Annotated in this window: 109 protein-coding genes, 5 tRNA genes, 1 other RNA gene and 1 pseudogene (2 of these 116 cut by a window edge); 39 read left to right on the forward strand and 77 right to left on the reverse strand. The window is 36.8% G+C overall.

The features are described 5' to 3' along the window. The 3 genes from F981_RS12030 to F981_RS12040 form a co-directional block, all read left to right on the forward strand. On the forward strand, nt 1-328 hold the 3' portion of the coding sequence (locus F981_RS12030; RefSeq protein WP_004721895.1) for a DUF3144 domain-containing protein. 44 nt of this gene lie to the left of the window's left edge; only the last 328 of its 372 coding nucleotides appear in the window; its start codon lies off the left edge, out of view; its stop codon occupies nt 326-328. Between the two features lie 53 nt (nt 329-381). Further along, nucleotides 382-786 (forward strand): DUF3144 domain-containing protein, encoded by a 405-nt coding sequence (locus F981_RS12035; RefSeq protein ID WP_004721896.1) that lies wholly within the window; start codon nt 382-384, stop codon nt 784-786. Nucleotides 787-1,003: 217 nt separating this feature from the next. Then, nucleotides 1,004-2,068 (forward strand): amidohydrolase family protein, encoded by a 1,065-nt coding sequence (locus F981_RS12040; protein ID WP_004721897.1) that lies wholly within the window; start codon nt 1,004-1,006, stop codon nt 2,066-2,068. An 81-nt stretch (nt 2,069-2,149) separates the two neighbouring features. Here F981_RS12040 and F981_RS12045 read toward each other — a convergent pair whose 3' ends face one another. From F981_RS12045 to F981_RS12060, 4 genes are all read right to left on the reverse strand, one after another. Continuing rightward, nucleotides 2,150-2,566, reverse strand: coding sequence for a GlcG/HbpS family heme-binding protein (locus F981_RS12045; protein WP_004721898.1), 417 nt, complete (start codon nt 2,564-2,566; stop codon nt 2,150-2,152). 145 nt (nt 2,567-2,711) lie between these two features. Continuing rightward, nucleotides 2,712-4,007 carry a glutamate-1-semialdehyde 2,1-aminomutase gene (gene hemL / locus F981_RS12050; protein ID WP_004721899.1) on the reverse strand — a complete coding sequence of 432 codons (1,296 nt, stop codon included), beginning with the start codon at nt 4,005-4,007 and terminating at the stop codon, nt 2,712-2,714. Between the two features lie 62 nt (nt 4,008-4,069). Beyond that, a complete protein-coding gene (gene thiE / locus F981_RS12055) occupies nt 4,070-4,696 on the reverse strand; it encodes a thiamine phosphate synthase (RefSeq protein ID WP_004721900.1) in 627 nt (208 codons plus the stop codon). A 125-nt stretch (nt 4,697-4,821) separates the two neighbouring features. Continuing rightward, nucleotides 4,822-5,205 (reverse strand): Mpo1-like protein, encoded by a 384-nt coding sequence (locus tag F981_RS12060; protein WP_004721901.1) that lies wholly within the window; start codon nt 5,203-5,205, stop codon nt 4,822-4,824. Nucleotides 5,206-5,535: 330 nt separating this feature from the next. Between F981_RS12060 and F981_RS12065 the strand changes: the two genes are divergently transcribed. Together F981_RS12065 and F981_RS12070 are read left to right on the forward strand one after the other, a co-directional pair. After that, a complete protein-coding gene (locus F981_RS12065; protein WP_004721902.1) occupies nt 5,536-6,996 on the forward strand; it encodes a CYTH domain-containing protein in 1,461 nt (486 codons plus the stop codon). 196 nt (nt 6,997-7,192) lie between these two features. Next, nucleotides 7,193-8,662: a CYTH and CHAD domain-containing protein gene (locus F981_RS12070; RefSeq protein WP_004721904.1), complete on the forward strand. Its 1,470-nt coding sequence runs from the start codon at nt 7,193-7,195 to the stop codon at nt 8,660-8,662. Between the two features lie 91 nt (nt 8,663-8,753). On the opposite strand, the gene tsaA is transcribed toward F981_RS12070, so the two are convergent. Next, on the reverse strand, nt 8,754-9,482 hold the full coding sequence (tsaA, locus tag F981_RS12075) for a tRNA (N6-threonylcarbamoyladenosine(37)-N6)-methyltransferase TrmO (protein WP_004721905.1): 729 nt from the start codon (nt 9,480-9,482) through the stop codon (nt 8,754-8,756). Between the two features lie 99 nt (nt 9,483-9,581). Between tsaA and F981_RS12080 the strand changes: the two genes are divergently transcribed. Next, nucleotides 9,582-10,361, forward strand: coding sequence for a ferredoxin--NADP reductase (locus tag F981_RS12080; RefSeq protein WP_004721908.1), 780 nt, complete (start codon nt 9,582-9,584; stop codon nt 10,359-10,361). Nucleotides 10,362-10,534: 173 nt separating this feature from the next. Here the strand turns inward: F981_RS12080 and F981_RS12085 are convergent, their stop codons facing one another. Both F981_RS12085 and F981_RS12090 read right to left on the reverse strand, forming a co-directional pair. After that, complete coding sequence (locus tag F981_RS12085) at nt 10,535-13,309, reverse strand: M16 family metallopeptidase (RefSeq protein ID WP_004721909.1); 2,775 nt, start codon at nt 13,307-13,309, stop codon at nt 10,535-10,537. Nucleotides 13,310-13,459: 150 nt separating this feature from the next. Further along, a complete protein-coding gene (locus F981_RS12090) occupies nt 13,460-14,290 on the reverse strand; it encodes a PhzF family phenazine biosynthesis protein (RefSeq protein ID WP_004721912.1) in 831 nt (276 codons plus the stop codon). 187 nt (nt 14,291-14,477) lie between these two features. On the opposite strand from F981_RS12090, the gene F981_RS12095 reads away from it, so the two are divergent. Continuing rightward, a complete protein-coding gene (locus F981_RS12095; protein WP_004721915.1) occupies nt 14,478-14,807 on the forward strand; it encodes a DUF8200 family protein in 330 nt (109 codons plus the stop codon). Nucleotides 14,808-15,025: 218 nt separating this feature from the next. Here the strand turns inward: F981_RS12095 and F981_RS12100 are convergent, their stop codons facing one another. Beyond that, entirely contained in the window at nt 15,026-16,417 is a 1,392-nt protein-coding gene (locus F981_RS12100; RefSeq protein ID WP_004721917.1) for an L-cystine transporter, read from the reverse strand. 196 nt (nt 16,418-16,613) lie between these two features. Here F981_RS12100 and F981_RS12105 point away from each other — a divergent pair, with 196 nt between their 5' ends. The 3 genes from F981_RS12105 (at nt 16,614) to F981_RS12115 (ending at nt 20,323) form a co-directional block, all read left to right on the forward strand. Continuing rightward, a complete protein-coding gene (locus tag F981_RS12105; protein ID WP_004721919.1) occupies nt 16,614-17,189 on the forward strand; it encodes a flavin reductase family protein in 576 nt (191 codons plus the stop codon). Between the two features lie 255 nt (nt 17,190-17,444). Then, nucleotides 17,445-18,629 carry a YbfB/YjiJ family MFS transporter gene (locus F981_RS12110; RefSeq protein ID WP_004721922.1) on the forward strand — a complete coding sequence of 395 codons (1,185 nt, stop codon included), beginning with the start codon at nt 17,445-17,447 and terminating at the stop codon, nt 18,627-18,629. A 335-nt stretch (nt 18,630-18,964) separates the two neighbouring features. Next, complete coding sequence (locus tag F981_RS12115) at nt 18,965-20,323, forward strand: nucleobase:cation symporter-2 family protein (RefSeq protein WP_004721923.1); 1,359 nt, start codon at nt 18,965-18,967, stop codon at nt 20,321-20,323. 158 nt (nt 20,324-20,481) lie between these two features. Here F981_RS12115 and F981_RS12120 read toward each other — a convergent pair whose 3' ends face one another. From F981_RS12120 to F981_RS12155, 8 genes are all read right to left on the reverse strand, one after another. Continuing rightward, the gene (locus F981_RS12120; protein WP_004721926.1) at nt 20,482-20,811 is read right to left on the reverse strand and encodes a hypothetical protein; all 330 of its coding nucleotides are present in this window, start codon (nt 20,809-20,811) and stop codon (nt 20,482-20,484) included. 137 nt (nt 20,812-20,948) lie between these two features. Continuing rightward, complete coding sequence (locus tag F981_RS12125) at nt 20,949-21,386, reverse strand: hypothetical protein (protein WP_004721929.1); 438 nt, start codon at nt 21,384-21,386, stop codon at nt 20,949-20,951. 65 nt (nt 21,387-21,451) lie between these two features. After that, nucleotides 21,452-21,862, reverse strand: coding sequence for a hypothetical protein (locus F981_RS12130; RefSeq protein ID WP_004721930.1), 411 nt, complete (start codon nt 21,860-21,862; stop codon nt 21,452-21,454). 215 nt (nt 21,863-22,077) lie between these two features. After that, nucleotides 22,078-22,395 carry a hypothetical protein gene (locus F981_RS12135; RefSeq protein WP_004721933.1) on the reverse strand — a complete coding sequence of 106 codons (318 nt, stop codon included), beginning with the start codon at nt 22,393-22,395 and terminating at the stop codon, nt 22,078-22,080. A gap of 190 nt (nt 22,396-22,585) precedes the next feature. Next, nucleotides 22,586-23,830 (reverse strand): alpha/beta hydrolase family protein, encoded by a 1,245-nt coding sequence (locus F981_RS12140; protein WP_004721935.1) that lies wholly within the window; start codon nt 23,828-23,830, stop codon nt 22,586-22,588. A 460-nt stretch (nt 23,831-24,290) separates the two neighbouring features. Further along, a complete protein-coding gene (locus F981_RS12145; protein ID WP_004721937.1) occupies nt 24,291-25,532 on the reverse strand; it encodes an alpha/beta hydrolase family protein in 1,242 nt (413 codons plus the stop codon). A gap of 219 nt (nt 25,533-25,751) precedes the next feature. Continuing rightward, nucleotides 25,752-26,630 (reverse strand): 4-hydroxybenzoate octaprenyltransferase, encoded by an 879-nt coding sequence (gene ubiA / locus F981_RS12150; protein ID WP_004721940.1) that lies wholly within the window; start codon nt 26,628-26,630, stop codon nt 25,752-25,754. 17 nt (nt 26,631-26,647) lie between these two features. Further along, nucleotides 26,648-27,145, reverse strand: coding sequence for a chorismate--pyruvate lyase family protein (locus F981_RS12155; protein WP_004721942.1), 498 nt, complete (start codon nt 27,143-27,145; stop codon nt 26,648-26,650). A 266-nt stretch (nt 27,146-27,411) separates the two neighbouring features. On the opposite strand from F981_RS12155, the gene F981_RS12160 reads away from it, so the two are divergent. After that, nucleotides 27,412-28,953 (forward strand): DUF4139 domain-containing protein, encoded by a 1,542-nt coding sequence (locus tag F981_RS12160; protein ID WP_004721945.1) that lies wholly within the window; start codon nt 27,412-27,414, stop codon nt 28,951-28,953. A gap of 79 nt (nt 28,954-29,032) precedes the next feature. Here F981_RS12160 and rnk read toward each other — a convergent pair whose 3' ends face one another. From rnk to F981_RS12200, 7 genes are all read right to left on the reverse strand, one after another. Continuing rightward, nucleotides 29,033-29,440, reverse strand: a complete 408-nt coding sequence (gene rnk / locus F981_RS12165) for a nucleoside diphosphate kinase regulator (protein WP_004721946.1) — start codon at nt 29,438-29,440, stop codon at nt 29,033-29,035. Between the two features lie 265 nt (nt 29,441-29,705). After that, a complete protein-coding gene (gene glyA / locus F981_RS12170) occupies nt 29,706-30,959 on the reverse strand; it encodes a serine hydroxymethyltransferase (RefSeq protein ID WP_004721949.1) in 1,254 nt (417 codons plus the stop codon). Between the two features lie 160 nt (nt 30,960-31,119). Continuing rightward, the gene (locus F981_RS12175) at nt 31,120-32,346 is read right to left on the reverse strand and encodes an alpha/beta hydrolase family protein (RefSeq protein WP_004721951.1); all 1,227 of its coding nucleotides are present in this window, start codon (nt 32,344-32,346) and stop codon (nt 31,120-31,122) included. 353 nt (nt 32,347-32,699) lie between these two features. After that, entirely contained in the window at nt 32,700-34,124 is a 1,425-nt protein-coding gene (locus F981_RS12180) for an alpha/beta hydrolase family protein (RefSeq protein WP_004721952.1), read from the reverse strand. Nucleotides 34,125-34,761: 637 nt separating this feature from the next. Beyond that, nucleotides 34,762-36,045: an alpha/beta hydrolase gene (locus tag F981_RS12185; RefSeq protein ID WP_004721955.1), complete on the reverse strand. Its 1,284-nt coding sequence runs from the start codon at nt 36,043-36,045 to the stop codon at nt 34,762-34,764. Between the two features lie 666 nt (nt 36,046-36,711). Next, nucleotides 36,712-38,004 carry an alpha/beta hydrolase family protein gene (locus F981_RS12195; RefSeq protein WP_004721958.1) on the reverse strand — a complete coding sequence of 431 codons (1,293 nt, stop codon included), beginning with the start codon at nt 38,002-38,004 and terminating at the stop codon, nt 36,712-36,714. 816 nt (nt 38,005-38,820) lie between these two features. Next, nucleotides 38,821-40,074 carry a lipase family protein gene (locus F981_RS12200; protein WP_004721959.1) on the reverse strand — a complete coding sequence of 418 codons (1,254 nt, stop codon included), beginning with the start codon at nt 40,072-40,074 and terminating at the stop codon, nt 38,821-38,823. Between the two features lie 565 nt (nt 40,075-40,639). Here F981_RS12200 and F981_RS12205 point away from each other — a divergent pair. From F981_RS12205 to F981_RS12215, 3 genes are all read left to right on the forward strand, one after another. Further along, on the forward strand, nt 40,640-41,341 hold the full coding sequence (locus F981_RS12205; RefSeq protein ID WP_004721962.1) for an exonuclease domain-containing protein: 702 nt from the start codon (nt 40,640-40,642) through the stop codon (nt 41,339-41,341). 85 nt (nt 41,342-41,426) lie between these two features. Then, nucleotides 41,427-42,122 (forward strand): hypothetical protein, encoded by a 696-nt coding sequence (locus F981_RS12210; RefSeq protein ID WP_004721963.1) that lies wholly within the window; start codon nt 41,427-41,429, stop codon nt 42,120-42,122. A gap of 354 nt (nt 42,123-42,476) precedes the next feature. Then, a complete protein-coding gene (locus F981_RS12215; protein WP_004721964.1) occupies nt 42,477-42,767 on the forward strand; it encodes a hypothetical protein in 291 nt (96 codons plus the stop codon). Nucleotides 42,768-42,850: 83 nt separating this feature from the next. Here the strand turns inward: F981_RS12215 and F981_RS12220 are convergent, their stop codons facing one another. The 4 genes from F981_RS12220 to F981_RS12240 form a co-directional block, all read right to left on the reverse strand. Then, the gene (locus F981_RS12220; protein ID WP_004721965.1) at nt 42,851-43,078 is read right to left on the reverse strand and encodes a hypothetical protein; all 228 of its coding nucleotides are present in this window, start codon (nt 43,076-43,078) and stop codon (nt 42,851-42,853) included. A 1,307-nt stretch (nt 43,079-44,385) separates the two neighbouring features. Next, on the reverse strand, nt 44,386-44,568 hold the full coding sequence (locus F981_RS12230; RefSeq protein ID WP_004721967.1) for a ribbon-helix-helix domain-containing protein: 183 nt from the start codon (nt 44,566-44,568) through the stop codon (nt 44,386-44,388). Between the two features lie 258 nt (nt 44,569-44,826). Further along, the gene (locus F981_RS12235; protein ID WP_004721968.1) at nt 44,827-45,183 is read right to left on the reverse strand and encodes a roadblock/LC7 domain-containing protein; all 357 of its coding nucleotides are present in this window, start codon (nt 45,181-45,183) and stop codon (nt 44,827-44,829) included. Between the two features lie 735 nt (nt 45,184-45,918). After that, entirely contained in the window at nt 45,919-46,113 is a 195-nt protein-coding gene (locus F981_RS12240; protein ID WP_004721972.1) for a hypothetical protein, read from the reverse strand. 406 nt (nt 46,114-46,519) lie between these two features. On the opposite strand from F981_RS12240, the gene F981_RS12245 reads away from it, so the two are divergent. Both F981_RS12245 and F981_RS12250 read left to right on the forward strand, forming a co-directional pair. Continuing rightward, a complete protein-coding gene (locus F981_RS12245) occupies nt 46,520-46,957 on the forward strand; it encodes an SRPBCC domain-containing protein (protein WP_004721973.1) in 438 nt (145 codons plus the stop codon). 147 nt (nt 46,958-47,104) lie between these two features. Beyond that, on the forward strand, nt 47,105-47,593 hold the full coding sequence (locus F981_RS12250; RefSeq protein WP_004721975.1) for a GNAT family N-acetyltransferase: 489 nt from the start codon (nt 47,105-47,107) through the stop codon (nt 47,591-47,593). Nucleotides 47,594-47,728: 135 nt separating this feature from the next. On the opposite strand, the gene F981_RS12255 is transcribed toward F981_RS12250, so the two are convergent. The 18 genes and pseudogenes from F981_RS12255 to F981_RS12340 all read right to left on the reverse strand — a co-directional run bounded on the left by F981_RS12255 (nt 47,729) and on the right by F981_RS12340 (nt 57,908). Further along, a complete protein-coding gene (locus F981_RS12255) occupies nt 47,729-47,995 on the reverse strand; it encodes a DUF2164 domain-containing protein (RefSeq protein ID WP_004721976.1) in 267 nt (88 codons plus the stop codon). Between the two features lie 385 nt (nt 47,996-48,380). Next, a complete protein-coding gene (locus tag F981_RS12260) occupies nt 48,381-48,608 on the reverse strand; it encodes a hypothetical protein (protein WP_004721977.1) in 228 nt (75 codons plus the stop codon). Between the two features lie 71 nt (nt 48,609-48,679). Continuing rightward, complete coding sequence (locus tag F981_RS12265) at nt 48,680-48,871, reverse strand: hypothetical protein (RefSeq protein WP_004721980.1); 192 nt, start codon at nt 48,869-48,871, stop codon at nt 48,680-48,682. A gap of 399 nt (nt 48,872-49,270) precedes the next feature. Continuing rightward, nucleotides 49,271-49,573, reverse strand: a complete 303-nt coding sequence (locus F981_RS12270; RefSeq protein WP_151027087.1) for a transposase — start codon at nt 49,571-49,573, stop codon at nt 49,271-49,273. A gap of 124 nt (nt 49,574-49,697) precedes the next feature. Next, nucleotides 49,698-50,044 (reverse strand): annotated as a pseudogene (locus tag F981_RS24385) (IS630 transposase-related protein). 158 nt (nt 50,045-50,202) lie between these two features. Beyond that, complete coding sequence (locus F981_RS12280) at nt 50,203-50,415, reverse strand: helix-turn-helix transcriptional regulator (protein ID WP_004721981.1); 213 nt, start codon at nt 50,413-50,415, stop codon at nt 50,203-50,205. Further along, a complete protein-coding gene (locus tag F981_RS12285; protein WP_004721983.1) occupies nt 50,412-50,789 on the reverse strand; it encodes a hypothetical protein in 378 nt (125 codons plus the stop codon). The genes F981_RS12280 and F981_RS12285 overlap by 4 nt, the downstream gene beginning before the upstream one ends. Nucleotides 50,790-51,036: 247 nt before the next feature. Continuing rightward, a tRNA-Met gene (locus tag F981_RS12290) sits at nt 51,037-51,113 on the reverse strand. 511 nt (nt 51,114-51,624) lie between these two features. Then, complete coding sequence (locus tag F981_RS12295) at nt 51,625-51,837, reverse strand: hypothetical protein (RefSeq protein WP_004721987.1); 213 nt, start codon at nt 51,835-51,837, stop codon at nt 51,625-51,627. 185 nt (nt 51,838-52,022) lie between these two features. Then, nucleotides 52,023-52,298 (reverse strand): hypothetical protein, encoded by a 276-nt coding sequence (locus F981_RS12300; RefSeq protein ID WP_004721989.1) that lies wholly within the window; start codon nt 52,296-52,298, stop codon nt 52,023-52,025. Between the two features lie 1,204 nt (nt 52,299-53,502). After that, on the reverse strand, nt 53,503-53,718 hold the full coding sequence (locus F981_RS12305) for a cold-shock protein (RefSeq protein ID WP_004721990.1): 216 nt from the start codon (nt 53,716-53,718) through the stop codon (nt 53,503-53,505). 385 nt (nt 53,719-54,103) lie between these two features. Further along, a complete protein-coding gene (locus tag F981_RS12310; RefSeq protein WP_004721992.1) occupies nt 54,104-54,943 on the reverse strand; it encodes a sterol desaturase family protein in 840 nt (279 codons plus the stop codon). 81 nt (nt 54,944-55,024) lie between these two features. Next, a complete protein-coding gene (locus tag F981_RS12315; protein ID WP_004721993.1) occupies nt 55,025-55,837 on the reverse strand; it encodes a helix-turn-helix domain-containing protein in 813 nt (270 codons plus the stop codon). A gap of 207 nt (nt 55,838-56,044) precedes the next feature. Further along, nucleotides 56,045-56,121, reverse strand: a tRNA-Met gene (locus F981_RS12320). 76 nt (nt 56,122-56,197) lie between these two features. Then, nucleotides 56,198-56,274: transfer RNA gene (locus F981_RS12325), tRNA-Met, on the reverse strand. Between the two features lie 76 nt (nt 56,275-56,350). Continuing rightward, nucleotides 56,351-56,427 (reverse strand) — tRNA-Met (locus F981_RS12330). Nucleotides 56,428-57,226: 799 nt separating this feature from the next. Further along, nucleotides 57,227-57,448, reverse strand: a complete 222-nt coding sequence (locus tag F981_RS12335) for a hypothetical protein (protein WP_004721994.1) — start codon at nt 57,446-57,448, stop codon at nt 57,227-57,229. 181 nt (nt 57,449-57,629) lie between these two features. Continuing rightward, nucleotides 57,630-57,908, reverse strand: a complete 279-nt coding sequence (locus F981_RS12340) for a hypothetical protein (RefSeq protein WP_004721995.1) — start codon at nt 57,906-57,908, stop codon at nt 57,630-57,632. A gap of 180 nt (nt 57,909-58,088) precedes the next feature. On the opposite strand from F981_RS12340, the gene F981_RS12345 reads away from it, so the two are divergent. Continuing rightward, nucleotides 58,089-58,286 (forward strand): hypothetical protein, encoded by a 198-nt coding sequence (locus tag F981_RS12345; RefSeq protein ID WP_035371590.1) that lies wholly within the window; start codon nt 58,089-58,091, stop codon nt 58,284-58,286. A 258-nt stretch (nt 58,287-58,544) separates the two neighbouring features. On the opposite strand, the gene F981_RS12350 is transcribed toward F981_RS12345, so the two are convergent. After that, the gene (locus tag F981_RS12350) at nt 58,545-59,240 is read right to left on the reverse strand and encodes a metallophosphoesterase (RefSeq protein WP_004721998.1); all 696 of its coding nucleotides are present in this window, start codon (nt 59,238-59,240) and stop codon (nt 58,545-58,547) included. A gap of 614 nt (nt 59,241-59,854) precedes the next feature. After that, a tRNA-Arg gene (locus F981_RS12355) sits at nt 59,855-59,930 on the reverse strand. Nucleotides 59,931-60,117: 187 nt separating this feature from the next. Between F981_RS12355 and F981_RS12360 the strand changes: the two genes are divergently transcribed. From F981_RS12360 to F981_RS12410, 11 genes are all read left to right on the forward strand, one after another. Then, nucleotides 60,118-61,053 (forward strand): ABC transporter ATP-binding protein, encoded by a 936-nt coding sequence (locus F981_RS12360; protein ID WP_004722000.1) that lies wholly within the window; start codon nt 60,118-60,120, stop codon nt 61,051-61,053. Then, nucleotides 61,050-61,823, forward strand: coding sequence for an ABC transporter permease (locus F981_RS12365; RefSeq protein WP_004722002.1), 774 nt, complete (start codon nt 61,050-61,052; stop codon nt 61,821-61,823). The genes F981_RS12360 and F981_RS12365 overlap by 4 nt, the downstream gene beginning before the upstream one ends. Next, entirely contained in the window at nt 61,823-62,647 is an 825-nt protein-coding gene (gene queF / locus F981_RS12370; RefSeq protein ID WP_004722004.1) for an NADPH-dependent 7-cyano-7-deazaguanine reductase QueF, read from the forward strand. The genes F981_RS12365 and queF overlap by 1 nt, the downstream gene beginning before the upstream one ends. A 17-nt stretch (nt 62,648-62,664) precedes the next feature. Then, complete coding sequence (locus F981_RS12375) at nt 62,665-63,315, forward strand: hypothetical protein (RefSeq protein WP_004722006.1); 651 nt, start codon at nt 62,665-62,667, stop codon at nt 63,313-63,315. A 344-nt stretch (nt 63,316-63,659) separates the two neighbouring features. Beyond that, nucleotides 63,660-64,802 carry a rod shape-determining protein RodA gene (gene rodA, locus F981_RS12380; protein WP_004722007.1) on the forward strand — a complete coding sequence of 381 codons (1,143 nt, stop codon included), beginning with the start codon at nt 63,660-63,662 and terminating at the stop codon, nt 64,800-64,802. Nucleotides 64,803-64,835: 33 nt separating this feature from the next. Continuing rightward, complete coding sequence (gene mltB, locus F981_RS12385; protein ID WP_004722009.1) at nt 64,836-65,837, forward strand: lytic murein transglycosylase B; 1,002 nt, start codon at nt 64,836-64,838, stop codon at nt 65,835-65,837. A 285-nt stretch (nt 65,838-66,122) separates the two neighbouring features. Beyond that, nucleotides 66,123-66,734: a septal ring lytic transglycosylase RlpA family protein gene (locus tag F981_RS12390; RefSeq protein WP_004722011.1), complete on the forward strand. Its 612-nt coding sequence runs from the start codon at nt 66,123-66,125 to the stop codon at nt 66,732-66,734. A 217-nt stretch (nt 66,735-66,951) separates the two neighbouring features. Continuing rightward, the gene (locus tag F981_RS12395) at nt 66,952-68,115 is read left to right on the forward strand and encodes an MFS transporter (RefSeq protein WP_004722013.1); all 1,164 of its coding nucleotides are present in this window, start codon (nt 66,952-66,954) and stop codon (nt 68,113-68,115) included. Between the two features lie 187 nt (nt 68,116-68,302). Beyond that, nucleotides 68,303-70,090 (forward strand): amidohydrolase, encoded by a 1,788-nt coding sequence (locus F981_RS12400; protein ID WP_004722014.1) that lies wholly within the window; start codon nt 68,303-68,305, stop codon nt 70,088-70,090. 29 nt (nt 70,091-70,119) lie between these two features. Then, nucleotides 70,120-70,890, forward strand: a complete 771-nt coding sequence (locus tag F981_RS12405) for a DUF4850 domain-containing protein (RefSeq protein WP_004722015.1) — start codon at nt 70,120-70,122, stop codon at nt 70,888-70,890. 118 nt (nt 70,891-71,008) lie between these two features. Continuing rightward, the gene (locus F981_RS12410) at nt 71,009-71,455 is read left to right on the forward strand and encodes an Mpo1 family 2-hydroxy fatty acid dioxygenase (protein ID WP_004722016.1); all 447 of its coding nucleotides are present in this window, start codon (nt 71,009-71,011) and stop codon (nt 71,453-71,455) included. A 50-nt stretch (nt 71,456-71,505) separates the two neighbouring features. Here F981_RS12410 and F981_RS12415 read toward each other — a convergent pair whose 3' ends face one another. The 6 genes from F981_RS12415 to rpsB all read right to left on the reverse strand — a co-directional run bounded on the left by F981_RS12415 (nt 71,506) and on the right by rpsB (nt 76,121). Next, nucleotides 71,506-71,820, reverse strand: a complete 315-nt coding sequence (locus F981_RS12415; RefSeq protein ID WP_004722017.1) for an AzlD domain-containing protein — start codon at nt 71,818-71,820, stop codon at nt 71,506-71,508. Then, entirely contained in the window at nt 71,817-72,563 is a 747-nt protein-coding gene (locus tag F981_RS12420; RefSeq protein WP_004722018.1) for an AzlC family ABC transporter permease, read from the reverse strand. Before F981_RS12420 ends, F981_RS12415 begins: the two co-directional genes overlap by 4 nt. A gap of 121 nt (nt 72,564-72,684) precedes the next feature. Next, nucleotides 72,685-73,506: an AraC family transcriptional regulator gene (locus F981_RS12425; protein ID WP_004722023.1), complete on the reverse strand. Its 822-nt coding sequence runs from the start codon at nt 73,504-73,506 to the stop codon at nt 72,685-72,687. A 129-nt stretch (nt 73,507-73,635) separates the two neighbouring features. Further along, nucleotides 73,636-74,196 (reverse strand): DUF3465 domain-containing protein, encoded by a 561-nt coding sequence (locus tag F981_RS12430; RefSeq protein ID WP_004722024.1) that lies wholly within the window; start codon nt 74,194-74,196, stop codon nt 73,636-73,638. A 157-nt stretch (nt 74,197-74,353) separates the two neighbouring features. Then, entirely contained in the window at nt 74,354-75,229 is an 876-nt protein-coding gene (gene tsf, locus F981_RS12435) for a translation elongation factor Ts (protein WP_004722025.1), read from the reverse strand. Between the two features lie 139 nt (nt 75,230-75,368). Beyond that, nucleotides 75,369-76,121 (reverse strand): 30S ribosomal protein S2, encoded by a 753-nt coding sequence (gene rpsB / locus F981_RS12440; RefSeq protein ID WP_004722027.1) that lies wholly within the window; start codon nt 76,119-76,121, stop codon nt 75,369-75,371. Between the two features lie 219 nt (nt 76,122-76,340). On the opposite strand from rpsB, the gene map reads away from it, so the two are divergent. The 3 genes from map to F981_RS12455 all read left to right on the forward strand — a co-directional run bounded on the left by map (nt 76,341) and on the right by F981_RS12455 (nt 79,903). Then, nucleotides 76,341-77,168: a type I methionyl aminopeptidase gene (gene map, locus F981_RS12445; RefSeq protein ID WP_004722029.1), complete on the forward strand. Its 828-nt coding sequence runs from the start codon at nt 76,341-76,343 to the stop codon at nt 77,166-77,168. Nucleotides 77,169-77,497: 329 nt separating this feature from the next. Next, a complete protein-coding gene (locus tag F981_RS12450; protein WP_004722031.1) occupies nt 77,498-78,547 on the forward strand; it encodes an OmpW family outer membrane protein in 1,050 nt (349 codons plus the stop codon). 129 nt (nt 78,548-78,676) lie between these two features. Further along, nucleotides 78,677-79,903, forward strand: a complete 1,227-nt coding sequence (locus F981_RS12455; RefSeq protein ID WP_004722032.1) for an MFS transporter — start codon at nt 78,677-78,679, stop codon at nt 79,901-79,903. Between the two features lie 450 nt (nt 79,904-80,353). Here the strand turns inward: F981_RS12455 and F981_RS12460 are convergent, their stop codons facing one another. From F981_RS12460 to F981_RS12485, 6 genes are all read right to left on the reverse strand, one after another. Further along, a complete protein-coding gene (locus F981_RS12460) occupies nt 80,354-81,598 on the reverse strand; it encodes an NADH:flavin oxidoreductase/NADH oxidase family protein (RefSeq protein ID WP_004722034.1) in 1,245 nt (414 codons plus the stop codon). Between the two features lie 132 nt (nt 81,599-81,730). Continuing rightward, the gene (locus F981_RS12465) at nt 81,731-83,326 is read right to left on the reverse strand and encodes a dipeptide ABC transporter ATP-binding protein (RefSeq protein WP_004722036.1); all 1,596 of its coding nucleotides are present in this window, start codon (nt 83,324-83,326) and stop codon (nt 81,731-81,733) included. Continuing rightward, the gene (locus F981_RS12470; RefSeq protein ID WP_004722038.1) at nt 83,298-84,314 is read right to left on the reverse strand and encodes an ABC transporter permease; all 1,017 of its coding nucleotides are present in this window, start codon (nt 84,312-84,314) and stop codon (nt 83,298-83,300) included. Before F981_RS12470 ends, F981_RS12465 begins: the two co-directional genes overlap by 29 nt. Beyond that, entirely contained in the window at nt 84,314-85,384 is a 1,071-nt protein-coding gene (locus F981_RS12475; RefSeq protein WP_004722041.1) for a microcin C ABC transporter permease YejB, read from the reverse strand. Before F981_RS12475 ends, F981_RS12470 begins: the two co-directional genes overlap by 1 nt. Before the next feature lie 105 nt (nt 85,385-85,489). Then, on the reverse strand, nt 85,490-87,340 hold the full coding sequence (locus tag F981_RS12480) for an extracellular solute-binding protein (protein ID WP_004722043.1): 1,851 nt from the start codon (nt 87,338-87,340) through the stop codon (nt 85,490-85,492). Nucleotides 87,341-87,412: 72 nt separating this feature from the next. Further along, complete coding sequence (locus F981_RS12485; protein ID WP_004722045.1) at nt 87,413-90,691, reverse strand: LysM peptidoglycan-binding domain-containing protein; 3,279 nt, start codon at nt 90,689-90,691, stop codon at nt 87,413-87,415. Between the two features lie 215 nt (nt 90,692-90,906). Between F981_RS12485 and dnaQ the strand changes: the two genes are divergently transcribed. The 3 genes from dnaQ (at nt 90,907) to nudC (ending at nt 94,857) form a co-directional block, all read left to right on the forward strand. Continuing rightward, nucleotides 90,907-92,328, forward strand: a complete 1,422-nt coding sequence (gene dnaQ, locus F981_RS12490) for a DNA polymerase III subunit epsilon (protein ID WP_004722048.1) — start codon at nt 90,907-90,909, stop codon at nt 92,326-92,328. Nucleotides 92,329-92,455: 127 nt separating this feature from the next. Continuing rightward, nucleotides 92,456-94,099 carry a hypothetical protein gene (locus F981_RS12495; RefSeq protein WP_004722050.1) on the forward strand — a complete coding sequence of 548 codons (1,644 nt, stop codon included), beginning with the start codon at nt 92,456-92,458 and terminating at the stop codon, nt 94,097-94,099. Next, on the forward strand, nt 94,099-94,857 hold the full coding sequence (nudC, locus tag F981_RS12500) for an NAD(+) diphosphatase (protein ID WP_004722052.1): 759 nt from the start codon (nt 94,099-94,101) through the stop codon (nt 94,855-94,857). The genes F981_RS12495 and nudC overlap by 1 nt, the downstream gene beginning before the upstream one ends. Before the next feature lie 42 nt (nt 94,858-94,899). Here the strand turns inward: nudC and F981_RS12505 are convergent, their stop codons facing one another. The 4 genes from F981_RS12505 to F981_RS12520 all read right to left on the reverse strand — a co-directional run bounded on the left by F981_RS12505 (nt 94,900) and on the right by F981_RS12520 (nt 97,979). Continuing rightward, nucleotides 94,900-95,802, reverse strand: a complete 903-nt coding sequence (locus F981_RS12505; RefSeq protein WP_004722054.1) for an alpha/beta hydrolase — start codon at nt 95,800-95,802, stop codon at nt 94,900-94,902. After that, the gene (locus tag F981_RS12510; protein WP_004722055.1) at nt 95,786-96,493 is read right to left on the reverse strand and encodes a BON domain-containing protein; all 708 of its coding nucleotides are present in this window, start codon (nt 96,491-96,493) and stop codon (nt 95,786-95,788) included. Before F981_RS12510 ends, F981_RS12505 begins: the two co-directional genes overlap by 17 nt. Nucleotides 96,494-96,598: 105 nt before the next feature. Next, nucleotides 96,599-97,015: a YraN family protein gene (locus tag F981_RS12515; RefSeq protein ID WP_004722057.1), complete on the reverse strand. Its 417-nt coding sequence runs from the start codon at nt 97,013-97,015 to the stop codon at nt 96,599-96,601. A gap of 13 nt (nt 97,016-97,028) precedes the next feature. Continuing rightward, nucleotides 97,029-97,979, reverse strand: coding sequence for a penicillin-binding protein activator (locus F981_RS12520; RefSeq protein WP_004722061.1), 951 nt, complete (start codon nt 97,977-97,979; stop codon nt 97,029-97,031). A gap of 10 nt (nt 97,980-97,989) precedes the next feature. Here F981_RS12520 and rsmI point away from each other — a divergent pair, with 10 nt between their 5' ends. Continuing rightward, the gene (gene rsmI / locus F981_RS12525; RefSeq protein WP_004722064.1) at nt 97,990-98,835 is read left to right on the forward strand and encodes a 16S rRNA (cytidine(1402)-2'-O)-methyltransferase; all 846 of its coding nucleotides are present in this window, start codon (nt 97,990-97,992) and stop codon (nt 98,833-98,835) included. A gap of 379 nt (nt 98,836-99,214) precedes the next feature. Here rsmI and F981_RS12530 read toward each other — a convergent pair whose 3' ends face one another. The 5 genes from F981_RS12530 to F981_RS12550 all read right to left on the reverse strand — a co-directional run bounded on the left by F981_RS12530 (nt 99,215) and on the right by F981_RS12550 (nt 106,598). Then, the gene (locus F981_RS12530) at nt 99,215-99,466 is read right to left on the reverse strand and encodes a hypothetical protein (RefSeq protein ID WP_004722066.1); all 252 of its coding nucleotides are present in this window, start codon (nt 99,464-99,466) and stop codon (nt 99,215-99,217) included. A 175-nt stretch (nt 99,467-99,641) separates the two neighbouring features. Further along, on the reverse strand, nt 99,642-100,880 hold the full coding sequence (locus F981_RS12535) for an FAD-dependent monooxygenase (protein ID WP_004722068.1): 1,239 nt from the start codon (nt 100,878-100,880) through the stop codon (nt 99,642-99,644). After that, nucleotides 100,877-102,088, reverse strand: coding sequence for a 2-octaprenyl-6-methoxyphenyl hydroxylase (ubiH, locus tag F981_RS12540; protein ID WP_004722069.1), 1,212 nt, complete (start codon nt 102,086-102,088; stop codon nt 100,877-100,879). The genes F981_RS12535 and ubiH overlap by 4 nt, the downstream gene beginning before the upstream one ends. Nucleotides 102,089-102,901: 813 nt before the next feature. Continuing rightward, nucleotides 102,902-105,748 (reverse strand): TonB-dependent receptor domain-containing protein, encoded by a 2,847-nt coding sequence (locus F981_RS12545; protein WP_035371593.1) that lies wholly within the window; start codon nt 105,746-105,748, stop codon nt 102,902-102,904. 502 nt (nt 105,749-106,250) lie between these two features. Then, complete coding sequence (locus F981_RS12550) at nt 106,251-106,598, reverse strand: winged helix-turn-helix transcriptional regulator (protein ID WP_004722071.1); 348 nt, start codon at nt 106,596-106,598, stop codon at nt 106,251-106,253. 114 nt (nt 106,599-106,712) lie between these two features. On the opposite strand from F981_RS12550, the gene F981_RS12555 reads away from it, so the two are divergent. Then, complete coding sequence (locus F981_RS12555; protein ID WP_004722072.1) at nt 106,713-107,888, forward strand: MFS transporter; 1,176 nt, start codon at nt 106,713-106,715, stop codon at nt 107,886-107,888. Nucleotides 107,889-108,078: 190 nt separating this feature from the next. On the opposite strand, the gene F981_RS24215 is transcribed toward F981_RS12555, so the two are convergent. The 5 genes from F981_RS24215 to F981_RS12580 form a co-directional block, all read right to left on the reverse strand. Continuing rightward, nucleotides 108,079-108,456, reverse strand: a complete 378-nt coding sequence (locus tag F981_RS24215) for a hypothetical protein (RefSeq protein WP_004722074.1) — start codon at nt 108,454-108,456, stop codon at nt 108,079-108,081. A gap of 35 nt (nt 108,457-108,491) precedes the next feature. Continuing rightward, nucleotides 108,492-108,932, reverse strand: coding sequence for a hypothetical protein (locus F981_RS24220; RefSeq protein ID WP_228129026.1), 441 nt, complete (start codon nt 108,930-108,932; stop codon nt 108,492-108,494). Between the two features lie 67 nt (nt 108,933-108,999). Then, nucleotides 109,000-109,563 carry a GNAT family N-acetyltransferase gene (locus F981_RS12570; protein ID WP_004722076.1) on the reverse strand — a complete coding sequence of 188 codons (564 nt, stop codon included), beginning with the start codon at nt 109,561-109,563 and terminating at the stop codon, nt 109,000-109,002. A gap of 27 nt (nt 109,564-109,590) precedes the next feature. Beyond that, nucleotides 109,591-110,913: a Xaa-Pro aminopeptidase gene (pepP, locus tag F981_RS12575; RefSeq protein ID WP_004722078.1), complete on the reverse strand. Its 1,323-nt coding sequence runs from the start codon at nt 110,911-110,913 to the stop codon at nt 109,591-109,593. A gap of 321 nt (nt 110,914-111,234) precedes the next feature. Continuing rightward, nucleotides 111,235-111,867, reverse strand: coding sequence for a UPF0149 family protein (locus tag F981_RS12580; protein ID WP_004722079.1), 633 nt, complete (start codon nt 111,865-111,867; stop codon nt 111,235-111,237). 64 nt (nt 111,868-111,931) lie between these two features. On the opposite strand from F981_RS12580, the gene F981_RS12585 reads away from it, so the two are divergent. From F981_RS12585 to ssrS, 3 genes are all read left to right on the forward strand, one after another. After that, nucleotides 111,932-112,483, forward strand: a complete 552-nt coding sequence (locus F981_RS12585; protein WP_004722081.1) for a hypothetical protein — start codon at nt 111,932-111,934, stop codon at nt 112,481-112,483. A 2-nt stretch (nt 112,484-112,485) separates the two neighbouring features. Next, the gene (locus tag F981_RS12590; RefSeq protein ID WP_004722083.1) at nt 112,486-112,770 is read left to right on the forward strand and encodes a cell division protein ZapA; all 285 of its coding nucleotides are present in this window, start codon (nt 112,486-112,488) and stop codon (nt 112,768-112,770) included. A 100-nt stretch (nt 112,771-112,870) separates the two neighbouring features. Next, a non-coding RNA gene (gene ssrS, locus F981_RS23340) (6S RNA) lies at nt 112,871-113,052 on the forward strand. A gap of 135 nt (nt 113,053-113,187) precedes the next feature. On the opposite strand, the gene F981_RS12595 is transcribed toward ssrS, so the two are convergent. The 4 genes from F981_RS12595 to F981_RS12610 all read right to left on the reverse strand — a co-directional run. Next, nucleotides 113,188-113,514, reverse strand: a complete 327-nt coding sequence (locus tag F981_RS12595) for a hypothetical protein (RefSeq protein WP_004722085.1) — start codon at nt 113,512-113,514, stop codon at nt 113,188-113,190. Between the two features lie 541 nt (nt 113,515-114,055). After that, complete coding sequence (locus F981_RS12600; protein ID WP_228129027.1) at nt 114,056-114,520, reverse strand: hypothetical protein; 465 nt, start codon at nt 114,518-114,520, stop codon at nt 114,056-114,058. A gap of 239 nt (nt 114,521-114,759) precedes the next feature. After that, a complete protein-coding gene (locus F981_RS12605; RefSeq protein ID WP_004722088.1) occupies nt 114,760-114,975 on the reverse strand; it encodes a hypothetical protein in 216 nt (71 codons plus the stop codon). Between the two features lie 331 nt (nt 114,976-115,306). After that, nucleotides 115,307-115,343, reverse strand: partial view of a LysR family transcriptional regulator gene (locus F981_RS12610; RefSeq protein WP_004722091.1) — the 3' end only. Its footprint extends 872 nt past the window's final position; 37 of the gene's 909 nt are visible here — the last part of the coding sequence; its start codon lies off the right edge, out of view — the gene reads right to left on this strand; its stop codon occupies nt 115,307-115,309.

Genomic DNA, 115,343 nt, shown 5'->3' on the forward strand with positions numbered 1-115,343 from the left:
ATCTGACGAATACTTTTATGAGCGTGCTGATGAATTTATTGCTCTCGCCAATCAATTTGCAGATCAAAATCAACAAGTTTCACACCTAACAGCACATCCTGGAAAGATCAGTGCTTCATTTATGTATGCCAATGCCCGTTATAGTATTTGGCATGCAGCTTGTGCCTACAATCAAGCATCAGATTTTAAAGCGGATCGCCAAGTCATCTTAGACTATTATGTGGAACAATTTAAACTTATGCTTGAAGATCATCTCGATGAATATCAAGAAAATTTTGACAGCTATTTTGCAAATTCAGATACAGAAGAAGTAAAGCGTTTCGTTTAACTCTTGGATTGCCTATAATAGCCCACCAATGAAATACGCTATGTGGAAAAGTCATGTCTCAAAAAATCGATGCTACTGATGTCACCGAAGAAGAAGCTTTAAATGCTGTTTTTTTTGAGCGTGCGGATGAGTTTATCAAACAAGCCAATGAGTTTTGCCGCCCAGCGAAAGGACAGCAACCTAAGCCAGAAGAACTTCGTGGACAAGTCAGCTCAGCAATGCTCTTCGCTACTGCACGTTTTAATACCTGGGTTGCTGCAAACACCTTTAAAGATGGTGATGAAATGCGTGACGCCAAAGAACAAGTCATGTCTTATATATTGCAACAATTCCAAATGATGCTTGAAGACAATTATGATGAGTATTGTGAGCAGTTTGAAAATTATCTCCGTTTCCGTAAAAACGAAGATTTTCATACCCACAAACATGATCAAGATGGCCATGATCATCAACACTGATTGAGATAAATCATCTTAGATTGATCTAAGCATTGATAAAATAGCCTCTTCAATGAGGTTATTTTTTTATAACAATCTTTCGGCAGTCATCCCTAAAACAATAAAATCAACTGATCCTCCCAATGACCTTATCCCATAAATTTACCAAGTGACAATATTCACCTTTTATAAAATTCATGTATTGTATTTTGATAATAAATAACAATTTGGACGTTATATGCAAGATTTGAATTTTCCAATCATTGACCCACATATTCACCAGTGGGATCCCTACAACACCCCTCATGCAGCAGCATTTGCGGTAAAGCTTTTGGGCAAGCGCCCATTCCTACTCGATAAAATGGTGCGTTTAGTCAAAGCTAAAGATTTGATTGAAACGGTTGGACTTACGGAACACATTACCCGCCCCTATTTACCACAAGACTATAAACATGATCTTGGCTCATATACGGTCGAACAAGTGGTGCATATTGAAGCCAGTTGGGCCAAACAGAAAGGCAAAGGTGTCGTAGGTGAAACAGAATTTATTGAATCCTTACCCTTTAATGAAAACACCGTAAAGCTCGGTGGCATCGTGGCTACCGCAGACCCTTGTGATCCTAATTTCAAAAAAATTTTAAAGTTACACCAAAAAGCATCTAAACGTTTGCGCGGTATACGCCGCATGGCTGCCTTTCATGAAGATAAAGGCGTGCATAATTGGACGGATCTCACGCACCTGTATACCGAGAAAAAGTTCTTAAAAGGCTTTGAACAACTCGCGCAACATAATCTGAGTTTTGATGCTTGGGTGTATTCTCATCAAATTCCCGATGTAATTGAGCTGGCAAAAAAGTTCCCAGAAACCTCGATTGTTTTAGACCACTTTGGTACACCAGCAGGTCTGTTTGGTAAAATTGGACAAAATACAGGCTTATCTAAAACAGCACGTGAAAATATTTTTTATCAATGGCAAGATGCTATTGCTGAATTATCCGCTTATCCAAATGTATATACCAAAATGTCTGGTCTATTTATGCCAGTGCTTGGTCATCAATTTTATAAGAAAAAACAACTGGCCTCAAAACAACAAATCATTGATCTTGTTGCACCACTGATACTGCATGCTTTAGAAAGTTTTGGCACCTATCGGGTGATGTTTGCCTCTAATTTTCCAATGGATCGGGTCAATACCAGTCTGGTGAATATCATTGATGCGTTTAGTGATATTGTGATGCAATATGATGAAAATGCACTGAAAAATATCTTCCACCATAATGCCAAACAATTCTATCGTTTGTAATTTTACAAGATAAAAGAGGTGTTACTTAAACACCTCTTCAAACTTATTTACTGATACACATAATTTTTTAAGTATAGAAGTTTAATTGAACTGCGAAAGAAAGGCTTGAATTGCATGTCGTGCAATTTCAGCATCTTCAAATGATTTCACTCCAGAAATACCCACGGCACCAACCAACTGACCATGATACAAAATAGGCTCACCACCTTCCAACATCCCGGAACCACTCTGCATGGTTAAAAATCCCATTTGACCATTTTTGATAAGGGTCTCATATGATCCTGACGGTCTACGACTTAATGCAGAACATCTGGCTTTGTCCAAACAGAATTTCGATGTCAATGCAGAAGCGCCGTCCATACGCTTCATTGCCAATAAATTGCCCGTTTCATCAACGATGGCAATACTGACATTAAAAGCATGATCAATTGCATATTGATGTGCTTTATTCAATAAAAACTCTGCATCAGATAAGGTTAAATAGTGTTTGGTTTGCATATTTTCTTCCTGAATTATAATGTCTAAAATCACAAAAAAGCCTGTAGTCTAAGGACTACAGGCTTTTATTCTAAATCAAACTTGATTCAAAAAGACTGTCCATTCTGCTCATTTATTCAAGCAATCGAAGCGGTCTTAAATCCCCTTAAGCTTGCATTTCAGCAAAGACTTGTTTAGCCATATCAATGGTAAACTGAATATCTTCATCACTGTGCGCAGCTGAAATAAAGCCTGCCTCAAATGCAGATGGAGCAAGGTTTACACCTCGATTTAACATCCCATGGAAGAATTTACGAAATGCTTCAATATCGCATTTTAAAATATGGTCAAAACTGCTAATTTCAGTTTGATCAGTAAAGTAAAGACCGAACAAACCACCAGCTTGTTGAGTAAAGAATGGGATTCCAGCTTCATCCGCAGCCGCTTGTAGACCCTGTAATAATTGATCTAATTTTGCAGACAAATCGGTGTAGAAGTTGGGTTGGCGAAGGGTTTCAAACATTTTGATCCCTGCTCGCATAGCCAATGGATTACCCGACAAAGTTCCTGCTTGGTAAACCCCACCTAAAGGCGCGATACATTCCATGATTTCACGTTTTCCACCAAATGCACCGACTGGTAATCCAGCACCAATGATTTTACCCAAAGTCGTTAAATCAGGTTTTACATTATAATATGCTTGCGCACCACCGAGTGCTACACGGAAACCTGTCATCACTTCATCAATAATAAATACTGATTTGTATTGATCACATTGCTCACGAATCGTTTCTAAGAAACCTTTGATTGGCTTAACCAGATTCATATTTCCAGCAACAGGTTCAACAATTACCCCTGCAATCTCTTGACCATATTTCGCAAAACAAGCTTTAACAGCTTCAATATCATTATATGGCAAGGTCACCGTATGCTTGGCAAAATCAGCAGGTACACCCTTTGATGTTGGCTCACCCATAGTCAACATGCCTGAACCCGCTTTAACCAATAAAGAATCTGAATGTCCATGATAGCAACCTTCAAATTTCACAATCATGTCACGCCCTGTATAACCACGCGCCAAACGAATAGCCGTCATGGTTGCTTCAGTACCTGAATTGGTCATACGAACCAATTCAATTGATGGCATGATTTCACAGATCAAATCAGCCAGTGTGGTTTCATGTACTGTCGGTGCACCAAAGCTTAAACCATCAACTGCTGCTTCTTGTACTGCTTGGATAATATCGGGATGTGCATGACCTAAAATCATCGGCCCCCAAGAACCCACATAGTCCACATAGCGCTTGCCATCGACATCGTATAAATAAGCACCTTTGGCTTTTTCGATAAATACTGGCGTACCACCCACCCCATTAAACGCTCGTACTGGAGAATTCACTCCACCTGGAATATGTTTACTGGCTTGTTTAAACAATTGCTCTTGTTTTGGAGATAGGCTCATAAATCGACTCAATCCTGTAGAATACTAAAATTTCAAAATGATATAAAAAATCACGATACAAATTAAGATTTTGCAGTTTCTGCAAATAACTGTGCCCAAGCTGCGACACGGGCAGGAATATTTTCAACTGATAAAGCTAATATATCACTAATCACAGCGCAAAGGTCAGCACCAGCCTCAATCACAGCTTGAGAATTTTCAACTGTTAAACCGCCAATAGCACAAATAGGTAAATCAAACTTTTCAGATGCCTGCTGTAATGTCGCTAGGCCAATATTACCTGCTTCAGGTTTGGTCGATGTTGCATAAATTGCGCCAAAGGCCACATAGCGTGCTCCTTCAGCGATTGCTTTTTCAGCCAACTCAATTGAGTTTAAGCAAGTCCGCCCAATGATGACACCTTGTGGTAAACGTTGCACTGCATCTGAAATTTCACCATCAGACTGCCCAAGATGAACACCTAAACTAAATTGTTCAGCTAAATCTAAATCATCATTAATCAAAAATGGTGTCTGATACTTTTCACACAATTGCTTGATCTGCTTCACTTCATTGGCTTGGTCAGATTGAGCTACTTTTTTACGGCGATACTGAAGAATAGCGACTTGCTTAGTGCTTAAAGCAGCTTCGAGTTTTTCTAATAATAATTGGATTGGATCGTCGTTGGTAATCAGGTAAAGACCGCGCATTCAATATTCTCAAACAATCAAATAAATGGATTATAAGCAAGTTTTCTCAGCGAAGACGTGACAAAAACAAAAAAGCTTAGAAATCTCTAAGCTTTTTTGTTTAATTTATTACCATACTGACAAGATTAGCTCTCAATTTTATCTAGACTACGGTCTTTTAAACTTAAATTGCCACGTACAATATCGGAAAGCATACGCCAGTCCGAAATAAAACTATAAAGTGGTTGCTTAAAACTTGCTGGCTTATTTTTCTCAAATACAAAATGCCCCACCCAAGCACACGCATAGCCTGAAAGCAGTCCATAGACCACGTATTTTGCTTTACGTTGACGAATTGCTTTGCTAAAAAAATAAATACCGACACTACTTCCAGCTGCATGCAAACGGCGACTCATCATGCTACGGTGTTCAGTTAAATAAAAACGATAAAATTCTGAATAGTTTTTAATTGGTAATTCAAACTTCGGGTTTTGCTCTAATTCCGATTTAGGCTCAACATACGCGTTCATGATCAATCATCCTGTTTTATTTTTAATCATCCTGTTTTATTTTTAATCAGCTTAGTTTATTTTATGCTGCAATAACAGCCAAATTCAATATCAAGTCTGTTGACAATTCATCTATATTTGCGACTTCAAGTATTGCCCAGACCATACAAGTCACGAAATAGGAAATTTTGTCATTCTAAATATTTAATTAGTAACGATATTGCGGTAAAAAATACTCAAATGGCATGCTATACAAGTCTTCTGATGACACATTTTAAGTTACAATGCCAGATTAAACATTCAAGAATGTTTAACTCTCTAATAACCATGATTAACACTTAGGACCCTCACATGCTTGAAGTTGAATTAAAGTTTCAAATTCCGGAAGCCCGCCGCAATGCACTCCTCAAAGCATTAGATCCTAAAAAATCCCAAATTATTCAATTACAAGCAAAATACTACGACACACCTGATCGTCAGATGTCCCAACACGGCGCTGCACTACGTCAACGCTTAGAAGGAACGCGTTGGGTACAAACATTAAAAGCCGCCACAAAAAGCCATTTACAACGCTTTGAAGACAATATTGATTTAGGTGAACTTGCTGAAGCCCCACATTTAGATCTTGATATTTACCAGAATAAACCTGAAGCACTTGCTGTGTTAAAAAATGCATTGGGGGATAAATTTGACGAACTTCAATTACAATTTGAAACTGACATCCAACGTACCATCCGTGTGATTCAGTTTGAAGATGCTGAAATTGAAATCAGCCTCGATATTGGTGAAGTCAGAACTGAAACATCCAAACAAGAAATTCATGAAGTAGAATTTGAGTTAAAAAGTGGCTCAATTCAATCACTTTTAGCCTTTAGTTTTGAGTGGGTTAAAAAGTATCATTTGTGGCTCGATGTACGTAGCAAAGCTGAGTTTGGACACTTATTGACTGTGGATCAAAAAGTCAGTCCAGCACAGCTCAGCAAAGAAACCATTTTAAATAAAAAAGACTCTGCAGATAAAAATTTACGTGTGCTTATTGCCAGTCAATTACAACATTTATTGCCAAATATTGCCGCGATTTCTGCACAGGTTGCCCAGCCTGAACATATTATTCAAGCACAAACTGCCCTACACCATTTACATTTAAGTCTTTCTCTGTTTAAAGATTGGACAGATACCAAAACGGATAAATGGTCACATCAACTTTCAGCGTTTGAGAGTCACTTTAAAAACTTACAGCATTTTGAACATATGCAACGTACATTAGGTGCTTTACTGCAAAATCCGAAAACAGCGCAAAGTTTAGATCGGGATATTTTGTATGCCAATGAAAAACTCATCAATTTGGTCAAATCGACTCAAAATGTGCAGCACTATTTAGAATTACTCATGTTCAGTTTAGGACAGTCTGCGAAAGCGCCAACCCATGACTTAAAATGGTTTGCGCAAAATACATTGCAAAATCAGTATCGACAACTACAAGAAAGTTTAAATGAAGCCGATCTATCTGACCTTGAAAGTTTAGAAGCGCTGGCTCAGCATTTAAATGAATTAAAATTTAGCTTTCCGATCCTAACCAATATCTATGATGTTAAAAACTTGCAGAAATATGCAAAATCTTTAAATGATGCTCAACAAGCATGTGAGCAATACCAAGTGCTTGCCTCATCATCTTCTTACCTACAACAAACCGACCTTGAAGCCAGTGATTGGTTTGCCTTAGGCTGGCTTACTGCAAAACAAGAAGCTTATGCGGAAAAACTGCTTGATGCGACGGAACAGTTCTTGGTCAGCCGTAAGTTTTTAAAATAAATCAGCAGCAAGAAGAGATGGTTTTATTGATTAAATTATTGAATAAAATCATCTCTTTAAATACTGCATAAATTTGAATATTTGTAGTCGCATGAGTATTCACGTTGCGAATTTGTAATCATTCATTAAAAACTCAAAAAAAACAATTTATCGGATTAAAATCGAGAGAATAAGTAATAAAAAAGGAACGATAAGCATGTTTGAAATTGAATTGAAATTCCAAATACCTGAAGAAAAGCAAGAAATGCTCATTAAAGCGTTTCAAAGAAAAGATACCAATATTCAGCACTTACAAGCCAAATACTATGATACGGCACAATTTATTTTGTCTGAGCATTCCATTTCGCTTCGTCAACGCCTTGAAGATGATCAAGAAAATCAGCAATGGGTACAAACCCTCAAACTTCCAACAGAACAAAGACTCAAACGTGCAGAATTTGAGGAAAATATCGGAAACGTGGAAACAGGATTAGATCTAAAAAATTATCTCAGCAATAAGCATATTGCTAAAAATATTAAACACTTATTAGAGCAACATAAAGACGGATTAGAAGTTCAGTTTCAAACAGACATCGAAAGAAAGCTCAGCTTATTTAAATTTCAAAATAGTGAAATTGAAGTCAGTTATGATCATGGTCATATCATCGCCCATCAACAGCGTCTCGCATTACGTGAATTAGAATTTGAACTGAAACAAGGTACTGTTCAAGATCTTATTTCTTTTATCTTACCTCGGATGAAACGCTATAACTTATGGCTTGATACCCGTAGCAAAGCACAGCAAGGTTTTCAGCTTGCACAAAATACTCCAGACAATCCCGTACAGTTGCAAACGCCACTTGTTCTTGATTCAAAGGATCATCCTGAGAATGCATTAAAAAAGATCGTGAATAATTGCTTATCGCATCTACTCCCCAACACTACAGCAATTGCATCTGGAAACTTTAATTCCAAACATATTCATCAGGCACGTGTGGCAATTCGTCGCTTAAGAAGTGCTTTAAAAACCTTTTCAAATTGGTCTTTGCATATCGATCCCACTTGGCAAACACAGTTAACCGAACTATTTAGACAACTCGGTTCGGCTCGTGATTTAGATATGATTCGAGAGGAGTTATTACCTCAGCTTGAAGCTGCTGGTGCGCCTAAGTTTAAACTTCCAGAACCACAAGATGTCGATTCGCAAAAATTAACTAAACTGTTTAGATCTTTTAATTTTAATTATTTAGTCCTATCCCTGATTCAATTTATTGCCCAAGAATCAAGTGAAAAATCTCAAATAGCTGTACATAAAGCAGCATTTAAAAAAGTTAGACAACTACATCGCAAAATTCAAACTGATGCAGAAAACTATTTAAATTTAGACATCGAAGCACGGCACCGTACTCGTAAAAACTTAAAGCGTTTGCGTTATAGTATTGAGTTTGTTGCATCATTATCGGATAAAAGCCAAGTCAAAAACTATTTAAAAGCCATTAAACCTGCTCAAGAAAGTTTAGGGCTCTACAATGACCTAATTGTTGCTGAAGATGTGTTAAAAAAATTGGTCAAAACAGAACCCCAAGTCTGGTTTGCTTTGGGCTGGATTGCCGCAGAACAGCAACGGCTTTTGTTGAAATCACAACAAGATTTGCTGCTGTTTGCCAAGACAGCAGTTTTAGAGTAATTATAGCTACAATCCTGCTCTTTAAACCGAGATGCTCCGATCACAGCAGACAAAAGCTTATAAGTTTTAAGCAGGATATGGAATCACGTTTTCAATGACTGAACGACTCAATGCCCTGAATCAGGATCGCTTCTTCAGCACAGCTAAATTTAATATTAAATTGCCCAAAACGCATCCCATAAATACGTGCATCATCATGCTGATAAGCTGGTCGAGGATCTAAAGCCAGTACCGACTCAAGTTCAGCGATATATTTTGGGTCCATGTCAGCTGTTTGAAGAAATTTACTTTTTAATTGCTGTGCATGCTCAGACCAAATAACCTGTTTACGAACAGGCTCATACTGGGCATAACCACTTTGCGCCGCATCCACAGCATCAGAATAATGAATATAAGGTTTAATATCGACAATCGGCGTACCATCTAAAAGGTCACTGCCTGTCACATATACACGAACTGCATTCCCCTCTTTTTTGACGGCTTTAAGTTGTACTACAGATAAACCGATCGGTGCTGGGCGATACATACTGCGTGTTGCAAATACACCGATTTTTTTATTTCCACCTAAACGCGGTGGCCTCACTTGAGGTCGGAACTTATCTTTATCTTGTTGATTTTTATTGTCATGAAACTGCCAGATCAACCATAAATGACTAAATTCTTCGATTCCTTCAAATGCTTCCAAGACATTATAGGGTGCATGCATTTCGATAAAAGACTCCACCTGAACCAGATTTGGTTGTCGAGGAATACCAAATTTTTCAACATAAGGAGAACGCATAATCCCAATAATCGGGAGACTTAACTCAGTCATAATCATTTTTTCTGATAAGTTCAATTAAATATATTCAGTTTATCGAGAATGATTTTAGATTAGAATAGCAGGCTGTTCTAATTTGATAATTTATTGAGACCTTTAATGGCTGCTTTCAACGTCGAAAAGATTACTCACGTACACCACTGGAATGACACTCTATTCAGTTTTAAGACCACACGTGATACTGCATTACGTTTTAAAAATGGTCAATTTGTGATGATTGGTCTTGAAGTCAATGGTAAGCCTTTAATGCGAGCATATTCTATTGCAAGCGCTAACTACGAAGAAGAATTAGAGTTTTTCTCAATTAAAGTGCCTGATGGTCCTTTAACTTCTATTTTGCAAAAAGTAAAAGTTGGTGATGAAATTCTAATTTCTAAAAAACCTACAGGTACTTTAGTGCTTGATGATTTGAATCCGGGTAAAAACTTATACCTTCTTTCATCGGGTACAGGGCTAGCACCATTCTTATCAACGATTCGCGATCCAGAAACCTATGAGCGTTTTGAGAAAGTTATCGTGGTACATGGTACACGCTTTATTTCTGAATTGGCTTACCAAGACCTGATTCTCAACGAACTTCCAAACAACGAGTTTTTTGAAGAGCTGGGTATTAAAGACAAATTGGTTTACTACCCTACTGTAACCCGTGAAGATTTCCATACCCAAGGTCGTGTAACCACTGCGATTGAATCTGGTGCCTTATTTGAAAAAATTGGCTTACCACGTTTTAACCCAGAAACTGACCGTGCAATGCTTTGTGGTAGCCCAGCATTCCTTGACGATGTTGTCGAGCTGCTTGACCAACACGGTCTGAAAGAATCCCCTAAAATGGGTGTTTTAGGCGACTACGTGATTGAACGCGCTTTTGTTGAAAAATAATTTATTTTTCAAGCAGCGTTAAATTGAAAACCGAGGTTGAATACCTCGGTTTTTTACGTTTAATGAATATAAATTAGTACAGCTTGATATCTCATTTTTATTGATCTTGTATCGTTATAAAAAAAGCCATACAAATGTATGGCTTTCCTTGAGTGATTCAATAATTTAAATCATCAATTTACATTTTTCTGAGCTTGACCATATTGGTCAGCCATCACTTCAACCAATTGATCAGGTTTAATATACTTCTTAATCACAGCATCCACATCAGTTTTGGTCAGTTGAGCAAACTCTTGATCTCTTAAAGCACGACTATCCATTTTCTTATTGCGTTCAAGCTGGCTGTTTAACATACGATGAATTACGCGCTCATCTTCTAAAGACGTCACACGTTGCTTCATGATATTGGCTTTAGCCGCTTCCAGCTCCTGACTGGTTACTCCTGTCGCGAGTAAGTCATTCAGCACTTTACGCACCACTTGCGATACTTCAGCAGATTTCCCTGCTGTGTAATTGGCTTCGATCGACAATGCACCCGCTTCATTAAAAGAATCCAAGTTTAATTGACTACCAAAACCATAAACCAACGCATTTTTTTCACGAAGCTCTTGTCCTAAACGTGAAGACAATTGCGAGTCACCCAAAATATAGCTAAAGACAATCAATGCTGCGGCATCTTTATTGTCCACACCTACAGGCAAGGTCTGCAAAGCTTGATAACTACCAAACTCACGTTGTTCTGAAAGGGCATGCACATTCTGCGCTTTATAAGTGGTAAATTCTGTTGATAGACGCTGATAAGGTTGTTTAGCTGACCAATTGCCAAATTGTTGCTCAAGTAACTTCTTGATTGGTTTTGCATCATACTGCCCAGTGATAGAAATAAAGGCATGATCCATTGCAAAGTATGTTTTATATAAATCGACAACTTGTTGGTTGGTTGCTGCTTGAATCTGTTTTTTCGCCAGTTCTGGTTCAAAATGATAACGTAAATCACCCGGCTGATAGGTTTCAAGTAAGCGTGCAATGGTTAAAGAGGATACTGTTTCAGGCTCAGTATATGGTCGATCCAAACTAGATAAACTTTGTAATTTAATTAAATCAAATTGCGATTGTTCAAATTTAGGGCTCTTCATCACCGACACGATATATTTAAAGAACTCTTCAAATTTTTCTTTTTTCGCTGAAATTTGAATAGTAATCCCGTTATCCGATGCAGTCGCAGTTGCTCCACCACTTGCTTCAATGGTTTTATCTGCAATGTTCTGTAAGCTATATTGCTCTGAAGCACGTAATAATAAATAAGCCGTAAAATCGAGGATTTGTGCCTTATTCATTAAAGATTCAGCTGTACCAAAGTTGACTTCAATGGTTGCATAGGTTTTATCATCACGTGTCGAGGTTGGGAATAAAGCATACTTCATCCCATTTTTTAAAGTGCCACGTTGAATCTTTTTCTCTGTCGCAGTTAAATACTGTTTCGATTTTTCAACATATTGAGCAACTTCAGCTTGATAAACACTGACATCTTTTAACGGTTCTACAGCAGCAGCTTGTTGATCTAAAGTTTTTGGTTTTTCAGCAGCTTGCTTTTGCTCCAAGGCCTTTTTCTGATCTTCAGGTGTCGGTTGAATATCACCATTAAAACGGTGCTGCTCAGTTAAAAATGCTTTTAAAGTTGCATTAGTTTCAGCTACGCTTAACTTTTGAATGGCCTGTTGATCTTTAAAATATTGTGCCCAATTGCCATGCGATGACACCACATAATCACTCAACATACCACCGACAGCAGCAGCACTGGTCAATAAACTTTCATTGGCATTCTGAATCAGATTTTTAACCCGTTTTAATTCAACATCATCAAAACTTTTATTTTTCTCTACACCGGCAATCAGCGCACTGTCAATTTTTTGAGCATCATGGTTTGGCGCATAAATCGCCCCCATAAACACCAAGTTAAAATCATCATCTAGCCATGTTGTCGACTGGACATTGGTCGCGACGCCAGTTTCAACCATACTTGAATATAGATGACCACTCGGTTGTAAGGTATATAAATATGGTGCAAGTGCTAATACTGGCTGAATTTTTTCATTCCTACCATTCATATAAATATTGAATTTGGCAAGATCACTGCCCTTTTTCACCACAAAATTACGATTTTTTATAGTTGAAGAATCAAGTAAAGGCACTGTTGCTTGTTGAGGAATCTTACGTGCAGCAATCGCACTAAAGTTTTTATCAATCGCTTTTAAAACTTCTGCTTTATCAAATTTACCTGCAATCACCATCACCGCATTATTCGGTGCATACCAGTCTTTATAGAATTTGTTCAATTCATTCATTTTAATTGACTGTAGTTCAGCAAGATCACCGATCGGTAAACGACCTAATGACTTATTGCCGTAGGCTGCTTTCCACATTTGATCCATCAGCACAGCAAAAGGCTGATCCATACGCACTTCGCGTTCACGCATCACAATATTGATTTCTGAAGGAACGAATTGTTCTTGAAGCACCAATTTGTCCATACGTTGTGACTCTAAATAAATCACTTCATTTAAGGTATTTTGGTCTGGACGTACAATATTGGTATATTTAGTCGAATAATAATCGGTACTGGCATTGGTCATTAACGTATATTGATCTAAACGGCGTTGAAATTCTTCGCCTTTTACATCTTGTGTGCCTTTAAACGCTAAATGTTCAAGTAAATGTGCAAGACCACCTTTGCCTTGTGGATCATTTAATGAACCAGTCAAATAAACCATATTCATAAAGACTTTACTTTCTTTATCATTCGGTGCAAGTAAAACTCTAAAGCCATTCTCTAGCTTATATTCTTCGATATTATGTTCAGATTTAACAAGGATGGCTTGAGCAAAACTAGACGCACTAAAACCAAGAATACAAAGCGACAAGGTGAGTTTTTTCAACTGCATGAGCATAGGAGAATCCAGAATTTTTTAAATTTTAAACAGTTATAAGCTAAACATCTTAAGAAATTCTGAACAAAATTTATAGTAAAGTTTTGAAAAAAGAGCCGTTTATTTCAACGGCTTTTGTAATGATTTGAACATGTCTAGCTTAAAATCAATTTAAATAAAAATCTCAGCTTGCATAAATAACTGTGCATAGCCTGAAATTTCGATACGTTGACTGTCCTGAATATCACAAAACAATTTTCCACCGCGCGCTGATGCTTGATAACCGATAAGTTGTGTTTTACCCAGCTTTTCAGCCCATAAAGGCGCTAAACCAGTATGCATTGAACCTGTTACAGGATCTTCATCTATCCCTTTATGCGGGGCAAAATAGCGAGCCACATAATCATAATCGTTTGAAGCTGCGGTAATGGTCACATTATAGCCTGCAGACTCCGCAGTTAATGCGGTACTCACATGATATTGTTCTGCAATTTTTCGGATATTGGGTAAGTTTGGTGTTGCATTTATCACGTCTTGTGCAGATTCACAAACTAGAATATAAGCTTGCGCATTGAGGTAGACTTCTTTAAAAGGCTGATCAATGACATGATTCAATAACTCAGGATAATCGATCACTCTTTGTGGCTGGCGAATCGGGAAATTCATCTGGATCTTTCCATCCTCAGCTTGCTGGATGATAAAAATACCCAAATCTTTAACATGAAAATGAATCGTCTTCGCTTGGCTATAGTCTTTAAATAAAACAAAAGCTGAAGCTAAGGTTGCATGTCCACAAAAATCGACTTCAACCTGTGGGGTAAACCAGCGAATTTGATAATTTTCATCATCAATGCGTTTTACAAAAGCAGTTTCTGCCAAATTATTTTCTAAGGCAATATTTTGCATCAAAGCATCATCCAGCCAGTCATCTAAGACCAATACAGCAGCAGGATTGCCCTTAAACAATTGTTGTGTAAAAGCATCAACTTGGTACATTTTCATTGTCAAAACTCCTCATTTTAATCTATTCTAAGTGATACTAAAAATGATTACAGATACAGTCTATGTTTTAAAATGGTTACAGTTAAAACTCTAGCTTGATCGTATTGACCATTCAAAATACACCTGTTTTATAGATTCATTTGAAGTTTATAACCTTTCCTAGATCAATAATTATGGAATAAGCACGATGAAAATAAGCATAAAACTCCGAAGCGTCGTTATAAGTAGCCTAATCCTATGTTCTCCACTGACTTTTGCAGCCGATACCATTTGGATTGCTGGAAGCACACATAAAGGGACAGTTACCGTACCGATAGAGAATGGCCCTAATGTGGTTTGGAAATGCGATGGTACTGTATGTCGGATGTCTGGTCCTTGGGGCAATCAACTTTCAATAGACTCATGTCAAAGTTTGGTCTCCCGAATTGGGAAAATCACCTTCTATAAAAATTCTGCTGGAAAAATTTGGACAAAAAATTCAAAAGAATTGGCTGAGTGCAACCAAGCAGCAAAGTAGAACATTTTAGCGCCAGCAGGCCATCATATTTATCAGAAATGTGATCGTGATAAACTGCTATTTATAGTCGTGAATACTTTGCCTTGTTTTAATGAATCAGCGTTTAATTAATATGCATTTAATGAATCAGAGTTTGACTGATAAACTTTAGTTGAAAAAAAACACCTAAATGTAATTTAGGTGTTTTTTATGGCATTTAAATAATATAGAAAAATAGGTTAACTATGTTTTAACTCTTCTCTCTCATCTGAAAGCAAAATGCTTTGATCTGTCTGCCCCATCAATTGACTGGTCACAACACCTGCAGTCATCGAACCATCAACATTTAACGCAGTACGCACCATATCAATCAAAGGTTCAATGGAAATCAGCAAAGCCACCAAAGTCACAGGTAAACCCATAATCGGTAAAACAATCAGTGCAGCAAAGGTTGCACCACCACCGACACCTGCAACGCCAATTGAACTTAAAGTCACCACGCAAGCTAAAGTTAAAATCCAGATCGGATCAAGTGGATTAATCCCCACTGTTGGGGCAACCATCACCGCAAGCATTGCTGGATATAAACCCGCACAACCATTTTGCCCAATCGTTGTACCAAATGAAGCAGAAAAGCTGGCAATAGACTCAGGCACACCCAAACGGCGAGTTTGTGCTTCAATATTTAATGGAATACTTGCCGCACTCGAACGGCTGGTAAAAGCAAAGGTTAATACAGGTAAAACCTTTTTAAAGAATCGGATTGGATTAACGCCTGTCAGCAGCAATACAATTGCATGTACTGCAAACATGATAGCTAGACCCAGATAAGAGGCAACCAAGAAACCACCGAGATTAACAATGTCAGCGGCTTTAGAACTTGCCACGACTTTCGTAATCAAGGCAAATACACCATAAGGTGTAAGTGTCATCACCAATCGAACTAACTTCATCACCCACGCTTGCAAAGTATCAATTGCAGTGACGATACGTTGGCCTTTTTCGGCATCATCTCTGATCAGGTTAAGCCCTGCCAAACCGAGCATCGTAGCAAAGATCACCACACTAATGATTGAGGTTGGATGTGCCCCAGTGAGTTCAGCAAATGGATTTGTCGGCAAAAAAGATAAAATAAAATCAGGTACATTTAAGTCTGTGACTTTACCAATATATTCAGATTGAATTGCTTCAAGACGAGCTGTTTCCTGTGTCCCCTGTACAAGACCAGCCGCACTTAATCCAAATAGATTGACCACAAACACGCCAACCAAAGCGGCAATAAACGTGGTGATTAATAATGTACCAATACTAAAAATACTAATCTTGCCTAATGAGGATGCATTATGTAACTTAATCACAGCACTCAGGATCGAGACCAGCACTAATGGCATCACCACCATTTGCAAAAGCTTAACATAACCATTTCCAACGATATTAAACCATTGAATAGACTCGGTTAAAATTTCAGAATTTGTACCATAAACCCAATGTAATCCTAGCCCAAATACCACACCTAAACATAAACCGGCAAACACTTTTTTAGCCAGACTCCAATCTGTCTTTCTGGTTTGCATCAGCAGTATGATCAAGGCAATGAATATGACAATATTCAAAATGAGCGTATAGTTCATTCGAGTTCCAATAGTTTTGATCGTTTTATTATAAGCTTATTGTGAAATATCCAATAGTCTTTAGCATTTTTTGATATTTAAGTGTTGTTTTCTCAACATGCACTATTAATAATAAAAACATCACTTTAGCGCACTCATGAATTTTTTGTATAAGCTTATACAAATAAAGACTAACACCCAGAATATAGGCCATCTCATGAATTCACACATCCAAACTGTTGAACTTTCTAAGGCTTATCGCCTATTAAATCACGGTCCAACCGTGCTTGTCTCAGCCCAGTATAAAAACGAAAAAAATGTCATGGCAGCAGCTTGGGCTTGTGCATTAGAACTTGTGCCTGCCAAAGTGAGTGTGGTTCTAGACAAAAGTACAAAAACTCGTGAATTAGTTGAAAAGTCAGGGCATTTCATCCTACAGGTACCGACACTCAAACAACTTAAACTGGTACAACAATTAGGCTCAATCAGTCAGTTTAATGACCCTGAAAAACTCTCACACTGCCATACGCCACTTTTCCAATTTGAGGGATTTCAGCTCCCTGCGGTTGAAGGCTGCGCTGCATGGTTGATCTGTGAACTGATTCCTGAACCGCATAATCAACAAAGCCATGATTTATTTATAGGCAAAGTCGTCGCTGCGTATGCGGATGATCGTGTATTTCGCAATGGCCACTGGTATTACCATGAAGTTGGCGCTGAATGGAAAAGCCTACATCATGTTGCAGGTGGACATTACTATACGATCGGAGACCCTGTAGATGCCAATCTATAGGCTTAATCCTTACGAAATTTGCTTGTCGATGGGCCAATCTGTTCTAAATCACGTTTAATTCATAATTGTTCAATGATCTAAACAGACTGAGCCCTTGATATTAATCATACCTATCGCAGAACAAGCTCCGATTTTACCAACTGGTTAGGTTATGTGAATAAGCCCTGATTATTCCCAAACTAAATACTGATTATTTATTGTCATTTTTTTAAATTCACCTTAAGGTGAATTAACGGAAAATGGATAATCTGCACAATGACCAGGATCGGATCGAATAAAATTCAGCTGAGTATTTTTCTATGTCTGTGTATGTGTTTAGGCATTGGCATTCTCCGATTTTCCTATACTGCATTATTGCCCTCTACCCGTCTTGCTTATCATTGGGACTCCAGTTTTGCCAGTATATTAAGCAGTGCAAATTTGTTGGGGTATTTAATTGGTGCATTTTGGGCAATGAAATTGCCTCAAAACTTTACCATGCCTCGATATATCATTTTGGCTGCATTTTCTGGAACGGTGAGTTTACTCAGTTGTGCTTTTTCAGGCCTTCCTGAAAGCTGGTATGTCTTTTGGCGTGTCATTTCTGGCATCAGTGGTGGCTTATTGATGATTCTAGCACCCAGTATCGTTGCACATTGCAGCAAAGCTGAAGAACGTTTAACCATCAACTTCATTGGCTTTAGTGGTATTGGCATCGGAGTATTATTGGCAACCCTGTTTTTGCCTTATCTCGACAGAATCAACACACAATCTGCATGGATGATTTTATTTGCATTCTCTGCTGTCATTTGTTTGATCATCGTTTATTTACTCAATCTATTTAAAGATCATCTAGATCATATCAGCGTAGCAAACAATCAGACGGGGACAGTCAATGGCATGTATTTTAGTTTGCTGATTGTTTATGCTTCTAGCGCTTTTGCCTATGTTCCCCACTCATTGTTTTGGATTGATTATCTTAAAAACACCCTACATCTTAATCTATATCTAATTAACTTGAATTGGATTTTGTATGGTTCAGGCAGTGCCTTAGGTGCAATCAGTGCTTACTTACTGGCACGAAAATTTGGAAATTTTACCGCATTAAAAATATTATATAGCCTGTATGTCTTGGCGATCTTTATTGCGATTTTTTCAACCCATCCAATCCTTACCTATACCTCATCCTTTTTTACAGGTTTGCTTAATCCTGCTGTGGTTTTCCTTACTTCATATACCATTTTACATCTTTATCATGTGGCCTATAAAAAACTATGGAGCATAGCAACATTAGCTTTTGCTGTAACTCAATTGGTTGGTGGAATCTGTTTTAGTAGCTTGCAACATTGGGGTGTTTCCTATCATCAGCAATTTATACTTGCCTCAGGTGTACTCGCTGTAGGTACAGCACAATTTTTTATCTATTCTATAACCCATCAAACACAACTGCATAAAAGCTAAAATAAATGATCATGTTGCGTGAATCATATTGCTATTAAAAACTTCTCCTCCCCTTCGAAAAAGATCAGGATGAGGGTGCTTTATCTTAATCTATGCTTTAAAAAAGGACAGATGAAAGAAGCCTAGTGCTTCGTTTTAGAATCGCGCCAATCTAAACACGCTAAGCTTTATCCACCGTAAAATAATCGGCTTTGCACAAAGAAATAATTTAAATATCAACCTCAAACACATAAGTTTTAGCTTTCACTTAAAGCACTTTTCTCACAGTTATTGACCATTTGGCATATAAATTGCTCTTTGTAATGCAGGGATGGCAAAGTCATAAAGGTTTTAAGATGAATACTGAAATTAAAAAAATTCAACCTGAAGATGAAGTTTTAAGTGCGGGAAAGAACCTGACATTTGGTTTACAGCATGTACTCACCATGTATGGTGGTCTGATTGCAGCACCTTTGGTCGTAGGTACGGCGATTGGTCTAAATGCAGCTGAAATTGCCTTATTAATTACAGCATCTATTCTTGTGGGTGGTTTGGCAACATTACTACAAACGCTTGGACTAAAGTGGTTTGGTGCAAAACTTCCAATTGTACAAGGCACTTCATTTGCTGCTGTCGCGAGCATGATCGCGATTGGTACAACTGGGGGAAATATTCAAACGATTTTCGGTGCGGTGATTGTCAGTTCTATTTTCGGGATATTGATTACCCCCTTTTTCTCAAAAATAGTACGTTTCTTTCCACCGATTGTGACGGGTTCAATTATTACCATTATTGGAATTTCACTTTTACCTGTTGCAATCCGCTGGATTATGGGCGGTAACCCTAAAGCACCCGAATGGGGCTCCCTAGAAAATATAGGGATTGCAGCCTTTACCCTCGGTGTACTACTTGTGGTGAGTCGCTTTGGTTCAGCTACAATGGCGCGCCTAGGCGTACTCATTTCAATTATTGTTGGTGCAATTTTTACCATCCTGCTTGGTGTTGCCGACTTTTCAAAAGTGGGCAATGGTGATTTATTTGCTTTCCCACATCTATTTGCTTTTGGTCTACCCAGCTTTGAAATGTCCGCGATCTTAACCATATGTATTGTGACCATCGTAATCCTTACTGAAACAACAGCCAGCCTTTTAGCGATTGGTGAAATTGTTGATACAAAAATGGATAGTCATCGTTTGGCAGATGGTTTAAGAGCAGACATGCTATCTTCTGCGATTGCGCCATTATTTGGTTCATTTATGCAATGTGCTTTTGTTCAAAACGTAGGACTGGTTGCCATTTCAGGTGTTAAAAGTCGTTTTGTCGTAGCAACAGGTGGTGCTATTTTAGTTGTACTGGGTTTATTACCGATTTTCGGACGCTTAATTGCTGCGATTCCGATGCCTGTTTTAGGTGGCGCAGGTATTGTTTTATTTGGTAGCGTTGCAGCAAGCGGTATTCGTACATTATCTAAAGTGGATTATCAAACCCAATCCAATCTTATCATTGTTGCTGTGTCGATCTGCGTCGGCTTAATTCCTTTAATCAGCCCTGATTTCTTTCATGCATTTCCCAAAGTATTCCAAACTTTATTTCATTCAGGAATAAGTGCGACATGTATAGCAGCAGTATTACTCAATATTTTCTTTAATCACCTTTCATTTGGTAAAAAAACTGTTGGATCTTCGGTCAAAAATGTACAAACGGCTATACATTGAGATAAAAAAAGCAGAGCTTTAATAAAAGCTCTGCTTTTTTAGATTGTTAAATTCGATAAATTGGTAAGCATCTAGCAAATAACCACTATTTCTATCTGACAACTACACGTTTTATTGTGTCTATTAAATTAATTTTAAACGACTATTATATAAAGATATTAATTATCCTTATACGCCGATTTTCTACGATCTATATAAGAATTAATTAAATATTTATTAATAATAAAATCTTCATATCCCCTTACATCTTTTATCTGCTCATCAATCATGACCAATGTATAACTATAAGGTGATTCTAAATATTTAATAAAAACGATAGGCGTATTTATTAATTGAGAATCATAGATATATGTAGAATCAAACCAACCTAAGCCATCTTCATAATCTTGAATAAATGGACTTCCCCACAGCTTACAAAATTCTTTGATGTCTAAATCAGTACAGATAATCGTTTGATCATTTCCACTTGGCCAAAATGATTCTGCCATATCAACATCCTATTTTTGACTATACATCTAACGGCAACTTTATCGCCAACATTTTTTACTCTAGGGTTCGGAGAAAACTATAAGGCTCTTCCATCCAATCCGCTCCATTTGGTTTTACAGGGGAATAGAATTCAAATCTACTTCTTAAGGTCTTCAATTAATACCAATAAGTCAGATTTTAATTGATCATAATCTACAGTCTTAGGTACCCTAAACAATGGATTGTTTATACGCTCAATAAACAAGGAACAATAGAGATCTCTTAATTGGTTGATTGAAAGTTTCTCTATCTCTAAAGGATTGATTAAAATTTTAAAAATTAAAGTAGTTTGAGTATTACCATCAATATCCTTTGATCTTTCTAAATTTTTCATTTGATTAAATCTGGCTAAATTTATTTCAACCTCCTCATAAATTCTAATAACCATGAAAAGAGCTAAAACAAAATTCCCGCCATAGGAGTTATTAGATAAAGCCTTCCAGTTTTTATCTTCAAAATAACGATTTAATTTATGAAGTTTTTCAAAATAAGGTTCTATTCCTGTTACGGATGTAGCACCAATCCTTATTCCCATTATGACACCTATTTATAAAATTGATTAATTTTATATTTTTTAAAAAATTAAGGTGAATTAAGATGTTAAACTGTCATTTTTTCAGGAATATTCCAGCTTTTCTTAGAAACGATAATTGAACAAGATTCCTGAAAATCAGTCCAGCTATACTCAACAACTAAATCATCATTAAAACATCTAAATGTAGCAACTGCATGATCTCCATAATATGGGCCAATATAGATTAATTTGGATTTATTTAGACAGCTAATATTAGCTTTTGGAATGTTTTCAAACGCTTTATGTAAATCATCCTGAATTGATATATCAGAACAGTTTCGCAAGACCATGTTTTTATTATTTATTTCTTCACCAAGATACAAAGCTTTGAAATACTTTTTGTATTTCAAGTATGTTTGAAAATTACCTTGTAAATCAAAAATAAAAAACAGCATTAACAATGAAAAAAAAGCTACGATATAACTCATTTTCTTCATATTTTCACCATATTTAAAATAAACAAATAATTTTTAAATAGGCAATAATCTTATCTAAAAAATACTACCTTTTTATAATAAATCTTTTCCATAAGTAAACTTTAAAAAATATACATTATACTTTACTATAATCTAGCTTTTATTTTACATAAACGCCAGAATCTTAATTTTAGGCCATCTCATCTAATGACTAGAAAAACGTTTGCCTGCATTATTTACCATACAAATCTTGCTCTACTCTTAAGTACATTCATCCAGTAATTATTGTTATTAACAAATAGCTCCTTAATTGGCCAATCAGGTGCTGTTTCTATTTTTTGTAATAAATTTTGTGTTAAACCAAAGTAATCATCCTCATCATTCCTTAATACCGAACACAAGCCTACCGCATCATCATTGCTTACTGGTAACTTTATCCCATCAATTAATGCTTGAATATGACCAATATACTCAATACTTTTTGGATCCTTCACCGCATCTTCGGACTTTGGAAATACGCCAAGTTTTATTAAATTTTCAACAGCAATTTGCATAACCAAACCTCTCATTATTTAATTATATTCTTAGTCAAAAGTATATTGAGTTTTTCCCTTATTTATTTTAATTTAAGTTTTACATATTTATATAAAAAGCAGAGCTTTAATAAAAGCTCTGCTTTTTTACTTACCACGCTCTATTTAACCGCCAAGAAAAGCAAATGACTGCATGCTTCTCTTAAAACCATTATTTTGTGGTTGGCATATGCTTTTTAATAAAGGCAACCAATTCAGGATTCTTTTCAACAATCGCTTGAGTATGACTCGCATCTTTCACAGGCAAGAACGTTACATCTGTGCCCATATCTTTTAAACGTTGTTGCAATCCTTCCGTCACAGGATAAGGTACTGCCATATCAGCAGTTCCCTGAATAATCATCACAGGACTATTAATTTTTTTGGTTGCAGGTTGGTTCTCAGCTAAGAATTTTTTTACCGTCGGATTTTCTTGGAAATTATCGACCAATCCAGGATAGTCTAAAACAGTTTTTCCGCCATTCCTAACGATATAATCACGGATATCATCAGCAAATTTATTATGCAATTCATCTAGACATAAGCCATTTTCGCCCGTTGAACCTTCCGCAAATTCTGCAATATTTTTTGAACGATCTTTGAAAACTTCTCGATAATTAAACTTAGGTTCATAAGCAGTCACACCAACTGTGGTATAAGCAGCATATGCCAATAATTCAGCATAAACTTCAACAGCAGTCCCTATTGGGGCTGTTCCAGCTTGTTCTTTTTGAAGGATATCTCGAATTGCTTGTGGCGCAACGACAGAAATAATATAACCCAAACTTGAGGCAGGTGCGCCTGCGACAGCACCTTTATAATTGGCATCACTATTGGAAAGCTCAGCGGTTCCTAAAGAACCATGCCCACCCTGCGATTGGCCGACAGACATCCATTGACCATTGATCTGATTACCATAGCGCTCTTTATATGCTTTCACTGCATAAATCGCTGAATTTGCTTCACTCTTTAAATTTAAATACGGATGCATACCCGGTGTACCCAAGCCTTCATAGTCTGGGGCAATAATCACATAACCCTCATTTAACAGGCTTTGCGCCATATTTTTAAATCGCGGATTAAATTTATTTCGACTTGGCGCACAACTATCACCCACACCCACTGTACCATGCTCCCAAACCACAACTTTCCAACCATCAGTAGGTCGTGTTGTTTTGGGAATGAAAACCATTGCTGTGGCTTTTTTGGTTTCACCGAGTACATTCGGCATATTATAAGTCATGACTTTGACTGATGTAGCCTCATTGATTACATCTGAATTATATGTATTTTCAGATACATAATTCTTATTTGAACCCCAGTTATTCCAGTTATTATCGTCATCATTACATGCAGTTAAAAATAATACTGAACCGCAGGTCATTGCCAATAATGTTCGTTTAAATAATGTTTTCATTCAAATTCCTCAGTTTTTATTGTTTGAACAACTCCGTGTTCAAGCTACTAATTAAACATAAAAAAATGTATCTTGCTAGGATACTTTTAACCAAATAGTAAAATAATATATAGATACAAATGCTTATCTTTAATTTAAATTCACTTAAACCAAATTCATGCAATAGAAACACCAGCATCAGTCATTAAACCATCCCACGGATTACGCAGAAATACATCATTATGGATCATAGAAATAGCTCAAAAAAATGTGCTCTCGAATGCCAGTTGAGAGAAACAGCGATCATGCTTTATAAATAGCCTTGATCAAAAGCCAATCAAATCTTCTATAAAAGTGTATAAATGAACATATATAAATACAAAAAAGCAGAGCTTCGATGGAAACTCTGCTTTTTATAAAAGGTCACTGACAATTTTAACTATAGATAAAACCAAGTGATTTGATGATTTTCTAAAAACACTTATTTCGTAGTTGGCATATGTTTTTTAATAAACTCAACCAGTTCAGTATTCTTCGCTATAATCGCTCCAGTATGAGTTGCATCTTTCACAGCTAAGAATGTGACATCTGTTCCCATTGCTTTTAAGTCTTTTTGTAATTTATCTGTGACTGTATAAGGCACAGAGGTATCAGCAGTTCCCTGAATAATCATCACAGGTGTATTAATTCTTTTCGTTGCAGGTTGATTATCTTCCAAGAATTTTTTCAAGGTCGGATTCTCTTGGAAATTATCGATTAATCCTGGATAATCTAAAACGGTTTTACCTGCATTCTTAGCGGTATAGTCATTAATATCATCGACAAATTTTTTCTGTAAATCAACAAAGCATAAACCGTTCTCCCCCGTTGAACCTTCTGCTAATGCGACAATACTTTTTGAACGCTCTTTAAAAACATCTCGATAGTTAAACTTAGGCTCATAAGCGGTCACACCAACAACGGCAAAAGATGTATAGGTCAATAACGTAGCATAAACTCCAGCTGCAGTGCCTACTGGTTTTTCCCCTTTTTGCTCTTCTAGGAGAATATTTTGAATCGCTTTCGGTGCAACATCAGCAATAATCTGCCCCAAACTTGAGGCAGGTGCGCCTGCCACAGCACCCTTATAGTTGGAATCAGTATTGGAAAACTCTGCCGTACCTAAAGACGCTTGTCCGCCCTGAGATTGTCCTACCGACATCCACTGACCATTGATTTGATTACCATAACGCTCTTTATATGCTTTCACCGCATAAATTGCTGAATTTGCTTCACTCTTTAGATTTAAATACGGGTGCATACCCGGTGTCCCCAAGCCTTCATAATCAGGGGCGAGAATCACATAACCTTCTTTTAATAAACTCTCTGCCATCGGTTTAAATCGATCATTAATTTCATTTCTACTCGGTGCGCAACTATCACCCACACCTACAGTACCATGCTCCCAAACCACTACCTTCCAACCATCAGTAGGTCTCTTGGTTTTTGGAACAAAAACCATTGCTGTAGCTTTCTTAGTTCCACCGAGTACATAGGGCATATTATAGGTCATGACTTTGATTGATTCAGCCTCAGGCATGCGACCTAAATTATAGGTACTCTCAGACACATAATCTTTATTTGAACCCCAGTTATCCTTGTTATCATCATCATTACATGCAGCTAAGAATAATGCTGAACCGCAGGTCATTGCCAATAGGGTTTGTTTAAATATTGCTTTCATTACAAATTCCTCAATTTTTTTATTGTTTGAACAGCTCCGTGTTCACCCTTAATTAAGCATAAATAAATGCGTCTTGCTACAATATTTTTTAACAAAACAGAGGAATATCTCACATTTATAAATTATTATTTTTCTTTATCTAGTGAAATTTCATCAATATTTCGTATTATTATAAATACAGATGAAATTTCAAAAGTGGTTTATTTTAATAATTTAAATTCAAAATAATGCAATAAAAATGCCGACAAAGATAATTAAACCGACCCAACGGTTATGTCTAAATGCCCAAAAGCATAATTGTGGATCTCGCGCTTTGGTTTTAGACCATTGGTAAATAAAATCAGCAACAACCAATAACAATGCAATCAAGCCAAATGGAATCAATATATTTTCTAAATACAATGCTGTACCAATCAACAATACACTGGTCAATTGCAATAAAGAGATAATCTGAATATCGTATTTTCCAAAAAGAATAGCAGTTGATTTCACGCCAATTTTTAAATCATATTCACGATCTGTAATTGCATATTGGGTATCATATGCCACCGTCCATGCTAAATTGCCAAAATAAAGCAACCAACAGGTCCAGTCTAAAGGTTTTCCCATTGCGGTAAACGACATCGGAATACCCCAAGAAAATGCCATCCCTAAGACCACTTGTGGTAAATGGGTATAACGCTTCATAAAGGGATAAATAAAGGCGAGGACTAAACCTGCAAGCGCACAGTAAAAAGTTGCAATCGGTAAGAAAAATAAAGTACACGCACTGGCGGCCACCAAACCAATGAACACCCAAATCGCTTCTTTGGCTGAGATCACCCCAGTAGCCAGAGGGCGATTTTTAGTTCGTTCTACATGTGCATCCACTTTACGATCAGCAAAATCATTGATCGCACAACCGGCTGCGCGCATAAAAATTGTCCCCAAGACCATTGCAACCAGTGTCACAATATCGGGGATACCTTCTGCAGCAATCCATAATGCCCACATGGTCGGCCATAAAACCAATTCTGTCCCAACTGGTTTATCAAAACGACACAGATAATAATAAGCTTCTAACCGTTGTTGCCAAGTGGTGTGTTGCGCGATCGACATGACAGTCCTTCAATACTCTATTTTGAAATATGCTGTTGTTGCAAAAATTGCTCAAAGGCAGGTAGAAAAGTCTCTTGAACAATAAATTTACAACCATGCCAAGTATAACAACTTTGACGTGTCCAACCTTCTGCTAATTTTAAAACACGCCGTTCACACAGCGGATTGGTACGTTGAAATAAAAATTTTCCGATCGGTTTGGTTCGAATATGCTTAAATAAACGTGCTTTGCCATGGATACTAAGAATAGGAAAAATACTTTTTGCTTTTACCCAAGGTTGTTCATCGCAACCAAATAAGTAACTTTCACGTACCCATGAGGTATGTTGCTGTGGCATCAGCATCCATTGACTATCCAGCACACTCATTCTTTGATAATGCTCTTGAATCGGTTGAACTTTAAAAACACCACCCGCGACATCAGTTAACTGCTGAGTCAGTGAACCTTGTGCATACAACCATGTTTTTAATTCAGGAGGAAACTTCTTATCCCGTATTGTGCATGATTGTTTCAATGTTCAGCCCTTCAAATTTTGGATGACTTAGTGTAACTGAAATTTCTTGTTTTGTTTAAATTGATCGTCTGAATCCTAAAATTGAATGAACAATCCATCAAAAATAAAAACAGGGAAACGAGAGATTCAAGTGAAAATTAAGATAACTTTATTTCATCAACTTCGCACCAACTGGTTTTCTCTTTTAATCACTATTTTGATTTGTATCACTTTCTGCTACATTTTAAATATTAACACTGATCTCAGGTATTTTAGGGCCTCGCATAATGAATATAAAAACAGCACTACAACTCAGCATTTTATGCATTCCTTCAACATATAGCTTTGCACTTAACTTATCCAATTCACCGATTCAACAAGTCACACTGTATCCTACACTGGCAAAAATTGAACGAACCATTCCTGTACAAGCAGGAGAACAACTTGTCACATTGAATGGTCTTGCGGCAAACTTCAATATCGATCAACTGCAATATCAAAGTAGTAATATTGAAGTCAATGCGGTTTCTCATACAGATAGCGCACTGGATAAACCTGCTGGAAATGAGTCTTCTCAATTGCGCAATAATATAGAGGATATTAAAAAGAAAATTTCTGAACAAAACTCAATTATTCAAGCGGCTGAATTACAAAATAAGTTTTTAGAAAATGTCATTAAAGGCTCTGCGCCAAAAGTACGCAAACAAGCCTATGAGGCCTTTATTGCCATTGATCAAGCCAAGGCAGAAAAAGAAAAGTTACAACAACGTTTACAAGAACTTGAACAAGACTTAAATGCCATTGGCGACAGCGAGTTTAACCAACGTACACTTAAGTTTTATGTCAATGCCCCGCAACGTGGTGAAATTAAAATTAGCTATATGGTGCCTTATGCACGTTGGCAACCGATATATAAAGCCGAATTAAATACCCAAACCAAGCAAATTAAACTCACCCGTATGGCAATGATTGCACAAAAAACTGGTGAAGACTGGAACAATGTTAAATTGGCATTGTTCACAGCAACACCGCAAAACTACGTTCAACAAGTGCAGCCACAACAATGGTGGGTCAACTATTATGAACCAGAACCTGTACGACCAATTTATCCCGTTGCACCAGCGCCTATGGCTTTAGCTGAAGTCAGTTATGATGAAAAGTCGATAGCTAAGGCCAAAAAAGCCCCGCCTCAATTTCCACAATTTCAAGCGGCTGATTTAAATTTTAGTACTGAATTCCGTTCAGAAACCAAAGCCTCCATTCCCAGCAGCCAACAGCAAATCTTTTTACCTTTAAGTACAGAACAATATGCCGCAAAACTTTCAGTTTGGGCAATTCCTAAGCAAAGCACTCAAGCGACAATTAACGCTGAAATTTCAAAACTTGATCAAAATTGGCCTTCTGGGACTGTAAAACTATATCGTGATGGCGACTATATTGGGCAAAGAGCTTGGAGCAATAGCGCAGATGAAGCACTTCAAATGAGCTTTGGTACAGATGATCAAATTCAAATTAAAGTGACTGATTTAACCGATAAGAAAAATCCAGTCAAAGGTACTCAATCTGAAACCATCCGAAAACAGCAATATTCAGTGCAAAACTTACATAGCTACCCAATTCAAGTTACGATTTTTGAAGCTGAACCACAAAGCCAGAACGGTAAACTCAGCACACAATCGACCTATAATATTCCACCGACTGCAACACAATGGAATGGGCAACCCAATATCAACCAATGGCAAATTGATTTAAATCCAAAGCAGATTTATAAATTAGATATTCAGCATCAATTTAAGTATCCAAGCAAAGGAAGAACTTCAGGTTTTTAACTTTTGTTTTTTATATAAAATTTAGCCCAGTAATGACTGGGCTTTATTTAAACAGGTAAATTTTATCTCTTAAATTCTATTAGAGATAATCGCCTTCTCTTTCAGGCTGATACACTATTTTTTCAATTTTAACTTTCATCAAATGACCATCAGGCTGTGGCCATTCAATTTCCTGTCCTTCAGCCAAGCCAAGAATTGCAGTACCTACAGGTGCAACCACATTGACCTGCCCTGCCTCACCACGAAAATCATGCGGATAGACCAAGGTAATTTCTGTTGCTTCCGTTGAGGGTGCTATGGTGATTAAAACCTTTGCATTCATGGTCACCACATTGGGCGGCATATCTTGAGGCGCAACCACATCTGCTCGTGCCAATTCCTCTTCTAAATGTTGCATCGTCACAGTCAATTTCGACTGATGTTCCAACATCGTTTCTAAGCGATGTAAATCTTGTTCTGAAATAATAATATTTGGTTTACTAGCCATGTGCCTAATTCCTTCGATCTTTCACATCATTTGGGTATAGCAGCGATGTTTATAATAGGTCTGTTGACATTTCATAAATGAATTAAGCCACAAGCCGAAAATTACAGCATGTAACCTATATGTCGGAAACGTGAAACGAAGTATCAATAAACTCCCATAATCTACTTCTTTTATAACAGATATTTACTTCGGTGTTTAAGCTTTTCAACTTATTCAACAACCATAAAAAAAGCCCCCTTGAGAGGAGGCCTTCTCAAGTTAATGCTTATTTAGCATAAACGGGGAATTTTGCACAGACTGTTTCAACTTTTGCTTTCACCGCATTGATAACAGCTTCATCACCTTTTGCATCGAGGATATCCGCAATCCAACCAGCCAAGTCGCGAACTTCAGCTTCACCAAAACCACGTGTTGTTACTGCTGGCGTACCGATACGGATACCTGAAGTAACAAATGGAGAACGTGGATCATTTGGTACAGCATTTTTGTTTACAGTAATATGAGCAGCGCCTAACCAAGCATCAGCATCTTTACCTGTCACATCTTGCTTAATTAAAGACAACAAGAATAAATGGTTTTCTGTACCACCAGATACAACATCATAACCACGTGAAATCAATACTTCAGCCATCGCTTTAGCATTTACAACCACTTGTTTTTGATATTCTTTGTATTCAGGCATCATTGCTTCTTTAAAGCAAATTGCTTTTGCTGCTATAGCATGAACCAATGGACCACCTTGGTTACCTGGGAATACAGCAGATTGAAGCTTTTTCTCAATTTCTTCGTTTGCTTTTGCAAGGATTAAACCAGAACGTGGGCCACGCAAAGTTTTGTGCGTAGTCGTGGTTGTTACATCAGCAATTTGAACTGGGCTTGGGTATACACCTGCGGCAACTAGACCAGCAACGTGAGCCATATCTACAAATAAATAAGCACCAACTTTATCCGCAATTTCACGGAAACGTTGCCAATCTACAATTTGGCTATATGCAGAGAAACCTGCAACGATCATACGTGGTTTATGCTCTATAGCTAAACGCTCAACTTCTTCGTAATCAATTTCACCAGTTTCTACGTTTAAACCATATTGAACAGCATTATATGATTTACCAGAGAAGTTGACTTTAGCACCATGGGTCAAATGACCACCATGTGCCAAGCTCATACCTAAAACAGTATCGCCTGGGTTGAGTAAAGCAAGATAAACTGCTGAGTTTGCTTGAGAACCTGCGTGTGGCTGAACATTTGCATAGTCAGCACCAAATAATGCTTTAGCACGATCGATCGCCAATTGTTCGATCACATCAACATATTCACAACCGCCATAATAGCGCTTGCCAGGGTAACCTTCCGCATATTTGTTAGTGAGTTTTGACCCTTGTGCTTCCATAACAGCTGGTGAGCAATAGTTTTCAGATGCGATTAACTCAATATGAGCTTCTTGACGGGCATCTTCTTGAGTGATTGCTTGAGCAATTTCTGGATCAAATTCAGAAATAGAGATATTGGCGAACATTAGCGAGGTCCTATGAATTAGGGCTTTTAAGCCGTGCTAAGATTGCGCGTATTGTAGCATGAAGTTTGTAATTAAACAGAATCAAGTTTGCTCCGTTTTAAATAAAAATGGCTCATGTTGAAAACATAAGCCATTTGCTCAAATCTACAATTTAAAATAGTTATTGTGCTGCAAACATTCCTTTTACATCAGCCACAATATTGTCGATATTTTCAGAATAGGCTTTACCATGATCCCAAGTTGGTTCGGTAATGTAATGCACCTGCGTCGCCAGTGCTTTCGCCGTACCATATAAGGTATCTGTTGCTGCTTTCGGTACAGTGGTATCAGCGCCACCTTGATAGATGATGATAGGTGTTTTAACTTGAACTTGTAGAGGTTGCGAATCTTTCTCTAAGAAAGTTTTAACGGCTGGTAACGACATAAAGGTATCTGTTTTTCTTGGATAATTTTTCAATGATCCATTGATTGCAACATACTGTCCCATTGCTCCCCCGAACTTATCGCCTAGTTGAGAAGAACAAACAGATTCTGCTTGTTTAGCAATCGCATCAGTCGGCACTTTAAAGACTTGGCTATAGTCTAAAGTTGGGTTTGCATTACGTAAGCCTGCCGCGATCAGAGCGGTAAACGTATCTAAAGATGCATAAACTGGAATCTGTTGAACAGGCGTTGCATTTGCCACACTAGATTCTCCAGCATTTAGAATCAAATTCAGTTGTGACGCAGGTGCAACAGCAACCGTACCTTTATAGTCTAAATTTGCACGATCAGCATATTGTGCAGCACCTAAAGCAGCTTGACCACCTTGCGAGTGTCCAACAGTCACCCATTGTTTCGATGCTTTGTTACCTAACCAATTACGGGTTGCAACCACAGCATCTGTAATCGAGTAACCTTCACTTTTTACATTTAAGAATGGATGGAGTTCAGTTCCACTCGGCTCGCCTAAACCTTCATAGTCTGGTGCAACAACCACATAGCCTTCCGCAAGGAATTTAGAAATCATTTTTTTAATATCAGCATTGGTCTCATTACGGCTTGGCGCACATACATCAGCGACACCGGTTGTACCATGCGCCCAAACCACGATAGGCCAACCTGAAGCTGGTGGTGCAGTTTTAGGCGTAAATACCAATGAGGTTGCTTGTACTTCAGTTCCCTTCACCCCTTTCATCTTATAAGTCATCACCACACTATCAGCCGCCACAGCAGAAAAATCTGTCTTGGTATATGCTATAGGTGTACCAACAACAGGGTTTGCGATAGTGTTTAGATCCGTATTTGAAGGTGATTCATAAGAATTTCCCCCACTACCACCGTTATTACACGCGGATAAAACTAAACCTGAACTTAGAATTAAAATTGATAATGCATTTTTTTTCATGTGACTTATTCCTTAAAGCACAATTTTTTTAAAGTTATATATACGGCTGAGCGCGTATAATTCTTTCATGAATACTTCAAAAAAAAATGTTAGGCAAGTTTTTTTAATCATTATTTAAATTTTCACTTTATTTTTGTCTTATAGCAAATACTTACAATGATGAACGATCTCTATATTAAAAATATTAAATAATACTAATCAAAGGGATAATCAATGACTCAGTCAAAAAAGTTTCTCAATTGATCTTTTTTCTAAGCTTAAAATATAGGGCTAAACGATTTAAAAAATGCCCTTATTATCAGTAATAAGGGCATTTTTACATTGCTACAATTAAGTATTGAACACTCACAAAATTAATCAGCAAGTAGGGCTTTTATATCTTTTAACAAGTTTCCATTTTGAACATGGGTCGCCTGTATATTGACGTGCCTCCAAGTCGGATCAGTTCGGTACTCAATTTTGGTGTTTAAAGCACGTGCCTTCTCCACTAAAGCATCCGTTGCCTGTGGGTATACGATAGTATCCGCTCCCCCTTGATAAATAATAATTGGCGTTTTTACTTGCGTTTGTAGTGGTTGTGAATCCTTATCTAAAAATTGCCTTACAATCGGATTATCTTTATATTCCGCTTTTTTACGCCGTGAAAAGTTGACTAGACGACCAAACAGCCCTTCAGTCCTATTTGTCCGGTCAGTAAAAGCCGCAATTACCCCTGCAAGACAACGTTCTTCTGCTCGTGCAGCAGGGGTATGATAAGGGTCGTTGAATATGTTGGTATAAACAGGCTCGTTTGGATAAAGACTTTTCATCCCCGCACCCATAAAAGAGGTTAAGGCATCTAGCGCCGGATAGCCCATCATTTGCTCAGCTCTAGTTTTATTCGCCAAATCCGTTTCTGTTATGTTTTCAAGCATTTCTAAATTATTTGCTGGCGCCAAAGCAACAGCACCCTTATAGTCCATATTGGCACGCGCCGCATATTCTGCTGCGCCCAATGCGGCATGCCCCCCTTGTGAGACGCCAGCAACAGCCCATTTGTTGGATACTTTATTGCCTAACCAGCTTTTAGTTGCCACCACAGCATCGGTAATTGAATAGGCTGCACTTTTTAAATGCAAAAATGGATGCATTTCCTGACCACCTGGCTCTCCCAAACCTTCATAATCGGGTGCGACTACAACATAGCCTTCTTTAACAAAGCTATCGATCATATCATGAGTAGATCGATCTACGCCAAGAATGGTGGTGGTGATTAATTTCATTCGACTCGGTGCACATTGGTCAATAACACCTGTTGTACCATGTCCCCAAGCTACGATTGGCCAGCCGCCAGCTGGCGGTGCAGTTTTAGGCGTAAATACCAATGCTGTTGCCTGAGTTTCTGTTCCTTTGATGCCTTTCATTTTATAAGTCATCACTACACTGTCTGCAGCATTTGGTGGATTTTCTGCTGCGCTCTGATATGCGCTTGGTGTGCCCACCACTGGGTCTTGAATATTGTTGACATCTACATTTGGCTTATCTTCAGGTGGTTTTTCATCGCCTGGCTTTTCGTCACCCGGTTTTTCATCGCCTGGCTTTTCGTCACCTGGCTTTTCATCTCCTGGTTTTTCGTCACCTGGTTTTTCGTCAGGTGGAATTACATCACCAGGCTTTTCTACAATGGGTTTTTCATCATTTGAACCTGTGGATGAATTATTACTGTTTCCATTGCCACCACAGGCACTTAGCAATAGACCAGATCCAACCAACATTATTGAGATTAAATTTAATTTCATTTGATTCATCCTTGCATATAATAATTTTTATGACTTCAGTGCTAACAAATTCAATTTGCCAACTCTAATTAACGAAGCTCCAGCCACAGGCATAATGAATGTTTATTTTTTTTGCTTACATCACATTGTGCAATTTTTAAGCTGCGCTTCATTATAATTATGCGAGAAATAATATTTAAGCAAGTGGAATTTAATATTTTAAAATTTTAAATTATTTTTAAAATCAATATATTGATATTAAATTCACTGAAATATTGTTGTATTTATAGAATCTCATATTTATTTATTATTTACCCCAAGTGTTATATATCGCATATATTCTGCAAATACTGTGAATTAGGGAGGTGATACAAATATATGTTTGATTTTTTATTTTAAATAAATTCTTATCAACAATCATCGTATAGTTTAAGTTTCAATCAATTCAAGATGATTAATATTTAAACATTGCAGTCACAATATACTAAAAAACAGTTCAGATAATAGCTAAACGATAGAAATAATCAATAACCAAATCAAAACAACGTTTCTTAAGCCATCTTTTTCTAAACTTAAAATATAGTGTTTAACGCTATAATAAACACCCTTATCACTGATAATAAGGGCATTTAAAATTGTTATGGTCAACATTGAACAATTAATTGGCAAGCAAGGTTTTTATATCTGTTAACAGCTGGCCATTTGCTACATTAGCAGCGTATATACTAAAGTGATCCCAAGTCGGATCAGTTCTATAATCAATCTTTGTAGTTAAAGCACGGGCTTGTGCCACCAAGGCATCCGTTGCCTGTGGTATTACAACATTGTCGCTGCCCCCCTGATAAATAATAATCGGGGTTTTAATCAGACTTTGTAGCGGTTGTGAATCCTTTTCCAAAAATTGCTTTACGATTGGATCATTTTTAAAGCCTTCCTGTTTACGCGAAGAATAACCTTTAAGACGCCCTTCATTCTTACTCATATATGCACCTACCTCCCCCAAAAATTGAAAACCCAAGGGGACAAGACAAAGCTTTTCTGCTTGCTCAGCAGTTTTATCAATTGGTGACTTAAATATTTTACTGTATACAGGCTCAGTCGGATAAAGGCTTTTCATCCCCGCCGCCATATAGGACGTTAAGGTATCTAAAACGATATAACCGAATGTTTTAGCGAATGTCCCATCCTCCATGTTCATCAAAGCCATCTCCGACAGTTCCTCAATCAATTTTAGATTATTTGCGGGTGCCAGTGCGACTGCTCCTTTATAATCCATATTGGCACGCGCTGCATATTGTGCTGCACCCAATGCTGCATGACCGCCTTGTGAGTGCCCCGCAACAGCCCACTTATTAGATGCTTTATTGCCTAACCAACTTTTGGTTGCCACCACCGCATCTGTAATCGAATAGGCTTCACTTTTTAAATTTAAAAATGGATGCATCTCCTGCTTACTCGGTTCACCTAGACCTTCATAATCTGGTGCAACCACCACATAGCCTTCTTTAACCAAACTATCGACCATGTTATAGATAGACCTATCTTGTGCACCTAAAAACGAAGTCGTAATTAATTCCTTTGTACTCGGCGCACAATCGTCAGCAACACCTACAGCACCATGTGCCCAAGCCACAATCGGCCAACCACCAGCAGGAGGCGTAGTTTTTGGGGTAAATACCAATGCGGTTGCCTGAGTTTCTGTTCCTTTGATGCCTTGCATTTTATAGGTCATCACCACACTCTCAGCTGCATTTTCTGGACGATTTTTTGGGGAATTTGGCATATATGGTTGGGGTGTATTTACCACTGGATTTTGAATTTTGTTTACATCTACATTGACATTTGGGCTTGTGGATGAAGTATCGCTCTTGTCATCACCACCACAGGCAGTCAAAAATAGAAAGGATCCAGCCAATATGACTGAAAGTAAATTTAATTTCATTTTATTCATCCTTGCATATAATATTTTTTAGTATTTTGAATGAATATTTGATAACAAATTGAATTAACTTAAATCGTCCAAAAGAACTAATTTATTAAAAATTTTTAATAGACTCCTTTCATAAATCACTTTTTACTCAGTTCTAAATTATAAATACCTGCAATCAAATTGAACCTTAAGCCAAGTCTTTCCCCTTTATTTCGATAACACTCTACAAAGATTTTGAAAGTCTTTAATGTACAAAACACATGCTCAATGCCCTTATTCTTTTATCAATTATATGTTTTTAGCAAAGGATCTAATTCACCGCATTTTTTAGTTTTGGACGGTAAAAGCTTAGTGGTATATATAACAGAAATCCCTTGATAACCTTTATCTGCAAGAATGAATGAATTTGTTGGGAATAAATGCAGATGATGCCTGAAAATCTTAAATTTTGCAGAATGAATATTAAACAAAAAGATGAGCGTTTTTTGATTTATGAAAGAAGTTTAATAACCAGACCAAAAAACTATGTTCTTAAAAATTGTTTCCTAAAATTTCAACATGCTTCAAATCCATATAAAAAAGCCTCCTATTTTTCATAATAGGGGCTTTTATGTTGATCTATGTTTTAAAAAAAGACTTATAAAAGCAGCCTATTTTTCGAACTAAAACACTCAAAATTTAATTGGCAAGCAGCGTCTTAACATCTTCCATCAACTGTCCGTTTTCAACATTCACAGTGTATATACTGAAGTGATCCCAAGTTGGATCGGTTCTATAATCAATTTTAGTAGTTAAAGCCCGTGCCTGTGCTACCAAAGCATCTGTTGCCTGTGGTAACACGATAGCATCGCTGCCCCCTTGATAAATAATAATTGGGGTTTTAATCAGACTTTGTAATGGTTGCGAATCCTTGTCTAGAAATTGTCTTACAATTGGATCATTTTTAAAGCCATTCTTTTTACGAGAAGAATAACCTTTTAGACTCCCTTGATTTTTTTCCAGATACTCTGCCATCGGCCCCCCTATAAATTCAAAACCCAATTCAAAAGTACAAAGTAATTCTGCTTGTTCGGCAGTTTTATCAGTCGGCGAGTTAAATATTTTACTGTATAAAGACTCGGTTGGATAAACACTCTTCATACTCGCAGCCATAAAGGAGGTTAAGGTATCTAACACGGCATAGCCTAGTGATTGACGGAATGATGGACTCTCCATTTCTGCCAAAGCCATTTCCGACAAGGTTTCAATCATCTCCAGATTATTTGCGGGTGCGGTTGCGACTGCCCCCTTATAATCCATATTGGCACGCGCTGCATATTGTGCTGCACCTAATGCAGCATGACCACCTTGCGAGTGTCCCAAAACTGCCCACTTATTCGATGCTTTGTTGCCTAACCAACTTTTGGTTGCCACCACCGCATCTGTAATCGAATAAGCTTCACTTTTTAAATTTAAAAATGGATGGATTTCCGTTCCACTCGGCTCACCTAGCCCTTCATAATCTGGCGCAACCACGACATAGCCATCTTTAACCAAGCTATCAATCATATTATAGGTAGATTTATCTTCACCAGTTAAAAGCGAAGTCGTAATTAATCGATTTTTACTTGGTGCGCATTTGTCAGCAACACCCGCAGCACCGTGTGCCCAAGCCACAATTGGCCAACCTCCTGCTGGTGGCGTAGTTTTTGGAGTAAAGACCAACGCGGTTGCTTGAGTTTCTTGCCCTGTGATACCTTTCATTTTATAGGTCATCACCACACTGTCATCCGCATTTGGTGGAAGAATAAAATTTTCAACATCAATGACATACGGTTTTGGCGTATTCACCACTGGATTTTGAATGTTGTTGACATCTGCATTTACATTTGTACTTGTAGATGAATTATCCCCCTTGTCATCACTACCACCACAGGCAGTGAGAAATAGACCAGATCCAAGCAACATTACGGTGAGTAAATTTAATTTCATATCATTCATCCTTGTTTATCATTTTTTCTATCACTTTATTGTTAACAAATCATTTGTTAACACGATCCCCTTAGATCGCTGATCTTTTGCTTGATGACTTTTTAAATTACGTCACAACTGCACAATTTTTAAGCTCAGCTTTATTATAATTTAGCCATAAATAAAAATTTAGCAAGTTACATTTGATCTTTAAATGATTTAAAATATTTAAAAAAATTAAGCTATTAGCACAAAATTCACTAAAAATATGCTGTATTTATACAATCTTATACTTGCGTTTATATTGATTAATAGCCGCTATATAATTCACATATTATCTAAATTTTGTGAATTGTAGCGTTAAGAAAATATGCTTTTGATTATTTTAATTTAAAAAAACTTAACAATAACCATAAAACATGTTTAAATTTCAAGCAATTTAAGAGCATTAATCTTTAGACTTATCAAGGAAAATAAATAAAAAAATTGCGACCAAATACAATTAAATTCAAAACCATAACCTATTTTGATTGGATATTTCGGTAATAAAATATCCCGCTCCCTTAAAGCCTAAACCAGAAAAATGCCACTTTTACGAGACTCAATTCAGATTAACCATAGAAAACGCATTTTTTTAATAAAGATAAGCAGTATTTACTTTGCAAAGAAGAGGATTTAAAAATCAAAAAATGATTCTATTGAATGAATCATATTGGTATTGAAGGTGCCTTCTCCCTTTACGGAAGAAGGCGAGGATGAGCGGAATTTATGTTGATCTATGTTTTAAAAAAAGACTTATAAAAGAAGCCACTTGTAAGGACTAAACACACTCAAAATTTAATTAGCAAGCAAGGTCTTAATATCTTCTAGCAGTTGTCCATTATCAACATTGGCCGTAAATGAACCAGTGTGATCCCAACTCGAATTGGTTCTATAATCAATTTTGGTGGTTAAAGCTCGTGCCTGTGCCACCAAGGCATCAGTCGCCTGTGGTAATACAACAGTGTCTTTACCGCCCTGATAAATAATAATCGGCGTTTTAACGAGTGTTTGTAAGGGCTGTGAATCTGTACCCAAAAATTGTCTTACGATTGGATCATTCTTATAGCCCTCTTTTTTACGCGGATAATCTTTAAGACTCCCGTTCTTAATATTATAAACAGTCATCGGTAGTGCAAAAGCAGCCCCCATTCCTGCAAGACATTCTCTTTCTGCTTTCTCAGCAATTTTATCAGTAGGTGTTTTAAATATAATACTGTATACAGCCTCAGTTGGATTTACCGCCTTTATACCTGCTGCCATATAAGCCGTTAAAGTATCGAGTGCAGCATAACCGCCGATCTGAATTAACCCATCTGCATCCGCTAAAGCCATTTCCGACAGGTTTTCGATCAATTCCAGATTATTTGCCGGTGCCATTGCAACTGCACCCCTATAATCCATATTGGCACGGGCTGCATACTGCGCTGCACCTAATGCTGCATGACCGCCTTGCGAGATTCCAGCAACCGCCCATTTATTGGATGCTTTATTGCCCAACCAACTTTTGGTTGCCACCACAGCATCGGTAATTGAATAAGCTTCACTTTTTAAATTTAAAAACGGATGGATCTCCTTCTCGCTCGGTTCACCCATACCCTCATAATCTGGTGCAACCACCACATAACCTGCCTTAACAAAGTCATCGACCATTTTTTGAGTATGCACATCGGCTATAGGCACAAATAATTTATTTTTACTCGGTGCACACTTGTCAGCAACACCAGTCGTTCCATGTGCCCAAGCCACAATTGGCCAACCTCCAGTAGGCGGTGCAGTCTTAGGGGTAAAGACCAATGCGGTTGCCTGAGTTTCTTGTCCTGTGATGCCTTTCATTTTATAAGTCATCACCACACTCTCATCCGCATTGGGTGGAAGAACATCATTTTTAATATTATAAGGTACTGGTGTATTGACCACTGGATTTTGAATATTGTTCACATCTACATCTGAGCTTGTCGATAAATGATCACTATTGTCGTCATCACCACCACATGCAGTTAGAAATAGCGTAGATCCAGTCAATAACACTGAAAGTAATTTTAATTTCATATAATTCTTCCTTTTTATCATTTTTTCTATCAGTTCAGCAGGGTCAACCCATCGCTTGCCAGCGCTGATCCAATAGATCACTCATCTTAGTTTAATGTTTATGTTGTTATTACTTCATAATACCTGGCAATATTTAAGCTAGGCTTTATTACAATTAAGACATAAATATAAATTTAGCAAATGAGATTTAATCTTTAAAACATATTAAATTATCTCATCAATCCAACTTTTTCATTTATCAATCAACTGAATTTAATGTAGTTTTTATACACCAATCAGCATAAATTAATTCCATAATACTCAATTTTTTAATATATTTTTCACAGTCTTACCGATGAATAAATTCTTATCAATGATTTATTTTATTATTTAAATTTCAATCAATTTTTAATCATTTGTTTTAAGTATTCTAAAGATAATTCACATTAAAAAACTGATTCTGCGTGTGATTTAAGCAAAAGCCTGTACTTATCTTAATTTTAGATGGGTTTCATTTGTATTTAGCGTCTAAAAAAGCTAGTTTAATAAGGCGCTCTTTCTTATCTATTTGTTGAGGAACAAAGGTATGCAAGCAATAATTCTAGATACTGAAACTCATACACTCAATGGATTGCCCATTGAAATTGCTTATGCACCGATTCAAATTCAAGAAGGGAAATTAAGCTTAGATCGGGAACAAATGTTCGATCAACTTTATAGTATTGGCAATGAAAAAATTTCCTTTGGCTCAATGGCAGTTCACCATATCTTAGAATCTGATCTTGTCGGGCAACCTAATTTTTCCAGCTTTGAACTTCCTCAGCACACCCAATATATCATTGGGCATAATATTGATTATGATATTCGCGCAATCCAACAATGTGGCGTAGATACTGCTCATATCAAAGCCATTTGTACGCTGGCACTTGCTCGTCTTGTTTGGCCTGATGCTGAAGCACACAATATATCAGCACTGATTTATATGATCAGTAAAGGTAGTGAGAAAGCACGTGAAATGTTAAAAGGTGCACATCGTGCAGATGCCGATATTATTTTAACTGCAAATATTCTCATGCATATTGTTTATCAACTCAAAATTCAAACCATTGAAGAATTATATGAAGCCTCAGAAGATGCGCGTATCCCGCGCAGTATTAACTTTGGTAAGCATCGTGGGACAGCGATTGCAGAATTACCCAAAGACTATGTGCAATGGTTGCTTCGTCAAGATGAGCTTGACCCTTATTTACGCAAAGCTTTAGAGAATGCAAACATCGTCACACTTTAAACTGATGATTTGTAACAATAAAGTCATATTAGTGTAATTTTCATTCTTTACTCTAGGGTCAATTTATTGGGGAATAATTTGACTCATGGATCACTATTTTAAAACTGACTTGGGAATTCAGACTTTAAAACATCGCTCAATTCAACTCACTGCTCGCCAAAGACAATTACTGCTTCTTATCGGCACAGATGATTTTAAAATTTTGAATAGTTCACTAAAGCAACGGCTTGCAACACCAGAACTTCTTCAACAGTTAGAAGAGCTTGGTCTAATTTTTCAGAATCAAATGAATGGTGCGCCTCAAGTTAAGTCAAAAATAACATCAGAATCGTCCAAGATTGAACAATCAAATCAGCGCACCCCTTCAAATCTGACAACTGAAATGGGCTTTAAACCGTCACCTAAAGCAGTTGAAAATCCAGCAATTATTAGCGATACACAGCTCAGTCAAAATACAAAATCAGCAGATCCAAACCCCATCCAGCAAAGCGTTAGCACGGTCACACCTAGACACGTAGCGCATGCCGAAACCACGCCTGAACTGAATTATATAAATTTTGATGACATCAAATACAAAATGTCTACCCTGCTACAAACGCATTGCGGCTTGATGACCAAACAATTGGTCATGCAAATACAGCAGGCAAAATCAATTCGAGATATTAAATTTTGTCAAATGCAGTGGATTACCGCACTTCAAGAAAGTCGAATCTCTCCCCAAGAATTAAATCAAACCATGCAACAAATTAATTATTCACTCCAACATCTACAATCATCTTAAAGCAACCCTAAATATTTATTTCAATTCACCCCCTTAGAATGACAAATGAAGTGCTTTAAAGTCATTCTAAGTCTTTTTATTTAAGGGTATTTTTGATTTATTCTCGAATATCAAAACTTTAAAGCCCAATAAGCTACCGCCAATAAATCAAAGTTTTATGTATATTAAAGATGATTTAAAAGCACAATATTATCCCAACTTTGCAATTTTAAATGAGAGAAATACAGATCAATTTTTAAACCCTCTTAAGCTTATTCTCATACATTCATATCTCTTTACAAAATCACATTGTCTGTTTTACACGCATTCTGTAGAATTATAGGTACGCCAATGATTTAAAACAATTAGACAATTATGACTCAATACCTTACAAAATCGACCAACCAAACAGCTTTAGAACTTTCAAATTTTTACCCAACGTTTGAACAATGTTTAAATGCTGTATCCAATATTAAATATCAAAAAGATTTACGTATCAAAAGTGATCCTATTTCATCTCAACATATTTTGGTTGAAAGCTATTCTCGAGGAACACTTCAAGATAAGTTTAAAATTGAAAAAAATGCAATTGAGCATGCAAACAAAAACCGTTTGGCCTTATATCATCTTGTTGCTGTCACACTCGATCATTTTAAAGCTGCTTAATATTCACACAACCTTTTAAACTGATTAAAAATAAAACGTGTTGGGCTTTTCACCCAACACGTTTTTTTAATTGATGATAACAATTAGCTGACTTGTTCAATTACACGATAAATACTGTCACTTTCTTTGCTTTCAAAAAGCAACTCTATACTTGGTAAGATCTTCTCGCCATCAACAACGATATGATCAATTTTTTGGAACAATGATAAATTATCTGTGTCTTCATGCTCTTGCAGCTTATTTAACCAAGCCATCGCATTCAGCTCATTACTATATTGATCCTTGACCCTTACTGTAATCATTTCAGTCATTTTTCTGTCCTCTTTTTTATATACTGTTTTCTTATAGCATGCGCCAAAATAAAAATTAGCTTAAAGTTGTTAGATTTTATGGCAATGTTAAAAATTAGCTACATTACTATTTTTTTTATTTATAAAATAGAGAGTTACTTTGAATACTTTATGTAAATACAGCTTCAATCAATTATTTCATGACGTTTCAAAAAATCAGAAAAAGAAAAGCTCGCATTTCTGCGAGCTTTTTATGTTGGAAAGCTAGTGCTTATTTTTTATTTGAACTGGAGTCACAAATTCAATAAGCCGTCATTGATCTGTCCAACTACTTCGTAGCGTCTTATCGACCTACTGTAGTTTTAATATAGTCAGATGCGCTTTGATCTGCAAGATACAGTAACATTATTGAACGATATCACAGCAATTTTGAAATTGAATATTTTTTTAATTGGTAGATAATAGATAAGTTTGATTGACTATAATTTAATATCTATCAACCTGAAAAAATCTAAATAACACTAAACAAAAACTAGCCAGTAAAAATTATTTTATAAAAATAACCTATAAACCTACCACGCTAGATTACCTATTACATTGATTATCATTAAGATTTATATATCATTAAATCTCTTTTCATAAATCAAAAAGCGATCATGTTGAGTGAATTATATTGGTATTGATAGCCCCCCTTTCCCACTATTTATCTAAACACATTTTCTCGATTTCACTTTTATTGCTGTAATTCAAGCGGTTTTTAAAACACCTACAATATTGTCTAGACTGCGTGTACTTTAAATTTTCAGGAATATGTATACCGAAACATTCCGTCTCAATATGTCCTTTTTGTGATAAAGGAAGCTCTGCTTTACTGAGCAAAATACCAAGACCAAATGCAATAAGCATGGCAAAAAAGATTAAACCTTTATAATGGATGATTTGCTTGACCATGAGTGGCTAAATTTATAGAACATGATGAAGCTAATCCTAGCTTAAACTTTCCTGTTTTTTTATTTATTTTTAAAAACAATTGAATAACAAATAAGGGAGTTAACATGCGCTGATCTTTTAAAGCAAAATAAATATACAGGTCTATCAGCTAAAATTTTTCAACAGCTTATGCAACTTTTGAGCGCGACTCATTTTATTCTATATGATTGCTTAAAAACTTTAATTTTCAAACAAATATAGCACATGGAATAATCATGAAAAATAGAAGCAATGATCATTTTCATTTTAACGTATTATTTTTATTCTCTAAAAGCACTAGAAATATCAAATAAATCTTACGGCTCAGTAAAGTATTTATAAATAGAGAAAATTAATCTCTATTTATTTTTTGCTATGGGTAATTTAGTTGAATATTCAGTATCATGCTTATCTAAATATTCACGAATTAATTGACGAACAACTTGAGATGGCTTTAAATCCTGACGATTACATAATTCTTCAAAAGCTTGTTTTTTATTTGGATCAATCAAAATTGTTAATCTTGCTGTTTTATTTTCCATACCATATTTCCTTAAATTTGTTAGCTATAGAATTGTAATAATATTTACAAGATTTTCAATGAAATTTTTTATCTCACAATAATCTTAGCTTAATGCATGACTTTGAGTTTAAATTATTTATTTTGTTTAATACCTAATTTTATCAATAAATCTATTATAAATTATGGTGAATATTTTTTGAATATTTTGATTTTATAATCAAAAATCACCCAACAGGCTATCACAACAGCGCTGATGCAATAGCCAAAACATTGATGCTTATGAGAAATCTAATTCTTTTTCAAAAACTCTGAGTTCGTGTCGTGCCATCGCTAAATTAGATTTTTGGCGATCTAATACTAGATATAAAAATAAGCTACTGTTTTTATCCAGTGGCCTCAATAAGTGATACTGCTTTCCTAATGTAATTAAAATATCATCAATCGTGTCGCGTAATTTTAACGCTTCTGCCGTTTTCATTTTCGCTTTTAAAACCTCCGTATTTCCAGCGGCAGCAAGTTCCAAATCAATTCCTGTTCCATATGAAGCCAATGATAAGCCACTTGTACTATCAACAAGTGCCGCAGCAGTGAATCCGTCAATTTCTGATAAAGGTGTTAAGTCAATTTTAGCCATTTATATATGCCTTTTATTAAGTAAAAATAATATGAGTCGCTTTTAAAACATCCTCATGTTTAAAAAGTATCATAAAATTATAATATAATATTATTTTATGATAATAATTTGTAACTTTTTTTAATTTAAACAAACAGTTAGATCACTATTACTCTATAATTAAAATATTTTATTTAATCTAAAAAACACTTATTACGTTTAAGTTCTGCATAAAAAACATGAATTTAAGCATAAATAAATCACTTATTTTTTTATAAAAAAATCACATAAAATTAAAACAAAGAATAAAATAATTTAAATACAAATATTTAGACTAAAACTCTAATTTACAGCAAAATTAACAAGAAAATATTTTAAAACTTTATTATTTATTCATATACGATATCTATTAAGGTATTTATTATATTTCTTTTCATTTATATATTTAGCATGACCTGCCATCAACCTTATTTCCATATTAAAAAATAAGATGCTTAAAATATAGACGATGTATGCTATATCATTGTACCCCCTGAGGAACGATCTCTACAATTCCTCTTTCAAACTTGGTTTTTAGACGCCCTCTAGCAGAATATTATTTACAAGATGATTTGATGATTTATTTTAGAATTAACCAAGATCAGAGCATCTTTTTAGTTCTAAACAATGCTTCATCTATAAGGGCAAAGAAATAGAACACCAAACTCTATCAGACTTTAAAAACCTGGTTAACCCATGAATATCAGGTCTTTTTTGTTAAGCCATCAACCAAATTTTATAAAATTCCTGAATATCCGACTCTAAAAACTCATCACAGTCACTGTCGTATACAAATGTTTTTTGTTCTAATAAATATTCAGCTTGATGTTCCATCAAATATTTCTTTAAAAAGTTTTTAAATTCATTGGCACGCTCAGGAAAAATATGCTCTCCATCATAAAAAATCATCATAATTACCTCTATAAAATCACAAAGCCTCGCCTACAGTTTACATAAAAATGCTAATTAACTCAAACTAAACAATATTAAAGTGAAATATATCACGTTATTTTGGTGTTTTATTATCACCAGATTTCATATAGCGTGCTTAACAAGCTATTTATTTTTAAGCTATGAAATTGCCTAAATTATGCTTATTAATTAAAATGCTGAATTGATTCATTCAAGGTTATTTTTTATAATTTTAAAATAAATCAATGATATAAAAATTCAACACACAATAACTCAAATATGCAAATCATTCTTATTCTATTCAATTTTTTTAATATCCTATCAGTAGTGATCTTAATTTTAACGATATTAAAAAGTTGAAATAAGTGTATATTAGGTAAAACACAAGCTAGTCGATAGAGCTAACATGAAATTTGAGATAACAACAGAAATTTTGATCAATGCACCCATTGATATCGTTTGGAAAACCCTAACAAATTTTGAAGATTATAAAAATTGGAATCCGTTTATCATTGATGTTACAGGAGAAATCCATAAAGGTGGCAAAATCAATGTCACCATACAAAATGATGCGACAAGTAAAATGTCTTTTAAAGCAGTTGTACTTGAAAATCAAAAAAATAAACAATTTAGTTGGCGCGGAAAATTATTGGTGAAGGGCGTATTTGATGGGGAACATAAATTTAGATTAGAACAAATAACTCCGGTTCAAACAAGATTGATCCATAGTGAAGCCTTTAGTGGAATTTTAGTAAAACCGTTTCTTAAGAACTTACAGACAAAAACCAAGCCCAGTTTTCAACGAATGAATAATGCGCTTAAAGTAAGATTAGAGAATCAATAGAATTATTCAGCTGACAAATCGGCTTTAAGTAAAACCAGCATCAATTCCTCTCTATACTTGGAATCAATATAGCTTGGTCTCATCTTGCATAAAGCCCCATAAGATTAATAAAACCATCGCAACAACTCATATTTTAGGAGGATCCTATTGGAGATTGAGTTTGACCGTTTAAGCAATGTGAGCAAGTCTGAAATTATTGAATTAAATACAAATGAACGTGTCCTTAAGCAAATGCCTTTAGCCAAGGGCGTTATTTTTGATGAAGATCAATGTAATGCTTGGGTTAATGAAAAAGAAAGCCTATGGATGAACCATGGTTATGGTCCATGGGCATTTATTGTTGATGGCCAATTTGCAGGCTGGGGAGGTTTACAATATGAGCATGGAGATGCTGACTTGGCTTTAGTGCTACACCCTCAATATTGGGGAATGGGTAAACAAATTTTTAATAAAATTATAAACAAGGCATTTAACGAGATGGGCTTTGATTCGATCACAATTTTATTACCGCCAACACGGAAAAAGTTAACAGGGATCTATTCACTCGGATTTAAATTGGATGGTGAGGTCATCATAAGTAATGAACATTTTTTCAGGTATCGACTCAATAAAACGTCTATCGAAAGAACCGAGTAAGTACTACCCTAAAATACTTAGGTGGGGCTTTCTAAAAGCTTCTTAGCATGAATGATCATAAATCAGATAACCTTTCTTCTGACCTTATCACATCAAGTATTGAAATCATGCTGGTTACGATTTCCAAGACACTGCTTATTTTGCTTTGTTGATTTTTTCTTTAGACAAAATGAATAAATCTTCATTTAGATGAGCAAATCTTTCTGCTAACCATTCATGGGTATCATTGAGCGCTTGATTATAAAAATGATGTCCAAATTCATCTACAATAAAATCAAATAAAAACTGTGCTGGAAAGTTTCCAAGGTCTAACTCTAGTTCCTTTAAGGCATATTTTTTCAATGAGCTAATTAATTGTTCACGCGTAAACTCATCAAATGTAATTATTTGCTTCTTAGCCATAGTCTTACTTTCTGAAAATAACAAAGAATCATTACAATACTTATTTAGAATTTATTCAATCTTATCGCGTCTTATTATGTCGTACATCTTGAGTTTTCTCTGGCTATGCTTTAACACCTACGCAACCAATTACAAAAATTACCCAAATAGCAATAAATAAAGTAGTTTTAAGATAAACATAATTTTTAGAATTTTGTAGGAGGCAATAAATTAAAAAATATTCTCAGCATAGTAATAACAGATCAAAAAAAAATTTTTAATAAAAAACTTAAAATAATCTTATAAAGATTTAAAATTATACCAATTTAATAAATTTAGAAATTACTAATACATATAATTTTTTATAAAAGCGATTAAAATCTTTTGGAAACTATTTCAACTCACTTTAAAGTGTTCTCCCTTGAAAGGCCGGATCTTCTTCTACAAAAAACACCTCATCAGTACCAACTAAAGCCCATTGATATGTTCCAAATATTCTGCTTAATTCCTGATTGAATGAATTAAATAGTTTGACTAGATTAAATGACTCATCATATTCTCCCACATATTGTGTAATTGGAAATTGTCGAAATTCTTCATACATTTTATGTACAGTTACTTTTTTAATCATCATTTTAACTCCTAAGTAAATTGAAAGAAGTTCCCTTCTTTCAATTTACACTTAACTCAATAAAAGCCTAGATGCTATTTTTTTTGCTCTGGGGTTTCTTCAACTTTCTTTGGCTGTGCTTGGGATGGATTGCTTTCATTGCTATCAGGTTGTTTATTCTGATCTTTATTTGTCTGTTGCTGCTGAGGCGCTTGTGATTGATTGCCTTGATTAGCATCAGGTTGTTTATTCTGATTGCTACTTGGTTGCTTGGTAAAATTTGACATAGTAATATCTCTTTTTTGTCATTCATATTAATGACTCATTCAAGATGCGCCTTTATTAAATAAATAGATAGTATTAACACGTATCAAGATATATTTACCACAACAACACCATTGGTTTATATCAGTTATTTAAATTATATAATTACATATATATTTTTTAATTCCACATCCAAAAAATTTAAATTCAAAAAATAAAACATATATAAAGAAAATTAATCCACCCCACCTATTTAATCATTAAAATCAATACTTATAATATATCACACTTTACTTATATTAATATTTCTTAGGCTCCTATTGATAGATATACTTATATATTCTTAAAAATATATAGTAAAACCGTTTAATTACTCATACATATTTAAAAGAATAATTTGAACAGCATACCGATAGAATCTACTAACCATTCTTCCTTTTATTCTTCACCCACGCCATTTCTATAAGATTTAAATCAGGGCTGTAAAGTGGTAACCATAATATATGATGCTCATGTTGCTCTAATAATTCTTGAGTATCTGACCTTTTATGAAATGTCACATTATCCATCACAACAATACTCTGCTTCGGCAATTCTAGGTTAAAAAATTCCTTAACCCAAAAATGAAATACATCTGAATTCACTTTGCAATCAAATAGTCCAACTCCAAATAAGCCAATTTGATATATTGCACCAATTGTATTGGTTTGATTCTTAACTATCAATTATATGATCCATAACAAGGTGTTCCCCGTTTAGAGTAGCCATAAGGTCGTTGTTCATGTGATTTAAAGCCACTTTCATCCAGATAAACGATAGGATGCTTGTGCTTTAACTCATCCAGAGTCTTTAAGTATTGTTCTCTGATTTCAGGTTTTGCTTGCGGATGAAGTGAGGTCTTTTTTTTAACGGTAATCCCTAGGCGGCTTAATGTATCGCCAATGGAAGAAACTCCACAGCCAAAACGTGCTGCACGTTCATATTGATAATCATCAGTATATTGTTCAACATCTGCCCTAGAGCGTCATCATCTATTTTTGATGGTCTACGTGGTCAAGCTCTTTTAATCTCTATACTTTTTCCCAACTTAAAATTGTATTCTTATCAATTTCAAATTGAGTGGCAACGGCTCGAATAGAATTTCCTTCCTCAAGTTTAGCTAAAACTTTTCGTCTAAAATGTTCTGAATAAATCATTTATCTAGCATCTTACATTTTTAACAGTTTGACTATAGATGGTTATCCTCCCGTTGGGCGAGGGGTACGCAAAGGTATTTAAACTTTCAAAGCAAAATATGGCAATGAAAGCTTTTTTATAATCAAACACTCATTTTTTCATGTAATTGTATGAATAATTAGATGGTTTGATTATAGTTTTCTTCATCTTTAAAAATTGCTTCAATTGATAAGCCAAATAATTTAGAAATTTTAAATGCCAAAGGCAGACTAGGATCATAACGTTCTTTTTCAATTGCATTAATTGTCTGCCGCGAAACACCCAAATATTCTGCTAATTGCTGCTGAGACCAGCCTTGTTTCGTTCTTAATTCAGATAAGATATTTTTCATCGATAACGCCAGCTCCCAATTGCAATACCAACACCCCACAATGTTGCCATTAAAGGCCATACAAAAAACATAGAAAGATGTGGAAAGCCAACATTTTCAAGAAATCCATAGCTAAATGTAATCAGTGCGGTACCTACGAATGCGAGCGCAAAAGCTTGTAATTGGATATGTTGTTGCATTTCATCTAAGCGAGCTAATTGTCTGAGCACACTCCAGCCCACTAAAATACAGGGAATTATAGGCAATAATGTCACAAAAATTTGTGTTGAATAACGGATATTTTCACTCTTTAAATAATTTAATGAAAAGATAAGTACAACAATATAAAGCAGTATTGATGCACTAAACTCAATCAGAGATCTATATTTTTTCATAAGGCACCTGTGTAAAGTAAACTTTACATAAATTTAGCTCAAATACCACGCAGTGTAAAGCATGCTTTACATGTTATTTTTGTTTTGCCTTAGAGATTGATCTCACAACCCTCTTACAATTGTCATTTTTTCACAGCATTTATCTACTCTTTAATTTTAAATTTCTAAAGCTAACTTATTTAAAAGCATAAAAAAAACCTAGTAAGCATGAAGCAAACTAGGCTATAAACTTTGAATCTCTTTTCGTTGGTAGCGGGAGCTGGATTTGAACCAACGACCTTCGGGTTATGAGCCCGACGAGCTACCAGACTGCTCCATCCCGCATCAACGAAGCACCTTTATACGCCTTAAAGACAAGGAATACAACCTTTATTCTATATATGTTTAAAAGAATTATTGATGGGCATCCAGAACATGCTAAAAGCATTCATTGTTGACTGATTATCGTATGCTCTTTTAACTTCAAAACACAACGGTTTAACCTTTTACTTAAGATTAAAAACCTAATATTTCGATAGCGATCTATTATACTTTTACCCTCATCAAGGCATCTTTAGCTCTTACCCAAATAACAATTTAATTAAACCAGTCATTGATATAGCATTAGAAAGCCCACTAAAAAGTGGGCTTATTTTTTGGAGGCGCATGAATGATGTGTGAGTCGCACAACAATTCAATAAAAAGTATATCAGCCTTTATTTATTAATTAAATTAAACTATGTAACAAAAATTAGCCAAAGCGTGCTGCAATACAATGTTCAAATAAACAGCGAAGATTTGCCTTAGTCTCTATATAAATTTAAGCAATTAAAAAACCACCCGTAGGTGGCTCGATTTAAATCATAGGTTCCAAAATCTTATAAATTTTACCATTCTTGCTGCTTTCAAAAAGCATTTCGAAGTTAGGACGCAAAAGTTCATTTTCAACAATAATATATTTGATACGTTCATGAGTTTTATTTGGATTTATCACAACATCATCTAATGTTGCCTCAACTGCGTAACACTTTCCAAATTGATCCTTTACATTTATGTCGAGTTTATTCATAAAAAACACCTTAAAAATTAAATAAAAAACAGCTAAAACTGTTAACCAAAACATTCAATGATTATTAAATTTATGCTTGTACATCAAACGCAATTCAATATACTGCAAAAACAGTAAATTATTATAAAAATTTTTATTTACTTACATTTTAAGTGCTTATCAAAAAGATTGCTTCTTGATGCTACTCAGGTTTTTTGAGGATCTATTGCTTTTATCTCCTTTAAATCATCAAGATGAAGATCAAAAATGCTTTCAATCATTTTTACTTTGGATTCACTGGTATCCTCAGAAGTTTCAATCAAGTATTTTTTTGTTTGTTGGGTAAATTGAAAATAGTCTTCATAATTCACTGTTCCATTTTTTATCAGAAAACCGACTAAATTTCCGATGAGTAATCTTGTGACATGGTCACCCTCTAAGGTTGCCTCAACCAGCTTCCCAGCTAAAATTAATTTTTTCATCACATTACCATCCTTTGTATCATTTACTTAATTTAACAAATTCATTTTTACTTGTCATATCAATAAAAATAATCCATGCTTAAGTTCGTTCAGATGTACGCTAGCTTTTGGCTTCTATCACTGCAAATGCATCACTATTGATACTTCAGCAATCACACCCATTTACTTGAATACAATTAAACAGTCCCCTCCTTCGGTAGTTGCAAAGCTGTTTTAAAAACCAATTTCCACTCTGGTATGTATGCCAATCATCAACCTCAAAAATGGTTTTATTCTAAACTTGCGCTTATCTGATAAAAAAAGCCCTACATTTCTGTAAGGCTTTACCTTAATTTTGCGCTGACTAAGGATTTTTGTTATTTATTATTAGTAAAATAACAATTTAAATTTACTTTAAAATTAAATTATCGTCAACCCTTTCATTGCCTGTATAAAAAAATACCCACCGATAGAGTAAGTGGGTATATAAACTTGTGATATATGTTTAGATAAACTTAATTTACAGAACATAAGTCTCACTTTCAATACCATTCATCGGCTATTTAATTTCACAAAAATACAAATATAAGAATTTATTCACTCAATGATCGAGACTTCATATGCTCACAGATAAAGCCCTCTATAAAAACAATAAAAAACACCAGCCAATACTACGCACAAAGAAGGACAAAAAATTAAATCGTACATAATTGATTTTAAATATTTTTTAATTAAACCATTTGAAAGTATGGCATAAAACTGAAATATGCTAGATTCTATTTGATGATTCAAATTATTGTAATTTATCAAACACATTGAAAGAAAAAAAAACCTATACATTTATCTCGACTATTTTACTGCGTTTTTATTATTAAAGAACAGATGTATAGTATCCGTGACCATTGGAGAGAGTGGTCTATAGACAATAAAGAAAGGCCCTACTAACCTGCATGATGCGGGTTTCTTTTTTGTTTATTGATCTAGAGATAGGACAGCATCCATACACGATTCAGAATATAAAAGGCTTGATTTATACAGCAATTGATTAGATCTGCTTAATTTTTTGCTGATAGGCGAATGATGGATCTTTTAAATAGGTCCAGTGTTTTAATAAGAATATAGAAAAAGTTATAGAAATAATTGAAATGTATAAATATGAATTAAGATAAAAATTTAGAGTTAAAAAAAAGCACGATATCGTGCTTTTTTTACAACTTACTCTGAATTATAGCGGAGTAATGTTTACAGCGTTAGGACCTTTAGGACCTTGAGTGATACTGAATTCAACTTGTTGACCTTCAGCAAGAGTTTTAAAGCCAGAGTTAGCGATTTCGCTGAAATGAGCAAAAACGTCTGGACCTGATTCTTGTTGAATGAAACCGAAACCTTTAGTTTCGTTGAACCATTTAACTGTACCTTTAACAACATTTGAGTTTGACATAATCAATCCTACTGAGATTTAAAAATTTTAAGTCATTTTATGACTAGTGATAACGTCGAAAATAATAAAGAATTGAACTTAAAATCTGAATAAAACGAAGGATTATGACTAAAACTGCGATACTTAGAGAAGATTTACCAAAACATGACTTTTTTCTAGTTGGCTTTACTTTACAGGAAAAAAATAAATAATCAAGCCTTCTTATACATATTTAACTTTTTTATGGATAAAGAATGGCTTATCTATTTAGAACAGCTCTCATGTGAGAGCTTTCTCAAATAACTTACCTTTTTCGATCATTGATAGAAAGCCAATTAACTTTCTATTTCAGAAGAAAAAAATACCAATGTTCCATACATCAATTTTTCTTATGCTTATTTTAGGGTTACTTTTTAAATGGCCAGCGGAGTTGAGCCAAATATTGGTTGGGTATTTGACTACGCACACCAACTTGATCATCTTTAATTTTTTGATCTTCATAGTAAAAACTCCCAAACAGAATATCCCAAAATATAAACACTTCTCCAAAATTCTTACGACCAAATCCATGTTTATGATGGATGCGATGTACTTCAGCTACAGCAAAAATATATTTGAACGGACCAACACGATAATCAATATTTGCATGTTGAAAAAACAAATGCACGGCCATAAATATCATCCAACACCCTATCAGCACACTTGGAGCACCCAAAAGCGCTAAGATGATCAAACTAGGTCCAGCAAGTACGATTGCACTCAGTGGATGCCTCTTTTCAGCATTTAACCAATATAAACGGCGTGATTGATGGTGAATCGCATGTAATTTCCATAAAAATCGATACTTGTGGCTTAGGTAATGCATGAACCATAGTCCAAAATCAATCATCACAGCAATAATCAATATCTGCCAAAATACCGAAATTTGGTCAGGCCATAACCGTGGAATAAATTGAAAAAGATCAAACCATTCGATAATTTTTGCAACAGAAACAATCAAAAATAAATTAAAAATTGCATGGATGATATCTGTAACAAAATCTTGATGTGTATCCAACCATTTTGCTTGATAAGGCAAATAATACTCAACCCATGCAATCACTACGCCACTTAGCAAGATGAAGAATATTGAACTTGGCCAATACGGAATTTGCTCAGAGACGATGAGCGTAACCATCCATACGGTTAACAGCATATAAAGTGGATAAAATAAATATCGCAGAGATATTTTAACAAAAGCGCTCATTTATAACTCCAATCAACAGAATACGTTTTAGGAGTATGCTGACTGGCTGGATATAAAAATTGAACGAAACCGCTATATCTCCTATAGCTTTTGATCCGACATTAGCAATATTGGCATTTGCTCAATGGATGGAATAAATTTTAATAGTGAAGGTTGAATGCCAAACATTTGTTTGCAGGTTCGACTAAAATGCGCCTGATCAGAAAAATGAGATTGATGAGCCATGCTGGTTAAATTAATATCCTGATCTATGGCTTGAAAGCTTTGTAATAAGCGTAACCATTTCCGATAACTACGATAAGAAATACCAAAATTGTCACTAAACCAATGACTAAAACGACTTTCTGAAAGATTGAATTGTGTGGCGATTTGTTTCACTGTCAAATTCTGTTGATGGTTGAGAATAAGAAATTTTGCAAGACGCTCTTCTCTAACTGACTGAGCTTTGAAATTAGATTCACTGCAATAACTTAAAAGCTTTTGGAAAGATTCAAATGTTTGATTTTGTTCTATAAAACATGCTCTAAGAATCGTCACCAAACTTTCAGGCAATATTGTAATCGACGAGTCTGGTTGTTGGTAAGCTTGTAAATAATGCTGAATGACATCAGCAAGAAAATGTGTTTGATCAATATAGATCGAACAGTAAGTCCCTGGTTGCAAATGATGTAAAGTATTTGCTGCGATATAGACCCCACTACTCCATATACAATAATCATCAGCAATAACTTGAATCCTCTCTCCCTGTTGTTTTGCAAAGCTTAACTGATGTGCGTGATGACGATGTGGAGAGTTATCACCAACAGCTCCCTCAAAATAGCCAATGCCATATCCAATTGCTATTCTGCCCATCCAATATTTAGCAGGTAAGTTATATAGATTAGATTGAGCCATAGAATACTTAAGCTAAAAGTGAAAACTCATTAAATAACACTATTCTACTTATCTTCAAATACCCAGCATAAATAAGCAGATTGATTGAGTGCGCTTTTTATATCTTTGCTATTCTAAAGCGCTTAAATTCAATCCAATAAATTTTAAGCATAAAAAAACCTAGTAAGCATGAAGCAAACTAGGCTATAAACTTTGAATCTTTTTCGTTGGTAGCGGGAGCTGGATTTGAACCAACGACCTTCGGGTTATGAGCCCGACGAGCTACCAGACTGCTCCATCCCGCATCAACTCTGCAAATTCACAGATCATCTCAATTTTTCAACTTAGATGATCTTTAATTAAGTTGCATCTTAATTAAATTGGTAGCGGGAGCTGGATTTGAACCAACGACCTTCGGGTTATGAGCCCGACGAGCTACCAGACTGCTCCATCCCGCATCAACTCTGCAAATTCACAGATCATCTCAATTTTTCAACTTAGATGATCTTTAATTAAGTTGCATCTTAATTAAATTGGTAGCGGGAGCTGGATTTGAACCAACGACCTTCGGGTTATGAGCCCGACGAGCTACCAGACTGCTCCATCCCGCATCAACGAAGTGACTTTATACGCCTTAAAGGCAAGTAATACAACCTTTATTCAATATATATACCTAAAAGATCCACTTAATTATCCTATTCACACAATATTTATACTTTATGCATTGTTTTCAAGTGTGCTTAGATAAATACAGAAACAGAAAATTTCGGATTGATTAGATTGAATCTCTTTCGTTAAATCCACAACATCATATTAAACACCAAACATCGCTAATCTCTATGCCATGATCCAAGTTGCTAAATAAAAAAAATATCCTTAAGCACCTATCAACATAAAGATCAGTAGCATGATAGGAAATTTATTTTCAATATATTTCAACACATCAAAACTCATAAAAGCCCACCTTTTGATGAGCTTTTAGATCCATTTGTATTTACTTATACACCCATACCCCAGAAGGGATATTACCAAATAAATGTATAAGCAAAGTAAGAACAATAAACATAGAAAAGAAGAATGCGATGTTTATAGATTTAGATATCATGTAATCACCCTTATTTTATTGTTGTTGCTTTTTTATACACTAATAACGTGAATTTTTCAATCATTAACATGAATATAAATAAATCACTTTAAAATCTAAGACGCTACAATGAGCATAAATAGTAAAACATTTTATGATAATTACATCTACTCTCCTCCTTATAAATACCTCTTACCTTATAAATATCTTTTAGAGCATTATAGTTTAACTATATATAGCAATTTTTGGCGTAAAAAAGACGCTTTAAGCGCCTCACCATAAACTTCATTATTTACAACCTATTTCAACTTATATTGCTTAATCATCTACTCAATCTCAAAAAAATGCTTTTCTGTGACTATTTTTATCTTTATCTCTTTATAATATCTAATCATTGGGTCATTTGCATCTTTGCTGATTTTATCTAAAAACTTATTCTCTTTCATTAATTTAGAATAAGTTTTATAACCTATAATTAATCTTTGTGGATCCTTAATTTCTTTAAAATCATCAATTTGCTTATTGAGTTCTTTTAGATTAATACCCATGTTGGCTGCCCTCAATTGTTTTATTCAATATAGCACTCATTTATGACATTTTTTTGGCGAATTAAGAAAAATTAAGCGATCAAAAATGCCTCATATCTTTGTAAGGCATTCTTCAATATTTTGCTATATCTTTCATCAATCCTTAAAACATCGGTGACTTAACTCTAGTCACTACATAAACTTATGATTCAGTGATAAATAAGGGATGATTTGCTTTATAAATCGCTAATTTTTTTATTTCATTTTCCAAATAATCTGCTGGTTCTTCTTTCCATGTCGCTTTTCCACTATCAAAATCCGAGTTACTTAAAGTCCAAGAAGAAATCAAACTGTAAACAAATGTATTATCAGCAAAAATTAATTTTGTTTTATCACTCTTATCACTTGTAAACACTTTATGTGTAGGTAAGGACCCAAATATACCCACGTGGGTATACAAATATGTAAAGGTTTCATTCATCGTAATGATTACTCTTGTCGTTAATCACTATACTACCGCATTCAGCTCTATTTTATGAACTTTGAGCAAAATTCTAAATCCTTAACCGCTTAAGGATTTTATTAAAAAATAGTCCACTAAGGCTATGCTATAAATAATTTAAACACTAAGGCAAAAAAAACCTGCATCTTTGGGGAAAGAATGCAGGCAAAAACCGATGATTCGGTGATAAAAGGAATACCTACTATTTTACTAGGGTTTGATTTTATTTGTCAGTGGCAATATATAACAAGTGCTATAGCTTGCTTTCAATTGGTGAAAAATACTCAATATAAAGGTAGAAAAGAAAATAAAAAACTTATAAATACATTTTCAATCAAAGCATTACAAGTGATTTAATGAACACTTGTTTTTCTTTAGTAGCTTATATTTGGCTGCTAATTTATGCTTTTTAGGATCGATCTTATCGAGTGGTTGGCTATAAAAACTTCACCAACAAAGCAACTCTATTTAAAGCATTTCCAAAAGATCAGTTCTCTTTTTAGTGTTCAAATTACTTTTATATTTTTTCAATTTTCAAAATTACAAATAGTCCCCCATCAATGGCTTATATTGATCAATTCATAACTTTCATGGGGATGTTGATTCTAATCCCTCTTAAACCTTACTCAAGTCTAAAATTGTCATGCTACCCCAATACACTGCACCTGTATCAATGTAGTAGCAATTATCTCGCTTGATAGGCATTTTTGTGACGGTATGCCCCATGATGACCATATCCACACCTTGAACTTTAGTATATTTCAGATTCTCTAAATCAAAGCGTTCTCTACCCCACATTGCAGCGTCCGTAGGGAATCGCTTAGCTTCAATTGCATATCTGATAGCATCAAAATCATCAAGATTATGCTTAAACAACTCCCAATCATTTTGCTCAATATGCCCATGTACAAAGCCAAACTTACGATTGTTATGTGTTATTTCAAGTGCAATCGGTAGTTGCTTAAATTTGTTTATAATTTTATGTTGAGTTTGAGCATCCAAATCGTAAAACCACTCTCCCCCATTGGCGATATGGCAACGGCGAAAGGACTCATTAAACAAACCTTTAATACATAAGTCCTCATGATTCCCTCGAATTGAAGTAAACCAAAGTTGATCGATTAAATTCACACACTCAATATTTTGAATACCACGATCAACCAGATCACCAACAGCAACCAATAAATCGTTTTCAAAGTTAAAGCCTATCTCAATCAAGCGACTCATCAGCAAGTCGTAACAACCATGAATATCGCCAACTACGTAGAGCTTACCTTTGATTGTCTTATTCCAAATTTTGACTAAGTTCATGACGCTGTCCTCTTAAGCGGATTTTCAACCATTTACTGCAATGTCCAATCTGTATAATTGTTTTGTTGTACACCGCATTGATGTATGAATAATTTTGTTTGCATAGCTTTGGCTAATTAATATGAGCTATACATCAATTTTTATTTTCAGTAATAACCCATTTGCTTGAGATTAAGCAGGCTTTTAACAGCTTTAAAAATACATTGGCTGGAAATGAATCAGACCTATTTTGAATGCTTTACATCACCAGTAGCGTTAGTTTGGGGAAATATGAATGCTTAGAATTGCATGCTTTTTGATAAGTCTTATTGTTATATAGTCAAAATAACAATATCTTCTAATTAAGCCATCTATAAAGGTATAGCCACCGCCATCATTTTTAACTTTCTAGATTTTTCTTATGAGTCGAAATTTAAGCTTTTATTTTTGAGTCTGTGAGACTTACAACGAGTTTAGCCATTTTGAGGGTACATTTTTATTGGATTTTGCGGTATACCGTATAAAGTACCGTTAAAAAATTGAGCAGTGGACATACATCATACGATGAACTGAGACAATAAATTCTATCAATGTCTTTAATATAGGTGTTATTGAGACAAATTGGAACAGCAAGATGGTACGCCCAGCGGGACTCGAACCCACTCCACAGGCTTCGGAAACCTGTACTCTATCCAGTTAAGCTATGGGCGCTTAAATTGAGATGGCACATCATAACAAAAAAAACCGCGAGGTAAAGCATTTATAAAACAACTCTTTTGATTGATGCTCATGCTTTAAACAATGTTGCATATTTGCAATGCAGAATTCCTTCTAACTTACTTGGTTTATTTAAAAAGATCGCTCACAATACACACTCCATAAACCAAGTGAGAATTTCATGACTGATGCTCTGACGTTAAGAGATTTATCTAAAACCTATAGAAATGGATTCCAAGCACTCAAAGGAATCAATTTGACTGTTCCAGAAGGAGAGTTTTATGCACTTTTAGGACCAAATGGCGCTGGTAAATCGACAACAATCAGTATTATCAGTTCCTTGGCACGGAAAACCTCAGGTACTGTGGAAATTTTTGGTCATGATTTAGATACCCACCCTTCACATGCAAAACAATGTCTAGGTGTCGTTCCTCAAGAATTTAACTTCGGTCAATTTGAAAAAATCTTCGACATCTTAGTCACTCAAGCGGGTTATTACGGTATTCCGCCTAAAATTGCACAACAACGTGCTGAAGAATATTTAGAAAAATTAGGTTTATGGGATAAGCGTAATACTCAGGGGCGCATGTTGTCTGGTGGTATGAAACGCCGTTTAATGATTGCGCGAGCCATGATGCATGAACCTAAACTTTTGATTTTAGATGAACCCACTGCAGGTGTAGACATTGAGTTACGCCGTTCAATGTGGGATTTTCTTACAGAAATGAATGAAAAAGGCACCTCGATCATTTTAACCACACACTACTTAGAAGAAGCAGAAATGCTTTGTCGTCAGATTGCGATTATTGACCGTGGTGTTATCAAAGAAGATACATCAATGAAAGCATTCTTAAACCAATTGAGTGAAGAATCTTTTATTTTCGATTTAGAAAATCCGATTGAACCAATCATGATTGATATCATTGGTGTGAAATTTAATCTGATTGACCCCATGACCTTAGAAGTCACGATGGATAAAGCGCATTCTTTAAATGATTTATTCCAGCTTTTAGAAGCGCAAGGCATTCGTGTTCGCAGTATGCGCAATAAATCAAATCGTCTTGAAGAGTTATTTGTGAAACTGGTTGAGAAAAATCTTGAAGGAGTTGCAGAATGAATTTTACTCAACTACGTATTGCACTCTATACATTAGTTCAAAAAGAAATCCGCCGCTTTATGCGAATTTGGCCGCAGACCTTATTACCGCCTGCGATTACCATGAGCTTGTACTTTGTGATTTTTGGTAATTTGGTCGGTTCTCGTATTGGGCAAATGGGTGGATTTAGCTATATGCAATTCATCGTGCCGGGTCTTATCATGATGGCGGTAATTACAAACAGTTATGCCAACGTATCTTCAAGTTTCTTTAGTGCTAAATTCCAAAAAAGTATCGAAGAACTGATCATGAGTCCAGTTCCATTACATATGGTCTTATGTGGTTATGTGATTGGTGGTGTTGCCCGTGGCGTTCTTGTTGGGGCAATTGTCACTGCAATGAGTTTGTTTTTTACTGACCTTTATATACATAATATTTTCGTCACGATATATACCGTAATTATTACCTCGTTATTGTTTTCTTTAGGCGGTTTTATCAATGCTGTATATGCAAAATCGTTTGATGATATTTCGATTATCCCAACCTTTGTATTAACACCCCTCACCTACTTAGGCGGTGTATTTTACTCGATTAGTGCTTTAAGTCCATTTTGGCAAAATCTTTCTTTAATTAACCCGATTGTATATATGGTCAATGCTTTCCGTTTCGGAATTTTAGGTCATAGTGATGTCAATGTTTCATTGTCTTTACTTATCGTGACCCTTTTCTGTGGCGTACTGTATATGATTGCTTACTATTTACTTTCTCGTGGTTCAGGAATGCGTGAATAATGTCTGTTGAAAAATCTTTATTGGGTAAAGAAACCGATTACCCAACTACCTATCAACCCGAAGTTCTTTTCCCAATCGCTCGTGCACAAGCACGGGAGCAATATGCGGATGTAACGGGTATATATAAAGGTCAAGATTGGTGGCATGTATTCGAAATTTCTTGGCTCAATAGCAAAGGGATCCCGCAAGTTGCCATTGGGCGTATTGCACTCCCAGCAACATCACCAAATTTGATTGAATCGAAGTCGTTAAAGCTCTACTTTAATAGTATGAACTTTACCCAGTTTGATTCTCATCAAGCTTTTATCGGTACCGTTGAAAAAGACTTATCTGCTGCTGCACAAGCAGCAGTGACTCTAACTTTATTTCAAGTTGATGATTTAGACATTACCAAACCAACCGGTATTTGTATTGATGATCAAGAACCTGACCAGCTGGTCAATCATCCAGATGCAAGCCTTTTGGCCTTTGATCAACAAAATACACAACACGGCGAAAGCGTTGAAATTCAACTGTATTCACACTTATTGAGAAGCAATTGCCCTGTGACTGGACAACCTGATTGGGGCACTGTTTTTATCCGATACCAAGGTAAAAAACCTTGTTATCGTAGTATTTTAGCTTATATTATCTCGTATCGTCAGCATAACGGTTTTCACGAACAATGTGTGGAACAAATCTTTGCCGATATTTGGCAAAATTTAAAACCTGAAAAGCTGATGGTGTATGCAACATATACACGTCGTGGTGGTTTAGATATTAACCCATGTCGTGTATCTGATGAATCATGGATGCCAAGCCCAATTCGATTGGCGCGACAATAAACATTGAGGTTGAAAACATGCCTTTTTTTGGTTTTGTACCTTCTGAAGAACTATTAAAGAACATTCAGACCGGTATTGAGAAAAAAAACTCTAACGAACCACTTTATCCTTTACGTGATCAAACTGCCTTACTCATTAATGAAGAAATTATTGATACGCTTTTGATTGAACTTGTTCGTCGCTTCCCTGCAAGTGACAAACGAGATACTGCTGAAAAATTAGCAGGCTATGTCAAATCGACTGTTGCTGTGTTACTTAAACAATTATTAAGTAAAGCAGACAATGATGTGGTTCGTCAGTCTGTAGAGTTTTCAGAACGTAGTCTATTTAAAGATCCACAAGGTCAATTCCGTGTCGGTGTGAATTTAGAATCAAGTTTAGTCACCAATCTTAAAAATAGCTTTGCTGAAGTTCAAGCAAATGGTGATGTTAATCGCGCTGTATTGTCTGAACAATTCAAACAATTCTCAGATGCGACGATTAATCATTTTATGCGTGATTTTAATAAAACGCTCGACTTGGGTATGATCAAACGTAAAGCTGCGGATATTGGCGCGTCTGCTGTAGGCAAAGCAGTGCATATGGCAATTGATAAGTTGATTCCAAATTTAAATAAAGATGAAATCACAGCTGTTGCAGAATATTACGATACTTTATTTTTTAATTGATCGTTAAAATTCGATTGGATTTTTAAATATAAAAAATGCCCTTCTTTGTAAGGGCATTTTTTATAAAGTTACTGAGCTATGCTTTTAAGGATAATAATTAACCATTAAATTCATAAACTTAAAATCATGATAAAACGCTATTCCTTGATCTATCTAAAACCTATTCAAATTCAAAACCATTTAATTCAATCTATTTAACCCACTATTTTCTAATTTAAATATTTCAACCTTAAAATAATCACAAAATTCAGCTCATAATTTTGTTGCAAAGTATTGATATTCATTGCCTTCGAGGGGGATTGTGATAGCATGCGCAAAACACATTTCCCGCACAAAATAGACCAATGGCACCAAGCTCTCAATATAAATTTTTACGTCAATCTCCTCGTGATGGTCTGAGTACTGCCATGATCCCCTCACGCTGGCAAAAACTCCATATTGACCCTTGGTTGAGCTTATTCCTAATTTTAAACGCGATGCTCGGTTTAACCGTCCTTTATAGTGCGTCTGCACAAGATATGGGGCTGGTTTCCAAACAAGCCATGAGCTTTGGTATCGGTTTTCTTGTCATGTGTGGTTTAGCCCAAATTCCCCCTAAAGTTTATCAAGCTTTTGCACCTTACTTTTATCTGTTTGGACTGGTCTGCTTAGTCGCAGTTAAAGTGTTTGGTGAGGTTCGTATGGGTGCCCAACGCTGGATTGGGATTCCGGGTTTTGGCAGCGTACAACCCAGTGAGTTTTTAAAAATTGGGATGCCATTGATGATTGCATGGTTTTTATCTCGTAATCCTCTACCGCCTAGTTTTAAAAATGTCTTTTTATCACTGATCATGATCGGCATTCCTTTTATCCTGATTGCAGAACAACCCGATTTAGGCACATCACTGCTCATCTTGGCCAGTGGGATTTTTGTGCTGTTTCTGAGTGGTCTTTCTTGGAAAATGATTTTAGGTGCAGTGAGTGCTGTTGCTGTAGTGATTCCAGTCGCTTGGGAATTTCTACTACATGATTATCAACGACAACGTGTTTTAACTTTATTTAATCCAGAAGCCGATGCCCTAGGCACAGGCTGGAACATCATTCAGTCTAAAACAGCGATTGGTTCGGGTGGCTTTATGGGTAAAGGTTATTTGGAAGGCACTCAATCGCACTTACATTTTTTACCTGAAGGCCATACTGACTTTATTATTGCCGCATTTTCTGAAGAATTCGGTCTGATTGGTATCCTACTTCTAATCATCATTTATTTTTGTATTATCTTTAGAACCTTTCAAATGAGTTTACAATGCTTCCATAATTTTGGTCGACTTGTAGCCGGTACTTTTGCTTTGTCATTTTTTGTTTATGTATTTGTAAATGCGGGCATGGTCAGTGGTATTTTACCTGTAGTCGGTGTGCCATTACCTTTTATGAGTTATGGTGGTACTGCAATTATTACTTTAATGGCCACTTTTGGCATTGTGATGTCTATACATACACATCGTTAATTTTTTATCATAAATAATTAGGAAATATAACCTATGTTTACTTTTGGGCTTTTACAGAAGGTTAAAAACATCACTTTTTGTGCAGCTGCATTTTCACTGACCAGTTTCTGCCAAGCCAATGATTTTGCCAGCAACCCTGAATACAATAATTTTAAAGCCAAAACCATGCAAACCTATGGTTTAAGTAGCGAACAAATTGATTGGGCTATGAATGGCTCACGCAATTTACCCAATATCATCAGCATTATGGAACGACCAGGTGAAAGTAAGCCTTGGTATCAGTACAAAACTAATTTTCTAGCTGAAGGCACCATCCAACGTGGTGTGCGTTTTAAACAACAATATGCAGATACGCTAAATCGCGCAGAACAGCAGTTTGGGGTGCCTCAAGCAATCATCCTAGGCATTCTAGGGGTCGAAACAGGTTATGGTTCAAATAAGGGCTCCTTTATCACCCGTGATGCACTTGCAACCCTCGGTTTTGGTTATCCCCGCCGTGCGCAGTATTTCCAAGATGAGTTGGGTGCTTTAATTGCATGGTCATATAAAGATGGCGTTCCAACCAATTCGATTGTTGGGTCTTATGCAGGTGCAGTAGGTTATCCGCAATTTATGCCAAGTAATGTGTCTAAATTTGGCGTGGACTACGATGGAAATGGTCATGTTGACTTACGTAACTCTGCGGTCGATGCGATTGGTTCAATTGCCAACTATCTGGCTCAACATGGCTGGCAGCGTGATCGCCCTATTGCGTTTTTAGCGCGTTATACAGGGAACAATCCTGAAGCGATTATTGCAAAAGATTTAACTCAGCCTGTTCCCTATGGATCACTTAAAAATTTAGGGATTTCTCCATTAAATCCAATCGTCAAAATTGATGACTTGGATTTGGTTAATGTGATTCAATTACAGGACAGCAATGGCCCTATTTATTATATTACTTATCCTAATTTTCAAGTGATTACGACATATAATAGAAGTCGTATGTATGCCACTGCTTTATGGCTTTTAGGCACCGAAATTGTAAGTCGTTAAGACTTGCAATTTCCTAAACAACAAATAAGTCAAGATTTTTTTATGTTAATTTGATCACATTTAATACTTTTTTCATACCTTGTTACAATATTGGTTATTTTTTAATCAAAACCTGTAAGAATTTGTCCTTTTTGTAACTGTTTCTTAAATAATGCTAGACACATTTATTCCAGCTTGAATATTATCCTTTCCGTTAAATGCAGTTGCACAAGTGAATTTACAGACCTCTATGGTTAATTTTCAGCGACTTAGAAAATTAAAATTGAGGTTCCAAGGAGTTAAACGATGCATGCTTCACTAAAATATATGATGGCCCTGACCATGGGTCTGAGTATGACGCAGGTCAACTCAGAAATGGTTCAGTCATCATACTTAAACAATGATTCGGATAGTTCGAGTCTAGCTTCTCGTGTGATTAGCAAAGATTCAACAAATTTCAACTCTCATTTTTCAAACCTAAACAGTTTGTCAATTACTGAACGTTCTGGCGATCAAGTCCGTCGTCAAACTATTGCAGCAAAGATTCAAGTTCCTGAAGATGAGCCTTCAGTAATTGATAAACTTAATGAAGTTGCTTCAAACACAGTTCGCAAATTTAGCCAAACTGGTGTTGCATCTTGGTACGGTCGTCAGTTCCACGGCCGTAAAACCGCAAGCGGTGATACATTCGATATGAATGATTTGACTGCTGCACACCGTAGCTTGCCATTAAACTGCTTTATTCGTGTAACCAATAAAGACAATGGTAAAAGCGTAGTGGTTAAAGTCAACGATCGTGGTCCTTTCCATGGTAACCGTGTACTTGACCTCTCTTACGGCGCTGCTAAGCGTTTAGGTATTACAAATTCAGGAACAGCACGCGTTAATATTGAACGCGTAGATGGTCCAAACTCGTAAATCACTGCATGCATTTAACAAAAGCCACTTTCCAGTGGCTTTTTTATTGCAAAAATAAAAATACAGATGTCCGAATTGCCCCCTTAACTTTCCAGTTATGCCCCTTTTCTTTCAATGCATTCCAGATAAAATAAAATGCGAGTCGATACAGGATGTATCACTAAACAGAAAACGAAAACCGAAGTTTAAATTCTAAAAGTAAAAAAGTGAGCCATGCATGGACGTGAACAGCAAAACGCCAAACTTCGCGCATACACCCCTCAGCAAAACCCAAAAAGTAATCGCACTTGGTTTTGCCACGCAAGGCTTGGGTTATGCCAGCGTCATGACTGCGCTTCCCACAATTAAAAGTCGATTCAGACTTTCAGATGATCAACTGTCGATTATTATCCTTGGCGTCTGTATTGCAGCAGCACTGGGTTCTATTTTGGCAGATCGACTCGCTGTAAAACTAGGTTCAAGGCTGGCTATTGTTATCGGCTTGCTATTTGAAGCCATCGGTATTGCAATTGCAGCATTTAGTTCCAGTGCCATGATCATGGTCGCTAGTTTTTTACTTTATGGGCTTGGACTTGGATGTTTAGATGCGGCATTGAATATGCAAGCTGTCATGATGGAACAAAAACTTGGAAAAAGCGCCTTAGGCGGTTTCTTTGCCTGTTATACCGCTGCTGCGTTCCTTGGTGCGTTAATCATGTCCGCGACAGTCTCAACCACACTTGGGGCAACAGCGGCATTGTGCATTGCTGTCATGATGTGTTTGATTACATCGCAAGTGTCAAAACGGTGGTTATTTCAACAAAAAGAAAATGCTGCCCTACCCCATCAACAACGATCACTAATTCCGCATAAACAATTGCTTATTTTTGGTGTGATCATTCTAATCGCCTTTACTGTCGATTCAGCAATCAGCACTTGGAGTTCAATTTATCTTAAAGATATTTTAGCAAGCTCAGCCACAGTCGCCCCATTGGGTTATGCCGCTTACCAAATGGGTATTTTACTCACACGTTTAAGTCTGGATTATCTCTTAAAATTTAAAAGCGCTGCATGGGTTGCCTTCATCACAACGCTGATTGGTGCAACAGGCTGCGCCATAGCTGGCTTAGGACATTCATTGGCGATTGTCATTGCTGGTTTTGCACTGGCTGGTGTTGCGGTAGGTGCATTAGTCCCGCTGACATTTTCAGCAGCAGGTCGTCTAGATGAAAATCGTCGCGATGAAATTATCGCACGTGTGAATATTTTTAATTATGGTGGGGCTGTAGCAGGAGCTGTGATTATTGGCTTACTTGCTGCTCCTATCGGTTATGGTCCCTCATTTATTGGTTTAGCACTGGCACTGTTATCTGTGATTTATTTTAGAAAAAGATTTATTTAGGCTGTATATAAATAAAAAATCGTTTAGGATGAATCGAGATCATTACTTAAATGTAAAAACACTTATCATTTTTTAAACACATATCAAACCTATACGCAGGTCAAAATCTTTGCTAGTTTGAATAAAATAAACAATTCAATTCATCTGTTTTGAGCAATATTTAATAAAACAAATTTGGGGATTATTCATGTTTCAAATCAGTAGCCCATCAAAACTTGTTCGTGCAATTGCACCCATCATCTGCGTAATTGGCCTTGGCTCGCTTAGCGCATGTACCACAGTATCTCCAACAAACACGAATACAACCGCTGATCTTGCAACATTAACGCAAACAAACACGCTATTTTACGGTGGCTCAATTTTAACCATGCAAGGCATGTCACCCCATTATGTCGAAGCGCTAGTGGTCAAGGATGGAAGAATTGTCTTTGCAGGCGATTTAAAACAAGCGCAAAAATTAAAACAAAAAAATACCCAAGAGATTAACTTAAACAGTCATACCCTGCTGCCTGGTTTTATTGATGCACATAGCCATTTAAATAGTGTAGGTCTACAGCAAACTGTGGCAAATCTCTACCCTACGCCCGATGGTAATGTTTCAGATATTGCATCATTGATTCATGAACTTTCACTATGGCAACAAAACAATCCTGACTTTATCAAAGCAACCTCAGGCTGGATTATTGGAAATGGTTATGATGACGCCCAAATTAAAGAAAAACGACATCCTACAGCAGATGATTTAGACTTGGTTTCCACCAATCACCCAATTATTGTTTTACATCAGTCAGGACACTTAGCCTCTGTCAATCATAAGGCTCTTGAACTTTTAAACATCAATAAAAATACCCCAAATCCAACTGGCGGTATTATTCGCCGTAAAGCAAATTCTCAAGAGCCAAATGGTGTACTTGAAGAAGCTGCTGTTTTTTCAGCAATGGCAACTGCATTTAGTAAAGTTCCACCTGAAATCATGCAAAATATGGCAAAAACAGCACTGAATACCTATATCAAAAATGGCTATACCACTGTACAAGAAGGTCGTGCTGATCATGGTACAGCTGAATTATGGCGAAGTTTTGCGGCCATCAATCAATTGAATATTGATGTCGTGGTTTATCAAGATATCATCAATGAAAAAGAATACATGCTGAAAAATGGCAGTAGTCTCAATTATCAAAATCATTTTAGAATTGGTGGGGTTAAAATCAGTCTAGATGGCTCCCCACAAGGCAAAACCGCATGGCTAACGCAGCCTTACTTCATCCCACCAGAGGGAAAACCTAAAGACTATCGTGGTTATCCAGCCTATCCAGATACAAAAATGGTTCAAGATGCAATTAATCTGGCTTATAAGAATCATTGGCAAATTCTTGCACATGCCAATGGTGATGCTGCAATTGACCAATATCTCGCAACTATTGAGACAGCCAACGCACAATATGGCCAAGCAGATCGCCGCAATGTAATTATTCATGCACAAACCATGCGTGAGGATCAATTAGATCAAGCCAAGAAATTAGAGCTTATTCCTTCGTTCTTCTCATTACATACTTATTACTGGGGCGATTGGCATAAACACGAAACACTCGGTGCAGAACGTGCAAACCGAATTTCCCCTACAGGTTCTGCATTAAGAAAAAATATGATTTTTACTGAGCACCATGATGCTCCAGTCATCCCTCCTAAAAATATGATGGTGATTGATGCAACCGTCAATCGTACCACCCGTTCTGGAGATGTATTAGGTGAGGATCAAAAAGTCAATCCTTATATTGCATTAAAATCAGTCACAGATTGGGCCGCATACCAATACTTTGAAGAAAAAGACAAAGGTACCTTAGAAAAAGGCAAATTGGCGGATCTTGTAGTGATAGATCAAGACCCATTAAAAGTGCCCACTCAAAAGATTAAAGACATCAAAATATTGGCAACCTATAAAGAAGGTCAATTGATTTATCAAAGTCCCCAATAAGGATCAGTAAGGGATAGTCGGGATAGGACATGCTTAATTCGAAATTTTTAATCATACTATTGGGCCTAAGTGGTTTTGCTTATGGAAATATCGCTATTTTCAAAGCCACTTTTCCTGATCTAAAAACCAACCAAGCACCTCACCCACAACACCAACTTGAACAACTTCCCGCAGCCACACTCAGCAATAATGTAACAGTGGATACCTATATTGCAGCAATTCCTAATCCTTTTAACGATACAGGATTCTACAAAGATGATGCCGTCTGTAAGATCAACAATACCCAACAAGTAAAATGTCAGTTCAGTTATAAATTATCTGCGACTCAAGCAAAAAACTTTAAAATCATCTTACTGCCCGGTATTGGTCCTGTACTTGTCCCCCTATCATGGCAAGTGATCAGCACAGATATGGGACCTTCTGGCGTTGCGTATGCTGTGCTGGCAAGCCGTAAAAAAGATGAAGCCATCACCATTTATAATTCATCCGCGTGTGCTGGCTGTGCCATGCATAGCGCAAGTTTATATTTCCCCAATGTGAGAAAACTTAGTTTAGACAATGAATTTGGAGCCATTGAAGATAAAAACCACCTGTTAAACATTGTCAAAGCCAATAAAAATAAAGTGTATTTTAGCTATCAAATTCCCAACTATCCCAACAAAACACATGGGATCGCCTATTATGCCGATGAAAGTGATGGCAACGATGTCACCAATTTTCAGGAAATCAAAGTCACAGTTAAACCAGAACACCAAAGCTGGGCACGTGATATTTTAAATTTCTATCAGGCAACACATTGAAATCCCCCTGACCAGCACTTGGTTTTATTTAAAGCCAGTATTTTGACCAAAACATTATTCTGATTTATATTGTTTTCAGCAAAAATAAATATAGCCAACCACACGCATGGAGCGCCAAATGAAAACAATCACCGAATGGTTTGATGAATATAGCGAAAGTCATCAAAACAAAACCAATAAAGCCATCCATTGGGCTTGTGTCCCCGCGATTTTATTTGCCATCATTGGGATTCTTGCACATTTTAGTGCTTTGCTTACCGCACTGCTTCTGGTTCTTACCCTCGTTTTCTATGCCCGTTTGGATATTGTTCTTGCTGTAGCAATGACCGCATTAATTGCAGTCATGGCATGGATCATTTACTTACTTCCTGTTGGTGTTGGTTTCTATATTGGGGTGTTTATTTTGGCTTGGATTGGTCAATTTTATGGTCACAAAGTCGAGGGTAAAAAGCCTTCTTTCTTTAAAGACCTTCAATTCCTCCTCATTGGCCCTGTATGGTGTATGGATGCCTATCTTGGTAAAGTACTACCCAAATGGAAAACACGCCAGAAACTGGCTTTTTAGCGCAAATAAACCAGAGGGAAAATCCAATTCGGCTTTTCCCTCCATTTTTTTCAATTTAACAGATAAAATAATCCGTAAAAGCACAATAAACTTAAAGCTAAATTGACTAGAATTTTCTTAGAAATAAGTGCTAAAACAACACAGATCACTGCTGTTAAAAAATAGGCATCCAAAGGCAATGCACGGAATTGATCTCCATTAAAAAATACAATTGGTGCACAAATTGCAGTCAGTAAACATGGTGCTGAATACTGCAACATATTTCCAATCACACGAGGTAATTTCAGGGCGATTTTAGGTTCCAAGAAAAAGTAACGGTTAATCAATACAATGCCTGCCAAAGTTAACAATAAAGCCCATGTCATTTTGCTACGCCTATGTTTTTTACTCCAACGATCTTTGCCGTACACATCGCACTAAACATCCCCAAAATCCCGGATAGCACAATGCCCCCTTCAAATTGAAAATATTTAAAAATACAGGCAGATAGCAAAGTACACATGACGCCTACCAAAGTTGCGCTATTTTTCACCATAGGCACAATAATCAAAATAAATACTGCAACAATTGAAAAATCTAAATGTAAGCTTTCTAAATTTGGAATTGATTTAGCCAGTACAATTCCTAACACACTAAATAGGCACCAAGCCAAATAAAAACACAACCCAGCACCAAACAAATAAGCAAAGCTGCGCTGCTTATCTTTGCCAATGCCGACAGCAAACAGTTCATCTGTCAGCAAGAAGCCAATTAATATGCGTTGCTTAAACGGAAAACGACTGACATCTTGACGAAAATTAAGCGCATAAATTAAATGCTGACTGGTTAAGAAAAATACCGTAATCATAATCGTCAAGGCAGATGCATGTGACATGACTAAACCTAAACTCACCAACTGTGCTGCACCTGCAAATACAACAGCGGACATTGAGAATGCTTGTGCAAAGCTTAATCCAGCATTGATTGCCATTGAGCCAGCCAGAATACCCCAAGGCAGTACGGCGATAGATAAAGGTAAAATATCGACCACACCTTGGAAAAAAGCCTTTTTATTTTGCTTAGACTTCGGCTCAATCTCGGTAGTATAAGATTCAAATTGATCACTCATTTGCAAAATCCAAATCTAAGAATTTAATCAGTATCTTATAAATGCTCAGTGATCGCTTGGATGAAATTGCTATTTGGTGAGGGGCTGTGAGCGTTTAAATGGTTATTTCCGAATACATTTATTAAATATTTAAGGTACTTAAATATTGAGAAGGCGTAACCCCGACTGCTTTTTTAAAATGTCGATTAAAATGACTTTGATCTGAAAAACCACTATTTTGGGCCGTCATTGCAATACTCTGACCTTGTTTTAATAATTGGCGCGCTTTCTGTAAGCGGACCTGAACCAACCAGCTATGCGGTGGTAATCCCGTATATTTTTTAAATTCACGTAAAAAATGCCAAGGGCTTAATCCTACATATGTCGCCAAATCAGTGAGCGAATAATCATGCTCAGGGAAGCTGCTTAATAAATCTTTAACTATTTCAACTTTCCGTTGTGCTTCTGGTAATTCAGCAGGTGTTAATTTGGCACGACCATAGCGACTGATTAAGCGGGCTAAAGTGGATAAATACATACTCTCTTTCAGTAAAGTATTTTCTTTTTGTTCTAATAAATCAAAAAGTAAACAGAGTTGCTGTGCCAATCCAACATCTTGCACAACTGCTTGTGGGAACCACGGTACGCTATTTTTAACACTAAAAAAATCTTGCCCTGCATCTAACAACATTTCTGGCGTTGGATAAATTGCACGATATTTCCAGCCTGACTCGACAGCAGATGAACCTGTATGAATTTCATCAGCATTGACTAAAATAATGTCGCCCTTCGGTGCTGTATGTAACTGCCCAGTCCGATAAAAACTCTGTGCACCATCTTCAATCACACCAATACAATAACCTTCATGCACATGCTTTGAAAATTGCTTATGGTGATACTGTGCTTTTAACAATTCTAATCCACCCAATTCTTTTAGGTGAAAGTAGCTTGCCCACTCCTGCATTTTTTCTATTCAGACTTTTGATAATAATTTAAAAATAGCATGTTTATAAAAAGCGTATAGAACAAAATTGCTATCTATACGTTTAAACAAGACCTAATCTTTTGTGCACCTAAGAAAATAACCAATAGATTACTGATAGGTTTTTCCATTATGTTTTAGCCAACCATCTTGATGACGACGGTTTGGATCATGGTGTGTCCAATGCATTACACCACCTTGATTACTATATTCATACTCGCCAAAAAATTCGACAGTATCACCTTTGCGTAAATTATCTATGCGTGGTGCTAAATCAATATTATGCGCAACCAGTACAGTTAAGCCATTATCCAGTGCAAGAATAAATTTTTGATGACGTGAACCTTCATTATCATCACGCAACACGGCTTTTACTCGACCAATGGACTGTACTTGAACATTACTGAGTTTTACATCATAGGCTTTTCGAATAACCTCAAGACCATTTTGATTTTGACTATTGGCAGACGGCTTATCGTTAAATTGGTTATCTTTACTTTGCTCATTCACCTGCTGTGTATTGTCTTGTGAATGATTGTTTTGCTGATCGATCGATTCAACTTTAGAGGATTCAGTTGCTTGATTTTTTTGTTGATTAAGATCAACACCTATATAAGCTGCGACGATCACTGCGATTACAGCACCAATACCAAGTTGAGTTTTATTTGCCATAAAGTTTGAGTCTAATCAATGTTCATTGTGGAATTATAAAAGAATAATCTTTTAGATATGTATGAATTAATTCTTCTGAATCTACTTCAATTAAATTACAGACAAAAAAAACCCCTCTAAGGAGGGGTTTTCAATAATTATACTCAGTGAGTAAAAATTATTTAGCAGCCGCTTGAGCAGCCGCAACTTCTTCTGCAAAGCTCATTTCAGCTTTCTTCTCAATACCTTCACCCACTTCGAAGCGAACGAATTGAGCTACAGTTGTTGCAGTCGCTTTCAATACTTCAGCAACTTTTTTGTCGTTGTCGATTACGTATTGTTGACGCTCAAGAACAACTTCGTTCAAGTATTTTTCAACTGAACCAGTCACCATTTTTTCAACGATGTTCGCTGGCTTACCAGATTCAATCGCTTTAGCTTCTGCAATTTCTTTCTCTTTCGCGATAAGATCAGCAGAAACATCTTCAGCAGTTACAGCAACTGGGTTGAACGCAGCAACGTGCATTGCAATACCTTTACCAGTTTCAGCAGAACCTGTGTAAGAAACAACAACACCGATTTTTAAACCGTGTTTGTAAACTGCAAGGTTTTCACCTTCAACAATTGCAGCACGACGAACTTGAATGTTTTCACCGATTTTTTGAACAAGCGCAATACGAGCTTCTTCAACAGTTGAACCATCTTCAAGTTTCAATTCAGCAATTTGAGCAGCATCAGTTACACCAGCAGCAAGTGCAGCAGCAGCAACTTTCGCAGAGAAACCAGCAAAGTTTTCGTCTTTAGCAACGAAGTCAGTTTGACAGTTTACTTCTAAAAGAATTGCTTTGTTACCTTCTTGAGCAATTGTGATCGCGCCATCAGCAGCAATGTTACCAGCTTTTTTAGCTGCTTTTGCTTGACCTGATTTACGAAGATTATCAATCGCTAATTCGATGTCACCGTCTGCTTCTGTTAATGCTTTTTTGCATTCCATCATTGCAAGACCAGTACGGTCACGTAATTCTTTTACCATGCTCGCAGTAACTGCAGTCATGTTGTTCTCCTAAATACGGTAGAATATGAATCTGTTCAACAAAAACGGCCCAAAGGTTCCTCTGGGCCGTTTTGCTTTCTCGACGCTCAATTTGTCATCATTTTAAATCACAAAAATGACAAGCTTGCGTCAAAACGCATTAAGCCTCAGGAGCTTCTTTCGCAGCTTCTTCGCCTTTAGCTTGAGCATTCGCTTGAGTTTGAGCGTATTCTTTACCAGCAAGAATTGCATCAGCCATTGCAGAAGCATAAAGTGTAACAGCACGGATCGCATCGTCATTACCAGGAATAACGAAATCTACGTTATCTGGGTTAGAGTTTGTATCAACGATACCGATTACTGGAATACCAAGGTTTTTAGCTTCTTTAATCGCGATTGCTTCGTGATCAACGTCGATGATGAACAATGCGTCAGGTAAACCACCCATGTTCTTAACACCGCCTAAAGAGCGTTCAAGTTTTTCCATTTCACGAGCGCGTTCTAATGCTTCACGTTTAGTAAGTTTAGCAAAAGTACCATCTTGTGATTGAGTTTGAAGATCTTTCAAACGGTTGATTGACTGACGAAGAGTTTTCCAGTTAGTCAACATACCACCCAACCAACGGTGATCAACATAAGGCTGACCAGCGCGTTGAGCTTGTTCACGAATGATGTTAGAAGCAGCACGTTTTGTACCAACGAACAATACTTTGTTCTTTTTGCTTGCTAGATTGTTAACAAAATTCAAAGCATCATTTAACGCAGGAACAGTATGTTCAAGGTTGATGATGTGAATACGGTTACGCGCACCAAAAATGTATTGACGCATTTTTGGGTTCCAGAAGCGAGTTTGGTGACCAAAGTGCGCGCCAGCTTGAAGAAGGTCGCGCATGCTTACGTTGTAATCTGCCATTTTCTTTACCTTAAAAGTTTGGGTTAGGCCTCCATATGTCCGCATTCTCCACCCTTTCAGGCACCCAGAGTAATGTGACGACATATGTGCGGATTTTTAAATTACCCTTATCAATATTTCCATAAACCATTCACAAAGAAAGTCACAGAAAGCATTTGATAAATTGGGCGGCTATTTATACCATAGTCACATACAAATTTCCAAAAGTTTTTAAAGATCATGAACAGTACTTACGAAGCACCACGTCGATTAATCAAAACCGCAGATGAAATTGAAAAGATGCGTGTTGCAGGTCGATTGGCTGCAGAAGTTTTGGATATGATCAAACCGCATATCAAACCAGGTGTCAGTACACTTGAATTGGATACGATTTGTCATGACTATATTGTCAACAAACAAGACGCTATACCTGCATGTTTGGGTTATGGTGCTGCGCCAGGTCGCCCTGCATTCCAACATGTAATTTGTACCTCTGTAAATCATGTGGTATGTCATGGTATTCCATCTGCAAGTAAAATTTTAAAGAAAGGCGATATTCTCAATATTGATGTGACTGTGATCAAAGATGGTTATCACGGCGATACCAATATGATGTATGTGGTTGGTGGTGAAACATCGATTATTGCTGAACGTTTGTGTAAAGTTGCTCAAGAAGCAATGTATCGTGGTATGGAAACGGTGAAACCGGGTTCAACCATTGGTGATATTGGCGCAGCGATTCAGAAATATGTTGAATCAGAACGCTTTAGTGTAGTGCGTGAATATTGTGGTCATGGTATTGGTACAGTATTTCATGATGAGCCTCAAGTCCTTCACTATGGTCAACCCAATTCAGGCATGGTTTTGGAAGAAGGTATGACCTTTACCATTGAACCAATGGTCAACGCTGGTGTTTGGCAAACACGTTTAATGGGTGATAAATGGACGGTGGTGACCAAAGACCATAGTCTTTCAGCTCAATACGAACATACCCTGCTGGTGACCAAAGACGGTGTAGAAGTTTTAACCGCGCGCCCTGAAGAAGATCTATCTCGTTTTCAAAAATAACGAAAGTCATTGACTAAAATGACTTATGCTGCTTAACAAAAGGTCATATTCATATGGCCTTTTTTTATTGCATGCATTTTTTCTTGTCTGCCAAGTCAATGTTTTATGGTTATTTTTAGTATTGATCATGGTCTATTTTTAGCATGTAATATCATGACAACATGATTACAGTTGTATTACATTTATAAACTTATGATAAATAAAACATTAAAAAAAGAACATTCACTTAAAAAAAGCCTTTGTAAAGACTACATTAATTAACAGCAAAAACTTCTAATAATAAAAACGCATAAAAATTAGTATCAATTACGGACATGGAGTCCAAACCTATGAAAAAATCATTACTTTGCATCATGACCTCATGCATGACTTTACCGATGATGGCGCATGCAGATTCACCTTATTTTAGTCTGAAAGATGGTGATGGATTTAAACGCTTTTCTGTTTCAGCAGGTTGGCTACATGCAATGCCACAGGGTAATGCTAATCCTATCAAAGTGAATACTGCCGTTGCAGAAGGAACACAATCTAAAGTAGGTGATATTTCTAAAAAAGCAGTTTTAGACGCAGCAGTTAAAGAATCCAATCCTTTTCTTTATGGCGCAATCGGGCTTTTGGGTGACACGATTCCTGGCGCTTTAACGGGCACAGCCACAGTCAATGGTCTATCCAGTTGGACCTCTGAAGGCACTGGTCTAACAGCAAAAGATGTTGATACTTTTGGTCTGATGGGAAATTACTACTTCACTGATAATCTTTCATTAGAGTTTAAAGCAGGTGTTCCGCCTAAAGTTGAGATAGAAGGCAAAGGCCAAATCTATGCACCATTGACCGGTAAAGATTCTACACCACTTGGCAGTATTGACTTGAAAAAAGATATTGCAATTACTGATTTAACAAAACATTCAAAAGCAGCATCTGCAACTGCATGGTTGCCAGCGGCAGAACTACATTATCAATTTGGTAAATCTGGTGTAAATAAACTTCGGCCTTATGTTGGTGTAGGTGTCATGTATGCACATTTTACTCACCTAAAAGTCGATAATGGCGTAAAAGACGATCTGATTGCAGCAGGTCACATGATCCAGAACGTATTAGATGGACAGGCTGGGGCAGCACTAGATGGCAAAAAATCATCTGCAAATCCTGTAGTTAAAGTAGAAGCAGATGATGCTTGGGCACCAATGGCAACACTGGGTGCAACCTATGATTTTAATGATCGCTGGTTTGGAGTAGGCTCTGTCACTTATGCACCAATGAGTAGTGATGCGACCATTACTATTTCAGACTCAAATACCAACAAACAACTTGTCACAGCCAAAACCAAAATTGATATTGATCCTCTGATTACTTATGTTGGTGTGGGTTATCGCTTCTAAAAGCTAAATTTATTTTCATTAAAATGTGCTGACTGATCACTAAAATTTATCGATTGATAAATTTTTATTCTATCGCTAAGTCCCATTGAATCATCTACAATTCTCATATGATGATTCAATGGATAGCTTATGTCAGTACAACAGGACGACACGCGTTTCTCTAAACCACTCATTTATATGCTTATTGGAAGTGCTTTTATTCTGGCACTCTCTTTAGGTGTACGTCACGGTTTTGGGCTTTATCTTGTACCCATGAGCCATGAGTTTGGTTGGAGTCATCAGATTTTTAGTTTAGCCATTGCCATACAAAATCTATTCTGGGGCGCAGTACAACCTTTTACTGGTGCGCTTGCAGACAGATATGGGAGTAAGAAGATTGTTGCAATAGGCGGGGTGCTCTACACCATTGGTCTGTTGTTAATGTCTATCAGTTCAAATGTGCTGTTACTGGATATCAGTGTCGGCTTAATTATCGGCTTAGCCCTCTCTGCAACATCATTCTCGGTATTACTTTCGGCCGTAGGACGAGCAGCGCATCCAAGCAAGCGCAGTATGGCAATGGGTATTGCCAGTGCAGCTGGTTCATTTGGGCAATTCATTATGTTGCCAACCACCCTGCTTCTCATTAAAAATTTCGGCTGGTCATCTGCATTGGTCATTACAGCAATGCTCATTGTGTTGATTGTTCCATTGGCATGGATGCTTAAAGCACCCATGTATGTACCACCAAATGCAATTAAACAAGCGATAAAACCCAATTTAAGCTTTAAACAGATTCTTAAAATTGCCTTTCAGCATAAACCCTTTTTATGGTTGGCCTTTGGTTTCTCAGTGTGTGGGTTCCAAGTGGTTTTTTTAGGCATTCACCTGCCGGGTTATTTGATTGATCATGGTTTTGATGCCTCCACTGGAACGATCTTTCTCGCATTGGTTGGTCTATTTAATATTATCGGAACCTATACCGCTGGTTGGCTTGGTGGCAAGTATTCTAAACCGCATCTGCTTATGGGTTTATATGGTTTACGTGGCATTGCGATTGTTACCTTTCTCATGCTGCCATTGAGTATTTGGACTGTTTACGCCTTTGGTATCGTTATGGGGATCTTATGGCTTTCGACTGTACCCCTAACCAATGGTATTGTAGCCAATATGTTTGGTGTGAAATACTTAACCATGCTAAGCGGTCTGGTTTTTTTCACTCACCAAATCGGTTCTTTTTTTGGTGGATGGCTAGGCGGTTTAAATCATGATATAACGGGTAACTACAACATCATTTGGGGATGCTCAATTGCCTTGTGTATAGTCGGTGTTATTGTGCATTTCTTTGTTAATGAAGAGGCTGTGGTTAATGACTAACTCATTCTCGTGGTTCAAGCTCAGTATCTGGTTGGTTATTGTTATTCTGTTCGGGCTGTCAAGTATGCTGTGGTTGAACACGCCTGAATTATTTGAATATTTTAATATGGCTTTTTGTGCGCATTAACCCATTGTCCAATAGCTAGATTAATTGCTTTCTTTCAAAGCCCTAACGTCTTTTAGGGCTTTGTTTTGTAATCATAAGCCGTTCAACATTTTTAATTTAAACCTTGTTGGAACAAAGTCTGTTTTGAACTTCACCCAAGATATCAAAAGTTCACTGAAATTCAGCGCTATCTTCTGCAAATAGAAAGCAGACCCGCCTTTCAAACGGCTTTAGTGAAAGGACAATGGCCTGCTGACACATTTAAATCGTATTGGTCTAAAGCAGACCAGAAGCAACCTTAAAATCAATTTTCTAAGTCGCGACTACGCTTTTCCCAATCTTTATTAGGCTGATTTTCGCGAGTTTACTCGCCCTTGAATCACCGCTTTGATATTATTTTTTGCATAATTAAAGAAAACCTTGAGTGGAGAAAGCTTAGGATTTGGCTTCTTCCCTTCACCAATTGCTTTAAACTGAGCGGCATACCACAGAATTTCCATGATCGCCATTTTATCAACAAAAGGGATACCGGTTTTGATTTGTTCTACTGCATATCGAACGTCCTGACCAGCAATCAAGTTGTTGCTGACTTCAGGTTCTACCGCAAGAGGACGTGCAATCCCAATAAATTCACACGCACCACTGTCTAAAGCCGCATTCATTCCTTGCGCTGTACGGAAACCACCTGTCACCATAAGATGACATTTGACTTCTTTACGAATTTTTTCTGCAAAATCCAAGAAATATGCTTCACGTGCAATCGTACTTTGCTTACGTTTATCCGCTTTTGCACCTGCCATTGCCGGTGCTTCATAGGTACCACCAGAAATCTCAATCAGATCGATCCCTGCTGTATCAATGGCTTTAAATACTTGAACCACTTCTTCTTCTGTGATTCCACCACGCTGGAAATCTGCAGAGTTCAGTTTGACTGAGATAATAAAGTTTTCTGAGGTTTTAGCACGCACTGCAACATAAATTTCTAACAAGAAACGCATGCGGTTTTCAATCGAACCACCCCATTGATCTTGACGTTTATTGGTCAATGGTGAAAGAAATTGACTGATCAAATAACCATGTGCGCCATGTAATTGTACACCTTCAAAACCGGCTTTTTCACAGATCCGCGCAGCTTCAGCAAACCGTTGAATGATATCTAAAATTTCTGCTTCATTGAGTGCACGTGGTGTACCAAATGTCGTCGCCAACATTGGACTAAAAGGCACTGCTGAAGGTGCCACTGTTTCTTTATTGAGTCCTTTTGGACACTGGCGACCTGGATGTGATAACTGAATCAGTTGTACCATCCCGTGCTTTTTACCCACATTTGCCCATTCAGTCAGTTTGGCAAGATCACGCTCAGTTTCAACTACAACAACACCCGGCTCATTCTTCGCACGGAAATCAACCATCACATTACCCGTAATGGCACAACCTAAACCGCCTTTCCCCCAAGCATCATATAAACCTAAATGCAATTGGTTCGGTTGCCCTGCATGATTGGCCAATGCTTCACTCATCGCACCTTTAATGATTCGGTTTTTAAATCGCGTGTTTTTTATTTCTAATGCTTGTGCAAGATGGCTCATGGTCAAATCTCTTTAGTGATTAGAGCTTTTACTCTAATTTAAATTTATAATAGTTCAAGCGTAAATCTGACAATGCATTTTGTCAACTTTGTTAGTGTGAATATTTTTTGAACCAGAGTCATCAATACAGCGTTAATACTGACTCGCTGCAATTAATCGCTTGGTATAGTCATTTAAAGGTTTATCAAATAAGGCTTGAGTGTCTTGAAACTCGATAACTTTAGCATCTTTTAATACTAAAACTTTCTGACAAAGTGCTTTTACCACCTGCAAATCATGACTAATAAACAAATAACTCATTTGATAATCCTGTTGCAACTGACGCAGTAATTTTACAATCGCACGTTGTGTGGTTCGATCAAGAGCTGAGGTTGGTTCATCGAGAATCAGTAATTTAGGGCGTAATACCACTGCACGTGCTAAAGCCACACGTTGCCGTTGACCGCCAGACAATTCATGCGGATAACGTTGTTTAACTGTTATTGGGAGCTCTACTTTGTCTAAAATTTCATTGATACGAATCAGCATTTCAGCTTCTTTTAGATGTTGTCGTGCCAAACCCTCTCGAATAATCTGGTCGACAGTCATACGTGGATTTAAACTGCTTAACGGATCTTGGAATACAATTTGAAAATTTGATCGAAGTGGACGTAATTTACGCTGACTCAATCTGTTCAAGTCTTGATTGAGTAGGAAAACATTGCCCGAGCACTGTATCAGTCGTGCGATTGCCAACGCCAAAGAGGTTTTACCAGAACCGCTTTCTCCAACAATGCCGATGGACTCAGCGCGATCTAAACGTAAATTGATCGGTTGAACAGCAACAAAATAATCTTTAACTCGATTAAATATGCCCTTTCTTATTGGAAATTTCACCCCAACACGGTGTAGTGATAAAACTAAATTACGTTTATACGGTAAAGCATTGGCTTCACCAAAATCATGATCCAATAAATATTGGGTATAGCTGGCTTTAGGGTTTTGAAAAATATTTCGAACCGTGCCTTTTTCTTCAACCTGCCCATGATTCATCACAATCACTTGATTAGCATATTTACGCACCAAATTCAAGTCATGACTAACCAAAATCATGGCCATTTTATGGTTTAGAATAAGCAGTTGTAATAAGTTTAAAACTTGAGATTGTAATGTGACATCTAAGGCTGTTGTCGGCTCATCCGCGATAATAATTTCAGGCTTTTGTGCCAAAACTGATGCAATCAAAACACGTTGTCGTTGACCACCTGATAACTCATGTGGATAACGATTCAACTTATCCTCAGGTTCGTCCATTCCGACATCACACAATAAGTCATAGACACGTTTTCTGACTTTTTCCTTAGACATTCCATCTAAAAGTAAAGTCTCACCAATAATCCGCTCAACCTTGTGTAACGGGTTGAGTGCAGTCATCGGTTCTTGAAAAATCATGGCAATTTTTTTACCACGGATCGCCAAATGCGCATTTTGATTAAGAGATAATAGGTTTTGCTCATCATATAACGCTTGTCCAGTCACAGTTAAATTTTCAGGAAGTAAGCCAAGTAGTGCCAAACCACTGATTGATTTGCCTGAACCACTCTCCCCGACAATCGCAACAGTTTCCCCGACATGTAGGTCAAAGTTAAGATTATTGACCAGCACCTCTTTACGCTGATTTTCAATATGCAGATGTTGGACAGACAACAACAAAGATGGATCATTTTTGACGTCTTGGATCGAATGCATCGCGTGTCGCCTCCCCAATATAAATCAATAAAGATAGCACCAAGGCCAAAGTAAAAAATCCAGATAAAGCCAGCCACGGCGCATTTAAATTATTTTTACCTTGTAATAACAATTCACCGAGGGAGGCTGCATCTGGTGGTAGCCCATAACCTAAAAAATCCAATGCAGTAAGTGCAGTGATATTTGCAGTCAGCATAAATGGTAGTTGAGATAAACTTGAACTGATCACATTGGGCAAGATATGCCTGAACATAATCACCAAATCACTCCCCCCTAAGGCACGTGCTGCTTGAACATAATCTAAATAACGTGCGCGAAGAAATTCAGCACGGACTATACCGACCAACTCTGTCCAGCCAAAAATCAACATAATCAAAAATAGCCAATAGACACTCGGGGTAAATATACTGACCAAGATGATCACCATAAATAACGTCGGTAAACCACCCCAAACTTCAAGCAGACGTTGCCCAATTAAATCCACCCATCCACCATAATAACCCTGTATCGCCCCAACAATAATTCCAATAAATGCAGCAAATAGTGTCAATGCCAAACCAAACAACAGTGATATGCGTAGACCATAAAGAATACGGGCAAATACATCACGCCCTTGATCATCTGTACCTAACCAGTTTTGTGCGGTGGGTGGTGAAGGAACAGGAACGGCTAAATCTAAATTGGGTGTTTGGTAGGAATAACGAACCAGTGGCCAAATCGACCAACCTTTTTCATCAATCAACTGCTGAACCACAGGATCACGATAATCGGCTTCTGTTTCAAAGACCCCACCAAAATGTGTTTCAGGATAAGCCTTTAAAACTGGCAGGTAATAATGCTGATCGTATTTGACCAATAAGGGCTTATCATTGGCAATAAATTCGGCAGAAATTGAAAGAATAAATAAAACAATAAATACGATGAAACAGACAAAACCCAAGCGATTTTTCTTAAATTTCTGTATTCGTGCTTGCATGATCGGTGACATTATTTTGCACCTCTCGATTCAAAATCAATTCGCGGATCAATCACACGATAAACCACATCACAGATTAAACGTAAAATCAGCCCAAATAAGGTCAGAAAGAACAAAGCACCAAAAATCACCGGATAATCACGTTGTTGCACGGCTTCAAAACCTAGCAAGCCGAGTCCATCCAAATTAAAAATAATTTCAATCAGTAGATTTCCAACAAAGAACACCCCAACCAATACTTCAGGCAAGCCGGCAACAATCACCAACAATGCATTGCGAAATACGTGTTTATATAACACATCATTTTCAGTTAAGCCTTTTGCTCGTGCTGCCAGCACATACTGCTTATTGAGCTCTTCCATAAATGAATATTTTGTCAGATAGGTTAAACTTGCAAATCCGCCCAACACCATGGCGAGCAAAGGTAAAGCCATGTGCCAAAAATAATCTGCTATTTTTTCAAATAGATTGAGACTGTGAAAGTTGTCTGAAACAAAGCCTTGTAATGGAAACCATTGTAAATAAGAACCACCAGCAAAAAATACGATCAACAATATTGCAAATACAAAAGCGGGAACGGCATAGCCCACAGCCAAAAGTAATGAAGTTGATTTATCAAAAAATAAGCCATGCTGCTTGGCTTTTTTAATCCCTAAAGGAATTGAGATTAAATAAATTAAAAAAGTGCTCCACGCACCCAAGGAAATGGTGACTGGCATTTTTTCCCATAACAACTCAGTCACAGGTTTATCTTTAAAAAAACTCGTGCCAAAATCTAAAGCTAAATAATTTTTTAACATCAACCAGAATCGTTCATGTGCAGGTCGATCAAAGCCATACTGCTGTTTGATTTTATCGACCATATCTTCGCTTAAGCCCTGTGCACCACGATACTCATGGTTATTGACCGAAGATGATAGCCCCCCAGCAGTCATATTGACCCCTTGGAAGTTTTCCGCTTGTTGAATGGCTTGTTCAACAGGCCCGCCAGGTGCAATTTGAACCACAACAAAATTGATCAAGAGAACAAAGAACAATGTCGGGATGATCAGTAACAGCCTTTTGAGTATATATGTGCCCATTGAAACGATGTTCCTTATGACCTCATGAGGGTAGATATGTCAATTTAAACATCACTCACGTTGAGCCATTGATGTTTTAACCATGAAGATTTGAAATTATGCTTTTTAAAATGCTCGATTTTTTAAATATTGCTCTACTTTTTTCGCTTGATCTGCATCTGCCCACCAATACTCTAAACCGAGGGATAATTTTGGTTTAACTTTGGGTTGCTGATACATATTCCAATAAGCATACCAGTTTTTATCATTGCCATAAGTCAGAATTTGATAATAGCCTGCACGTAATACCCGATCCAGTGCTCGGGTACGAAGCACCAATTGTTCACGGTTCGGTGCATAAATAATCTGTTGAATCAGCTGATCGACTACTGGGCTTTTAACACCTGCATAATTGTAATTGCCCACTTCGTCGGCAGCCTTACTGCCCCACATCTGTGCCTGTTCAGCGCCCGGTGTTAATGATTGCGGCATATCAATAGCGGTCATCTGAAAATCTAAACGGCGCATACGCTCTGTATATTGCGGTAAATCGACTTGACGAATATTTGCCTGAATCCCAAGTTTTTTTAAGTTACGAATATATGGCAGCAAAGTCCGTAGCACGCCATCTTGATGAATCAGAAATTCAATTTGAATGGGACGACCTTGTCTATCCACCAATTGTCCATTGTGAAAACGATAACCCGCCTTTAATAGCATCGAACGTGCAATCAATAAATTCTGTCGGTTAAAACCACTGGCATCTGAAACTGGGTATTTCCAATCTGCCAATACACCTTGCCGTTGTAATGCGGGCAATTGCTTTAAATAAGGCATTAAAATTGCAAGTTCTTTCGCGCTTGGTTTTCCAGTCGCAGCAAGCTCACTGTTTTGAAAGTGGCTTTGCAAGCGAATATTTTGACCATATAACAATGCTTTATTGATCCATTCAAAATCATAAGCATAGGTTAATGCTTGGCGAAAATTGAGATCATTGAATGGCGCCTTTCGGGTATTAAAAACCAAACTTTGCGTGAGCGCTGGTGTTTCAATCTTAGAAATATACTTTTTCACCAAACCTTGTTTTACCGCAGGAAAATTATATTCAGTGACCCAGTTACGGGCATTTTTTTCTTGATAAAAGCGATATTGTCCAGATTTAAACCCTTCAAAAGCGATTTCGGGACTTCGATAATAAACATATTTCATGCGATCAAAGTTATAACGACCACGATTGATGGCTAAATCCTTTGCCCAATAATTTGGATTGCGCTTATAACTAATACTGCGCCCTGAATCAATACGCTCAATCAGATAAGGCCCCGACCCTAAAATTGGCTGCAAGGTCACTTTGCTATAGTCTTTATTTTTCCAATCTGCTTTTGAATAAATCGCAATTTTTGCCAAAATAAAGGGCATGTCTGCATTGTGGTCTGATTTAAATGTCATTTTCACTTGGTATTTAGACAATACTTCAGTTTTGGCTAAATCAGACAAATACATTTGAAAGCCTAGATTGGCTTTGCTCTGAATGGTATCAAAACTAAATTTAACATCCTCAGCCGTGACGGGTGAACCATCACTAAAACGAGCTTTGGGATTTAAATGGAAAATAACAAATTTGGTTTTAACAGGATCATAAGTGACTTTTTCAGCGAGAAGCGGATATAACACACCCGGTTCATCCAGTGAGCTATCCATTAAGCTATCAAACAGATAATTAATCCCTTCAGTCGAACTGCCTTTGCCATTCATACTGTTGAGATTATCAAAGGTGCCTATACTCGCTGTACTGATATAGCCACCTTTGGGTGCATTGCTATTGGCATAAGGCATCGCCTGAGCTTTGTCATACTGTGGAGAATTATGTACAGCAATATAAGCTGTTGTCTGTAGAGCAGCATCAACATTTAAACTTGCAACACATAACCCCAATGCCAGCCCGATCGGGCTGACATATACAAAACTTAGGCGCATTCCCCTATTTTCCTTTATTCAAAAAAGTTTTTGAAATGTTATGCTTTAAACGTTGCTCCAATAAAATAGCGCTTAAAGATTCGGAACTTTAATAATGCTGCCAATGCGTAATGACGCGTTTGGTTTTATTTCATTCATCTCAGCAAGTGCACTGGTATCAATCCCAAACTTGCTGGCTAAACGAATCAATGAATCACCGCTTTTCACTTTGTATTCAGTCACTGTTTTAGGAATACGAATAGATTGCCCACGTTGTAAACCCGCACGTGGGCTCAGATCATTCAATTCAGCCAGTTCTTGAACTGACATGCCAACACGATTTGCAATCGCATTTAACGACTCACCAGACTTCACCGCATAGCTTTCAGTATTCTTACTCGAAGCTTTAGCTGTTGCTTTCGCAGTCGCCTTTAGGTCTTCTTTTTCTTTAGATAGCGTGGATTTACTGGGTAATTCCCCATCAAGCTTTAAGCGTTGTCCAATATCCAAAGCCTGATTACGCGATAAACCATTTAATTCACTTAAATAAGACAATTGCAGTTTATATTTTTTTGCAACGCTTGCCAGTGTTTCACCTGATTTGACCACATGGATATCTTTACTAGCGCCTTCTGATTTCGACTCATTTCTCGCTTGTGCTTTCTCTTTACTGCTAGTTTCAGGCGTGCCAGTCAACTTCAATTTCTGCCCAACAAACAAACCAGATGTACTTTTTAAACCATTTAAATCGGCAATTTGGTTAACTTGCAAATTATACTTATTTGCCAGCGCAATTAGGCTATCCCCAGATTGCACAGTATAGGTTTCTGGTGTTGTTGTTCCAGCAGGGATCTTAATGATTTGACCCACAAGCAAGTTTTTAGATGTCGAAATTTTGTTTAACTCAGCTAATTCTGCCAAACTTAATTTAGACTGAACCGCAATACTGGATAAACTATCGCCACTTTGAACTTTATAGTTCTCAGTTTTATAGGTTGTTTCAGCTTTTACATTCTTAAACTTACTTTGATCAATCACTTTAGAGTCAAGTTTAGCTTCTGGCTCATTGACTTCACTGAGTGGCACATTGATCTTTTGCCCCACAAATAAGCTACTTGAGGTATCTAGACCTGGAGTCAAATCAGCGAGTTCATGTACAGATAAAGCATAACGATCGGCAATCACTTTAAGATATTCGCCACGTTTAACTGCATAAGCCTTGGTCTTGATTTTTGCAACAGGCTTAGAGGTATCCGCACGAACCACTGCTTTATTGATTTCAGATAATTTATCATCTGAAGCATCTTTAAGCTTTAATTTCTGACCGACAAATAAATTACTGTTGGTATTCAGATTATTATAATTTGCCAATTGTGAAACAGATAAATCAAACTGATTTGCCACACTGGTTAAACTGTCATTTGGTTTAACCACATAATTGGCTGGAGCTGAATCCGTGGTTTTGCGAGAAACCACAGGGGTATCAATTTGTGGTTTGGCATCATATAAATACAAAGTCGCCCCAACAAATAAAGTTCCGTTTGGATCAACTTGGTTCCATTTGGCAATATCGCGCCAATTTACGCCATTCTTTAAAGCAATCGTTGCTAAAGTATCCCCTGCCAAAACGGTATAAGTACTGCGTTTACCTCTTGGTGGTTCAACCACAACTTCAGTTTCGGTTTTCTTAAAGTTCTTATCCTGATTCAGTTTGGCTTCTTCCGAGTTTGCAGGTGTGGTATCTGCTAAACCTTTAGGATATGAGAATCCAACCGTATTTTCTTTACCTTGAACTTCTGCAACAGATTGACTGGTTTGAATTGCAGTCAGCTTAATTTTACCATCATACGGGTCAAGCACTTCTGTCCCTTGTGGTGCAATCGCCTTAATCTCTTTAACCACTTCTTCTTTTTCAGCTTGAGTGGCTTGAGGTTCTAAAACTTGTTTAACCGTTTCCTTTTCGCCTTCAGCTTTTACTGCGGCAAGAATTTGTGCTTTTTCACGTGCAGAAATTGGCGGCTCTGCGGCAACAGGTTTCACATTGGCTGCATTGGTCACAGCAACAGGAATACGTGGCGCACTTGGAATATCAGCATTAGCAGCAAATTGCGCTAATGCATCTGAGCCTTGTGGTGTATTTTTGAGCGTACTCAATGAACCTGTGGTTGTCGTGGTGGTTTTTGCTGTTGTTAAAGCAGGTGGCGTCGCTTTACTTGGAGTAATCGATTGAGTCACTGTCGAGGTGACCGCTGTAGGCGTTAAAGTCCGTGTAGCTGTGGTTGGCGCAGTATTGCTTGCCCATAAACCGCTATCAGAACCCGGTTTTAACGCTCTTAATTTTGCATCGATGGTCGGACTAAGATCCGCAGGAATCAAAATACGTAAAGTACTCGAAGGGTCAACAAATTCACCACGATGACCAGGGTTTAAAGCATATAATTCAGCACGACTTAAATTGGTAATTGAAGCAATTTGATTGAGTTGTACGCCCGGTGGAACTGCAACTTCTCTAAAGTGCGGACGATTGGCAATCGGCGGTAAACTCACCCCATATTTAGATGGGCTTTTAATAATCTGTGCCACGGCTAAAAAGCGTGGTACATAGTTCATGGTTTCTTGCGGTAAACGCAATGACCAATAGTCTGTTGGTAAGCCCGCAGCTTGGTTACGGTTAATTGCTTGCTGAATACGCCCTGGGCCTGCGTTATAGGCAGCCAAAGCCAACTCCCAAGAACCGAATTGATTATATAAACTACCTAAAAACTCATAAGCGGCACGTGTTGATTCAACCACATCACGACGCCCGTCGTATAAACTGGTTTGTCTTAAACCATAAATTTTCCCTGTACTTGGGATAAATTGCCACATCCCAGCTGCGGCGGCACTACTGGTTGCTGCTGGGTCATAAGAACTTTCAATAATCGGCAACAGTGCTAATTCAGTAGGTAAACCACGACGTTCAGCTTCTTTCACGGTATGGTAAAGATAGCGTGATGCACGAGCACTTAGACGGTCAATATAAGGTTGGCGTGAAACAAACCAGCTCCGTTGCGCATCAATACGAGGATCCCAATGGTTTTCATCCATTTTAAAACCGACTGACATCCGCTTCCATACGTCACCATGTTTTAAAATCAATAGGCGATCGCCCTCTACCGCGCGTATATCAGTTGCAGAAAGTAGATCTTCTAGAGAATCCAGACTGCTGGCATCTAACATGCCTGCTGACTTTGATGTTTGAACTTTTGATGTTGTCGACGTCGAAGAACACCCTGCAGTCAACCCTAATGCTGCGAATGCAGATGTTAATAAGGATAATTTAAAGAAAACAGTCGCAGTAGGTTGCCACAGCATTGTGGTAGGTTTAAACATAAGAGTTCCGAACAACATTTAGTAAATTATTTTATCATTGCCATTTTAGTAGAGCTAAACGCGCTTACAAGGCAAATTTTGAATGCGAATTGCATACAAATGTTACAAGAAATTAAAAAAATCTCAGTTCATGCGTAGAAAACGCCGATTTGCGTATACAATAAATTCTTAAACCACGATGTTCAACTCTTAATTCACTTTCATTGGTTATTACTATGTCACAAACAATCACACTTTATGTCGATGGTGCTTGTAAAGGCAACCCAGGTCCTGGTGGCTGGGGCGCTTATATCATCACTGAAACAGAAGAACATAAGTTGTGTGGTGGTGAACTGGATACAACCAATAACCGCATGGAACTTACCGCAGCCATTGAAGGGATCGCATTTTGCCCAACCGAAGCAAAATTAGTGCTTTGGACCGATTCCAACTATGTAAAACGTGGCATTACCGAATGGATTGAAGGGTGGAAAAAGAAAAACTGGAAAGATGTAAAAAACCCAGATCTTTGGAAAAAACTCGATCAAACCTGCCAAGGTCGCGAAATTGAATGGAACTGGATTAAAGGTCATGCTGGACATGCAGGCAATGAAATGGCAGATCAATTGGCGAATTTAGGTACTCAGCAAATACTCGACGCAAAAAAAAACACCACTGCGCCAACCAAATTGACTGAACCCTTGGCAGTGGCTGATGATAAAAAAAAACATGAAAAAGACTGGCTGCTTGACGATCCCTTTGGATTTGACCTGATTGAATCAGATGAAATGATAGAATCAGAAATTAGCCCTCAGCAGGATGTCATGCCAGCTCATGAAATTGAGATGGAAGAACCATCTAACCAAGATATCAATGAAAATGATGAGCCAGCAATGAGCCAACCTGCAATGCGAGATATTCATCCACAAATTGTGATTACACCTGCGACGGTCCAGTTACATGGCCCTAAACAGTTTATTCTGGATACCGAGACCACTGGTTTCTATTATCAGGACAGTGACCGAATTGTTGAAGTTGGCGCAATTGAAATGGTCAATCGTAAACTGACTGGCAGTTCGATTCATATCTATATTAATCCAGAAAAACCAGTTGGCGATTCAGAAGCCATCCATGGTATTACCGATGAGTTTTTAAAAGATAAGCCAAAATATAACGAAATTGCGCAAGTTTTATTTGACTACTTAAAAGGTAGTGAAATTATTGCGCATAATGCAAGCTTCGATATGAACTTCTTAGATATGGAGTTCAAGCGCAGTGGTCTACAGGCACTCTCAGAAGTATGTGAAGTAACTGATACCTTGGCAATGGCGAAAAGCAAACATCCTGGGCAAAAGAACTCTTTGGATGCCTTAGTTCGCCGTTATGAAATTCCGCAACGAGATCGTACTTTCCATGGTGCCTTACTCGATGCTGAAATTTTATCTGACGTTTATCTCGCCATGACAGGCGGTCAAGTATCCTTTGACATGGATGCTCTTTCTGCACATACTGATCAGGCGCAAAGAAATACAACTCGGAAAAAAATTGAAATCAATGCCCCAATCATTTTACCTTCAGATGAAGAATTAGAAGCGCATGAGAACTGGGTCAAACAATTTCAAGAAAAACATGGGGAAGCCTGCATTTTTGCAAAATAAAATTTGAAATTGATGGCTATTTTTTCTGTAAAGATGGTCTTCTTCGGCTATAGTAAAACTTAGAAAATTAGCCTCATTTTGAGGCTATGAAATAAAACATTCAGATACCCAGGATAGGTGCAGATCAATGTCTTACCAAACCTCTATACATTTTGATCCGACAGCATTACTTATTATTAAAAAAGAAGTCGATAATTCAATTTTACAGGTAGAATCTGCTGTCAGTAGTTTAGTTGAAGACCAAACTTTACCCTTCGGTATTGATGATGCTTTGCTTCAATTTGAACAATGTGTAAATGTGCTGATGCTCATCGATATGCCGCATGTTGCTAAAATTGCGCAACTCTCTGCGGCGGTGATGCGTAAAGTGATGCAAAACCCGCGTGAGATCAATACCCAAGAAGTGATCGCTTTGAGTGAAGGCACCACCATGCTCAAACGCTATATTGAGTTTATTTGCCTTCGTGAAGTCAGAGCGCCACAATTCTTACATGACACCTTAAATCGCTTAGAACTTTCTTTAGGTCTAGAGCTGACACCAGAAGGCCAAGCAATTATTCCTCTGCTTGACTGTGTAACACCGAATTTTAACTTGCCACAATCATCTGAGTTAGAGCATTCAGTGTATGTACATAAACTTTATAAATTATGCCTACATAAACTGCTCAAACAGCAAGAAACAGATTTAGATTTACAAGGTATCAAGCTGGTTGGGTCTTATTTGGCAAATGCAGCCAAAGGCCAAGAAAGTGAACAATATTGGGCTTTGGCTGCAGTTGCTTTAAATCACATTGAAAACATCATTCTCAATGACACACGCCTCAGAACGTTAATCAGTATTGAAACCAATATGTCTTTATTCTTTAAAGATCTAAGCGGATTCAAGCCATCTTTATTAGATACTGCCAATATCCTAAGTATTTGTATCAGCCAAGAAGATGAAATATCACAACACATCCGTGAACAGATTAATGTTGGCGAAGATATTCTGACTGACACACAATTACAAATATTCAGCCGCCATTTATATGGCCCTGATTTTGAAACCATTCATAGTGTGAGCCAACTGATTACAGATGAAATGTCGCAAATCCGTAATGATATTGAGTTTAACTACAAAAATATGAGTGATGAAAAAACGCAAGAATTGAAAAGCAAACTGACTGATCTTGCGCATGTATTTAAAGTCTTGAATCTCAATGAAGCCTATAGCGGACTGAAACAACAGGCTGACCTACTGTCTCAAGACAACATGCTCAAAGATGAAAATTATGCGCAACAGTTGATGAACAGTATTTTATCAGCGATGAATTCGATTGGTATCTTAGAGCGTAATTACACATCGAGTCGTTTACAGTTAAAAGTGAATAACTTGCAGATTTCATTAGATCGTCTAGATGAAGCACATGCAGCATTATTGACTGAGACCAAAGCGCTGGTTGATTTAAGCTCACAAACATTGGTGCAATATTTACAAGATCCTCCAAGCACAAGTTTAGACCAACTTCCATCACAATTAAGTGAAATTGGTGGTGCACTGTTGTTCCTTGCGGCAAAAGATGGTCAAAAAGCATTGTTACTCTCTGCGGAGTTTATTCAAACGGGTCTTAACAAAGAGCACGTGTTTAACCTTGCACAAGTCAATAAACTGCTTGATGTTTTAGCCAGTGCAGACATGATGATTGAAAATCTACAAAACAAACAACCTGTTTTACAAGCCATGTTTGATGTAGCATTAACAAGTAGTCAAAATTTAAAATCGGTAGCCTAATGTCAGAATTATCACTTGCATATATCTTTCACCATCAACAACTTTTAGTGGATGAAAATTTACAACTACCTAAAGTTGAAAAGTTAGCAAGTGATATCAGCTTTAACTCGGGTGATCAGATTATTGCCCGAGATCTTTTTATCGAAGATCAAATTCCAGAGGGATATCAACTGATCCCGATTCGTCAATTGATTTCACAATGGACCAAATCTGAGTTTGAACAAGCCAGTCGTGCAGTACAGTTGCTAGAGTGGCGAAGAAACCATAAGTTTTGTAGCCACTGTGGACACGAAACCGAGGTTCACCCAACTGAATATGCCATGGTCTGCCCTAGCTGTCGTTATCATCAATACCCGCGTGTACAACCGTGTATTATCACCGTGATTACTCGTGGCAATAACGAAATTCTATTGGCAAAAAATGCCAAGAATAAAAGCAAGATGTATGGCCTTATTGCGGGTTTTGTTGAAGTCGGTGAAACACTGGAAGAAGCAGTCAAAAGAGAAACGTTGGAAGAAGTTGGCCTACATGTCAAAAATGTCCAATATTTATCCAGCCAACCTTGGCCTTTTCCAAGTAATCTTATGCTGGCCTTTAAGGCAGAATATGAATCTGGTGAAATCGTCTTGCAAGAAGAAGAAATTAGTGAGGCTCAGTTCTTTAAATTTGATCAGTTACCCGAAACGCCTTTTAGTGGCAGTATCGCCCATGCCATGATTGAACATGTAATTCACAATAAACCGATGCATAAAGACTGATTTTGATTGAGACATGTTCAAATCAAAAATGCCTAGCGATTGCTAGGCATTTTTCATTGCTTCATTTAAAACCTTAATAATTTCAGGCCGGGTTTTATAGAATCGACTAAATAAACTTGAAACACTGCCCATAATTGAAATATGACCAGTTTTAGGTATCGTGTAAATTTCACAATGATTGCCTTGTTCAAGTAATTGCTGTTTAAAATCTAAAGAGTTTTTAGCTTTAACGATTTGATCATTTTCTGCCAAGAACAAATAATGCTTTACCTCATTTTTTTCAACAAAATAATACGGCATTACTTGTTGATAAGGAATGCTTTGATCAAACGCATTCTCGGCTAAAGCATCGCCTTTATAATCGAAATGATAAGGTCCAGCGATTCCAATCAAAGCTTTAATATTTTGTTTGATGGCCAGTTGGTAGTGCTTAGGATGATAAAGCAAAGACGCTATATTAAATGCACCTGCTGAATGCCCCATCAAGGCAATTTTATCCATTGAAATACCGAAACGCGCTTGTTGTTGTTCCAAATAATTCAAAGCAACTGCAAGATCATCAATATAGCTTGGAAATTTATGCTCAGGTGCCAAATGATAGTTCAGCACTGCCACGTTATAGCCAAAACGGCTAAAGGCCTCGCCTACAAATTTATAAGCACTTTTATCGCCATGACTCCATGCCCCACCATGAACAAAAAGAATCAGCGCATTCTGTTGCTTTTTATTAGAAATATATAAATCTAAACGTTGTCTCGCCTTTAAGCCATAGGCAATATTATGCTGAATGGAATAGCCCTTTTTAGGGGTCAAGCCATTAATGGTAATACTGCCTAAATCGTATAAACGAAAATCTTGATAGTGCGATTTAAATTGAGATTTTAGTTGTTCAAACTGCTTTCCAAATCTAACTTTTAAAAACTTTAACCTATTGTTGAATAACATTATTGTTTGGCTCTGTAGCATTAGGATCAATCGCAACAGGTGTCTGTACATCAGGTTGTTGTTGTACATTATTTACCACAGGTGCTGTGAAAGATGAAGGTTGGACTGAATTATTCGCTTGTTCGACATTATCAATCAAGGTCACAATTTTAGTCACATTTCCAACTTTTTGTAAAACATCATTTAAATCTGCAATTTCAGCATTGTTTAAACGACCTAAAACATACAACACGCCGTCTTCTGTATGGATCAAGACTTTATTGTCTGAAACCACAGGCGCTTTCATCACTAAACCACGGGTATTCACAGTGACCGATGCATCTTGCATGATAGTACTATAACCGATTTGATTACCAACAGTCAGGTAATTATGGACTGCTTTTACATCGCTCATCGCTCGTAGATTATCTTCTGCCAACTGCTTTAAATGCGCATCTGGCACTTGCCCTGTCAATAAGACATTGCTATGAAAACTATTAATATTGACACGAGATTGCTTAAATCGGGCATCCAACTTATACAAGTTGATTTTCGCAGTTCGCTCAATAGAAGAATCAATAAACACTTGTCCTAAAGATCGAACACCACTATCTGTTCCCACTGGTGAAGAACCAGTACCACCTGAGATAAAACTCGCGCAACCAGACAAACTTGCTACACACATCATGGTGATGACAATACGTTTTAACACTCAGCAAGACTCCTATTAATTTTAGCCTGCTAAACAACCCATTTAAACGTCGTTAACATGCTGGAAAATATATTTATTTTTGAAATAACCGTACATAAATTTCAGTCACAGATTAATCAAGTCTGCATCTAAAGTAAATGCATTTTCAATCCAAGATTGATCATAAGAGATTTTACTGAGGTCTTGCTGTACGTTTTTTGCAATTTTATGATGTAAATCAAAACCAATCACATCGAAACGGCAATAATATTGTTCATATTGTGGATATTCTTGTAAAAACTTAAACGCTGTTTTAATCATTTTTTGTTGTTTTGATTGATTTACAGCTTCAAAAGCATGCCCCATCTGTGTCGGTGTTCTTGCTTTCACCTCAACAAAAATTAACTCTTGTTTAGACTGCGCAATAATATCTATTTCACCAAAGCGCGAGAAATAATTCAATTTTATGATGTCATAGCCATGTTGAAGCAGTAATTTCACTGCTTCTTGCTCAGCCCATTGTCCTAAATTATTTTTTGCCATCAGAAACCTATCATCACAAAGGCACTAAATTATTTTTTGAGCGTTCAAAACATTGCGGAATACGCTCAACACGATTTCCATCAATTTTAATTTTTCCCGTGCGACCATTAAAGGTTAAGCTTTTTACATTCGGATCCAAAACAAATTGTTCAGCAATATGCCAAGCATCTCCACCAAAGGCATATAAACGCTGATACGGTAACGAGGTCGGTTTATCTTTATAAGCTTTGACGACATCATCCCATTCGGCAATGTATAAGGCTGGAACATCACAGAATTTCATCCCTTTAGGCAAGGCCTTTTTTTCATCGACAGCAATGGCTTGGGTATAAATTTTTTTCTTCTGCAATTTGGGAAAACTGGTCAACCATTGGTTTGAACCTAACAGTAAAATACCCTCTCGATCCGAAATCGACTTTGGCATATGCTCTACAGGATCGACTTCACCCATATAATTGGCAAATAATGCATTTAAAAAGCTAATAGATTCCGCTTCCGTTCCTTTTTCACGCACCACATAGAGTTTGCTGACTTTATCATGCTGGATATAATCAAGCAGCGCCAATGCATCGTCATTTTTAGAAAGGCTATATTGCCAAACACTTTTATCGCTAGGATAAACTTCATTGAGTGCCAACACAGGTACTTTAGGCTTCAAATTAATTAAAGCCTCAACATCAGGACGAGCCAAAGGCCCAATAATCATTTTAGTCTTTTTATTGACGTGCTGTTTTAACAGGGCTTTGATGGTCTTTTGATCTGAATCGACAAATTTTAATGGTATTTCATTCTTTGAGGCCTGCGCGGCACTTAATATTCCTTGTTTAATACTCAAACCCGCTCGCGACATAGGGCCTGTTTCAGGTAATATAACCAGAATTTCTGCGTGAACTTGGATTGTAAATCCAACCATTCCCAACACAACCACTCTTTTAATACTGTTCAACACTAACTTATTCTTCATGGAGACCTTTATGAGTGCTCAATTATTCGTCGTAGCGACCCCAATTGGGCACTTAGATGATATGACTTTTCGTTCTATTGAAGTTTTAAAGTCTGTTTCTGTTATTGCGGCAGAAGATACACGTCAATCTGCTCAATTATTAAAGCACTATAATATCTCAACTCCGCTCACAGCGTGTCATGATCACAATGAAAGTAACAAAATTGATATACTTATCGAAAAATTAAAAAGCGGTCAGAATATTGCTCTGGTCAGTGATGCTGGTACGCCATTAATTAGTGACCCTGGTTTTAAATTAGTACGTGCCGCTCAGGAAAATGGTATCCGCGTCATTCCTGTACCGGGTGCATGTGCTGCTATTGCTGCGCTAAGTGCGGTGGGTTTACCAAGTGATCGTTTTAGCTTTGAAGGCTTTTTATCGTCAAAACAATCGCAACGATTGATTCAATTAGAAAAATTAAAACATGAATCACAAACCATGATTATCTATGAAGCGCCTCATCGTATTTTAGATAGTGTCAAAGATATGGCTGATGTTTTTGGCGCAGATCGCCCTGTTGGTTTTGCACGTGAAATTACCAAAACATTTGAAACGATTAAAAAAATGACTTTGAGCGAGTTGGTGACATTTATTGAAAATGATCGCAATCAGCAAAAAGGTGAAATTGTTTTAGTTATTGGTGGTGCACCAGATGCCAAAGATCAAGATGTTGAACAAGAGAAGTTAGATCAACTTTTAAATCGCTTATTACAAGATTTATCGGTTAAAGCAGCATCACAACTGGCTGCGGATCTAACAGGCATCAAAAAGAAAATCGCTTATCAACGTGCTTTAGAGCTGACTAATCAACAATAATTTTATTTCTTGAGTTGAGAAATGCCTGTATAAGCTTTTCTCAACCTGCTTTTCTACAAGTGACTGGTTGCTCTGGTCGCTTTTACCACCAAGCCTTAATCTCTATACAATAAATTTTAATCCCTCACTGATCAATCTGGCACTTATAAAAGCTGATGCAGAAAAAACAATCAAAAGCACAACATTACTGATGATTTACTCCGCCATGCTTTTAAAGTGATTGACAAAAATCAATAAAAATAAAATGATTATTTGATTCAAAATTCAAGAGAAAAATCACAAATAATGATCAATTCAAAATTTAGATTTAATCATCTAAAAGAGAAAATAGACATCATCCCAACTCAATTTAAAAAAGCACCTTTCGGTGCTTTTAAAATCAATCTTTAGCAGATTCATCTGGTGGAACTTCGGTAATTCTCCCACCACGCGCTAAAAATGCAGCGACTTCATCTTCCAACGCTTCACGCTGTCTTTTTTTCGCTGTCACAGTGAGTGTTTCAGCTTCAGCTAAATCTGTATCTGAAACTGTCGAATCACTTGCCGCAGCACCTTTTTCAGCCGCTTTAGCTTCATCATCGTCTACTGCATGATCTTCTGAATTATCATCATAATCATTTGTATCTGTCATCTTTAACTCCCCATCAATGACGTCAATGTACCATCCGAAAAATGGTGATGTTTTACAGAGAAATGTATCAAGCTCTTCGCCATTCGACTAGTATCTAGATACACAAAATCGTGTTTTTTTTCATCAAATTCGTAATGTTGTTTAAATGATTGGTTAAAAAATATCAGAAATCCAATTAAATGGCATATTGCGTGCTTTTTAAAGTTGCCAGCCCATTGGCTTGTGCCATAAATTGATCTTTTAAAAATGGCATATTTTCAACTTGTTTTAAGCCAAAGTTACGCGCCCAAACCAATGGAAATATTTCCGCAGTTTCTACAAAACCAATCATCGACATGCTATGCATCATGGCATCATTTTGCCCTTTACGTTGGTGTTCATAACGCTTTAAGGTTTGTTCATGTGCCCATACGCCACGCTGTTTATCTTTAAGTAATACATCACACAGAATAGCAGCATCTAAACACCCGATGTTTACGCCTTGCCCAGCTAAAGGATGAATTACATGCGCTGCATCGCCAATCAAGGCGAGCCCATCTTTTACATAACGTTGTGCCGCACGCGCCTTAAGTGGAAATTGAGCCCGTGGTGTCGCTTCAACGATCTTGCCCAACATATGATGACTTTCACGTGTCAGTAATTCACAAAAATCAACATCATCTAAGCGCGAATATTCTTCTGCATAATCATCAGGTAAGGTCCAAACGATTGAAATCCAGTGTTCAGCTTGTTCTGGCTTTAAACTCGCCATCGGTAAAAATGCCAATGGGCCTGTCGGATGGAAAATTTGACGAGCCACATATTGGTGTGGTTGTGTGGTACGAATCGCACAGGTCAAACCTGCTTGTTGATAATCTAAAACATCAAGATCGATAAATGCTTGATCACGAACAAATGAATTTGCACCATCTGCACCAATCACTAACTTGGTCTTTAGCTCAGTCCCATCTGCAAGTTTAATGATCCAGCAGCCTACCCCCTGCTCTACTCGCACAACTTTAACTTGAGTACGATAATCTTGCAGTTGCTCCAACATTTGCTGTTGGATGGCAAGGTTTAATAAACTTGGTTCAACCATTGAACCTAAGCTTTGCTCAGCTGTGGGAAAGTTTTCTGAGGCTTGCCCAAAATTAATTTCGCCATAGCCATTTTTATTCCAGACTTGCATGCCTGTATAAGGCATTTGGCGAGCGATTTTTTCCCACACATTCACCGTTTTTAACAAGTGAATCGTGGCTTGACTCAGCGCTAAAACCCGTGGATTAGCAACAGCTAAAGTCTTTTCAGCATCTAAAATAGGGGCTGCATCTAAAACTGTGGCTTGCACACCGCCCTGTGCTAAAAGTAATGCGGTTAAGCCACCCACCAGACCACCACCAACAATCACCACATCTAACATATCTTGCTGTGTCATGCTTTTAATCCCATCGCATAATTGGCAACTAAAGGTTTAATCCCCGGAATCACATCAAAAGCCACCAAGCCAGTATTACGCAATAATTTTAAAACTGGATTTTGATTACTAAATCCACGTACTACAGAATCACAGAATTTAATCACACGTTGCTGATCAGTTAAGCGAGATTGTTCATAGGCCTTTAACATCTCAGGTTGACCAATATCATCAGATTGCGCAATTTGCGTTGTAATATAACGCATTAGGACATCTGCATCACGCATACACAAGTTAAAACCTTGTCCAGCAACAGGATGAATCGTATGAGCGGCATTGCCCATCAAAATCACCCGACCCACAGCCTGTTTTTCAGCAAGCACTTGTGCCAATGGGAAGCTAAAACGTTTGCCTGTTTTTTGGAATTTTCCTGCACGATCACCATAGGTTTGCTGTAAAGCATCGAGGAAATGTTGGTCATTTTCATCACCTAACCATTCATCTTCTGTGCCTTTTTTCACAGGCCAAACCACTGAACGGCGACATTCCCCAGGCAATGGAAGCAATGCCAATGGACCTAAATGGCTAAAGCGTTCAAAGCCCACTTGGTGATGGGGTTTAGAAGTTTGCACTGTTGTAACAATTGCCACCTGATCATAATCATGTACATCCACACCAACACCTAAAGCTTGGCGACAGAAAGAATCTCGACCATCCGCAGCAATCAATAATTTGGCTTTAAGAGAGTGGGTATATTCTTCACCACGATTGGCTTCAACATATACATAGTCACCCTCTTGTTTTAGTGAGGTCACTTGTACACCATCAATCAATTCAATTAAAGCTTGCTGACGAACTTGAGTCAGCAGTACACGGCCTAGCCATGCATTTTCAATCACTTGTCCAAAACTTTCGACTTTTTCTTGATCTGCGACTAAGCGCGCTTTACCAAAACTGCCTTGTTCAGTGATATGCACTTCGAGGATAGGAGTTGCATGTTCTTGCAAGGCATCCCAAAGACCGAGTTTTTGATAAATTTGTATGGTACGACGTGATAGCGCGGTATTCCGTGCATCAAAACTGGAATGATAAGGTGCAAGATTGGCATCATCATAATTTGGATATTTCACAGCTTCTAAAAGCTTTACCGCAATATTGGCTTTTGCCAACATCAGAGCCAAACTCAGCCCAACCATTCCACCGCCGACGATGATGACTTCTTGTTGCATGCTTTTATCCTTTCTATATGTGATTCAGCGTACTGAATACTTATAATCTTGATTGATTTCATATTACATCAAGCAAAGTTATTTTTATATTGAAATAGGAAATTGTTGGCTGTATTTGTACTGAATCAATACGCTATTTTTAACATAAGTATGAAAAATGAGAATTTCAGTCAAAGAATTAAGAATGCTATTTCACCCAGCGCAATAGTAACTTGGAGATAGTAAACTTCTTGCGTTAGTCAAAAAAATGAACATTCAACACCCCCCTTATTTTGGTCAGTATATCCAATGAATTATACATGGTCGTTCTATCGTGTGGCGACATGGATGTCGCCGTTGGGTGGAGGTATAGGACGTACCTCTCACCCAACATGAGCAAAAACAAAGTACGTCTTTGTTTGCAGCGCAAGGTTTGTCATCTTTTCATCTCTGAAAAGTGAGGCATCGCCTACGCAAAGCCATTTGAACTCTAATTGTAAAGTGTGGCATTGCAAGCTTTTCAATCATACATATTCATTTCTATGGAAGTGTATAAATTCCATAAGTCATAAAGTTTACTTTCGCAAAATCTAGTATTTAAATAATAAGCATAAAGAATAGAACAACGATAAAAATCCGATTTTAATCATTTAAAAACCTATCATTTACATCGACAGAATGATGGGGCTTACCGAATAACCTGCAACATTCAAGCATTCAGTTTTTATAGATCATCCATAGCGTAAGATCCCTACCCAACTCACAAATCAGTCTGGTAAGGATCAAGAAGGTAAAAAATCAGAAACAATAACAGTCACATGATTAAATGTGGAATTAGAATGACATTTTAAGATTTAAATAATATTGACGACCACGTACATCGCTATATTTACTGAGATAACCTTTTGAGCTGGACATATCTACAGTGTAGTCATTGAATAAATTTTGGATACCAAAGCCCACTTCTGCCGAATTAAGCTTATTGGATTTAGCAAGCGGCAATTTAGCTTTGGCAAAGACATCATGATAAATCTGATCATTAATTTTTAAGGTTTGAGTGTCTTTACCTGTTTGATTTAAAATTGCTATCGCATTTGCAATTGTATATGAACCATAGTATTGCGCGGCCCAACCAAATCCCCATGTGTCATTGGGTTGTAAATAGATAGACGCATTGGCACGATGTTTAAGTGGATAATCGTTACTACTGCCCATCGAAACAAAATCAACGAAAGGTGTGTTGACTGAATCTTGCTGTTTATATTCGCTCACATAGGTATACCCTAAATTCAACGAGGTATTTCCAACGGCACTATCGAAAGCATAACTGAGATTGGTATCAATACCTTTGGTTTTTAACCCCAACGCATTAAATACAGTCGTATCAATTGAAGTCACATCCCCATTGGCATCGCGTTTTACGCGGTTGCCGTACTTATCTTGGTTATCTAGAATATACTGTGCACCTACAGAGGTAATATTATTAGTTTTTTTAATCTGATAATAATCAACCGACAAACGTAAGTTTTCAATCATCTCTGGGGTTAATACCACACCAAAATTATAGCTTTTTGATTTTTCAGGGGTAATATTAGGATTCCCGCCAGAGATAATGTCTGTACTGGTATCTAATATTTTTCCAGTAACAGGGTCTTTGAGAGAAGTACTGGTATTTATAGCGGTCGTCTCCAATGCTAACTGCCCCGCTGTAGGCGTAACAAAACCTTCACTATATGAGGCACGCAACATAATTTGATCATTTGGAGCAAATTTAAAACCAATCGTTGGCGTAAGTGCATCAAATTTAGCCGTACCTGAGTCGGTATAGCCGAGTAACTTCGACCTATAACCTGTTGTAGGGTCAGCTTTAGAATCATACTTTGGGACTTTTGCTGAGACTTTAAAATCTTCATAGCGGGCCGCTAATTGCATCTCAAGTAGTTTGGCAAAACGGAAATTATATTCTGGCGAAAGTAAAGGAATCTTAAATTCGGTATACACACTAGACCCTTGTGTTTTACGTTCTGTTGGTTTAACCCACGGATTATCGACATATTGATGATCAGCATAGCCTTCACTTTCATAGCGTCGATGTTCAATTCCTGTTGCCAATTGAATATCCCCTGCATACCATGTTGCGACGGGTCCAGTGGCGCGTATAGACATATCGTTTAAAGTTTGCTGTGTGTTATTTTTGGTGTAATGCCAATATTTTTGAATAATGTCTGTAGGCTTTGTGGTGTAATCTTCAATAAAATCAATTAAGTTATTTGCAGTGTCTTTATTCCATTGCGTTGCTTTTGGATTCACATTTCCCTTACGAATATAACGCTGACGAATATCTGATTTACTCCAAGAGTAATCCGCAGATAACAGCCACTCTGGGGTTAATTCAAAGGTAAAACCAGTTGCTGCTTTTTTCTGCGTGGTTTCAAAGGTGTCTTTAGACCAAGCACCAAAACTGTCACTATTCAAAGTGTAATTCACCAAAACATCTTTACCAAATGGATTATACGGGCTATTTTTACTTACGGTGACCACACCAAAACCGTGCGGTGAAGAATTGTATCCCCAACCTTTTTCGCGATCATAACCAGCTTCAAGGAAGACATTTAATCGATCGCTAAAGTCACGGTTCATTGAAATAGCAACAGATTCTGTATCTGTATCATATAAAATCGGGTAATCTCCAGACCAACCACTCACACCTGTGCCTAATCCTAATGCATAGCCTTTACCTAATTTGCTAATATCACCATTCCAGCCCTTTGGAATATGAGCAGTAGATGAACCACTGCCTGGAATAAGCTCTGATCCATCTTTTGAGCGAATATTGGTTAAATTCCCTGCGGGTGGATTCACTGTCGGACCGATCAACGCGTTAGGATTATTTTTTAAAATATTTTGACGTTGTTTGTCTCTGTGGCCTCGCTCTCGATCCAGCAACCCATCCTGACTTTTTTTAGATGCCATAAGCATCACATTGGTACGCCCCTCTTCTAAAGCAAAGCCCGATACAAAGTTGAATGACTGCACTGGCCGTTTATCATCTGTGGTATTGGCATAACGTAAATCCAGATCTGTACCGACATAATCCTTACGCAACACCACGTTAATTACACCACCAATTGCACCACTACCATAAATGGCTGCCGCAGACGTCGGTAAAATCTCTATTCGTTCAATTGCTGCCAGTGGTATATTATTTAGATTCGGTTGTTGTGTAGATTCTGCTGTACCTCGATTTCCTGTACCAGCACTGCGACGACCATTAATTAAGACCAGTGTTTGATTGGCGCCTAAACCACGTAAATTAATTTGGCTAGATGTGGTCGCAAAATAGTCTGAGTTATTTAATGATGAAGTTGCCATTGGAAGCAACTTAGCGAGTGCTTCTGTCACTGTCGTTACACCAGAACGTTCAAGTTCCTCTCTCTCAATTAAAGTATAGGCTTGTACATCATCCTCGGTGCGCGGGATATCCATATTACCCGACTTATAAGCAACTGTTTTTTCTTTAGATTTATCTAATGCCGTTACTGCAATTGTTGGTAATGCTGGTGTATTTTGTTCTACATCTTTTGCAGATACGGCAGGAGAAAAGATGATTCCCATTATCGAAAGATAAAGTGTCGTTCTAAAAGAAATAGGAGAAATTATGGAGATAGTATGTGTTTTCATAAAGTTTTCTATAAATTACGTAACCATTACAAAGCATACACATTAAAATACAAAATTCAATGAGAATAATTATCATTTGCGATTGCGCTTAAAAAAACACATCCTTGATACTCTAAATTTTAATGTTGTTATTTTATTTATCTAATTGAATTCAATAAACTAGCTTCTCACCAAAAGATTTATTTTTCTCTTTTTTTTATGACAGTATATTTTTACAAATGACGTTGACAACTTTTTAAGCAAAGATAGACATGATTACAAATCTAAAGAAATTGGCTTATATTGATCTAAACAAAATCGTGTGACTACATCCTATGGTTAGTATTTAAATCTAGGACTCTCCACTGAAACGCATAAATAAAAATTGCGATTTGCATGAGGAATATTTTTAAAAGCCAGACTGTACAGAGAGTAGCTTAGGATTAAAAATGAGTTTTTGAGCCTTTATAAAGCTTAACTTTTTATAATATCCCCATAATCAATTTAAAAAAGATGTAACATTTCATAAACAGTGATTAAAACTATCTCGCATCGTTTCTCTTTCTCTTATCCATTCACCATACTCTCGACACATCAATATAAATCGATCTAGATACTGACCTTCTTCTGTGAGTGAATATTCAACTTTTACAGGTTTTCCCTCATAGACATTTCTTTCTATAAAGCCTTTATTTTCAAGAAAATTTAACTCCAAAATAAGCATTCGTTGCGAGATATTTGGAATATTATTTTTAATCTCACTAAATCGTCGGGGTTTTTCTAGCAAAAAGGATAAAATCATCATTTTCCAACGACCACCTAATTGCACAAATACCTCTTCAACGGGGCAACCTGAGCGATTTTGTTTCATAAAAAACCTATGTTCAGTACCAAAAATTATACTTAGCATCAAAAATGTAAGTGATATACAAGAAAAAATAATGACGTAAATTTCAAACATCATTTTATTTTATAGATCATACGTATGCTTGATACTAAAAGTAACCCCAATATTTTAATCGTCTATTTTATTGCATTAGGTGCCTTTTCTTTGGGAATGGCATCGTATATCACGGCTGGATTAATACCACTGATCCAAAATGAGTTTGATATATCCATAGCATTGACAGCACAGTTAGTGACTGTATTCACCTTAGCTTATGGAATTGGCTCTCCGGTTGTTGTTGCTTTATCTCCAGAGAATAAGCAACGATCAATATTATTATTGGCTTTATTTATTTTTTCTATTTCCAATCTGATCAGTGGCTTAGCTCCTAATTTTTCGATACTACTGATTTCAAGAATATTCGCTGGTATCGGAGCAGGCGTTTATTTAGCTATAGGGATTTCAATATCTACCGCATTGGTGCAACCAGATCAAAGAGGTCAAGCGATTTCAATTATTATGAGTGGAATGGCAGCGGGCACAGTACTTGGTGTGCCACTCGGATTGATCATTTCAAATCAATTTGGATGGCAAACCTCAATGTATCTCATTGCTATATTAGGTCTAGTATCTTTCTATGGTCTTTATATAAAGCTCCCAATTATTCCAAATTTGATCACTCAGAGTTTGAGTGAAAAATTAAGGCTTCTAAAGGATATAAATGTTTTAAAAATACTCTTCATCTCCCTGATTGCTGCTATTTCAAGCCTTGGACTTTATACTTATTTATTTCCGCTTTTAAGTTCTGACGAGTTTGGTTCTATTGAAAATATCACACCTTTTCTCTGGATCTGGGGAATAGGTGGAATTATCGGTAGTTTCGTTGTAGGGCATATTTCTAAAAAGATAAGCAATGAAAAAATAACAGCCATCATCATGTTTATGCTTAGTGTCGCACTCCTACTTATCCCATTTTTTGCAGCCATTACGCCTTGGCTTACGCTTATACCCATTGCAATATGGGGAGCTGTTGGTTGGGCATTGCAAGTTCCACAAAATGAACAACTGATTTTAGTCAGAGAAAAAACAGGTGGTGGAAATTTAGCTGTTGCACTTAATGAGTCAGCCTTATATTTAGGTGGTGCCTTAGGTGTTGGTATTGGTGGAATATTCTTTTATTTCCAAGTTTCATTATGGCTACTCCCAATCTTTGCTAGTGCTTTTGTTTTTATTGGCTTTATTTATCAGATTACACATATCAACCGATCAAAATAATTTTCCATTTTGATTTATTCTACAATATGAATTTACAGTAAATATAACGAGCCTTTATCACTTAATCACATTTTAAATGCTTAAAAAGTCGATCACTCAGTCGACTTTTTATAATAGGATTTTGATTACAAAAATAAAATATATCCATCTGAGTGATATCATAAAATTCTGATACAAAACCTACATAAACTTATTGAACATATTGCCAAATATCTGGATCATTATAAGTTTCATCAATCTGATAACCTGCTATCTTTGCTCTACTTTCTTTCATTCTTCGATCATTCTTATTTTCATTCAGCTCTTTTAAAAAAGCTTGTTGTAGTTGCTCAGGATTCATTGTATCTGAATCTGAAATAGCATTTCGTCCAGCATATCTAAAATGCTCAAAACTATATCTCACCATATATTGTTCTTTTTTATCATCTTTATGGGTTTGAGTAAAAGTTATTCCTAGAGTGACATCATTATTATATAAATTAAAATACATAGTCCCATTGGTTCCTACCATCATCTCCTGCCACTCTTTAAAACTCAAAGTATAACTAGGATCAATGACCTCTCCCATATTTTGACTCATATACTTAAGATTATCTTTTTTATCTAAGCGGGCATCGTTGGGTAAAAAATACTGCTTCCAATGCTGAGTATTAATTTGATCAATAATCTTTGTATACGCAGTATATGCTTTTGGCTATTGGTATATTCATTCTGATGTAGACTGGCATTGATATCCATAATCTGGATACCATCATTACTGCGTCTCGCAATTTGTGTTCCCATAACACTTATGACATTGTCAATTTCAAAGTTACTCTTCCCAGTTACAACTTTTACTTTACAGAGTTGTGGTGGAGTCCAATCAAGTGATAAAAAATTCATTCCAGCAGGTTGGCGATCTATAGGGGTACGACTATATTGAATAAAATCTTTTAGGCCTTGCTCACCAAAATGCAGGTCGATAACGTCTAATTGTTGACTCGTTAATTGAATATTCTTATTTGTGATGTTACTTGGCTGGCATGCCAATAAAGAACAGGACATTAGCGTCAAAAAAGTTGAAATAAAACTGATTCTCATATGTATCACTATGATTTACCCTTATTTTTATTTAAATATTTTTATTTATTTCAATCATAAAACCTAGACAATCTCTCTTATTATCTCCCAAAGCTGGAAATATAGCCCAATGCTTTAACAAGGTCGTTTCAGTAAATCCTGTTTCAATCAGAACGTTTCGTGATTTCACATTTTCTGCATCACAAAAAGTCTCAATTCGTTTAAGCCTACTGTTATTTTTTAAATAGACAATGACAGCAGTGATTGCCTCTCTCATAAAGCCCTGCCCTTGAAATTTACCTCCAAGCCCAAAATGAATTTCGCCATGATCTCCTTTGTGAATAAACATCACAAGCCCGATGGCTAAATTGGTTTTGCGCTCGCCAATAATCCAAGCAAAATCTTTATCATTATTTTCCCATTTTGTACCACTCCAATTTTCAAACATACACTTCGTTTGCTCAATATTGGCATGTGGTAGCCTTTGTAAGTATTTCGAAGACTCCCTGTCTCCACAATACTCATGAAAAAGTGAGATTTCATCACCTTCAACAAACTTTCGTAGAATCAAACGATTTGTTTCTACTGGCTTAGCTAAAACGGTGTAAGTATCCATACATACTCACCTTTTAAATTGAAAACCTTATACTGACTTTGCCATCAACGCTTCAATATCTTCAATCGACTTCACCACATTTTTAGTCAAGACCAAAGGACCCTGTTCAGTTGCAACCACATCATCTTCAATTCGGATACCAATACCACGCCATTTTGCATCCACTGTTTCATCATCAGGTGCAATATATAAACCTGGTTCTACAGTAACAACCATACCCTGCTCATAGCTACGCCATTGACCATTTTCATCTTTATATGCGCCAACATCATGCACATCCATACCGAGCCAATGCCCTGTACCATGCATATAAAACTGACGATAGCGTTCAGACTCAATAATTTGCTCAACATCACCTTGCATAATGCCGAGGTTTACCAAACCTTCCACCATGATCCGTACTGCAACATTATGCGGTTCTTTATAAGAATGACCGATTTGAATTGCATCAATCGCAGCAATTTGTGCATCTAAAATAATTTGATATAGCGCTTTTTGTTCAGGGCTAAACTTACCATTTACAGGAAAGGTACGGGTGATGTCTGAGGCATAGCATTCATACTCAGCAGCCGCATCAATCAACACCAAATCACCATCTTTTAAGGGTTGGTTGTTCTCAACATAATGTAAAATACAGCCATTTTTTCCCCCACCCACAATACTGTTATAGGCAGGTACACAACCATTCTGACCAAAGATATAATTCAACTCAGCTTCTAAAGCATATTCCATCATGTCAGGATGAACTTTTTGCATGGCACGCGTATGCGCATCTGCACTGATATTTGAGGCGATTTGCATCAATTCAATTTCTTGAACCGACTTATGCAAACGCATTTCATCTAAAATTTGATCAAGTTGAATCAACTGCGCTGGAACGCCAAAACCACGTCCAGATTCATTGGCTTTGGTAATCCAAGTACTGACCTTGGCATCAAAATCTGCACGTTGACCAATACGATAAAATAATTTTTCTTTATTTAAAATTTTGGCAATAATTTCTTCGTCAAGCAGATCAATCGCATAAGCTTCATCTGCTTCATAATCATCGACTGCACCATCAATTCCGGCACGGTAACCATTCCAGATTTCCATCTCACGATTACGTTCACGACAGAACAAGCTATAGATATATTCCTCACCAGTTTCATCTGTTTCTATGACTGCAACTGCTTGTGGCTCTGCAAAACCGGTTAAATAGAAAAAGCTACTGTCCGCACGAAACTTATAATCAGCATCTCGGTTACGCATGACTTCTGGACTGGTTGAGATAATTGCAATGCTATTGGGACCCATTTGCTCAGCGAGGCGGTCACGACGTTCCTGAAAATCTGCTTGAGTTAATTTCATTCTCTATTCAGCTTGTATTTCAGATGATTAATTTGGAAGAAGCTTTAACTTACAATTACGCTTAGATGAATGTAAATACTGATGACTCAATATTTGCATATTTTAAAATAATTTTATTATTTCTCTTGTTCTACGCTAAATCGCGACAATAGAACAAGGGAATCATTCCAAACTAAAAAATTTAACCCTTTACATCACTACTTTATTCAACTTCGATGTTTTCAAAGCGAATAAAAAGCACGGTAAAGGGAGCTGTAAAACCGACTACTCATCAAACATAGATGTTCTAAAGTTTAAGTTTCTTAGCTTTTTTTCTTAGTTTTAGCTTGGGCGATGTGGAGTAAACATCTCTACAACATTGTTACTTTCGGAAGCATCAATTGCCTGTTTCATTTTGCTATGAAAATTTTGCAATAGAGGGCTTTCTGACACTGGAACCTTTTTTCGTCCCATTGATAATGACACAGGGATCAAGCGTACAAATTCATACAATTCAAGATAGCTTGCTTCACCTTCATCATCGTCATCTGATTCATCAAACTCAACAGATGCGACATCTTGTAAACTTTCAATGAGCTCTTGCTCATCTGCGCGAATATGACCAGAAGCCAATCCAAAGCCAAGCACAACCCCTGCACACCAATCTGCCAGTGATTGTACACGCTCAGCCAATGTATGCTCGTCATCTGGAAGCATTGGAAGATAGTCTAAATCATCGTCTGAAAGCGCATGTGATACATCCTCTGCTTCCTCTGACAATAGCGCAAGCGCTTCATCGTCTAATTTTGGCACATCAAGCGTAGATAAAATTTGTAACCATTCATCTCGAGTCGGAACTTCAGTAACACAAACTATACCTGTCAGTAAGCCATGTAACTCACTCGGGCTTGAAATTTCCTCAATCCCCTCAAAATTTTGATTCCAATCTGACCAACCTGAAATATCGTCTTGCATTCGTTTATCCAATCTCTATACTTCTGTATATATTACCTTTGATTGCAAATCTGTGCGACCCGTTATGTTAGAACAATTACAGCGTCTACAGACGCATATTGGTGTTTTAAAAACACGAATTGAAACTGTTGAGAAAGAAAATGCATCGCTGTTAAAAGAAAAGGATAACAGCGAAGAGCAATCTCATGCTCAAATTAGCCATAAAAATAGCATTATCACCCAAAAACAAGATGAAATTGATACGCTCACTGAGCAACTCTCTCAGTTACAAAATCAGTTTCAACAGCTCAATACAGATGCCACATCTTTAGCAGAGCGTTATGGGCGTTTGGAAAAAAGCTGTACCGATTTAAAAAATCGTTTTCAGGAAATTTTGGCTGAACGTAATGAATTACGTGTGGTTAAAGAAAAAATGGCAAATGAACAACGCCATCACTTACAAGACATCAAAGGTCTTCAAGATGAGCGTGAACGTTTAATTCAAAAAAATGAACATGCCAAAACAAAAGTGGAAGCCATTATTCAACGTCTTTCGATTTTAGGGACTGAACAAGATCATCATGCGCAAGAAATCCAACAGCTTGCTCATCCATCAGAGTCTAACGAGGAAGTATGAGTATGTCTGAACATGTGACTGTAGAATTACGCTTAATCGAACAAAGTTTCCGTTTAGGCACCACAACAGATAAACAACCAGAACTTGAACGTGCTGGTCGACTTTTAAATGAAAAGTTTCAAGAATTTCGCCGTAAAGCCCCCAATGTTGAACATAATAAATTGGTGATCATGGTGGCTTTAGAATTGATGCAAGAAGTTTTAGCCATGAATAAATCGTTACAAGAATATGCACAATGCGAACGTTTATTAGCGACCATGTTAGAAGATGTTGAAAAAGCGGGATAAACCGCTTTTTTTTCGTGCAATTGATTGGTTTTTTTATACTGTATTTATAAATTATGAGCATTGGTGATTTGCCACAATCCCCAAATTATGTATACTTAATATAACTCTAGGGTGTTCGCCAGTACGTCTATTCCCCTGCCGATACTTAAACTTATGGATGTGTTCTGTATATTTTGAGTGTATGCCCACCTTGAGTGGGAAACCCATTAAGTGTACGTCGCGTCCACCTTGAACTCATCGGGTTCAGGGTAACGACCATGCAGCGGCATCTCTGGAGTGTTTTATTTTTAAATCATCATAAGATAAAAATTATAAATATATGTTGTAATATGCCTTTGATTCCATTTCCAAAAATATAGCCCTGATAGATCATAATGGAATAACAATCTATTCTCTTTGATCCACCTTATAAGCTGATTAAGTCGGATCTACAGCATCATTCAAAAACTCAACTGATTCCAAACATAACTTTTCCCATTCAGCTGAAAATTCCTCTTCCGCTTTTTGTTTACCTAAATTTGTAGCATATACAGGTTTTGATTCTGCATCAGCAATGATGACTTCTAAATTTTTTGCATTATTACTTAGTTCGCCTTTTAAATTAAATGCCATATTTAAATCAACACCAAACTGCCTTAACTGCATGATCATTCCAGCACTTTCTGCAATAATTTTGCAGTGATCTATTTGATTTGCATAAATTTCCGGGCTAAATGATATAAGCAATAAAATTCTCAATTTCATTTTTATAGTCCTTAGAATTTTTCTAATTACATTGATTATATGCATAGAGATCATCTAGCGCCATGCTTCCAAACGATCTATTAAAATCACAAACATCATCGTTTATGCACGATATGAATTAGATATTTATTTTTATTGAAGAGTATAATTTCTTTTTCATTATTCTATTAAAACCCATAAATCTGCATCATCAAACTTCCCATCCACTAGAGCTAAAATATCGCTATGCCCTATACAAGCTCGATACTTCAAACTTATGTTACTACCTCTGAATTGCTATAAATCATCTAAGCCTAAGAAAAATATAGAAACAATACCAATCCAAGCGTAATCAAAGATATGATTAACCATACATTTATACAATTAAAGCTTTTGATGAAATTCCACATTTTGCTATCCCTTAGAAATGGCTAAGGAATTCTACTTTTTTGGGTTTAATTTAAAAATTATAAATTAGTCTGAGCTACAAAAAATTCGACTGTACAACAAGTATTTAAATATATAGTAATTATCCCAAGATATTCATTTAAACACCTAATATCTATAGACATTCTTTATAACTCATTGTAAAACTTTTCAAAAACTCACCTTTAGCATTATTTAATTGATAAACAATATTGCCTTGTGTTGTTTTTTTAAATACTTCAGACTCAAATAAATCACTTTTACTACAGATGTTGTTTTTGTTCAGATTTTTATATTTGTTTTCATCAAATTTCTCGGTTAGATCTTCTGTAGACTCAATCCCCTTTAAATCAGATACAAGCAACAATCCATTGCTAGTTAACCTAATTCTAGAAATGTTTGTTAAATCATCTGATTGATTGGGCTTAATGTTCGAAAAATTGTGATTAATCACTTTGACTAAGCCATTGTACAGTTCGAGATTAATGATATTGAATTGATCATCAACTGCACCAACTTGCAAAAAAGGTTCGTCTAATGGGCTCTGCGCTTTCAATTCAGAACACAGTAAAAAACTGAATATAAACAATAAATATCGCAACTTGGTTCTCCTCATCAACAATCCAGCCGTTGAAGTAAAACACTGCAAATACAAGTTTAAGTTAATATATAACGATTGCTAGATTCACTATACCTATAAACGGTCACAAACTTGTTGGTACTCACTGCCTATAACCCTCCTTTATCCATCAAAAGAAAAAGTGAGATAACGGCATAGGTTCAAAATTAATTCTTTCAAATACTAAAAAGCTCATCTTTCGATGAGCTTAGATCTAAAAATTATGAGTTGTTCCACTCACTAGATTGAACACCCAACTCATCATCACCCGTCATCAGAACTGCTGTTAAAATTGGAACTGCTAAAATAACAGGGAAAAGCACAATCCATAGATCAATGGATAGCTGATTCGAAAAAACAAAATGAATCACGATCGCGATTAAAGCCAGTATTCCAAACAAAATACTTGCGAATCGAGTGGCAAATTTTAAAAGCATTTTTTATTCCCCTTGTAATTAAAAATTTTTACTCTATTTACTCTCATAGTTATGTCCTATTTTTAGAAATTAAGCAAAGTACTTTGAGATAAAACAGCCTCTCTTTTGAGGTATATTTACAAAAACCATAAAAAATATATGGATTTCTATAAAACTTAGCACTTTTTGTAGTTTTTATCTTTTTCCTTATGTCTGTTATGAATGAAAAGTTCGCTTTTAAGTGATTAGATTTTCTCTTCAGATAGCTTGATATAGGCAAATAAGTTGAATTCCAGAATGAACTCTTTTTAGCCAAGCTTTTTGCGACTTTTCGAAATCGACATAATGAAAATCAATAGCTTGATGGATCACGAATCATATTGATCAAC

Origin of the sequence: Acinetobacter guillouiae CIP 63.46, from assembly GCF_000368145.1 — a bacterium.
GTDB lineage: Bacteria > Pseudomonadota > Gammaproteobacteria > Pseudomonadales > Moraxellaceae > Acinetobacter > Acinetobacter guillouiae.

Bases quoted from the DNA above. Each gene is read 5' to 3' on its own strand.
- F981_RS12065 (WP_004721902.1), top strand. From the start codon at position 5,536: ATGCTTGAAGTTGAATTAAAGTTTCAAATTCCGGAAGCCCGCCGCAAT.
- F981_RS12305 (WP_004721990.1), bottom strand. From the start codon at position 53,718: ATGTCAAACTCAAATGTTGTTAAAGGTACAGTTAAATGGTTCAACGAA.
- F981_RS12400 (WP_004722014.1), top strand. From the start codon at position 68,303: ATGTTTCAAATCAGTAGCCCATCAAAACTTGTTCGTGCAATTGCACCC.
- thiE (WP_004721900.1), bottom strand. From the start codon at position 4,696: ATGCGCGGTCTTTACCTGATTACCAACGACGATCCAATCCAATTATTA.
- F981_RS12185 (WP_004721955.1), bottom strand. From the start codon at position 36,045: ATGAAATTAAATTTACTTTCAGTCATATTGGCTGGATCCTTTCTATTT.
- F981_RS24220 (WP_228129026.1), bottom strand. From the start codon at position 108,932: ATGTCCTGTTCTTTATTGGCATGCCAGCCAAGTAACATCACAAATAAG.
- F981_RS12105 (WP_004721919.1), top strand. From the start codon at position 16,614: ATGAATTCACACATCCAAACTGTTGAACTTTCTAAGGCTTATCGCCTA.
- F981_RS12465 (WP_004722036.1), bottom strand. From the start codon at position 83,326: ATGCATTCGATCCAAGACGTCAAAAATGATCCATCTTTGTTGTTGTCT.
- F981_RS12570 (WP_004722076.1), bottom strand. From the start codon at position 109,563: ATGGATACTTACACCGTTTTAGCTAAGCCAGTAGAAACAAATCGTTTG.
- F981_RS12315 (WP_004721993.1), bottom strand. From the start codon at position 55,837: ATGGCTCAATCTAATCTATATAACTTACCTGCTAAATATTGGATGGGC.
- F981_RS12515 (WP_004722057.1), bottom strand. From the start codon at position 97,015: ATGGCAAAAAATAATTTAGGACAATGGGCTGAGCAAGAAGCAGTGAAA.
- F981_RS12410 (WP_004722016.1), top strand. From the start codon at position 71,009: ATGAAAACAATCACCGAATGGTTTGATGAATATAGCGAAAGTCATCAA.
- F981_RS12595 (WP_004722085.1), bottom strand. From the start codon at position 113,514: ATGAAATTGAGAATTTTATTGCTTATATCATTTAGCCCGGAAATTTAT.
- F981_RS12360 (WP_004722000.1), top strand. From the start codon at position 60,118: ATGACTGATGCTCTGACGTTAAGAGATTTATCTAAAACCTATAGAAAT.
- F981_RS12235 (WP_004721968.1), bottom strand. From the start codon at position 45,183: ATGGCTAAAATTGACTTAACACCTTTATCAGAAATTGACGGATTCACT.
- F981_RS12505 (WP_004722054.1), bottom strand. From the start codon at position 95,802: ATGTTATTCAACAATAGGTTAAAGTTTTTAAAAGTTAGATTTGGAAAG.
- F981_RS12345 (WP_035371590.1), top strand. From the start codon at position 58,089: ATGCAGGCAAAAACCGATGATTCGGTGATAAAAGGAATACCTACTATT.
- F981_RS12115 (WP_004721923.1), top strand. From the start codon at position 18,965: ATGAATACTGAAATTAAAAAAATTCAACCTGAAGATGAAGTTTTAAGT.
- F981_RS12245 (WP_004721973.1), top strand. From the start codon at position 46,520: ATGAAATTTGAGATAACAACAGAAATTTTGATCAATGCACCCATTGAT.
- F981_RS12265 (WP_004721980.1), bottom strand. From the start codon at position 48,871: ATGTCAAATTTTACCAAGCAACCAAGTAGCAATCAGAATAAACAACCT.
- F981_RS12350 (WP_004721998.1), bottom strand. From the start codon at position 59,240: ATGAACTTAGTCAAAATTTGGAATAAGACAATCAAAGGTAAGCTCTAC.
- F981_RS12365 (WP_004722002.1), top strand. From the start codon at position 61,050: ATGAATTTTACTCAACTACGTATTGCACTCTATACATTAGTTCAAAAA.
- F981_RS12460 (WP_004722034.1), bottom strand. From the start codon at position 81,598: ATGAGCCATCTTGCACAAGCATTAGAAATAAAAAACACGCGATTTAAA.
- F981_RS12120 (WP_004721926.1), bottom strand. From the start codon at position 20,811: ATGGCAGAATCATTTTGGCCAAGTGGAAATGATCAAACGATTATCTGT.
- F981_RS24215 (WP_004722074.1), bottom strand. From the start codon at position 108,456: ATGGGAGAGGTCATTGATCCTAGTTATACTTTGAGTTTTAAAGAGTGG.
- hemL (WP_004721899.1), bottom strand. From the start codon at position 4,007: ATGAGCCTATCTCCAAAACAAGAGCAATTGTTTAAACAAGCCAGTAAA.
- F981_RS12415 (WP_004722017.1), bottom strand. From the start codon at position 71,820: ATGACATGGGCTTTATTGTTAACTTTGGCAGGCATTGTATTGATTAAC.
- F981_RS12430 (WP_004722024.1), bottom strand. From the start codon at position 74,196: ATGGCAAATAAAACTCAACTTGGTATTGGTGCTGTAATCGCAGTGATC.
- tsaA (WP_004721905.1), bottom strand. From the start codon at position 9,482: ATGATTATGACTGAGTTAAGTCTCCCGATTATTGGGATTATGCGTTCT.
- F981_RS12200 (WP_004721959.1), bottom strand. From the start codon at position 40,074: ATGAAATTAAAATTACTTTCAGTGTTATTGACTGGATCTACGCTATTT.
- dnaQ (WP_004722048.1), top strand. From the start codon at position 90,907: ATGTCACAAACAATCACACTTTATGTCGATGGTGCTTGTAAAGGCAAC.
- F981_RS12205 (WP_004721962.1), top strand. From the start codon at position 40,640: ATGCAAGCAATAATTCTAGATACTGAAACTCATACACTCAATGGATTG.
- F981_RS12215 (WP_004721964.1), top strand. From the start codon at position 42,477: ATGACTCAATACCTTACAAAATCGACCAACCAAACAGCTTTAGAACTT.
- F981_RS12145 (WP_004721937.1), bottom strand. From the start codon at position 25,532: ATGAAAGCAATATTTAAACAAACCCTATTGGCAATGACCTGCGGTTCA.
- F981_RS12605 (WP_004722088.1), bottom strand. From the start codon at position 114,975: ATGCTTTTAAAATTTGCCACTCGATTCGCAAGTATTTTGTTTGGAATA.
- glyA (WP_004721949.1), bottom strand. From the start codon at position 30,959: ATGTTCGCCAATATCTCTATTTCTGAATTTGATCCAGAAATTGCTCAA.
- F981_RS12195 (WP_004721958.1), bottom strand. From the start codon at position 38,004: ATGAAATTAAATTTACTCACCGTAATGTTGCTTGGATCTGGTCTATTT.
- F981_RS12585 (WP_004722081.1), top strand. From the start codon at position 111,932: ATGTTAGAACAATTACAGCGTCTACAGACGCATATTGGTGTTTTAAAA.
- F981_RS12450 (WP_004722031.1), top strand. From the start codon at position 77,498: ATGAAAAAATCATTACTTTGCATCATGACCTCATGCATGACTTTACCG.
- tsf (WP_004722025.1), bottom strand. From the start codon at position 75,229: ATGACTGCAGTTACTGCGAGCATGGTAAAAGAATTACGTGACCGTACT.
- F981_RS12545 (WP_035371593.1), bottom strand. From the start codon at position 105,748: ATGAAAACACATACTATCTCCATAATTTCTCCTATTTCTTTTAGAACG.
- F981_RS12555 (WP_004722072.1), top strand. From the start codon at position 106,713: ATGCTTGATACTAAAAGTAACCCCAATATTTTAATCGTCTATTTTATT.
- F981_RS12045 (WP_004721898.1), bottom strand. From the start codon at position 2,566: ATGCAAACCAAACACTATTTAACCTTATCTGATGCAGAGTTTTTATTG.
- F981_RS12230 (WP_004721967.1), bottom strand. From the start codon at position 44,568: ATGGAAAATAAAACAGCAAGATTAACAATTTTGATTGATCCAAATAAA.
- F981_RS12475 (WP_004722041.1), bottom strand. From the start codon at position 85,384: ATGGGCACATATATACTCAAAAGGCTGTTACTGATCATCCCGACATTG.
- F981_RS12470 (WP_004722038.1), bottom strand. From the start codon at position 84,314: ATGTCACCGATCATGCAAGCACGAATACAGAAATTTAAGAAAAATCGC.
- F981_RS12140 (WP_004721935.1), bottom strand. From the start codon at position 23,830: ATGAAAACATTATTTAAACGAACATTATTGGCAATGACCTGCGGTTCA.
- F981_RS12220 (WP_004721965.1), bottom strand. From the start codon at position 43,078: ATGACTGAAATGATTACAGTAAGGGTCAAGGATCAATATAGTAATGAG.
- queF (WP_004722004.1), top strand. From the start codon at position 61,823: ATGTCTGTTGAAAAATCTTTATTGGGTAAAGAAACCGATTACCCAACT.
- F981_RS12295 (WP_004721987.1), bottom strand. From the start codon at position 51,837: ATGAATAAACTCGACATAAATGTAAAGGATCAATTTGGAAAGTGTTAC.
- F981_RS12110 (WP_004721922.1), top strand. From the start codon at position 17,445: ATGACCAGGATCGGATCGAATAAAATTCAGCTGAGTATTTTTCTATGT.
- F981_RS12060 (WP_004721901.1), bottom strand. From the start codon at position 5,205: ATGAACGCGTATGTTGAGCCTAAATCGGAATTAGAGCAAAACCCGAAG.
- F981_RS12280 (WP_004721981.1), bottom strand. From the start codon at position 50,415: ATGAAAAATATCTTATCTGAATTAAGAACGAAACAAGGCTGGTCTCAG.
- F981_RS12520 (WP_004722061.1), bottom strand. From the start codon at position 97,979: ATGAAGAATAAGTTAGTGTTGAACAGTATTAAAAGAGTGGTTGTGTTG.
- F981_RS12210 (WP_004721963.1), top strand. From the start codon at position 41,427: ATGGATCACTATTTTAAAACTGACTTGGGAATTCAGACTTTAAAACAT.
- F981_RS12240 (WP_004721972.1), bottom strand. From the start codon at position 46,113: ATGATGATTTTTTATGATGGAGAGCATATTTTTCCTGAGCGTGCCAAT.
- ubiA (WP_004721940.1), bottom strand. From the start codon at position 26,630: ATGTCGATCGCGCAACACACCACTTGGCAACAACGGTTAGAAGCTTAT.
- F981_RS12180 (WP_004721952.1), bottom strand. From the start codon at position 34,124: ATGAAATTAAATTTAATCTCAATAATGTTGGTTGGATCTGGTCTATTG.
- F981_RS12590 (WP_004722083.1), top strand. From the start codon at position 112,486: ATGTCTGAACATGTGACTGTAGAATTACGCTTAATCGAACAAAGTTTC.
- rpsB (WP_004722027.1), bottom strand. From the start codon at position 76,121: ATGGCAGATTACAACGTAAGCATGCGCGACCTTCTTCAAGCTGGCGCG.
- F981_RS12035 (WP_004721896.1), top strand. From the start codon at position 382: ATGTCTCAAAAAATCGATGCTACTGATGTCACCGAAGAAGAAGCTTTA.
- F981_RS12530 (WP_004722066.1), bottom strand. From the start codon at position 99,466: ATGACAGATACAAATGATTATGATGATAATTCAGAAGATCATGCAGTA.
- F981_RS12080 (WP_004721908.1), top strand. From the start codon at position 9,582: ATGGCTGCTTTCAACGTCGAAAAGATTACTCACGTACACCACTGGAAT.
- mltB (WP_004722009.1), top strand. From the start codon at position 64,836: ATGTTTACTTTTGGGCTTTTACAGAAGGTTAAAAACATCACTTTTTGT.
- F981_RS12420 (WP_004722018.1), bottom strand. From the start codon at position 72,563: ATGAGTGATCAATTTGAATCTTATACTACCGAGATTGAGCCGAAGTCT.
- nudC (WP_004722052.1), top strand. From the start codon at position 94,099: ATGTCAGAATTATCACTTGCATATATCTTTCACCATCAACAACTTTTA.
- F981_RS12425 (WP_004722023.1), bottom strand. From the start codon at position 73,506: ATGCAGGAGTGGGCAAGCTACTTTCACCTAAAAGAATTGGGTGGATTA.
- F981_RS12160 (WP_004721945.1), top strand. From the start codon at position 27,412: ATGAATATAAAAACAGCACTACAACTCAGCATTTTATGCATTCCTTCA.
- F981_RS12100 (WP_004721917.1), bottom strand. From the start codon at position 16,417: ATGAACTATACGCTCATTTTGAATATTGTCATATTCATTGCCTTGATC.
- F981_RS12070 (WP_004721904.1), top strand. From the start codon at position 7,193: ATGTTTGAAATTGAATTGAAATTCCAAATACCTGAAGAAAAGCAAGAA.
- F981_RS12340 (WP_004721995.1), bottom strand. From the start codon at position 57,908: ATGAATGAAACCTTTACATATTTGTATACCCACGTGGGTATATTTGGG.
- F981_RS12130 (WP_004721930.1), bottom strand. From the start codon at position 21,862: ATGAAGAAAATGAGTTATATCGTAGCTTTTTTTTCATTGTTAATGCTG.
- F981_RS12260 (WP_004721977.1), bottom strand. From the start codon at position 48,608: ATGATGATTAAAAAAGTAACTGTACATAAAATGTATGAAGAATTTCGA.
- F981_RS12135 (WP_004721933.1), bottom strand. From the start codon at position 22,395: ATGCAAATTGCTGTTGAAAATTTAATAAAACTTGGCGTATTTCCAAAG.
- F981_RS12310 (WP_004721992.1), bottom strand. From the start codon at position 54,943: ATGAGCGCTTTTGTTAAAATATCTCTGCGATATTTATTTTATCCACTT.
- F981_RS12175 (WP_004721951.1), bottom strand. From the start codon at position 32,346: ATGAAAAAAAATGCATTATCAATTTTAATTCTAAGTTCAGGTTTAGTT.
- F981_RS12095 (WP_004721915.1), top strand. From the start codon at position 14,478: ATGAAAATAAGCATAAAACTCCGAAGCGTCGTTATAAGTAGCCTAATC.
- F981_RS12085 (WP_004721909.1), bottom strand. From the start codon at position 13,309: ATGCTCATGCAGTTGAAAAAACTCACCTTGTCGCTTTGTATTCTTGGT.
- F981_RS12395 (WP_004722013.1), top strand. From the start codon at position 66,952: ATGGACGTGAACAGCAAAACGCCAAACTTCGCGCATACACCCCTCAGC.
- F981_RS12255 (WP_004721976.1), bottom strand. From the start codon at position 47,995: ATGGCTAAGAAGCAAATAATTACATTTGATGAGTTTACGCGTGAACAA.
- F981_RS12300 (WP_004721989.1), bottom strand. From the start codon at position 52,298: ATGAAAAAATTAATTTTAGCTGGGAAGCTGGTTGAGGCAACCTTAGAG.
- F981_RS12455 (WP_004722032.1), top strand. From the start codon at position 78,677: ATGTCAGTACAACAGGACGACACGCGTTTCTCTAAACCACTCATTTAT.
- F981_RS12580 (WP_004722079.1), bottom strand. From the start codon at position 111,867: ATGCAAGACGATATTTCAGGTTGGTCAGATTGGAATCAAAATTTTGAG.
- map (WP_004722029.1), top strand. From the start codon at position 76,341: ATGAACAGTACTTACGAAGCACCACGTCGATTAATCAAAACCGCAGAT.
- F981_RS12375 (WP_004722006.1), top strand. From the start codon at position 62,665: ATGCCTTTTTTTGGTTTTGTACCTTCTGAAGAACTATTAAAGAACATT.
- F981_RS12550 (WP_004722071.1), bottom strand. From the start codon at position 106,598: ATGAAACAAAATCGCTCAGGTTGCCCCGTTGAAGAGGTATTTGTGCAA.
- F981_RS12495 (WP_004722050.1), top strand. From the start codon at position 92,456: ATGTCTTACCAAACCTCTATACATTTTGATCCGACAGCATTACTTATT.
- F981_RS12485 (WP_004722045.1), bottom strand. From the start codon at position 90,691: ATGTTTAAACCTACCACAATGCTGTGGCAACCTACTGCGACTGTTTTC.
- pepP (WP_004722078.1), bottom strand. From the start codon at position 110,913: ATGAAATTAACTCAAGCAGATTTTCAGGAACGTCGTGACCGCCTCGCT.
- F981_RS12335 (WP_004721994.1), bottom strand. From the start codon at position 57,448: ATGGGTATTAATCTAAAAGAACTCAATAAGCAAATTGATGATTTTAAA.
- rnk (WP_004721946.1), bottom strand. From the start codon at position 29,440: ATGGCTAGTAAACCAAATATTATTATTTCAGAACAAGATTTACATCGC.
- F981_RS12390 (WP_004722011.1), top strand. From the start codon at position 66,123: ATGCATGCTTCACTAAAATATATGATGGCCCTGACCATGGGTCTGAGT.
- F981_RS12040 (WP_004721897.1), top strand. From the start codon at position 1,004: ATGCAAGATTTGAATTTTCCAATCATTGACCCACATATTCACCAGTGG.
- F981_RS12285 (WP_004721983.1), bottom strand. From the start codon at position 50,789: ATGAAAAAATATAGATCTCTGATTGAGTTTAGTGCATCAATACTGCTT.
- rodA (WP_004722007.1), top strand. From the start codon at position 63,660: ATGGCACCAAGCTCTCAATATAAATTTTTACGTCAATCTCCTCGTGAT.
- F981_RS12125 (WP_004721929.1), bottom strand. From the start codon at position 21,386: ATGGGAATAAGGATTGGTGCTACATCCGTAACAGGAATAGAACCTTAT.
- rsmI (WP_004722064.1), top strand. From the start codon at position 97,990: ATGAGTGCTCAATTATTCGTCGTAGCGACCCCAATTGGGCACTTAGAT.
- ubiH (WP_004722069.1), bottom strand. From the start codon at position 102,088: ATGCAACAAGAAGTCATCATCGTCGGCGGTGGAATGGTTGGGCTGAGT.
- F981_RS12535 (WP_004722068.1), bottom strand. From the start codon at position 100,880: ATGACACAGCAAGATATGTTAGATGTGGTGATTGTTGGTGGTGGTCTG.
- F981_RS12405 (WP_004722015.1), top strand. From the start codon at position 70,120: ATGCTTAATTCGAAATTTTTAATCATACTATTGGGCCTAAGTGGTTTT.
- F981_RS12090 (WP_004721912.1), bottom strand. From the start codon at position 14,290: ATGAAAATGTACCAAGTTGATGCTTTTACACAACAATTGTTTAAGGGC.
- F981_RS12480 (WP_004722043.1), bottom strand. From the start codon at position 87,340: ATGCGCCTAAGTTTTGTATATGTCAGCCCGATCGGGCTGGCATTGGGG.